The sequence below is a fragment of the Enterobacter dykesii genome (assembly GCF_008364625.2).
Classification (GTDB): Bacteria; Pseudomonadota; Gammaproteobacteria; order Enterobacterales; family Enterobacteriaceae; genus Enterobacter; species Enterobacter dykesii.
Window position 1 is genome coordinate 1,552,380 of sequence record NZ_CP126604.1, and the last position, 111,817, is coordinate 1,664,196.

115 protein-coding genes, 4 tRNA genes, 2 pseudogenes and 1 riboswitch (2 of these 122 only partly in view) are annotated in these 111,817 nt (G+C 56.9%); of the genes and pseudogenes, 61 read left to right on the forward strand and 60 right to left on the reverse strand.

The window, feature by feature from the left end; genetic code table 11:
* The 4 genes from F0320_RS07265 to F0320_RS07280 form a co-directional block, all read right to left on the reverse strand.
* On the reverse strand, positions 1-693 hold the 5' portion of the coding sequence (locus tag F0320_RS07265; RefSeq protein WP_149323881.1) for a CfaE/CblD family pilus tip adhesin. It extends 465 nt beyond the left edge of the window; only the first 693 of its 1,158 coding nucleotides appear in the window; the start codon lies at positions 691-693; its stop codon lies beyond the left edge, outside the window.
* Position 694: 1 nt separating this feature from the next.
* Positions 695-3,412, reverse strand: a complete 2,718-nt coding sequence (locus tag F0320_RS07270) for a TcfC E-set like domain-containing protein (RefSeq protein ID WP_126328171.1) — start codon at positions 3,410-3,412, stop codon at positions 695-697.
* Positions 3,413-3,484: 72 nt separating this feature from the next.
* Positions 3,485-3,991: a CS1 type fimbrial major subunit gene (locus F0320_RS07275; RefSeq protein WP_021240847.1), complete on the reverse strand. Its 507-nt coding sequence runs from the start codon at positions 3,989-3,991 to the stop codon at positions 3,485-3,487.
* Between the two features lie 75 nt (positions 3,992-4,066).
* Positions 4,067-4,786, reverse strand: coding sequence for a fimbrial protein (locus F0320_RS07280; RefSeq protein WP_233443226.1), 720 nt, complete (start codon positions 4,784-4,786; stop codon positions 4,067-4,069).
* A gap of 333 nt (positions 4,787-5,119) precedes the next feature.
* Here F0320_RS07280 and F0320_RS07285 point away from each other — a divergent pair, with 333 nt between their 5' ends.
* Together F0320_RS07285 and F0320_RS07290 are read left to right on the forward strand one after the other, a co-directional pair.
* A complete protein-coding gene (locus F0320_RS07285; RefSeq protein WP_126328173.1) occupies positions 5,120-5,875 on the forward strand; it encodes a winged helix-turn-helix domain-containing protein in 756 nt (251 codons plus the stop codon).
* Complete coding sequence (locus F0320_RS07290; protein ID WP_126328174.1) at positions 5,872-6,348, forward strand: hypothetical protein; 477 nt, start codon at positions 5,872-5,874, stop codon at positions 6,346-6,348. The genes F0320_RS07285 and F0320_RS07290 overlap by 4 nt, the downstream gene beginning before the upstream one ends.
* Before the next feature lie 54 nt (positions 6,349-6,402).
* On the opposite strand, the gene yccA is transcribed toward F0320_RS07290, so the two are convergent.
* Positions 6,403-7,062, reverse strand: a complete 660-nt coding sequence (gene yccA / locus F0320_RS07295; RefSeq protein WP_023311042.1) for an FtsH protease modulator YccA — start codon at positions 7,060-7,062, stop codon at positions 6,403-6,405.
* 269 nt (positions 7,063-7,331) lie between these two features.
* Between yccA and F0320_RS07300 the strand changes: the two genes are divergently transcribed.
* Positions 7,332-8,960 (forward strand): ABC transporter substrate-binding protein, encoded by a 1,629-nt coding sequence (locus F0320_RS07300; protein WP_126328175.1) that lies wholly within the window; start codon positions 7,332-7,334, stop codon positions 8,958-8,960.
* Positions 8,961-9,090: 130 nt separating this feature from the next.
* Positions 9,091-9,178: transfer RNA gene (locus tag F0320_RS07305), tRNA-Ser, on the forward strand.
* 66 nt (positions 9,179-9,244) lie between these two features.
* Here the strand turns inward: F0320_RS07305 and F0320_RS07310 are convergent.
* From F0320_RS07310 to F0320_RS07335, 6 genes are all read right to left on the reverse strand, one after another.
* Positions 9,245-10,081: an alpha/beta fold hydrolase gene (locus F0320_RS07310; RefSeq protein ID WP_126328176.1), complete on the reverse strand. Its 837-nt coding sequence runs from the start codon at positions 10,079-10,081 to the stop codon at positions 9,245-9,247.
* Positions 10,082-10,335: 254 nt separating this feature from the next.
* On the reverse strand, positions 10,336-10,554 hold the full coding sequence (locus tag F0320_RS07315) for an acyl carrier protein (protein WP_008499867.1): 219 nt from the start codon (positions 10,552-10,554) through the stop codon (positions 10,336-10,338).
* Between the two features lie 17 nt (positions 10,555-10,571).
* Complete coding sequence (locus F0320_RS07320; protein ID WP_126328177.1) at positions 10,572-12,005, reverse strand: AMP-binding protein; 1,434 nt, start codon at positions 12,003-12,005, stop codon at positions 10,572-10,574.
* Complete coding sequence (locus tag F0320_RS07325) at positions 12,002-13,120, reverse strand: MBOAT family O-acyltransferase (RefSeq protein ID WP_047652820.1); 1,119 nt, start codon at positions 13,118-13,120, stop codon at positions 12,002-12,004. Before F0320_RS07325 ends, F0320_RS07320 begins: the two co-directional genes overlap by 4 nt.
* A 9-nt stretch (positions 13,121-13,129) precedes the next feature.
* Positions 13,130-13,252: a hypothetical protein gene (locus F0320_RS07330; protein ID WP_023335174.1), complete on the reverse strand. Its 123-nt coding sequence runs from the start codon at positions 13,250-13,252 to the stop codon at positions 13,130-13,132.
* Entirely contained in the window at positions 13,249-14,385 is a 1,137-nt protein-coding gene (locus F0320_RS07335) for a D-alanyl-lipoteichoic acid biosynthesis protein DltD (protein ID WP_149323894.1), read from the reverse strand. Before F0320_RS07335 ends, F0320_RS07330 begins: the two co-directional genes overlap by 4 nt.
* Before the next feature lie 277 nt (positions 14,386-14,662).
* Here F0320_RS07335 and F0320_RS07340 point away from each other — a divergent pair.
* Positions 14,663-14,750: transfer RNA gene (locus F0320_RS07340), tRNA-Ser, on the forward strand.
* A gap of 78 nt (positions 14,751-14,828) precedes the next feature.
* Here F0320_RS07340 and F0320_RS07345 read toward each other — a convergent pair.
* Positions 14,829-15,686: an AraC family transcriptional regulator gene (locus F0320_RS07345; protein ID WP_126328178.1), complete on the reverse strand. Its 858-nt coding sequence runs from the start codon at positions 15,684-15,686 to the stop codon at positions 14,829-14,831.
* A 228-nt stretch (positions 15,687-15,914) separates the two neighbouring features.
* On the opposite strand from F0320_RS07345, the gene F0320_RS07350 reads away from it, so the two are divergent.
* Genes F0320_RS07350 through F0320_RS07365 form a run of 4 tightly spaced genes read left to right on the forward strand, consistent with a single transcriptional unit; the run spans position 15,915 to position 20,829 of the window.
* Positions 15,915-17,753 (forward strand): DUF2264 domain-containing protein, encoded by a 1,839-nt coding sequence (locus F0320_RS07350; protein WP_047652818.1) that lies wholly within the window; start codon positions 15,915-15,917, stop codon positions 17,751-17,753.
* Positions 17,750-19,030, forward strand: a complete 1,281-nt coding sequence (locus F0320_RS07355) for an oligosaccharide MFS transporter (RefSeq protein ID WP_126328179.1) — start codon at positions 17,750-17,752, stop codon at positions 19,028-19,030. Before F0320_RS07350 ends, F0320_RS07355 begins: the two co-directional genes overlap by 4 nt.
* A 13-nt stretch (positions 19,031-19,043) precedes the next feature.
* Entirely contained in the window at positions 19,044-20,234 is a 1,191-nt protein-coding gene (locus F0320_RS07360) for a glycoside hydrolase family 88 protein (protein WP_047652816.1), read from the forward strand.
* Between the two features lie 22 nt (positions 20,235-20,256).
* Entirely contained in the window at positions 20,257-20,829 is a 573-nt protein-coding gene (locus F0320_RS07365) for a DJ-1/PfpI family protein (RefSeq protein WP_126328180.1), read from the forward strand.
* Between the two features lie 63 nt (positions 20,830-20,892).
* Here the strand turns inward: F0320_RS07365 and F0320_RS07370 are convergent, their stop codons facing one another.
* Genes F0320_RS07370 through hpxO form a run of 3 tightly spaced genes read right to left on the reverse strand, consistent with a single transcriptional unit; the run spans position 20,893 to position 24,046 of the window.
* Positions 20,893-21,828: a PDR/VanB family oxidoreductase gene (locus F0320_RS07370; protein WP_126328181.1), complete on the reverse strand. Its 936-nt coding sequence runs from the start codon at positions 21,826-21,828 to the stop codon at positions 20,893-20,895.
* An 11-nt stretch (positions 21,829-21,839) separates the two neighbouring features.
* On the reverse strand, positions 21,840-22,874 hold the full coding sequence (hpxD, locus tag F0320_RS07375; RefSeq protein WP_126328182.1) for a molybdenum cofactor-independent xanthine hydroxylase subunit HpxD: 1,035 nt from the start codon (positions 22,872-22,874) through the stop codon (positions 21,840-21,842).
* Positions 22,875-22,891: 17 nt separating this feature from the next.
* Entirely contained in the window at positions 22,892-24,046 is a 1,155-nt protein-coding gene (hpxO, locus tag F0320_RS07380) for an FAD-dependent urate hydroxylase HpxO (protein WP_126328183.1), read from the reverse strand.
* A 239-nt stretch (positions 24,047-24,285) separates the two neighbouring features.
* On the opposite strand from hpxO, the gene uraD reads away from it, so the two are divergent.
* Positions 24,286-24,786 carry a 2-oxo-4-hydroxy-4-carboxy-5-ureidoimidazoline decarboxylase gene (gene uraD / locus F0320_RS07385; protein ID WP_126328184.1) on the forward strand — a complete coding sequence of 167 codons (501 nt, stop codon included), beginning with the start codon at positions 24,286-24,288 and terminating at the stop codon, positions 24,784-24,786.
* Entirely contained in the window at positions 24,783-25,106 is a 324-nt protein-coding gene (gene uraH, locus F0320_RS07390; protein WP_126328185.1) for a hydroxyisourate hydrolase, read from the forward strand. The genes uraD and uraH overlap by 4 nt, the downstream gene beginning before the upstream one ends.
* Here the strand turns inward: uraH and guaD are convergent.
* The gene (guaD, locus tag F0320_RS07395) at positions 25,086-26,402 is read right to left on the reverse strand and encodes a guanine deaminase (protein ID WP_126328785.1); all 1,317 of its coding nucleotides are present in this window, start codon (positions 26,400-26,402) and stop codon (positions 25,086-25,088) included. The genes uraH and guaD overlap by 21 nt on opposite strands.
* 100 nt (positions 26,403-26,502) lie before the next feature.
* Entirely contained in the window at positions 26,503-27,999 is a 1,497-nt protein-coding gene (locus F0320_RS07400; protein WP_029741848.1) for an NCS1 family nucleobase:cation symporter-1, read from the reverse strand.
* 144 nt (positions 28,000-28,143) lie between these two features.
* Here F0320_RS07400 and F0320_RS07405 point away from each other — a divergent pair, with 144 nt between their 5' ends.
* The 3 genes and pseudogenes from F0320_RS07405 (at position 28,144) to puuE (ending at position 30,548) form a co-directional block, all read left to right on the forward strand.
* The gene (locus F0320_RS07405) at positions 28,144-28,860 is read left to right on the forward strand and encodes a GntR family transcriptional regulator (protein ID WP_149323880.1); all 717 of its coding nucleotides are present in this window, start codon (positions 28,144-28,146) and stop codon (positions 28,858-28,860) included.
* Positions 28,860-29,731: pseudogene (gene hpxA / locus F0320_RS07410) on the forward strand (allantoin racemase). The gene F0320_RS07405 and the pseudogene hpxA overlap by 1 nt, the downstream one beginning before the upstream one ends.
* A complete protein-coding gene (gene puuE / locus F0320_RS07415; RefSeq protein ID WP_233443227.1) occupies positions 29,649-30,548 on the forward strand; it encodes an allantoinase PuuE in 900 nt (299 codons plus the stop codon). The pseudogene hpxA and the gene puuE overlap by 83 nt, the downstream one beginning before the upstream one ends.
* Positions 30,549-30,596: 48 nt before the next feature.
* On the opposite strand, the gene hpxZ is transcribed toward puuE, so the two are convergent.
* The 4 genes from hpxZ to hpxW are packed head-to-tail and all read right to left on the reverse strand — an operon-like array spanning position 30,597 to position 34,156.
* Positions 30,597-30,983, reverse strand: coding sequence for an oxalurate catabolism protein HpxZ (hpxZ, locus tag F0320_RS07420; protein ID WP_126328188.1), 387 nt, complete (start codon positions 30,981-30,983; stop codon positions 30,597-30,599).
* Positions 30,980-32,377, reverse strand: coding sequence for an AtzE family amidohydrolase (locus F0320_RS07425; protein ID WP_126328189.1), 1,398 nt, complete (start codon positions 32,375-32,377; stop codon positions 30,980-30,982). The genes hpxZ and F0320_RS07425 overlap by 4 nt, the downstream gene beginning before the upstream one ends.
* Entirely contained in the window at positions 32,374-32,562 is a 189-nt protein-coding gene (gene hpxX / locus F0320_RS07430; protein ID WP_126328190.1) for an oxalurate catabolism protein HpxX, read from the reverse strand. The genes F0320_RS07425 and hpxX overlap by 4 nt, the downstream gene beginning before the upstream one ends.
* A gap of 10 nt (positions 32,563-32,572) precedes the next feature.
* Complete coding sequence (gene hpxW / locus F0320_RS07435) at positions 32,573-34,156, reverse strand: oxamate amidohydrolase (protein ID WP_126328191.1); 1,584 nt, start codon at positions 34,154-34,156, stop codon at positions 32,573-32,575.
* Between the two features lie 143 nt (positions 34,157-34,299).
* On the opposite strand from hpxW, the gene hpxU reads away from it, so the two are divergent.
* The 7 genes from hpxU (at position 34,300) to hpxK (ending at position 40,671) form a co-directional block, all read left to right on the forward strand.
* Positions 34,300-35,139, forward strand: coding sequence for a MurR/RpiR family transcriptional regulator HpxU (gene hpxU, locus F0320_RS07440; protein ID WP_047650814.1), 840 nt, complete (start codon positions 34,300-34,302; stop codon positions 35,137-35,139).
* A 191-nt stretch (positions 35,140-35,330) separates the two neighbouring features.
* Positions 35,331-36,113 carry a transporter substrate-binding domain-containing protein gene (locus tag F0320_RS07445; protein WP_047650815.1) on the forward strand — a complete coding sequence of 261 codons (783 nt, stop codon included), beginning with the start codon at positions 35,331-35,333 and terminating at the stop codon, positions 36,111-36,113.
* 4 nt (positions 36,114-36,117) lie between these two features.
* Positions 36,118-36,783 (forward strand): amino acid ABC transporter permease, encoded by a 666-nt coding sequence (locus F0320_RS07450; protein ID WP_047650816.1) that lies wholly within the window; start codon positions 36,118-36,120, stop codon positions 36,781-36,783.
* A complete protein-coding gene (locus F0320_RS07455) occupies positions 36,783-37,439 on the forward strand; it encodes an amino acid ABC transporter permease (protein ID WP_049008460.1) in 657 nt (218 codons plus the stop codon). Before F0320_RS07450 ends, F0320_RS07455 begins: the two co-directional genes overlap by 1 nt.
* Positions 37,420-38,157 (forward strand): amino acid ABC transporter ATP-binding protein, encoded by a 738-nt coding sequence (locus F0320_RS07460; RefSeq protein WP_126328192.1) that lies wholly within the window; start codon positions 37,420-37,422, stop codon positions 38,155-38,157. The genes F0320_RS07455 and F0320_RS07460 overlap by 20 nt, the downstream gene beginning before the upstream one ends.
* A 13-nt stretch (positions 38,158-38,170) precedes the next feature.
* A complete protein-coding gene (locus F0320_RS07465) occupies positions 38,171-39,412 on the forward strand; it encodes a pyridoxal-phosphate-dependent aminotransferase family protein (RefSeq protein ID WP_126328193.1) in 1,242 nt (413 codons plus the stop codon).
* Entirely contained in the window at positions 39,409-40,671 is a 1,263-nt protein-coding gene (hpxK, locus tag F0320_RS07470) for an allantoate amidohydrolase (RefSeq protein WP_126328194.1), read from the forward strand. Before F0320_RS07465 ends, hpxK begins: the two co-directional genes overlap by 4 nt.
* On the opposite strand, the gene F0320_RS07475 is transcribed toward hpxK, so the two are convergent.
* Positions 40,637-41,638 carry a magnesium transporter gene (locus F0320_RS07475; protein ID WP_047650818.1) on the reverse strand — a complete coding sequence of 334 codons (1,002 nt, stop codon included), beginning with the start codon at positions 41,636-41,638 and terminating at the stop codon, positions 40,637-40,639. The genes hpxK and F0320_RS07475 overlap by 35 nt on opposite strands.
* A 60-nt stretch (positions 41,639-41,698) precedes the next feature.
* Positions 41,699-41,868: riboswitch (M-box (ykoK) riboswitch) on the reverse strand.
* Positions 41,869-42,026: 158 nt separating this feature from the next.
* Here F0320_RS07475 and F0320_RS07480 point away from each other — a divergent pair.
* Positions 42,027-42,542 (forward strand): DedA family protein, encoded by a 516-nt coding sequence (locus tag F0320_RS07480; RefSeq protein ID WP_047650819.1) that lies wholly within the window; start codon positions 42,027-42,029, stop codon positions 42,540-42,542.
* Here F0320_RS07480 and F0320_RS07485 read toward each other — a convergent pair.
* Complete coding sequence (locus F0320_RS07485; RefSeq protein WP_126328195.1) at positions 42,535-43,326, reverse strand: SDR family NAD(P)-dependent oxidoreductase; 792 nt, start codon at positions 43,324-43,326, stop codon at positions 42,535-42,537. The genes F0320_RS07480 and F0320_RS07485 overlap by 8 nt on opposite strands.
* Before the next feature lie 125 nt (positions 43,327-43,451).
* The gene (locus F0320_RS07490) at positions 43,452-43,895 is read right to left on the reverse strand and encodes a winged helix-turn-helix transcriptional regulator (RefSeq protein ID WP_126328196.1); all 444 of its coding nucleotides are present in this window, start codon (positions 43,893-43,895) and stop codon (positions 43,452-43,454) included.
* A gap of 152 nt (positions 43,896-44,047) precedes the next feature.
* Between F0320_RS07490 and agp the strand changes: the two genes are divergently transcribed.
* On the forward strand, positions 44,048-45,289 hold the full coding sequence (gene agp / locus F0320_RS07495) for a bifunctional glucose-1-phosphatase/inositol phosphatase (RefSeq protein WP_126328197.1): 1,242 nt from the start codon (positions 44,048-44,050) through the stop codon (positions 45,287-45,289).
* A gap of 33 nt (positions 45,290-45,322) precedes the next feature.
* Here the strand turns inward: agp and F0320_RS07500 are convergent, their stop codons facing one another.
* Together F0320_RS07500 and wrbA are read right to left on the reverse strand one after the other, a co-directional pair.
* Positions 45,323-45,550: a YccJ family protein gene (locus tag F0320_RS07500; RefSeq protein WP_008499832.1), complete on the reverse strand. Its 228-nt coding sequence runs from the start codon at positions 45,548-45,550 to the stop codon at positions 45,323-45,325.
* Between the two features lie 20 nt (positions 45,551-45,570).
* Positions 45,571-46,167: an NAD(P)H:quinone oxidoreductase gene (wrbA, locus tag F0320_RS07505; protein WP_023311076.1), complete on the reverse strand. Its 597-nt coding sequence runs from the start codon at positions 46,165-46,167 to the stop codon at positions 45,571-45,573.
* Positions 46,168-46,558: 391 nt separating this feature from the next.
* Between wrbA and F0320_RS07510 the strand changes: the two genes are divergently transcribed.
* Together F0320_RS07510 and F0320_RS07515 are read left to right on the forward strand one after the other, a co-directional pair.
* Positions 46,559-46,729 (forward strand): general stress protein, encoded by a 171-nt coding sequence (locus tag F0320_RS07510; RefSeq protein WP_023311077.1) that lies wholly within the window; start codon positions 46,559-46,561, stop codon positions 46,727-46,729.
* A 117-nt stretch (positions 46,730-46,846) separates the two neighbouring features.
* On the forward strand, positions 46,847-47,770 hold the full coding sequence (locus tag F0320_RS07515; protein ID WP_126328198.1) for a DMT family transporter: 924 nt from the start codon (positions 46,847-46,849) through the stop codon (positions 47,768-47,770).
* Here the strand turns inward: F0320_RS07515 and rutG are convergent.
* Genes rutG through rutA form a run of 7 tightly spaced genes read right to left on the reverse strand, consistent with a single transcriptional unit; the run spans position 47,758 to position 53,192 of the window.
* On the reverse strand, positions 47,758-49,080 hold the full coding sequence (gene rutG / locus F0320_RS07520) for a pyrimidine utilization transport protein G (RefSeq protein WP_126328199.1): 1,323 nt from the start codon (positions 49,078-49,080) through the stop codon (positions 47,758-47,760). The genes F0320_RS07515 and rutG overlap by 13 nt on opposite strands.
* 21 nt (positions 49,081-49,101) lie before the next feature.
* Positions 49,102-49,596: an NADH-dependent FMN reductase RutF gene (gene rutF / locus F0320_RS07525; protein WP_126328200.1), complete on the reverse strand. Its 495-nt coding sequence runs from the start codon at positions 49,594-49,596 to the stop codon at positions 49,102-49,104.
* A 9-nt stretch (positions 49,597-49,605) separates the two neighbouring features.
* Positions 49,606-50,196 carry a malonic semialdehyde reductase gene (locus F0320_RS07530; RefSeq protein ID WP_126328201.1) on the reverse strand — a complete coding sequence of 197 codons (591 nt, stop codon included), beginning with the start codon at positions 50,194-50,196 and terminating at the stop codon, positions 49,606-49,608.
* Positions 50,197-50,205: 9 nt separating this feature from the next.
* The gene (rutD, locus tag F0320_RS07535) at positions 50,206-51,006 is read right to left on the reverse strand and encodes a pyrimidine utilization protein D (RefSeq protein ID WP_126328202.1); all 801 of its coding nucleotides are present in this window, start codon (positions 51,004-51,006) and stop codon (positions 50,206-50,208) included.
* A gap of 7 nt (positions 51,007-51,013) precedes the next feature.
* Positions 51,014-51,400: a pyrimidine utilization protein C gene (rutC, locus tag F0320_RS07540; RefSeq protein WP_010429508.1), complete on the reverse strand. Its 387-nt coding sequence runs from the start codon at positions 51,398-51,400 to the stop codon at positions 51,014-51,016.
* 11 nt (positions 51,401-51,411) lie between these two features.
* Entirely contained in the window at positions 51,412-52,101 is a 690-nt protein-coding gene (rutB, locus tag F0320_RS07545) for a pyrimidine utilization protein B (RefSeq protein WP_149323879.1), read from the reverse strand.
* Positions 52,101-53,192 carry a pyrimidine utilization protein A gene (gene rutA, locus F0320_RS07550; RefSeq protein WP_126328204.1) on the reverse strand — a complete coding sequence of 364 codons (1,092 nt, stop codon included), beginning with the start codon at positions 53,190-53,192 and terminating at the stop codon, positions 52,101-52,103. Before rutA ends, rutB begins: the two co-directional genes overlap by 1 nt.
* A gap of 245 nt (positions 53,193-53,437) precedes the next feature.
* On the opposite strand from rutA, the gene rutR reads away from it, so the two are divergent.
* On the forward strand, positions 53,438-54,076 hold the full coding sequence (gene rutR / locus F0320_RS07555) for an HTH-type transcriptional regulator RutR (protein WP_023311087.1): 639 nt from the start codon (positions 53,438-53,440) through the stop codon (positions 54,074-54,076).
* Here rutR and F0320_RS07560 read toward each other — a convergent pair.
* Positions 54,073-54,468: a lysozyme inhibitor LprI family protein gene (locus tag F0320_RS07560; protein ID WP_045401798.1), complete on the reverse strand. Its 396-nt coding sequence runs from the start codon at positions 54,466-54,468 to the stop codon at positions 54,073-54,075. The two genes, rutR and F0320_RS07560, sit on opposite strands and share 4 nt — an antisense overlap.
* Before the next feature lie 51 nt (positions 54,469-54,519).
* Complete coding sequence (gene putA, locus F0320_RS07565) at positions 54,520-58,482, reverse strand: trifunctional transcriptional regulator/proline dehydrogenase/L-glutamate gamma-semialdehyde dehydrogenase (RefSeq protein WP_126328205.1); 3,963 nt, start codon at positions 58,480-58,482, stop codon at positions 54,520-54,522.
* Between the two features lie 422 nt (positions 58,483-58,904).
* On the opposite strand from putA, the gene putP reads away from it, so the two are divergent.
* Entirely contained in the window at positions 58,905-60,413 is a 1,509-nt protein-coding gene (gene putP / locus F0320_RS07570) for a sodium/proline symporter PutP (RefSeq protein WP_149323878.1), read from the forward strand.
* Positions 60,414-60,529: 116 nt separating this feature from the next.
* Complete coding sequence (locus F0320_RS07575) at positions 60,530-60,949, forward strand: DUF3574 domain-containing protein (RefSeq protein ID WP_047650830.1); 420 nt, start codon at positions 60,530-60,532, stop codon at positions 60,947-60,949.
* Between the two features lie 31 nt (positions 60,950-60,980).
* Here the strand turns inward: F0320_RS07575 and F0320_RS07580 are convergent, their stop codons facing one another.
* On the reverse strand, positions 60,981-62,165 hold the full coding sequence (locus tag F0320_RS07580) for a NupC/NupG family nucleoside CNT transporter (RefSeq protein WP_126328207.1): 1,185 nt from the start codon (positions 62,163-62,165) through the stop codon (positions 60,981-60,983).
* Positions 62,166-62,416: 251 nt separating this feature from the next.
* Here F0320_RS07580 and efeU point away from each other — a divergent pair, with 251 nt between their 5' ends.
* The 5 genes from efeU (at position 62,417) to F0320_RS07605 (ending at position 68,896) form a co-directional block, all read left to right on the forward strand.
* The gene (efeU, locus tag F0320_RS07585) at positions 62,417-63,250 is read left to right on the forward strand and encodes an iron uptake transporter permease EfeU (protein ID WP_126328209.1); all 834 of its coding nucleotides are present in this window, start codon (positions 62,417-62,419) and stop codon (positions 63,248-63,250) included.
* A gap of 40 nt (positions 63,251-63,290) precedes the next feature.
* Entirely contained in the window at positions 63,291-64,418 is a 1,128-nt protein-coding gene (gene efeO, locus F0320_RS07590; RefSeq protein WP_126328210.1) for an iron uptake system protein EfeO, read from the forward strand.
* 5 nt (positions 64,419-64,423) lie between these two features.
* The gene (gene efeB / locus F0320_RS07595) at positions 64,424-65,707 is read left to right on the forward strand and encodes an iron uptake transporter deferrochelatase/peroxidase subunit (protein ID WP_126328211.1); all 1,284 of its coding nucleotides are present in this window, start codon (positions 64,424-64,426) and stop codon (positions 65,705-65,707) included.
* A 499-nt stretch (positions 65,708-66,206) separates the two neighbouring features.
* Positions 66,207-66,998: a phosphate starvation-inducible protein PhoH gene (phoH, locus tag F0320_RS07600; protein ID WP_029740192.1), complete on the forward strand. Its 792-nt coding sequence runs from the start codon at positions 66,207-66,209 to the stop codon at positions 66,996-66,998.
* Positions 66,999-67,390: 392 nt separating this feature from the next.
* A complete protein-coding gene (locus F0320_RS07605; RefSeq protein WP_126328212.1) occupies positions 67,391-68,896 on the forward strand; it encodes an alanine/glycine:cation symporter family protein in 1,506 nt (501 codons plus the stop codon).
* A 243-nt stretch (positions 68,897-69,139) separates the two neighbouring features.
* Here F0320_RS07605 and F0320_RS07610 read toward each other — a convergent pair.
* From F0320_RS07610 to F0320_RS07620, 3 genes and pseudogenes are all read right to left on the reverse strand, one after another.
* Positions 69,140-69,227, reverse strand: a tRNA-Ser gene (locus F0320_RS07610).
* Between the two features lie 147 nt (positions 69,228-69,374).
* Positions 69,375-69,550, reverse strand: a pseudogene (locus F0320_RS07615) (hydrolase); the annotation flags it as partial.
* 192 nt (positions 69,551-69,742) lie between these two features.
* Positions 69,743-69,830 (reverse strand) — tRNA-Ser (locus tag F0320_RS07620).
* A gap of 232 nt (positions 69,831-70,062) precedes the next feature.
* Between F0320_RS07620 and ghrA the strand changes: the two genes are divergently transcribed.
* The 4 genes from ghrA (at position 70,063) to F0320_RS07640 (ending at position 72,978) form a co-directional block, all read left to right on the forward strand.
* Complete coding sequence (gene ghrA, locus F0320_RS07625) at positions 70,063-71,001, forward strand: glyoxylate/hydroxypyruvate reductase GhrA (protein WP_126328213.1); 939 nt, start codon at positions 70,063-70,065, stop codon at positions 70,999-71,001.
* Between the two features lie 84 nt (positions 71,002-71,085).
* Positions 71,086-71,823: a phosphatase gene (locus tag F0320_RS07630; RefSeq protein ID WP_126328214.1), complete on the forward strand. Its 738-nt coding sequence runs from the start codon at positions 71,086-71,088 to the stop codon at positions 71,821-71,823.
* Positions 71,824-71,844: 21 nt separating this feature from the next.
* Positions 71,845-72,399, forward strand: a complete 555-nt coding sequence (locus F0320_RS07635; protein WP_126328215.1) for a TorD/DmsD family molecular chaperone — start codon at positions 71,845-71,847, stop codon at positions 72,397-72,399.
* 96 nt (positions 72,400-72,495) lie between these two features.
* A complete protein-coding gene (locus F0320_RS07640) occupies positions 72,496-72,978 on the forward strand; it encodes a DUF1097 domain-containing protein (RefSeq protein WP_126328216.1) in 483 nt (160 codons plus the stop codon).
* A gap of 43 nt (positions 72,979-73,021) precedes the next feature.
* Here F0320_RS07640 and csgG read toward each other — a convergent pair whose 3' ends face one another.
* Genes csgG through csgD form a run of 4 tightly spaced genes read right to left on the reverse strand, consistent with a single transcriptional unit; the run spans position 73,022 to position 75,363 of the window.
* A complete protein-coding gene (csgG, locus tag F0320_RS07645) occupies positions 73,022-73,855 on the reverse strand; it encodes a curli production assembly/transport protein CsgG (RefSeq protein ID WP_025755858.1) in 834 nt (277 codons plus the stop codon).
* 26 nt (positions 73,856-73,881) lie between these two features.
* Complete coding sequence (csgF, locus tag F0320_RS07650) at positions 73,882-74,295, reverse strand: curli production assembly/transport protein CsgF (RefSeq protein WP_008500846.1); 414 nt, start codon at positions 74,293-74,295, stop codon at positions 73,882-73,884.
* Positions 74,296-74,318: 23 nt separating this feature from the next.
* The gene (csgE, locus tag F0320_RS07655) at positions 74,319-74,708 is read right to left on the reverse strand and encodes a curli production assembly/transport protein CsgE (RefSeq protein WP_126328217.1); all 390 of its coding nucleotides are present in this window, start codon (positions 74,706-74,708) and stop codon (positions 74,319-74,321) included.
* 4 nt (positions 74,709-74,712) lie between these two features.
* Positions 74,713-75,363 carry a biofilm master transcriptional regulator CsgD gene (gene csgD / locus F0320_RS07660; RefSeq protein ID WP_021240790.1) on the reverse strand — a complete coding sequence of 217 codons (651 nt, stop codon included), beginning with the start codon at positions 75,361-75,363 and terminating at the stop codon, positions 74,713-74,715.
* A 766-nt stretch (positions 75,364-76,129) separates the two neighbouring features.
* On the opposite strand from csgD, the gene csgB reads away from it, so the two are divergent.
* The 5 genes from csgB (at position 76,130) to ymdB (ending at position 78,607) form a co-directional block, all read left to right on the forward strand.
* Complete coding sequence (gene csgB / locus F0320_RS07665; protein WP_047650839.1) at positions 76,130-76,585, forward strand: curli minor subunit CsgB; 456 nt, start codon at positions 76,130-76,132, stop codon at positions 76,583-76,585.
* Between the two features lie 41 nt (positions 76,586-76,626).
* Positions 76,627-77,079, forward strand: a complete 453-nt coding sequence (csgA, locus tag F0320_RS07670; RefSeq protein WP_047650840.1) for a curli major subunit CsgA — start codon at positions 76,627-76,629, stop codon at positions 77,077-77,079.
* A 61-nt stretch (positions 77,080-77,140) separates the two neighbouring features.
* Complete coding sequence (gene csgC / locus F0320_RS07675) at positions 77,141-77,473, forward strand: curli assembly chaperone CsgC (protein WP_047650841.1); 333 nt, start codon at positions 77,141-77,143, stop codon at positions 77,471-77,473.
* Between the two features lie 164 nt (positions 77,474-77,637).
* Complete coding sequence (locus tag F0320_RS07680; RefSeq protein WP_126328218.1) at positions 77,638-77,958, forward strand: type 1 fimbrial protein; 321 nt, start codon at positions 77,638-77,640, stop codon at positions 77,956-77,958.
* 106 nt (positions 77,959-78,064) lie between these two features.
* Positions 78,065-78,607 (forward strand): O-acetyl-ADP-ribose deacetylase, encoded by a 543-nt coding sequence (gene ymdB / locus F0320_RS07685; protein ID WP_059445977.1) that lies wholly within the window; start codon positions 78,065-78,067, stop codon positions 78,605-78,607.
* A gap of 33 nt (positions 78,608-78,640) precedes the next feature.
* Here the strand turns inward: ymdB and mdoC are convergent, their stop codons facing one another.
* Entirely contained in the window at positions 78,641-79,780 is a 1,140-nt protein-coding gene (mdoC, locus tag F0320_RS07690) for a glucans biosynthesis protein MdoC (protein ID WP_126328219.1), read from the reverse strand.
* Between the two features lie 254 nt (positions 79,781-80,034).
* Here mdoC and mdoG point away from each other — a divergent pair, with 254 nt between their 5' ends.
* From mdoG to F0320_RS07705, 3 genes are read left to right on the forward strand one after another with little or no spacing between them, the layout of a single operon-like run.
* Positions 80,035-81,588 carry a glucans biosynthesis protein MdoG gene (gene mdoG / locus F0320_RS07695; protein WP_021240787.1) on the forward strand — a complete coding sequence of 518 codons (1,554 nt, stop codon included), beginning with the start codon at positions 80,035-80,037 and terminating at the stop codon, positions 81,586-81,588.
* Positions 81,581-84,109, forward strand: coding sequence for a glucans biosynthesis glucosyltransferase MdoH (mdoH, locus tag F0320_RS07700; RefSeq protein ID WP_047650844.1), 2,529 nt, complete (start codon positions 81,581-81,583; stop codon positions 84,107-84,109). Before mdoG ends, mdoH begins: the two co-directional genes overlap by 8 nt.
* 60 nt (positions 84,110-84,169) lie before the next feature.
* Positions 84,170-84,397, forward strand: a complete 228-nt coding sequence (locus F0320_RS07705; protein ID WP_047650845.1) for a YceK/YidQ family lipoprotein — start codon at positions 84,170-84,172, stop codon at positions 84,395-84,397.
* 6 nt (positions 84,398-84,403) lie between these two features.
* Here the strand turns inward: F0320_RS07705 and F0320_RS07710 are convergent, their stop codons facing one another.
* The 3 genes from F0320_RS07710 to F0320_RS07720 all read right to left on the reverse strand — a co-directional run bounded on the left by F0320_RS07710 (position 84,404) and on the right by F0320_RS07720 (position 87,160).
* Positions 84,404-84,778, reverse strand: coding sequence for a MysB family protein (locus tag F0320_RS07710; RefSeq protein WP_023311118.1), 375 nt, complete (start codon positions 84,776-84,778; stop codon positions 84,404-84,406).
* 97 nt (positions 84,779-84,875) lie between these two features.
* Positions 84,876-86,093, reverse strand: a complete 1,218-nt coding sequence (mdtG, locus tag F0320_RS07715) for a multidrug efflux MFS transporter MdtG (RefSeq protein WP_047650846.1) — start codon at positions 86,091-86,093, stop codon at positions 84,876-84,878.
* Between the two features lie 140 nt (positions 86,094-86,233).
* Positions 86,234-87,160 (reverse strand): Kdo(2)-lipid IV(A) acyltransferase, encoded by a 927-nt coding sequence (locus F0320_RS07720; RefSeq protein ID WP_047650847.1) that lies wholly within the window; start codon positions 87,158-87,160, stop codon positions 86,234-86,236.
* Positions 87,161-87,381: 221 nt separating this feature from the next.
* On the opposite strand from F0320_RS07720, the gene F0320_RS07725 reads away from it, so the two are divergent.
* A complete protein-coding gene (locus tag F0320_RS07725; protein WP_047650848.1) occupies positions 87,382-88,431 on the forward strand; it encodes a rhodanese-related sulfurtransferase in 1,050 nt (349 codons plus the stop codon).
* A 41-nt stretch (positions 88,432-88,472) separates the two neighbouring features.
* On the opposite strand, the gene F0320_RS07730 is transcribed toward F0320_RS07725, so the two are convergent.
* The 9 genes from F0320_RS07730 to mdtH all read right to left on the reverse strand — a co-directional run bounded on the left by F0320_RS07730 (position 88,473) and on the right by mdtH (position 95,151).
* Complete coding sequence (locus tag F0320_RS07730; RefSeq protein ID WP_126328220.1) at positions 88,473-89,051, reverse strand: YceI family protein; 579 nt, start codon at positions 89,049-89,051, stop codon at positions 88,473-88,475.
* A 1-nt stretch (position 89,052) separates the two neighbouring features.
* Positions 89,053-89,619, reverse strand: a complete 567-nt coding sequence (locus F0320_RS07735; RefSeq protein WP_126328221.1) for a cytochrome b — start codon at positions 89,617-89,619, stop codon at positions 89,053-89,055.
* 208 nt (positions 89,620-89,827) lie between these two features.
* The gene (locus F0320_RS07740; protein WP_126328222.1) at positions 89,828-89,941 is read right to left on the reverse strand and encodes a YceO family protein; all 114 of its coding nucleotides are present in this window, start codon (positions 89,939-89,941) and stop codon (positions 89,828-89,830) included.
* Between the two features lie 60 nt (positions 89,942-90,001).
* Complete coding sequence (gene solA / locus F0320_RS07745) at positions 90,002-91,120, reverse strand: N-methyl-L-tryptophan oxidase (RefSeq protein ID WP_126328223.1); 1,119 nt, start codon at positions 91,118-91,120, stop codon at positions 90,002-90,004.
* Positions 91,121-91,236: 116 nt separating this feature from the next.
* Positions 91,237-91,491, reverse strand: a complete 255-nt coding sequence (gene bssS / locus F0320_RS07750; RefSeq protein WP_008500827.1) for a biofilm formation regulator BssS — start codon at positions 91,489-91,491, stop codon at positions 91,237-91,239.
* 274 nt (positions 91,492-91,765) lie between these two features.
* On the reverse strand, positions 91,766-92,011 hold the full coding sequence (dinI, locus tag F0320_RS07755; protein WP_008500826.1) for a DNA damage-inducible protein I: 246 nt from the start codon (positions 92,009-92,011) through the stop codon (positions 91,766-91,768).
* 74 nt (positions 92,012-92,085) lie between these two features.
* A complete protein-coding gene (gene pyrC / locus F0320_RS07760; RefSeq protein ID WP_126328224.1) occupies positions 92,086-93,132 on the reverse strand; it encodes a dihydroorotase in 1,047 nt (348 codons plus the stop codon).
* Positions 93,133-93,258: 126 nt separating this feature from the next.
* A complete protein-coding gene (locus F0320_RS07765) occupies positions 93,259-93,819 on the reverse strand; it encodes a lipoprotein (RefSeq protein ID WP_045910186.1) in 561 nt (186 codons plus the stop codon).
* A 123-nt stretch (positions 93,820-93,942) separates the two neighbouring features.
* The gene (mdtH, locus tag F0320_RS07770) at positions 93,943-95,151 is read right to left on the reverse strand and encodes a multidrug efflux MFS transporter MdtH (RefSeq protein WP_047650852.1); all 1,209 of its coding nucleotides are present in this window, start codon (positions 95,149-95,151) and stop codon (positions 93,943-93,945) included.
* Between the two features lie 236 nt (positions 95,152-95,387).
* On the opposite strand from mdtH, the gene rimJ reads away from it, so the two are divergent.
* The 4 genes from rimJ to murJ all read left to right on the forward strand — a co-directional run bounded on the left by rimJ (position 95,388) and on the right by murJ (position 99,223).
* Positions 95,388-95,972, forward strand: a complete 585-nt coding sequence (gene rimJ / locus F0320_RS07775) for a ribosomal protein S5-alanine N-acetyltransferase (protein ID WP_008500822.1) — start codon at positions 95,388-95,390, stop codon at positions 95,970-95,972.
* Between the two features lie 9 nt (positions 95,973-95,981).
* Entirely contained in the window at positions 95,982-96,632 is a 651-nt protein-coding gene (locus F0320_RS07780) for a YceH family protein (protein ID WP_126328226.1), read from the forward strand.
* A 2-nt stretch (positions 96,633-96,634) separates the two neighbouring features.
* Positions 96,635-97,558 (forward strand): Gfo/Idh/MocA family protein, encoded by a 924-nt coding sequence (locus F0320_RS07785; RefSeq protein ID WP_126328227.1) that lies wholly within the window; start codon positions 96,635-96,637, stop codon positions 97,556-97,558.
* 129 nt (positions 97,559-97,687) lie between these two features.
* Positions 97,688-99,223: a murein biosynthesis integral membrane protein MurJ gene (murJ, locus tag F0320_RS07790; RefSeq protein ID WP_126328228.1), complete on the forward strand. Its 1,536-nt coding sequence runs from the start codon at positions 97,688-97,690 to the stop codon at positions 99,221-99,223.
* Between the two features lie 59 nt (positions 99,224-99,282).
* Here murJ and flgN read toward each other — a convergent pair whose 3' ends face one another.
* The 3 genes from flgN to flgA all read right to left on the reverse strand — a co-directional run bounded on the left by flgN (position 99,283) and on the right by flgA (position 100,759).
* On the reverse strand, positions 99,283-99,708 hold the full coding sequence (gene flgN / locus F0320_RS07795) for a flagella biosynthesis chaperone FlgN (protein ID WP_008500818.1): 426 nt from the start codon (positions 99,706-99,708) through the stop codon (positions 99,283-99,285).
* Between the two features lie 4 nt (positions 99,709-99,712).
* Positions 99,713-100,006 (reverse strand): flagellar biosynthesis anti-sigma factor FlgM, encoded by a 294-nt coding sequence (gene flgM / locus F0320_RS07800; RefSeq protein WP_047650855.1) that lies wholly within the window; start codon positions 100,004-100,006, stop codon positions 99,713-99,715.
* Positions 100,007-100,099: 93 nt separating this feature from the next.
* Positions 100,100-100,759 (reverse strand): flagellar basal body P-ring formation chaperone FlgA, encoded by a 660-nt coding sequence (gene flgA / locus F0320_RS07805; RefSeq protein WP_126328229.1) that lies wholly within the window; start codon positions 100,757-100,759, stop codon positions 100,100-100,102.
* 157 nt (positions 100,760-100,916) lie between these two features.
* Here flgA and flgB point away from each other — a divergent pair, with 157 nt between their 5' ends.
* From flgB to flgL, 11 genes are all read left to right on the forward strand, one after another.
* Positions 100,917-101,333 carry a flagellar basal body rod protein FlgB gene (gene flgB, locus F0320_RS07810; RefSeq protein WP_023311135.1) on the forward strand — a complete coding sequence of 139 codons (417 nt, stop codon included), beginning with the start codon at positions 100,917-100,919 and terminating at the stop codon, positions 101,331-101,333.
* A 3-nt stretch (positions 101,334-101,336) separates the two neighbouring features.
* Positions 101,337-101,741: a flagellar basal body rod protein FlgC gene (gene flgC, locus F0320_RS07815; protein WP_008500814.1), complete on the forward strand. Its 405-nt coding sequence runs from the start codon at positions 101,337-101,339 to the stop codon at positions 101,739-101,741.
* An 11-nt stretch (positions 101,742-101,752) separates the two neighbouring features.
* Positions 101,753-102,463, forward strand: coding sequence for a flagellar hook assembly protein FlgD (flgD, locus tag F0320_RS07820; RefSeq protein WP_047650857.1), 711 nt, complete (start codon positions 101,753-101,755; stop codon positions 102,461-102,463).
* A 26-nt stretch (positions 102,464-102,489) separates the two neighbouring features.
* Positions 102,490-103,740 (forward strand): flagellar hook protein FlgE, encoded by a 1,251-nt coding sequence (gene flgE / locus F0320_RS07825; RefSeq protein WP_047650858.1) that lies wholly within the window; start codon positions 102,490-102,492, stop codon positions 103,738-103,740.
* 20 nt (positions 103,741-103,760) lie between these two features.
* Positions 103,761-104,516 carry a flagellar basal body rod protein FlgF gene (locus tag F0320_RS07830; RefSeq protein WP_047650859.1) on the forward strand — a complete coding sequence of 252 codons (756 nt, stop codon included), beginning with the start codon at positions 103,761-103,763 and terminating at the stop codon, positions 104,514-104,516.
* Positions 104,517-104,527: 11 nt separating this feature from the next.
* Positions 104,528-105,310, forward strand: coding sequence for a flagellar basal-body rod protein FlgG (gene flgG, locus F0320_RS07835; RefSeq protein WP_008500810.1), 783 nt, complete (start codon positions 104,528-104,530; stop codon positions 105,308-105,310).
* Positions 105,311-105,367: 57 nt separating this feature from the next.
* Entirely contained in the window at positions 105,368-106,066 is a 699-nt protein-coding gene (gene flgH / locus F0320_RS07840; RefSeq protein WP_023311139.1) for a flagellar basal body L-ring protein FlgH, read from the forward strand.
* 12 nt (positions 106,067-106,078) lie between these two features.
* Positions 106,079-107,176 carry a flagellar basal body P-ring protein FlgI gene (locus tag F0320_RS07845; protein ID WP_047650860.1) on the forward strand — a complete coding sequence of 366 codons (1,098 nt, stop codon included), beginning with the start codon at positions 106,079-106,081 and terminating at the stop codon, positions 107,174-107,176.
* Positions 107,176-108,129, forward strand: coding sequence for a flagellar assembly peptidoglycan hydrolase FlgJ (gene flgJ, locus F0320_RS07850; RefSeq protein ID WP_149323877.1), 954 nt, complete (start codon positions 107,176-107,178; stop codon positions 108,127-108,129). Before F0320_RS07845 ends, flgJ begins: the two co-directional genes overlap by 1 nt.
* A 75-nt stretch (positions 108,130-108,204) precedes the next feature.
* Positions 108,205-109,845 carry a flagellar hook-associated protein FlgK gene (flgK, locus tag F0320_RS07855; protein ID WP_047650862.1) on the forward strand — a complete coding sequence of 547 codons (1,641 nt, stop codon included), beginning with the start codon at positions 108,205-108,207 and terminating at the stop codon, positions 109,843-109,845.
* 14 nt (positions 109,846-109,859) lie between these two features.
* Positions 109,860-110,813, forward strand: a complete 954-nt coding sequence (gene flgL, locus F0320_RS07860) for a flagellar hook-associated protein FlgL (protein WP_126328231.1) — start codon at positions 109,860-109,862, stop codon at positions 110,811-110,813.
* Between the two features lie 75 nt (positions 110,814-110,888).
* Here the strand turns inward: flgL and F0320_RS07865 are convergent, their stop codons facing one another.
* Positions 110,889-111,817: the 3' portion of an MFS transporter gene (locus tag F0320_RS07865; protein WP_126328232.1), read on the reverse strand. The gene runs 286 nt beyond the window's last position; 929 of the gene's 1,215 nt are visible here — the last part of the coding sequence; its start codon lies off the right edge, out of view; its stop codon occupies positions 110,889-110,891.

A 111,817-nucleotide genomic window follows, 5' to 3' on the forward strand; every position in this document is an offset into this window, starting at 1 on the left:
GTTAACGATGGGCGTCGAGTGCGGAAATGCCGGCAGATAAATCTGCTGATTACCCGGATCGACCACCTCAATGCGAATGTTTGCCTGCCACCTGGCGATGGTGAGGTAGCCAGGGCATCCGACGTTTACGTCATTGAAGTTTCCGCCACAGTCGGCGCTCCCCCATTGACGCAGGTTCTGCTTCAGCGTTGCGGTCCAGATCCCCGGCAGGGCGAGCTTATCCAGTTCGCTTTTCACAATATAGAAATCAAAATACGGCTCTCTGTTCCAGTCAGCGATTGTGGCCGTTCCCCCTGTCACAAAGCTGGCAAAGGTAAACACTTTATTGTTGATAAACATGTAGTGATCGCCATACACCTTGATATCCACCGTCTTGCTGGTGAGGGCATGCGTGAAACGTAAATTGATGGCATAGGGCGCGGCCGGGTTACCCGAGAACCAGACCGGAGAGTTCATGCAGGCCCCGTACGTGGCGTCAGTCCGGGACTGACAGGTCAGGGTATTACGTCCCCACTTTTGCGGGTCGGCGGCGTCAAAGCCGCCCGATTCATGAAACCAGATATCGAAACGCGCAGGCGGTGCCGTGCGATCGAAGCTGATCCCAACGCTGGTGTTTCGTCCCGCAGGGGCGCCCGCCAGCGTCTGGCCTGTCCACAGGCTTAAGAACAGTAAAATAAAGAAGCACTTAATCACATCATTTCCCTTTAGTGAGGTTGTCAGCGTTCATGGCAGTCGGACCGGTAGGTACCGATCGTCCGGCGAGCATCAGCTGCGCCTGCTGCTGGACGGCATCCGGCAGGGCGGAGAAGGTTAATTCCCGGCAAGGAATGGAACCGACATAGCGCACCACGTCGCGCATACTTTTCACGTTGAGTTCGCACTGATAGAACTGCTGCTGGCGCACCAGGTAGAGGTTATGCAGCAGGGCATCGCTCTGGGCGCTGAATCCGCCGTTGCCGAGATCGCTCCAGCCGTTAACGTTCAGCGGCACGCCGCCGATAAACGGCGAATGACGCTCGTCGGTTAACTGGCCGAGCCAGGTGTAGCTTGCGGTGGTTTGCACGTCCCGACGCAGCAGTTTGCCAGGCACCATAAACAGCGTTCTGCTGCCTGAACCTTGCGTGATCTCACTGCTGGCCCCCCGGGATACATCCAGCGATTCGTTAATCGTCAACGTTGTCTGCTGGTAGCCCGGCACTGCGAAGAGGGCGCGGCTATTGCCCGGAATGTCTGCGCTCCCGCTGTTATCCAGCGACACGGCAACGCTCGGAGCCTGGGTATCTTCCGGTGTGGCAACGTTAACCGCGACGGCGGAAGCAGGACGACCGTCGCCCCAGCGGCCCAGCCACAGGCCAGAACGCGACAGCGCAAGGGTCGAGCCGTAGTTGCCGCTGCTGCTCAGCGTATGGCGCCTGTCCTGACGATCCCAGGCGTCACTGACGGTCAGGCTGCCGTTGCCATAACGCCCGCCCTGTCGCGTATAGGCTGAAGTATTCAGCGAATCGCTGTTAATGCCCGACGCGCTCAGACCATACTCGTTTTCGCCGCGTGCATCGGCGTACCAGTTATGCGCCACGTTGTAGCTCAGCTGATTTTTTTCACGCTGCTGGTGCTGCCATGTCGCGCCCATAGAGGTATAGCTCGACGCATCACCCTGACGGCTATGCGCCATGGAAAGGCTCACGCTCAGGTAGCCGCCTTTGTCCCTGCCGTCGCGGGCGTCATCGTTACGCATGAACAGGTTAATGCTGCTGTTAATGTTCAGGCCTCGGGTGCTAAAGGCATTGCTCAGGCCTCCCTGCCATGCGCGCGAGCGCGAGCGGGTCATATAGACCGATTCCCACGGCAACCCCGCATCGTGGCGATCGTCACTGTCCGGCAGCTCCCGGCGTGAAACGTACCGTCCTTCGTTGCGGTTATCCGAATATCCGAGGCTCGCATACCAGGCACCGACCGGGACGGAAAACATCACCGAGAGGGTGCGATAACAGCCGTTCACGGCGTCAAACCCCGCGCTTCGGGTATTGCAGTTTTCCGCTGATAGCGCGTTGCGATAGAGGCTCAGTGAAAAACCGTCGTTGTAGCTGATTTGCTGAATATTGCCGCGCTGGCCTTCGCTGCCGTAAAGGTAGCTAAACCGGGTACTCAGCACGCCGTCGATCGGGCCCGCGTTGAAGCCCCGGCTCCAGTCGAGCGCATTTTCCAGGAAACGCTGGTTTTTCTTTATCGTTGCTCCGCTGGTCAGCGCCAGGGTCGGGGTGACGGGCAGGCGTACGCCCGCCTGCGCAACCGCGCGACGTTCTTCATTTTGATCGCTATTGTCGGTTTCACCCGCCTGCAGGAACCACTCGACGCGGTCAAATGGCGTAATGCCGGTTCGGGTAAACGGCACCTGCTCGGTACGCGTCAGCCGGTTATTTTCATAGACAGACAGCGTGACGGTGTAGCTCCCGTCCGGAAACGATCGCGTGTCGAGGGTTTGCGCCCCGGCATTCAGGTAAAAGCTGGCAAGCAGCTGATTGCCACGGCGGGCGTCGATACGCGCGTCATGGGAAAGCAGCACGGTGACAGGTGTTCCCTTTGTCTGCTGAACCGGGTTAATCCATGCCCGTGTTGAACCCGTGCGCAGACCACGAATTTTGCCCAGCGGCAGCTGGCTGAGGTTGATATTCCCGCCGGCATTACTGAACAGATCGCGGGTATCCATCTCGCCCAGCTGGACATAGTACTGACGCAAGATATCCTGGCGGAACCAGGCGTTGTTGACGGTGATTTCCTGTTGCTGCTGGCGCCGTGAACGCTGTCCCAGCCAGGTCCAGTCGAGGTTAACATAGCCGTCCTGGGTAAGCGCCAGCGCGCCATTGCCCTGTACGGTGGCTGACTGATAGTCCCTGTCGGCAACGAAGTTAATATTCTGCTGATGGATCAGCGCATTTTCGGTGTTCTGCGTGGGCTGATACCACTTATTTTCCGCGGTGGCTTTAGGCAGATATTTCTTGTCCAAAAACAGGCTAATACGGGCGTTATTCTCGTCATAGATAATGGCCGTGCGGTCGGTATCAATGTAATCGCAGCCCGCTGCGGAGCCGTTGCTGCTGCAGGCCAGGTTGCCGTTACGTTCAAGCGGAACGGCCAGCGCGGCAGACACGGTGCCAACGAGAGCAGGGTCGTCGTTAAACCGGCGTTTGATGGCCGCCACAACGGTTTCAGGTGCGACAAAACTGACCGTTTCAAGCGTGATATCCGTTTCAAAAAGTCCAAGCGACTCGCCGTAGAGGTTGACCTCTGTCCACAGGCGCTGCGTTTTCGCCAGATCTTCAAAACCTGCCGGGACGGCCATCCCGGCGCAGGCGAGTTGGATGGATGCGGGTAACAAAGCAACAAAGAGGAGAGTATTTCTGTGAAACGCCATGAACGAGCCTCGACATCATCCTGACGTCAGAGGGTGGGCACCCTCTGACGTTATTCCTTAGGTGCTGTGGTGTTACGCACCGCCTTCCGTGGTCGTCGCCTGCGTCAGCATTAGGCTGACAACGCCGCTGTACTGACCGGTTTTCAAAATGCCTTTGGTGGTCTGAGAAATGGTGAGCGGCAGTACCGCTGAACCGTTTTCGATGCTCCCCGGGAACAGTTCAGTACCGGTATATTCCACATCGGCGGTAGAGAGGGTTTTATCGCCCAGCTTCACCGTCATTGGGATGGTCTCAGCGCCGTCGGCATTTGCCAGCTTCGCGGCGCTCACCAGACGAACTTTCACATTGCTGGTGGCGGAGTTAGACCACACCTTGGTATTCAGGCGATAGCTTTCAAGACCGCGGCCAGGCAGGTACTGCATATCGATGCTTGCCGGCAGCGGCGTGTTATCGGCCTGGGTCATATCGAGCTGTGAATCAACGCTGGCGTTGACGGTAATATCTTTTTGGATCGCCAGCGCGCTAACGGACGTGGTCATCGCGGCAACAATCATCAGAGGTTTAAAGTACTTACGCATTGATATCTCCATATTTACAAATGAGCACCCTGGCTCTTTAAACAAACCCTTTGGGGTCTTTACGGTAACGTCGTGTTATTGCACGACGGGTAAATCAGCTTCTTCAGCGGTTTTATTCACCCAGTTGAAGTAGCGGAATTTATATTTCTGGCCTTGTGTCTTTGTGAGCGTTTTTAATTTCCGTTCGGTGTCCGGATAAATCGTCGCGTCTTCTTTAATCCATTTACACGCCGAATCTGCGTCACAAATACCGATCTCTCTCAGCGGCACGCGCAGCGTACCGTTGTTTTTTAACGTGCCCCTGCGAGGGTCTATCGAGAGTGAAACCACACTTTTTTCCGGGGCGAGGTGGATCAGGGCGCCCCAGATCACATTGACGCCCAATGTCGCCGTCGCAGCCGGGCTTTCTGCCTTGCCCGGAATAATGCTGTCAGGCTGCTTTACTCCTTCAAAATAGACGCGCCAGGTGGTCTCTTTTTCCGGTGGCGTAAGCGATACCAGACGAACGACGCGCATTGCGCCTGCCGCGAGGGCAAATTTTTCGGGCGTGACAACAACGCCGCCTTCTTTCCACGAGGCCACATCAACCTCTTTTTCCTGGGCGGTGCCGGGATTAAGAATTTTCTTTTGCCTCACCCGAATGAACTGAATATCATCCGTTTTCGACGCTACCTTAATTTGCGCCGCACCGGACCTGTCCACATTCAGTTCCATCGGGTACACGCTCATATTGGCCATTGCCATTTCTGAGAAAAATGGCAATGACAGCGCGGCGACATAAAAGGCGGTTGTCATGTTCACTCTATTTTTCTGTTTCACATTCAGTCTGCCTGCTCTGAGTTCATCGGCGGCGCGTTAACACCAGGACACCGTCTGCTTTCGTATTGCTTCAGGGCAGGGAAACTTTAACCAGAACAGCGGTTTGTGAAAATTTGTATTAATTAACTCGTTAAATACAGGTTTTTATCCTGCTTTTCTGGCTTTAAGGTTGTATAGTTAAGCGAAAATACCGCGACCAGGGATAGGAAGAAAATTCCTTCTGACGAAAAAATAAGCAGGTCAGGAGGCGGTTTTCATGTCGATGTACCAGGGATTAAAAAAGCATGCGGTAACAGCCGAGAATAAAAGATGTTTTTTATATGCAATAATTCGTTGTTATTCGATCCTGAAGCACATTCAATAAGTCTTGTTGGACAACCAGAATCTGTATTAACGCTTTCGGCCCCAGCCGTGCGGCTTTTGCAGGAATTTATAAAACACAAAGGATGCGACCTGAGTCGGGAGGAATTAATCACTCGCGTGTGGGAGGAATTTGGCTTTACGCCCTCAGGAAATAATCTCAATAAAGCGGTTAGCGAATTACGTAAAAGCTTCCAGTCTCTGGGAGAGGGGCACGAATTTATCGTGACCGTGCCCCGTTACGGATTTCGTTTTGATGCTGAGGTGATTTTTCAGCCCGGAGAGAAAACTCCATCCGTCGATCCGCAGCCTTCGTTCGCACCGCAAGAAGTAAAGCCTCAACGCGGCTCCATGAAAAAATGGGCGATTGTGGCCGTATTGATCGTCGCTGCGCTGGGGACGAGTCTCTACTTTAGCCGACAGCAGGGGATTTTCATTCAGGCGAAACTCAAGCCGGTTAAGGAAAAAATCGCGCTTTGCAGCATCTGGATTGTCAACGATCACGGACGACCGCTGGTGCTATCGAAATTAGCGGAGCGGCTGGAGGCTAATAATGTGGCGTGCGAACGTGAGGCGTACGACATTTATTATTTCAGCGCCCGTTTTACTATTTCCGCTGCAGATGAGGTGTTTATTGGTGCCTGTCCGGTCAGCCAAACCAGCCTGTGTAAAACCATACGTTATAAAAGCGGGGCACAAAAATGAAAATAAAACTTCTTTTTGGCGTGGGCGGTGTCCTGGTTGGTTGTTCGCTGGCATTTTTTTACTTTTCCGGCAGCGTGGGTAAAAAGGATGTGCTGGCCTGCAGCACTGAATTTAATTTCACGCGCAATGAGGGAAAACCCAGTGAAGTAAAGGTCAATACCGTTGCCCAGTTCTTTTTCCATCGGGACGGGACCGGGTTGACCACCTATAAAGGGGCGGCAATAGCTGGCGGGCAATGTTTGATCGTTGACAGGGATGTGGACTTTACCTGGCAGCAGCGGGACGATGATAACGTGATTGTATTGAGCTACACCAAAACCTGGCGTCGGCACAATGACAATACGCCTGATGCTCAGTGGGGTAGCTTCGCCAATCCGACCGCACGGTACTATCTGACGATCTCTGAGCTCGCGCCTTCCGTGTGGCTGATTCAGGACCGGCGTTATCCCACCTATATTTGCCGGGGTGAGTAGGGCATAAAAAAAGGAGAATGCCAGAGGCATTCTCCTTTTTCGTATCCGTTGTGCTTAATCGCGGCTGGCGAAGCCCAGGATGCTCAACAGGCTGACGAAGATGTTGTACAGCGACACGTACAGGCTCACGGTGGCGCGGATATAGTTCGTCTCACCGCCGCGAATGATGTTGCTGGTTTCAAACAGGATCGCGCCGGAAGAAATCAGAATAAACACGGCGCTGATTGCCAGATGCAGGGCAGGCAGCTGCAGGAAGATGTTTGCCACCATGCCCACCAGCACCACCACGACACCCGCCATCAGCATACCGCCGAGGAAGGACATGTCCTTACGCGTGGTCAGCACGTAGGCCGAGCAGCAGAAGAACACCAGCGCGGTACCGCCCAGCGCCAAGCCGATAAGGTCACCCATACCGGCAGACAGATACGCATTCAGCATCGGCCCCAGGATGTAGCCCAGGAAGCCGGTGAAGGCAAACGCGGACAGAATACCAACGGGCTTGTCAGCGGTTTTGTAGGTCAGGAACATCAGACCATACATACCCACCAGCGTCAGGATCAGCCCCGGAGACGGCAGCATCAGCACGGTGCTGGCGGTTGCGGTGATCGCTGAAAATGCCAGCGTCAGGCTGAGCATGAAATAGGTATTGCGCAGCACCTTGTGGGTGCTGAGTAGCGATGTGCGGTCGCGTGAAGAAGTAATTATACGATCCATGAGTCACTCTCTTATGACAGATGTAATTAGTGGAAAGAATAGGAAACGGCACGCCAGTCTCAAAGTGGTTTTACCCATCTTTACTCAGCACGTTAGCGCCGGAGGTGGTTATTTCTTCTGCAGAAATCCGTTTCGCCAGTATGAACAGCGGTTTGCGACAATTTACCAGATCAAGCTCTTATAGGTTACTGAAAAATATTGCGTTATTACCGTTCGGGCGCTAAGAGTTATTTCCGGATCGTCATAAAACAGACAATAAGGCGAAGGAAATGAAACCACAAACACGCACGAACTTTACGCTCTCTTTACTCACCGCCGGGATCCTGTGCGCCAGCACGGCAGCCTGGGCGGCTAACGTGCCGGCAGGAACCGCGCTGGCCGACAAACAGGAACTGGTCAGAAACAACGGCAGTGAACCGGCTTCGCTCGACCCGCATAAAGTCGAAAGCGATGTCGAATTCAATATTATCAGTGATTTATTCGAAGGGCTGGTGGGCGTTTCCCCGACAGGAGAAGTCCAACCCCGACTGGCGGAAAAATGGGAGAACAAAGACAACACCGTCTGGACGTTCCATTTGCGCCCGGGCATCACCTGGAGCGACGGCACGGCGATCACCGCAGAGGATGTAGTCTGGAGCTGGCAGCGCCTGATCGATCCGAAAACGGCTTCGCCGTATGCCAGCTATCCGGGCAATATGCATATCGCCAACGCGGCCGATATCGCCCAGGGGAAAAAAGCGCCCGATACGCTGGGCGTAAAAGCGATTAACGACACCACGCTGGAAGTGACGCTCACGCAGCCAAACGCGGCGTTCCTCGCGATGCTGGCGCACCCGTCGCTGGTGCCGGTGGATAAAGTGCTGATTGGCCGTTTCGGCGATAAGTGGACCAAACCGGAACATTTCGTCAGCAGCGGGGCGTATAAGCTGTCGCAGTGGGTGGTCAACGAACGCATCGTGGCGGAGCGCAACCCGCGCTACTGGGATAACGCGCATACCGTGATTAACAAGGTCACCTACCTGCCCATCACCTCCGAGGCCTCGGATGTGAACCGCTATAAGGCGGGCGAAATTGACATCGTGTACACGGTGCCGATTAACCAGTTTGCCCAGCTCAAGAAAACCCTGGGCAGCGAACTGGACGTTTCACCTCAGCTGGCGACCTATTACTACGAATTCAATACCACCCGACCGCCGTTCAACGACGCGCGCGTGCGTAAGGCGCTGAACATGGCGCTGGATAAAGACATCATTGCCGGAAAAGTATTAGGGCAGGGGCAGCGGCCGGCGTGGCTCATCAGCCAGCCGGATATTGGCGGCGTGAAGCTACAGAACCCGGATTACGCCAGCTGGCCGCTGGACAAGCGCATCGCGGAGGCGAAAAAGCTGCTGAACGAGGCCGGATATAACGCCAGCCATCCTCTGAGCTTTAACCTGCTCTACAACACCTCTGAATCGCACCAGCGCATCGCGATTGCGGCCAGCTCCATGTGGAAGAAAAACCTTGGCGTGGAGGCAAAGCTGCAAAACCAGGAGTGGAAAACCATGCTGGATACCATGCACACCCACAACTTTGACGCGGTGCGGTACGCGTGGATTGCCGATTACGACGATGCGGCGACCTTCCTGAACAACTTCCGCACGGGCGACAGCGAAAACACCAGCCAGTACAGCAATCCGGACTACGATCGGGCGCTGATCGATGCCGCGAAAGCCAAATCAGCGGAAGAGCGGGGTAAGTACTACCAGCAGGCGGAAGATCTGCTGGGACGCGATGTGCCGGCCATTCCGGTTTATCACTACGTGCGTACGCACCTGGTGAAACCGTGGGTGGGCGGATTTACGCCGGATAAGCTGGGGTACTATTTCACGAAAGACATGTACATCAAAAAACACTAGGCCTGTGCTGATAAAATCGTCGATGTGTCGTCAGTTCAACCGATTAAACACGTTTTGACTATTTTTACAGCGAACGAGTGCAGCCACTCTTTACAGCACGCGGTGAGGTGTTTATAGTTCGCCTCACTCAGGAAGTGTGGCCGAGCGGTTGAAGGCACCGGTCTTGAAAACCGGCGACCCGAAAGGGTTCCAGAGTTCGAATCTCTGCGCTTCCGCCAGATATAAACCCCAGGTTACTCGTGAACCTGGGGTTTTTCTTTTTACGTGAATCTCAAACCTGACGTTTATGAGCGGATAAAGGCCAGGATGTCCGCGTTGATGGTATCCGCGTGCGTGGTATGCATCCCGTGCGGGAAGCCCGGATAAATTTTCAGTACGCTGTTCGCCAGCAGCTTGTCCTGCAGCAGGGCAGCATTCTTATACGGCACGACCTGATCGTCGTCGCCCTGCATCACCAGAACGGGAACCGTGATGGTTTTTAAATCCTCCGTCTGATCGGTTTCAGAAAACGCCTTAATCCCCTCATAGTGGGCCTTGGCGCTGCCGATCATGCCCTGACGCCACCAGTTCTGAATCGTACCCTGTGAAACCTCTGCTCCCTCACGGTTAAAACCGTAGAAAGGACCGCTGGCGACGTCGAGGTAAAACTGGGCGCGGTTAGCCGCCAGCGCTTTGCGGAAGCCGTCGAAAACATCGATGGGCGTTCCGCCGGGATTACTGTCCGTTTTGACCATCAGCGGCGGCACGGCGCTGACGAGCACCGCTTTGGCGACGCGCCCCTGCGGTTGCCCATACTGCGCAACATAGCGGGCGACCTGGCCGCCGCCGGTGGAGTGACCGACGTGCACGGCATTGCGCAGATCCAGGCTTTCTACCACGGCTGACGCGTCGGCCGCATAATGATCCATATCGTGCCCTTCACTCACCTGGTCCGAACGCCCGTGACCACGACGATCGATAGCGATAACGCGATAGCCTTCTGCGAGGAAGAAGAGCATCTGGTTATCCCAGTCATCGGCACTTAGCGGCCAGCCGTGGTGGAAAACAATGGGTTGAGCCTCTTTTGGGCCCCAGTCTTTGTAGTAAATATTGACGCCGTCTTTCGTTGTTACGAATGCCATACCGCAGACTCCTCTGTTAAAGGCAAAACGTTCCCCGGCTGAGCGCTCAGCGAATCATTAATGCCTTAATTAAGTTGGCTTTTTTCTGTTTCCCGTACCGACAGTACTCCTAAAGTGTAGGAGAAATAGTAAAAGCAGTCGGTTTCATTCCTGTGAAAGGGTGCGGAACAGCGTTCAGGCGGCAGAGGGAGAACGAATGAAGGCTCTGGCGAGATCCTCCAGAGCCTTCAGGGCAGCATTAACAGCAGGGGCGTTTAGCGGTTTTCTTCAATATAGCGAGCCAGGTCCGCCGGGGTTTTCAGCACCGTCGCCACGTCAGTTGGCGGGATCATGCAGCCGTAAACGTCCTGCACTTCCAGCACCATATCGACCGCCAGGATGGAGTCGAGAATGTCGGATTCAATCAGTTCATCGTGAAAGCCCACCTTACGGGATAACACTTTTTCGAACAGGGCGAGAATTTCTTGTTCCATAATTTTTCCTGGAGTCATTAATTTGTGCGGGCGTAAGCGTCCAGCAGCTTGCGGTCAATTTTGCCATTAGGATTCAGCGGCAAAGCGTCTTTTACGATAATTTGTGAAGGCACCATATAGTGCGGTACCACCTTCGACAGCGATATTTTGATGGTGTCCGGCGCCATATCCGTCACGCAGAACGCGGCAATGCGCAGCACGCTGCCGCAGGATTTCATCAGCGGCAGGACCACCGCTTCGTTAATGCCTGACATCGCCAGCAGGCGGTTCTCGATCTCGTTGATTTCGATACGGTAACCGTTCAGTTTGACCTGGCTGTCGTTGCGGCCCTGGCAGTAAATCAGCCCCGCTTCATAGCCCAGATCGCCGGTCCGGTAGCCGCGAAACGCTTCATCTTCACGACGGAGTAATTTCGCCGCGTTCTCCTGCGGCAGGCCGAGATAGCCGCGCATGACGTTTTTACCCCAGATAATCAGCTCGCCGTCGGCGGAAATTTCCATTTTGCTCTCAGGCATCATGACTCCGACCGGCAGCACGGCGCTGTCGCTGTTCAGGATCTCATCCGTGATTTCAACCACGGTCGTCGCAATCGTCGCTTCCGTAGGGCCATAGGAGTTAATGATTTTGGCCTGCGGGAAGCGGCGGCGGAGCTGTTTAACCAGCGCCTTATTTAACACTTCACCAATGAAGATAAAGACGCTCAGCGCTGGCAAATACTCGCTGTTGAACTGCGGGGAAAGCAGCTGCTGGTATGCAAAAGAGGGGGTCGAAACCCAGGCGGAGACCGCGCTGCTTTTCAGTCGTTCCAGCCAGTTCTCTTTCTGAATGTCCTCTTTGGCGTTCAGCACGATGTGCCCGCCCATCGCCAGATTGGCCAGCAAAGGGATCAGGGAGAGGTCAAAGCTGAATACCGCGTGGTTCATCAGGACCGGTTTTTCCGGCAGTGAAAAGTCCTGGCTGACCCATTTCATGAAGTGCCAGACGCTTTCACGCCCAATCTGCACGCCTTTAGGTTTACCGGTACTGCCTGAAGTAAACATGATGTAGGCCAGATCCTGCTCCTCCAGCACCTTGCCCGCTTCGCCGGTGGCGATAAACTGCCGGGTCGCGACGTCGTAATAGTAAGGGGCGCTGGCCAGATGGCAGATCTCCCGCAGGCGCTCCTGCGGATAGATGCAGTCCACCGGGATGTACGGAATGTTGTGCAGCAGGCAGCTATAAATCGCCACCGCGAATTCGGCCTGCTGGTGTCCGTACAATACGACCGGCGTACCGGCAACAGGCTGGCAGCGCTGATAGCGCTGCGCCCAGTCCGTCACGGCAGCGGAAAGCTGCAGCCAGCTTAAGGCTTCGTCGCTGCCGCTGATGGCCAGCTGCTGCGGGGAGGCGGGATCGCATAATGCCGCACGTAAGAAATCCTGCAGTTCCTGAAGATCGGAGTGATTTTTCATAGAGGTGACATTCCACTAAAGATGTAAAGGGATCCCGCGGCGCTTCCCAGCGTCAGAATTCGCCCTAAAAACGCAACGGCCGGATACTGCAAGCCGCGGTGCAATGCCGGGCTGCGTTTGGCTGACCACAGCAGCATGTTGTGAGCGACGGAAATCGCGCCAAACAGCGCGCCGCTGATGACGTAATGGCGTTCCAGACCATTCCATGCCCCCATGCAGAATAAGGTGCAAAAAATACCGATATTTTGCGCCAGCGTTTTGTTCTGACGGAAAAAGTTGAACTTCATCAGGTTCATATAAACGGGCATAAAGACCACATCGCGCAGCCATTCAGACAGGCTGATGTGGAAGCGGCGCCAGAAATCCTGTGGGTTCTTTGCCAGAAGCGGCATGTTAAAGTTTGCCGGAATGTTGAGCCCAAACAGGCGGCCTGCGCCGATGGCCATATTGCTGTAGCCCGCAAAATCAAAGTACAGGTAGGCGCTGTAGGCAATCGACATCACCACGCCCACGGTCAGCGTAAACGGCTTATGGCTCCAGGGCTGCACGACAAGCGAATCAATCAGCATGGCAAACAGGAACTTCTGGACAATCCCGGTAATGATTTGCTCTAACGCGACTAAAAACTGTTCACGGTTAAGGGCAAATACGGGCTTGCTGACGTCACTCATCCATGTCCGCCAGCGGTACATTGGGCCGGCCAGGATAATAAAGGGCATAAACAGATAACAGAAATAGTGCAGGAAATTCTGACCTTCTTTTTTACTGCGATAGAGCAGTACGTCCAGCGCGCGGAACGTCATAAAAGAGAGGCCGATCATGCCCCAGTGGTTATTTAAATGTAATTTCACCAGCAGCAGCGGCAATAATGTCAGAACGACCGCCTGCCACGTTTTTAACCATCCCTTCTCTTTTAGCGTGGCAAAAACATAAAAGCTGAAAAAAACGGCGGCGGGGACAATATAATCGCCCTGAAATATATATCCCCATCCCAGCGCCGTCAGCACCGATAGCGCAGATAACCAGGTCAGACGATGGCGTAATATGCGATTAACCAGCGCAAACGCCAGCGCGGATGAAAACAAATAAACAAAAAACATCCCTGAGCTGTACATCATTCGGCCTCAGAACTTTTGATATTCAAAATGCAGCTGCATACTCATGCTGTCATCGACAGAGGTCCACGCGACGATGGTGATCGCCAGCAGGAGATAAAGAAAAAAAAGACGGATCGCGATTTTCATCATTTAAAACTCTGTGCAATAAAGCGAATCATAGGAACCCAGGCCAGTTCGGAAGGGTGCAAACGATCCCAGTTCCAGCCATTCTGATAAGGCATGGCGTACATATCTAAATAAGGGATCTGGTTCTTTTCCAGAATGGTTTTAATTTGCTTATCCACCGGGCGGAAGGTATCGGTATTGTAAAGCGCCCAGGGATTAACCGGGTCGACGATAGCAATCACCTGCACGTGACGTTCTTTTAGCAGCTGGACGGTTTTACTGAACGCGGCGATTTGCGCAGGCACGACCGGCGTGTCATCCCACTGTTGCCGCGAACCGTCCTCTTCGTAAATCGTTTTGTCCATCCACAGCGTAGCCGGGCTCTGCTGGCGTTTTTTATTTAACTCGCGCGCATTCGCCAGCTCTTTATCCCAGTCGGGGGCAACGTGGGTGGTTGGCTGCTGCGGCCAGGGATGTACCGTCTGGGGCGTGACGTTGAGCAGCGCCAGCCAGTCGTTTTTTATCAGGGTGCAGACGTTGGCAAACTGGAAGCTCAGCTCGTCCCACATCAGATCGGGGTGCCAGCCAAAGACCCGCATTTGGCCAAAGGTTAAATGGCTTATTTCTTTACTATCAATATGCTTTAAATAATTAACCAGCAGCGGGCGCGCCTGCGGATCCTTCATCAAAGGATTAAAAATAGAGCCCGGGAAATTATCGGCATAGATAGCCGGTGGCAGTCCTTTTGAGTAAAAACTGTCAGGAGCCAAAAGTAAAACAACTTTACTGTTTGCGTTAAGGCTATTTTTAAAACGTGAGAACAGTAAAAATTGCGTTTCATCATCGACGAACGCATCGCCATACGCCACGACGGGTTTGTGCAATTGCTTATTAAAGTAATTATATACGGCGTAATGTTCATCCTCTGAGGTGGCAACCTCAGACGCGCCAATGAAGAAAATAGCATTCCCTTCTAAGGCATGGGAAATAGTCGCAATTTTTTCCGCCTGTTCTTTAGGCGTGCCCGCCATTGATTTAATCAGCGGCTGGAAGGTGAGGGGCGGATTGAAGCTCGTCACCAGCGGGTGAACACAAAGGAACAAAATGGCCAGGGTCGCCATCAGGATATGTAAGCAAAGCGTATTTTTGATTTTCATCATCAACCCGTAACACTGCATGGCAGTAATGTCTAAAATCTGCGGGAATTCAGATTTATAACAATTACACAACAAATGACCTTCTATTTTTGAGGCATTCTATACCAGAGCGATTTAAAAGGATGAGCGTTGCTATGTTACGGTATGTACAAGGTCGAGCTGAGTGACGTGAGAGCAGCGTATGGGTGATTTTTGCGCAGTCAAACGCCGGCAGGTCAAAATAGAAAAATTCCTGCTTTACAAGGGGCTAATAGATGTTTATAGTGCGCCTCACTTTGGAAGCGTGGCCGAGCGGTTGAAGGCACCGGTCTTGAAAACCGGCGACCCGAAAGGGTTCTAGAGTTCGAATCTCTACGCTTCCGCCAAATTCGAAACCCAGGTCGTTATGCGACCTGGGTTTTTTTATGCACAGAATCCCCTCCTTTTGATTGGTTAAAAATTTCTTAACGGGGAATCCTGGTGCAGCGGATACTGCGCCGATACTGCAGTGGCGTCTGACGCATCATCTTTTTAAAGCAGGTAATGAAATAGGTCACCTCGCTAAACCCGACTGCCAGAGCAATGGCGTCAACAGGCTCATCGCCGTACCGTAACAGCTCGCAGCTGCTTTTTATTCGCCGGGTCAGCAAATATTCATGGAGGGTACCGCCGGTCTGCTGGCGGAAAATTCGTGAGGTATAGCTGCGCGAAAGCCCCAGGTCGTGGGCTAGCTGGTCGAGCGAAAACTTGCTGGCATAGTGGGCTTCGACCCAGCTCATAATCCGCGAGGCGACTGTCTGCTGGCGCGGCGGGTAGGGCTGCGGCTGCTCGGGCAGAAACGTCATGAGCTGCATCACCAGAAATGCCACCTCGCAGGCCTCGGTCTGCTCGTAGCCCTCCAGGCGCTGAAACTCTTCAAGGATCCTCTCGATAAACGCCGCGTGCTCGCTGAGATCGTAAACCTGCGCCGCCAGATTGCTGGCGGCCAGCGCGGCGAACCGGGCCTGATGGCGCGGAAAGGCGCCGAGCGCGCTGTCGACGACCGATTGTTCAATGTGCATGGTCGTGCGGTGATAAGGGTTCTTATCGCTATGATCGACCTGCACTTTGTGCAAACGGAAGGGCGGGAAGATAAACAATCGCCCCGGACGGGCGGTGTAGTGCTGATTATCCACCACCACGATGCCGTAGCCGCTGGAAATATAGAGCAATTCAACGCATTGATGCCAGTGGTAGTACATCGCGCTGGTGGCGTTCAAGCGGTTAAATGAAATGGCCTGCCGATCGAGCGTAATGCGTTCCAGCAGTTGCGTTTCACCCATATTACCTCCAGAACAACAGATTTAAATTCTTAGGCCATCATTTGTAATTTATCCCCCTCGCGGCCGACAAAATCCAGTGAAAATGAAATGGCGGTTTAATTTTGTGAGTCTGCTCACTCAGCGCCGGGAATAAAAGCAGTTACTCTTCGTTCAGACGTCGCACTCGTGGCTTTAAAAAGCCTAATAACAATAGCTTATCTCTACCCTCGTGTAATGCGGGAGGACCCTATGCAACCTGAAAATATTCATCTGGATAATCCACTGACAAGCCGGGAAGAGGTGCTACGGCTGGTCAACGACATGCTGAACGCGGTGACGCCTTATTTTAAAAAAGACGCCAGCCGCATTGATTTAGCGAACTTTACCGCTCACTACGGTCAGCAGGTGGCGAGCATGGAAACGTTTTCCCGCCTGCTGTGGGGCGTGACGCCGCTGTTGGCTGGCGGCAGCGAGCCGCAGCACTTCTCATTCTATTTACAGGCGATAAAAAACGGCACCGATCCGCAGCATGCCGATTACTGGGGCGACGTCGGGTCTTACGATCAGCGAATCGTCGAGATGGCGGCCTACGGGCTGCTGCTGGCGCTGGCGGGTGAAACCGTACTGGCACACTTCACTGAGACGGAGAAAGAGCATTTATGGCGCTGGCTAAAGCAGTGCGAGACCCAGGAAATCCCCGATAACAACTGGCACTTCTTCCCGATTCTGGTGCAGGTCGGCTTCCATTATTGCGGCATGCCGACCAACCCGCAGGCGCTGGAAGATCATTTTGCTGCCATGGAGCACTACTATCTCGGCGATGGCTGGTACGCCGATGGTCCGGGACGGCCGCGCGACTATTACATCTCGATGGGGTTCCATTTCTATGGCCTGATTTACGCGAAGCTCATGGCCGGGGTCGATCCACAGCGCTGTGCTACGCTGAGTGACCGGGCCGCGCGTTTCTCCTCTGACTTCATCCATTTCTTTGCCGAAAACGGCGCGGCGATCCCGTTTGGCCGTAGCCTGACCTACCGCTTTGCCGAGGCGGCGTTCTGGAGTGCGGCGGCCTTCGCCGGGCTGGAAGTCTTTTCGCCCGGCGTGATGAAGGGCATCGTCCTGCGCCATCTGCGCTGGTGGCTGAAGCAGCCGATATTCGACCGCGACGGCATACTGAGCGTCGGTTACAGCTATCCGAACCTGGCGATGGCGGAAGACTACAACGCGCCGGGGTCGCCGTACTGGGGCCTGAAGACCCTGCTGGTGCTGGCATTAGATGAGGGCGATGCCTTCTGGCAGGCGGCTGAGCTGCCGCTGCCGCCGTTGCCCGCGCAGCACACGATAGCCCACGCGGATCAGGTGGTGGTACATCAGGCCGACCACCTGTGGATGCTGACGTCCGGCCAGCTGGAGCTGAACAACTTCGTGAACACCGAAGCGAAATACTGCAAATTTGCCTATTCCACCCGCTTTGGCTTTTCCATCGAACGCGGCCGCTACGGCCTGAACCATGCCGCGCCCGATTCGATGCTGCTGCTGGCCGAAAAGGATAACTACTGGCGTGGCCGCCGCGAGTGCCAGCACGTGGTCACCGCTGACGGCACTATTTACAGCCGCTGGCTGCCGTGGCGCGACGTGGTGATTGATAGCTGGCTGCTGGCGCTGGGCGACTGGCAGCTGCGCGTTCATCGTATCAATACCCGGCGCGCGCTGGACTGCGCGGAAGGCGGCTTTAGCCTGGCAAACCGCCCGCAGCCGCAGGTCCACGAGAGCGACAGCGCCTGCTGGTTACGCAATGCCCGGGATGTCTCAGCCATTTTCTGTTTACATCCGCACGCTCGCCGCGGCGAGACGGTGGTGACGCCGCCAAACAGTAATCTGCTGTTCGCCGAGCGCGCAGCGGTGCCAGTGCTGCGCGGCGAGCTCGACCCCGGTAAGCATGTGTTAATCAGCGCGGTATGGGCAGGAAATGCCGCCGACTTCGATCCGCAACGCTGCCCGCAGGCCTTCATTAGCGATGACGCGGTACGCTTCGTGACGGCACGACAGGAAACGACGCTCGTTCAGGCTCCGGAGGCATCGCTATGAGCACATCATCGTCCGTACGCGTCGCGCAGTACAAAATGAGTACCTTTATTTTCCTTTACTTCTTCACGTGGTCATCCAGCTTTGGCCTGTACGCCCTGTGGCTGAGCCAGAAAGTGGGCCTCGATAGCGTCACCATCGGCAGCGTGTTCGCTATTAATGGCGTCTTCGCGGTGGTCCTGAAGCCGGTGTACGGCTACATCATGGACAAAATCGGCATGAGCAAGTGGCTGCTCTATTTTGTCTGCGCCATTTCTGCGCTGATGGCGCCGTTTTTTGCGCTGGTGTACCAGCCGCTGCTGCAAAGCCATGCGATGGCGGGGATTATCATCGGCGCGCTGTATCTGAGCCTGGGCTGGTACGCCGGCGTGGCGGCGTCTGAATCTTACGCCGACCGCTTTAGCCGCCTGTACGGACTGGAGTTTGGCCGCATCAGAATGTGGGGTTCACTGGGCTGGGCGATGGCGGCGTCGGTCTCCGGGCTGTTGTTTAACGTCACCCCACTGGCAAACTTTCTCCTCAGCAGCGGTACCTCGATACTGATGCTGCTGGTGCTGATTAGCCTCAAAATCGGGGATGAACAGCTGAGCAATAACAGCGTCATTTCCGCTAATAAGATCGTCTTCGCCGATGTGCTGATGCTCCTGAAAAACCGCAAATTCTGGATGTTCAGCCTCTATGTCGCCGGGGTGGCGTGGATGATGTTTATCGCCGAACAGCAGTTCCCCCGCTACTTCGTCTCGTTCTTCGCCACCAAAGAGCAGGGGAATGCCTGGTACGGCTACCTGAGTACCGTCCAGTCGGGGATGGAGTTCGTGATGATGATGTTTATCCCGTGGCTGGTGAACCACTACGGCGCTAAGCGCGGCCTGCTGTTCTGCGGCTGCGTGGTCGGGGCACGGTTGATAGCCTCCGGGCTGACCAGTGACCCGATTGTTATCTCCATCATCAAACCGTTTTATGGCGTCGAGATCGCGCTGCTGCTCATCTCGGTCTTCAAATACATCGCCGAACATTTCCATCGTCGGGTTAACGCCACGATGTACCTGCTGGGCTACCAGGCGATGATTTACGTGGGTTCGATTGTGGTCGCCCCACCTGCCGGCTATCTGTACGACAGGATAGGCTTTGAGCATACCTATCTGCTGATGGGCAGCAGCGCCCTGGTATTTACGCTGATTTCCGCCTTTACGCTGTCGCGCTGCCAGTCGAAGCGCGATGACTCACGATCCTTTGCTCCGGCTTTAGATACCGCCCCGGTTGAACCGGCCAAACATTAATTCAGGAGTTGTTATGACCAAATCTGTTATCACCGAAGCGCTGCGGCCGATCGAACTGCATCAGGTCGATCGCCTGGCGCTGAGCCAGAAGCTGGAAGCGGCGTTAACCCGCATCACGCGCAAGCTCGACAAAAATATTGTCGCCTTCGGCGATAAGTTCCCCGGTGAGGCCTGTGAGAAGGGCGTCTGGCCGCGCACCGATAACGTGGAATGGACCACCAGCTTTTGGCCAGGCCAGCTGTGGCTGGCGTGGGAGATGACCGGCAAAGCGCATTATCGTGAAGCCGCCGAACGCTATTTACCGTCGTTCGCCCGGCGTATTGAGCAGCGCATCGACACCGCAACGCACGATCTCGGGTTCCTCTATTCGCTCTCCTGCATCAGCGCCTGGCGCCTCACCGGCAACGAAGCCGCTCGCCAGTCGGCGCTGCTGGCAGCCGAGCGCCTGATGGAGCGTTTTAACCCGACGGCCAACATTATTCAGGCGTGGGGTGATTTAAACGACCCGGAGCAGCAGGGGCGAATGATCATCGACTGCAATATGAACCTGCCGCTGCTGTACTGGGCCAGCGAACAGACCGGGGATCCGCGCTATGCGCAGGCGGCGACGGCTCATGCCGGACAGGCCGCGCACTATATCGTGCGTGAAGATGCCTCGACTTATCACACTTACTATATGGATGTGCAGACGGGTGAGCCGCGCTTTGGCAACACCCATCAGGGCTACAGCGATACCTCGTGCTGGTCACGCGGCCAGGCATGGGGCATTTACGGCTTCCTGCTCAGCTATCAGCACACCGGCGATAAGCAGATGGTGGAGCTGTCACGCAGCCTGGCGCACTACTTCCTCAACCGTCTGCCGGAAGATGATGTTTGCCACTGGGATCTGGCCCTGCTCGGTACCGACGCTGTGCGCGACAGTTCAGCGGCGGCGATTGCCGCCTGTGGCCTGCTGGAGCTGGTCAAGGCGCTGCCGACGCTCGACGCAAACCGTGCGTATTATGAAGAGATGGCGCTGCGTATTGCGCTGTCGCTGACCGATAACTACCTTGCTCACGACGACGATCCGACCGAAGGGCTGCTGCAGCACTCGGTTTATCATATGGGCAGCGGTAAGGGCGTCGATCAGTGCTGTAGCTGGGGAGACTATTTCTATCTTGAACTGCTGGCGCGGCTGCGACAGATTTGGCACCCGTACTGGTAACCCTTAAGCAATGGAGAGCAAAATGAAAAGCGTAGCCGTGCTATTAGCCCCTGGTTTTGAAGAAGGGGAAGCGATTGTCACTATCGATATCCTGCGCCGCCTGAATATTACGGTGCAGACGATTGCCTGCGGCGAGAGTCGCGAAGTGGTGAGCTATCACGCCATCCCTATGGTGGCGGACAGTACTCTGCAGGCCAGTCTCGATCGGACTTTTGACGCCGTGGTGTTACCGGGTGGCCCGCAAGGCAGCGTTAACCTTGCTAATAGCGCGGAGGTCATTGCCTTCGTCCGCCGCCACGATGAAGCGGGCAAGTATATCTGCCCGATTTGCTCCGCAGCCGCCCGCGTGCTGGGCGGCAATGGACTGCTGAAGGGACGTCGCTATGTCTGCTCCGGCGATCTGTGGAAAACAGTCAGCGATGGCATCTACGTCGATGCCGACGTGGTGGAAGACGGCAATCTGCTGAGCGGCCGTGGGCTGGGTAAAGTATTTGATTTCGCCTTTACCCTGGCGGCGCGATTGCAGGGCGATGACGCGTTGGCGCGCGAGCAGGCCAGCCATATTGATTATGCGTGGCAGCCGGGAGGCGTCTGATAACAAAGCCTTACTGGCATATCTGAAAAACCTCCGGCTGTGCCGGAGGATATTTATGGCGTTTTACAGCCCGATCACCAGCTCCCCGGAATGGCTCCGCGAACAGCAGAGCGCCACCTGCTGGTCTGCCGCGCTTTTTTCCGCCTCCGACTGCACGCTATCCCGATGATCCGCCACGCCGTCAATCACCGGCGTCAGGCACGCCCCGCAGATCCCCATCTCGCAGGAAAGCGGCACGTCCACGCCGTTTTCCTGTAATACCTGAGCGATGGTCTTATCCGCAGGCACCGGCCAGCGCTCCCCGGTGGAGGCGAGTTTGACCGTAAAGATCTCGCCCGCGTCACCGCCTGCGGCAGGCGCTGCGGGCTGGAACGCCTCGCTGTGAAGATGGGCGTCATCCCATCCCTTCGCCGTGGCGACCTCACGCACTTTTTCCATAAACCCTGCCGGGCCGCAGCTCCAGGCTTGAAGGCCTGCCTCAGCCGCCGGGAGATGCTCTGCCAGCGCCGAGCGCGGGCTGATGGTATGAATGTGGCACTCACCGAACCGGGAGAGTTCGCGCGCAAACGCCGCGCTTTCGCGGTTTCTGACGTAATAGTGCAGCGTAAACGGCGTTCCGGCCGCCTTCAGCTGCAGGGCCATCGCATACAGCGGCGTAATGCCAATGCCTGCCGCCAGCAGCAACACCCGCTCAGCCTGATGCAGCGGAAACAGATTGCGCGGGGTGGAGATCGCTAATTTCTGCCCGGGTCGCAGCGTCTCGTGAACGTAGCGCGATCCTCCGCGCGAGGCGGTTTCCCGCCCCACGCAGATAAGATAGCTCTCGTCTCCACACGCACCGGTCAGGGAATACTGGCGCACCGCGCCGCAGGGCAAGTGCACATCAACGTGCGCGCCGGGCTGCCACGCCGGCAGCGCGTTACCGTCTTCAGCCACCAGCCTGACGGCGAGGCTTTTATCACCCTCGCGCCACAGTCCGTCAACAATTACGCTCTGCATATCGGCCTCCGTCACACGAGGAAAAATTCGCCAAAGCCCATCTTCTTCAGTCCCCGACGGTAGGCAATTGAGCTTTTATCGGCGGGAATATGGGCTTCCAGCGTCAGATCCAGCGGCAGACTTTCCGGGCGCTGGGTTTCGACCATCAGGCGATCCTCTTCAAAAATGCGCAGATTGAAGGCATGTACATCCTCCACCGGAATATGCAGGTCAAAGTTACGCGCGATCGGCGCGAACATGCGGGTAACCCGTGACGAGACGGGCGATGCGGCGTTCATAATGACCAGTCTCGATTCTCCCGGAAAATGAATCGTCAGGGTGGCGGTAAACGGCAGGTGCATTTCAAAATGGCGCAGCCACTGGAATCCTTCCGGCGCCTGTATATCCGAACTGGCGGGATAGTTGCTCACGGAGCTCCAGTAATCTGCGACGAAGCCAAACGGCGTCTCCTGCGGCTGATAGGCGGGCACAAGCTGATTATTGGGATCGGCAAAGGTATCGGTGTGGATCCACGCAAAGTGCGCCACGTCCAGAAACCCCTCCACCTGACGCCCGGCAAAGCCGTTCACCTCAAACGCCGGGCAGTTGATCTGCTGAAATCCGTCGTCATCCCAGTGCGGCATGGTGGGCAGCGGCACAGGATTGTCCGGGTCAAACGCCAGGCAGGTCCAGATCAGGCCGAAGCGCTCCTCCACGGCGTAGTTAATCAGGTTCAGCTTCGCCGGAACGGGCTGGTCGGGGCTGGACGGAATACGGTTGCAGCGCCCGTCTTCTCCAAAGCGTAAGCCGTGGTAAGGACAGATTATCCCGTGCTCGTCGTGAAAGCCGAGCGTCAGCGGCACGCCGCGGTGCGGGCAGACGTCACGGGCGACCACGACCTGGTCGTGGATCCGGTAAATGACCAGCTGTTCGTCCAGCAGGGTCGCCTTGACCGGCGCCGGGCCGACGTCACAGGCGCGCGCGACGGGATGCCAGCATTTCGCCAGACGCAGCCAGTCCTCTGGCTCAAACGTGCAGTGGGCGGGTGGAGTCGGTTCTCTTTTCATGGTTATCCCTCCTACGTTCAGCCCAACGGGCCGCCCTGAATGGTCTCGCACAGGCCGTTTATGATGCGCTCTCCGGTCTCCTCTTTGAGCTCCTGATACCAGGCCTGCGTCAACGCCATGTCTTTCCCGTGGGTGACGTCGCAGCGCTTACGCGCCTTCAGCACCAGGTCGCGTACCCGGTCGCAGCGCAGCGCCTCGTACTGCCGCAGCGCCAGCGTAATGCTGTGGTTTTCGCGCAGGCATTCACCCAGCACCACGGCGTCTTCCATCGCCGCACAGCCGCCCTGGCCGATATCCGGCGTGGTGCTGTGCGCGGCATCGCCGAGCAGCGCGACGTTGCCGCGCACCAGGCTGTCGAACGGCTCGATATCGTGGATTTCAATGCGGTTGGTCGTTTCCGGATCCAGCGCCGCGATAAGTTTCTGCACCGGCGGCGCCCAGCCGCGGAAGTAGCCCGTGAGATCGGCGCGCAGGGTGGTGCGATCTTCCGCCAGGCCTGCGGGCAGCGGCACGTCAAAAAAGAAGTAGAAGCGTCCGCCGGAGACGGGCATCAGCGACACGCGTTTGCCTTCGCCAACGAAGGTGGTCCACTGGTGCGCCGGGGCGATCTCTTCGTCAATCTTCACCAGCCCGTTCCAGTTCACGTACCCGGCGTAGCGGCGCTCCGGGGTATACCCCAGCACGTAAGGGCGAACCGCCGAGTGGCTGCCGTCGGCGGCAATCAGAAAATCACCGGCTGCCGTGGTGCCGTCGGTGAAGATCACGCTTACGCCCGCGTCGTCTTCGCTTACGCGTTCGACGCGTTTGCCGAACTGCACCCTGTCGCGCCCCCAGAAGTCCAGCATTTCGCGCTGAAGCTCAGCGCGCGAGACGGGGCAGGGACGCCCGCCGGTACGCTCAACCAGCGGGGCAAGGCTAAAGCGGGTCAGGGTATCGCCGCGCCGGTAATCCTTGTAGGCCATAAAACGCATCGGACCGCCGTAGGTCTCGATGATGTCGCCCATGCCGAGGTGCTGCATGCATTTCACGCCGTTCGGCCAGATGGAGATGGCCGCCCCGACGGGCCTGATCTCTTTGACGGCTTCAAACACGGTACAGTCGATGCCCGCTTTCTTCAGCGCGACGGCGGCGCTCAGGCCGCCAATACCCGCACCAATGACGATTGCTCTCATGCTTCTCTCCTTTTGCAGGGTGTAATGACATTCAGCAATTTGCGTACCAGGCTGCAGAGTGGCGAAAACGGCGTTGTGAGAGAGACGGTTGCACTGCTAAGGTGCGTAAACGCGGTGAGCATGCCTTTTTTTGAATCAAAAATTTCCTGTTGAGCTACAGGGAATCGACTGTTTCACGCCCGCGCTCAGAGTGGCGTGGTTTGTGCAACAGCCCGGAGGAAGACAATAAAGGAGACACTATGATCGCACTGCACGACTTCAATCATCTTCCCCACGAAAAGGCGTTAGCGCTGATTCACCCCTGCGTGGCGCTCCCCGGCTGGGCCGATGCGCTGGCGCTGGGGCGGCCATACGACAGCCGGGACAAATTGTTCAGTACGGCAAACGCGCTGACGCAAAACTGGGACGAAGCGGCGCTGGCGCAGGCCCTGAGCGCCCATCCGCGTATCGGGGAAAAACCTGCAGGTTCACAGGCGGAGGCGGCGCTGTCGCGCCAGGAGCAGGGTGCGGTGAACGATCGCGATGCTGCCCTTGCCCGGGCGCTGCGCGAAGGCAATGCCCGCTACGAGGCCCGCTTCGGACGCGTGTTTCTGATCCGCGCGAAGGGCCGCAGCGGCGAGGAGATTTTACAGGCGCTGCACGCGCGGCTGGAGAACAGCGACGCGCAGGAAATCCGTGCCGCGCTGGAACAGCTACGGGAAATTACGCTGCTACGGCTGGAAGGAGTTATTAGCGAATGAGCACACTTAGCACCCATATTCTCGATATTTCGACGGGCAAACCCGCAGAGGGCGTGACGGTTCATCTGCAACAGGACGGGAACACGCTGGCCACAGGCGTGACCAACGCCCAGGGGCGCATCGCCGCGTTCATTCCCTCTCTGCCCGCAGGCAGTTACCGGCTGGTGGCGGAGATCGGCGAATGGTTTAGCGAAACCGGTCGCGACACGCTATACCCCTGCGCGCAAATTGATTTTGTGACGGGAGAAACGGCAGACGAGCATTTCCACCTGCCGTTTGTGATTGCGCCCGGCGGGTGGTCAACCTACCGGGGAAGTTGACCACACCCGCTCGCCGTTGACCCAGGTCTCGCTGATGTTGCGCTCGTCGCCGAGGGTCATCAGCACAAAAAGCTGCTCGTAGATATCCTGGCAGCGGCGATTGCGCAGGCGCTGCAGCGGCGTCACGTCAGGGTCGATCACCACGAAATCCGCCTCTTTGCCGGGCGCGAAGTTGCCAATCTTATCGTCCAGCCGAAGGGCGTGCGCGCCGCCCAGCGTGGCGTGGTAAAAGGCCTCGCTGGCGCGCAGGCGGTAGCTCTGAAGCTGGCCGACCTTGTAGGCTTCCCCCAGGGTGCGCAGCATGCTGAAGGTGGTACCCGCGCCGACGTCGGTGCCGATGCCCATTCGCACCCTGTGCTGCCAGCAGGCGGGCAGGCGAAACAGCCCGCTGCCGAGAAACAGGTTAGAGGTAGGGCAAAACGCCACCGCCGAACCGGTGTCATGCAGGCACTGCCACTCGCTGTGGTGAAGATGAATCGCGTGGGCAAATACGCTGCGCTCTCCGGTCAGGCCGTAGTGGTGATACACGTCCAGATAGCGCTCGTGCTCCGGCCAGAGGTCGCTCACCCAGGCCACTTCGTTGGGGTTTTCGCTCAGGTGGGTCTGCATCCAGGTATCCGGAAACTCCTCTCTGAGCAGGCTGACCGCCGCAAGCAGCTCGGGGGATGACGTCGGGGCAAAGCGCGGGGTAATGGCGTAGCCAAGGCGTCCCCGATGGTGCCAGCGCTGGATCAGCTCCCGCGTCTGCCGGTAGCTCTGCTTCGCGTCTTCGCTCAGGTAGTCCGGCGTGTGTCTGTCCATCATCACCTTTCCGGCGATCAGGCGCATGTTCAGGCGCAGGGCTTCGGTAAACAGCGCCTCGACCGATTCCGGATGCAGCGTACAAAACACCAGCGCGGTGGTGGTGCCGTTGCTCACCAGCTGGCTAATGAAAAATTCGGCGATCTCTTTCGCGTAGGTTTCATCGGAAAACTGGCTCTCCACCGGGAAGGTGTAGGTGGTCAGCCACTCCAGCAGCTGCTCGCCAAAAGCCCCGATCATCTCCGTTTGCGGATAATGGACGTGGGTATCGACAAAACCGGGCAGCAGCAGCCTGCCGCGCAGGTCGGTGTAGCCCTTGTGGGGGTCGAGATACTGCTCGCCCTCCTGCCACGGCATCTGCGCCAGAATTTTTCCGTTCTGTATAAACAGCACCCCGTCCTCAAGATAGCGCGCGTGTTGGGCAATCGCGTCTGCGCTGTCGCAGACCCGGGCAATATCAAAAAATGCGCCGCGGATTGCTGTCTGATAATCCATCATGGTTCCTGCCTTAGTGTTTGCGTAGCGGGGTGATAAGGCGCAGCAAGAACGGTGCCAGAATGAACGGGCCGCAGATAGGCTGCGGCCCGAGGAGGGGTTACTCTTTTTGCGTTGCCACGCGGGAGCTGAACGACGTCGCGCCCGCCGTCTCGCGATCTTCCCGCGCCAGCCAGCGGTAGGTCACGCCGCCAAGGAAGACGCCGATGAACCAGCTGAAGTTCGCCACCTCATGCAGGGCCGGGATGAAGCTAATCACCAGGCCCACGGCAACGGACGGGATCAGCGCGCCAATGGCTTTCGGGTTGAAGCCGTTGCGGTACCAGTATTTGCCCTTTGGCGTGTCGTCGAACAGATCGTCAACCGACACCTTGCCGCGCTTAATCAGGTAGAAGTCGGCAATCAGAATGCCGAACAGCGGGCCGATAAACGCCCCGAGCACGTCGAGAGTGTAGTGGATAAGCTCCGGCGAGTTGAACAGGTTCCACGGGGTTAACAGAATAGAGCCGACGGCGGCAATCATTCCCCCGGTGCGGAAGCTGATTTTCTGCGGCGAGCAGTTAGAGAAATCAAACGCCGGGGAGACGAAGTTCGCGACGATGTTGATCCCGATGGTAGCGGTGATCATCGTCAGCAGGCCAATCGCCACGGCCAGATCGTTGCCCACGCGGCTGACGGTTTCGATCGGGTCGGTGATCATGCGGCCAAACAGCGACTGGGTGCCGGAGACAATCACCACGGTGACGATGGAGAACAGCAGGAAGTTAAACGGCAGCCCCCAGCGGTTGCCGCGGCGGATCTCGCCCATGCTTTTGCCGTAGCGGGAGAAATCGCCAAAGTTGAGCAGCGGGCCGGAGAAGTAAGATACCACCAGCGCGGTCGCGGTAATCATCTGCCAGGTCTGCTCGCCCGCGCTCAGGGATTTGCTGGCGAGGGTGAAGGAGATCCCGTCAAAGCCGGTCTTGTATACAATCCAGCCTGCAAGGGCCAGCATCACCACGTAGACCGCCGGACCGGCGATATCAATAAAGCGCTTGATGGCGCTCATGCCGTGCCAGAAAACCATCGCCTGCAGTACCCACATAATGGCAAAGCAGATCCAGCCGAGATGCGACAGGCCCAGGAATGCGCCGGTAGTGAGCGAAGAGAGCGACGGCCAGAACTTCAGCGCCACCAGCATCAGGGCGTTGGCGGCCAGATAGGTCTGAATGCCGTACCACGCGAAGGCAATCAGCCCGCGGATCACCGCCGGAATATTGGCTCCAAACACGCCAAACGCCTGACGGCTGATCACCGCGTAGGGCACGCCCGCCATCTGGCTCGGTTTGGCCACCAGGTTGGCGCACAGCTGCACGATGCAAATCCCCACCAGCAGGCAGAGCAGCACCTGCCAGCTTGCCAGCCCGAGCGTAAAGAAGCTCGCGGCGACAACATAACCCCCCATGCTGTGTACGTCCGACATCCAGAAAGAAAAGATGTTGTACCAGCTCCAGTTCTGGTCACGCGTCGGTGCCAGATCCTCATTGCAAAGACGTGGGCTGTAAACCGCACCGGAATCAGCGGCCGTACCCTGCTGCGCGTTTTGACTGTTTGGCATGAAACCTGCTCCTGTGAATGAAAACCCGTTGAGTGGGAGTGCAAACGGTGTTGCAGGATCCAGGCCAAAATAATAAATCTTGTATGCAATATTTTATTTTTATGTATACGATTCGATAACGAAGAGTAAAAGACGGAGTGGTGAATGAACAACATAAACGCCCTGCAGACCGCGCCAGACCTGCATGACAAAGACGAATCGATCTTTCTGGCGCTGATGACCGCGATTGTCGAACATCAGCTGCTGCCGGGGAGCAAACTGCCGGAGGAGGCGCTGGCCGAGGTGTTTGGGGTAAGCCGCACGGGCATCCGCAAGGTGCTTCAACGACTCGCCGCTGTGCAAATGGTCACCTTAACGCCCAAGCGTGGTGCACACGTTGCCAGCCCGACGGTGGAAGAGGCGCAGCACATCTTCCGCACCCGCGCCCTGCTGGAGGTCGCCAACCTGCCGGACGTGCTGGCCCGCTGCCAGCCGCCGCACCTTGCCGCGCTGGACGCCATCATTCGCCAGGAGCAGCAGGCGCACGAGGCCTACGACGGCCCGGCGGCGATTCGCCACTCCGCCAATTTCCACATTCAGCTGCAGGCCATCTCCGGCAACCAGGTGCTGACGGAGATGGTGACCGGCCTGAGCCAGCGCTCCTCGCTGGTGATTGCCACCTGGGGCGCGCCGTGGCGTCAGGGGTGCCGCTGCAACGATCACGAACAGCTGGTGGATCTGCTGCGCCAGAAGGCGCTCCAGCCGCTAAGTGATGCCTTAATGCACCATTTTGAACATATCGTCGCCAGCCTCTGCTTCGAGCGTGCGGGCGAGTGCCTGCCTGATTTTGCCCGGCTGTTTGCCGGCCACAAGGAGTCGTAATGTCTGTCTGTATACAAGTGATCAACCCCAACACCAGCCTCGCCATGACGGAAACCATCGGCGCGGCGGCCCGCGCGGTGGCGGCGCCGGGGACGGAGATCCTCGCGGTCTGCCCGAGCGCGGGCGTGCCGTCTATAGAGGGCCACTTTGATGAAGCCATCGCCGCCGTCGGCGTCCTCGAACAAATCAAAAAAGGCAGAGAGCAGGGCGTGGACGGTCACGTGATTGCCTGCTTTGGCGATCCGGGCCTGCTGGCGGCGCGCGAGCTGGCGCAGGGGCCGGTGGTCGGCATCGCCGAAGCCGCCATGCATATGGCGACGCTGGTGGCGACGCGCTTTTCGGTGGTGACCACGCTGCCGCGCACGCTGATTATTGCCCGCCATCTGCTGCACCAGTATGGCTTTCACGATCGCTGCGCGGCGCTGCACGCTATCGATCTCCCGGTGCTGGCGCTGGAGGACGGCAGCGGTCTGGCGCAGGAGAAGGTGCGCGCGCGCTGTATACAGGCGCTGAAAGAGGACGGCTGCGGCGCCATCGTGCTGGGCTGCGGCGGCATGGCGACCCTAGCGCAGGAGCTGACCCTCGAGCTGCGCGTGCCGGTCATCGACGGCGTCAGCGCGGCGGTGAAGATGGTGGAATCGCTGGTGGCGCTGGGGCTGTCGACCAGCAAGCACGGGGATCTGGCTTTCCCGGAGAAAAAAGCGTTAAGCGGACATTTTCAGGCACTGAATCCATTTTAATTTTTGGGGGTGGCAATGGGGCTTTTTGAACAGAATTACCCGCGGGATCTGCGCGGCTACGCGGGCAACCCGCCGCACGCGCGGTGGCCGAATCAGGCGCGCGTCGCCGTACAGTTTGTGCTCAATTATGAGGAAGGGGCGGAAAACCACGTTCTGCACGGCGATGCTGGATCCGAGCAGTTCCTCTCGGACATTATCGGCGCGGCCAGTTACCCGGATAAGCACATGTCGATGGACTCCCTCTACGAATACGGCAGCCGCGCCGGGTTCTGGCGGATCCACAATGAATTTCAAAAGCGCGGCCTGCCGCTGACGGTGTTTGGCGTGGCGATGGCGCTGGCGCGTCACCCTGAGATCGTCGAGGCAATCAAGGGAGCGGATTACGACGTAGTCAGCCACGGCTGGCGCTGGATCCACTACCAGAGCATGAATATCAGCCAGGAGCGCGAACACCTGCACAAGGCGGTGCACGTGTTGACCGACATGTTCGGCAAGCCGCCAACGGGCTGGTACACCGGGCGCGACAGCCCCAACACGCGCCAGCTGGTGGTAGAGCACGGCGGCTTCGACTACGACAGCGACTACTACGGCGACGATCTGCCCTTCTGGACGGAAGTGGCCTGCAGCGACGGCTCCCGCAAGCCGCACCTGATCGTGCCGTATACGCTGGATGCGAACGACATGCGCTTCGCCACCGCGCAGGGGTTTAACACCGCCGAGCAGTTTTACACCTATCTGAAGGACAGTTTTGACGTGCTGTACGAAGAGGGGGACAGCGCGCCGAAGATGATGTCCATCGGCATGCACTGCCGCCTGCTGGGGCGGCCGGGGCGTTTTCGCGCGCTGCAGCGTTTCCTGGATTATGTGCAGCAGCACGAGCGGGTGTGGGTCTGTACCCGCCAGCAGATTTCCGACCACTGGCGGGAGGTGCATCCGTTTCAGAAATAACTGAGCCGTGTTTTGCCGGGTGGCGGCTGCGCCTTACCCGGCCTACGACTACGACATCAAACTCACCTGCGCCGCCACGATCCGCCACCCGTAGGCAAACCGCACCCACGTCTGCTGCTGGCGGCCAATGCGTTCCGTGCTCTCGCGGGTAAACTCGGTGCTGCACACCGCGTAATCCTCACCGAAGGTGGTAATCACGGTATGGCGCAGCGTCCGCTGCAGCCCGGAGGCGGGGCGCGCGGCGCGGAAGGCGCGGATTTCATCAATCCCATACAGGTTTTCACCCGCCCCCAGACGCACCGTATTTTTGTCGTGCCAGAACAGCTCGTCCAGCACCGCAACGTTGTTGCTCACCAGCGCGTCTTCATAGCGGTAAAACGCGGCGGTCACCTCGGCAACCACCCACGGGAGGTTAATGTCATCATGATTCATCATGCGGCCACCTCCGCCGGGCGGGCATCGGTGATGCCGCTCTCTTCCAGCACGCGCGCAACGCGCAGGCAGGCCTGCTCGTTAAACGGCGCGGCAATCAGCTGCAGGCCAATCGGCGCACCCTGCGCGGTGCGCAGCGGAACGGTGGTCACGGGCAGGCCCAGAAATGATATCGGCTGGGTCAGCATCCCCATGCTGGCGCGGATGGGGAGCGGCTGACCGTTAATCTCCATGGTCTGCTCACCCGCGAGCGTCGCGCTACGCGGCGTTGCCGGGGCGATCAGCACGTCGGCCTGCGCGAACAGGGTTTTAAACGCCTGCCGGGCATGCGCGCGAAACCGCTGGGCCTGAATGTACCAGGCGGAAGGGATCATCGCGCCCGCCAGGAGGCGTTCCCGGGAGTGCGGCTCAAAACGCTCGGGCTCGCGGCGAAGCGCGGGCAGGTACTGATTTCCCCCTTCGGAGGCACTGATGATAAACGCTGCGGAGCGCGCCAGCTCTGCGTCCGGGAACTTCAGCTCATCCTGCACGTCGAGCGCCTTCGCCACCCGCGCCACGGCGTCTCTGGCATCCGCGTCGCACCAGGTGGTGAAGTAGCCGCCGAGCACCGCGCAGCGCAGGTCGTCAAGCCCGCGGTCGAGCAGGGGACGCGTCTGCTCGCGCGAGCTCTCTGCCTGGAAAGCGTCGCTGCTGTCCCGGCCCTGCAGCGCGTCGTACACGGACGCCAGATCGCACACGCGGCGGGCAAAGGGGCCGATATGATCCAGGCTCGCGACAAACGGATGGCTGCCGGATCGCGACAGGCGGCCAAAGGTGGGCTTCAGGCCGTAGATGCCGCACAGGGAGGCCGGAACGCGAATCGAGCCGTTGGTGTCGGTGCCGAGCGAAAAGTGCACCAGCCCGGCGGCCACGGCGGCCGCTGAACCGCCGGACGACCCGCCCGCAATGCGCGCCAGATCGTGCGGGTTACGCGTCGTGCCGTAGTGGCTGTTTTCGGTGGTAAAACCGTAGGCGTAGGCGTCCATGTTCACCATCCCGGTCAGCAGCCCGCCCGCGCTGCGCAGCTGGCGCACCGCGAAGCTGTCAGCGGCCGCGGCAGGGCGCTGGCTGAACAGCTCTGCCCCGGCGAGGGTGGTGTGGCCGGCAACGTCGAACAGATTTTTTACCGCGTAGGGCACGCCCGCCAGCGGCGGCAGGGGGCGCTTTTCGCGGCGCAGGGTATCGATGCTCTCGGCTTCGGCGAGCATGCGTGCTTCCGTCACGGCGGTCCAGGCATTGATCTGCGGGTTAACGCGCGCAATTGCCTCCAGCGTCTGGCGGGCTATCTCCTGGGCGCTCAGCTCGCCCGCGCCCAGCGCATGCTGGATTGCGCTGATACTCATCTCGTGTGGCCTCATGCTTTATACACTCCTGCGATCTCCAGACGGTCGTCGAGCGGCAGCGCCATCAGCGGGGCGGCCATATTTGCTATACGGCTGAACTGCAGCTGCAGCTCGGCGCGGCGGGCATCGTCCAGCGTCACGCCGAGCACGGACTCCATTTGCGCCAGATACGCCTGCCAGTCGGGTTGTTGTGTTGTCATGGTTTTCTCCTCAGAATCCGGCGGCCGCGCCGTTGCTGCGCGGATCAAATGCCCCTTCGAACAGTCCGTTGGGGTGGCGGACAATCGCGCCCGCGTGGCCCATCGCTTCACTGAAATCAGGGAACATTTCCACCTCGTGTCCGAGTGCCTGAAGCCGTGAGACCGTCTCAGCGGTAAAGCGTCCCTCCAGCTTTAAGGTGTCCGAGGTTTGTCCCCATGTGCGCCCCAGCAGCCAGCGCGGGCGGGATATGCTTTCCTGTAAAGGCACGCCCTGAATCGCGTAGCGGGTAAAGAGCGCGGCCTGGGTTTGCGGCTGCCCGTCGCCGCCCATGGAGCCGTAGACCATCACGCGTCCGTCGTTCAGACGCGCAGCGGCCGGGTTCAGGGTATGGAATGGCTGTTTGCCCGGCGCGAGGGCCAGAAGATGGGCGGGATCGAGGCTGAACGATGCGCCGCGGTTCTGCCAGACGATGCCGGTGTCGGGCAGCACTACGCCGCTGCCGAACTCGTGATAGATACTCTGGATAAACGACACGGCAAGCCCGCTGCTGTCCATCACCCCCATCCACACCGTATCGCCGGGGCCTTTTCCGGTGCCCCACGGCGCGGCGCGGCCGTCGTCAACCCTGTCGGCAAGCGCCTGCAGGGCGGCGGGATCCAGCAGACCCTGAATATCGGTTTTCAGCTCGCGCGGGTCGGTGATGTGGGCATCGCGCAGGCCAAAGGCCAGCTTGGTGGCTTCAACGATGCGGTGAATGGTGTCGGCGTCGTCGGCCTCGGCCATGTTCAGGCGGTCGGTGATGCCGAGTATCGCCAGCGAGACCAGCCCCTGCGTCGGTGGGGCGTGGTTAAAGATCTCCCCCTGCTGATGCTGCAGCTTCAGCGGCGCGGTGCGCCGGGCAGCGTGCGCGTTGAGATCGGCCAGCGTCACGGGCAGGCCCAGCGTCTCCATGCCGTGCGCCAGCACGTCCGCCAGCGGGCCGCGGTAAAAGCTGTCCAGACCGTCTTCCACCAGGCGCGTCAACGTCGTGGCCATGGCGGGCTGGTAAAAACGGCTCCCGACCTGCGGCGGCTTACCGTCGACCAGCCAGGTTTCCGCGAAGCCGGGCACGTCCTTCAGCTCGTCGAATTTGCTGGCCGTAGCATTGGCCTGTGAGGCCGTGACCGGCGTGCCGTTTTGCGCATAGTCAATGGCGTCGGCCAGCAGGCGGGCCAGCGGCAGCGCCTTGCCGGTCAACTCGCGCGAGACCTTCAGCGCCTCGTCCCAGCCGCTCACCGTACCGGCGACGGTCAGCGCCGCGCGGGGCCCGCGATGAGGGATATGCGCCAGACCGTCGTAGGCGGCGAGCGTCGCGCGCGATCCCGCCGCGCCGCTGGCATCAATGGCGACAGGTTCGCCTTCCGGCGGCACGATAAGCCAGAAGCCATCGCCGCCCAGCCCGTTCATGTGCGGATAAACCACGGCAATGGTGGCCGCGGCCGCGACCATCGCTTCTATCGCGCTGCCGCCTTCGCGCAGCACCGCCAGCGCGCTCTGGCTGGCAAGATGGTGGGGCGCAACGGCCATGCCGTGCGTGGAGACATTACTTTGCATGAAGAGTCCTCGTAACCCTGAAAGTCACAAGGTGCTGCAAAAGCTGTTCCAGTTCTGAAAGAAAAGTTTCAGTAAACTGGCACGTATAATGAATACCTAGAATAAAAGGTACAATGTGATGAAACAAAAGTTACAGAGGCGCTATGGAACAACTGGATGAACGTCTGAAAGCACAGTATCCGTCGCTGTCGCCGCAGGAGCAGCGGGTGGCGGACTTTATTTTCGATCATTTTGACGATCTCATTAGCTACAACAGCGCCGAGCTGGCGCAGCTGAGCGGAGTGTCGAAAGCCACGGTCAGCCGCCTGTTTAAGCGGCTGGGCTATGAGAAATATAAGGACATGCGCGACGAGCTGCGCACCCTGCGCCAGAGCGGGATGCCGCTCACCGATAACCGCGACGCGGTGCAGGGCAACACGCTGCTGGCGCGCCACTACAAGCAGGAGATGGCGAACCTGACCCAGTGGGTCAATGCCCTCGACGCGCAGCAATTTGCCGACGCCATGGCCTGCATGGTGAAGGCGCGGCGGATCGTGATTATCGGCATGCGTAACGCCTATCCGGCGGCGCTGCACCTGCGCCAGCAGCTGCTGCAGGCGCGCGGTCAGGTGCTGGTCCTGCCGCAGCCGGGGCAGAGCCTGAGCGAAGAGCTGGTGGATTTAACGCCGGACGATCTGGTGGTCATGATGGCCTTTCGCCGCCGTCCGCGCATCATCCGCCCGCTGATGGAGCAGCTTCAGAGCAGCGGTATTCCAGTGCTGCTGATGTGCGAGCCGCAGGCGCACAGCCTGTTCCCGCTGGCAAGCTGGCAGCTCTGCGCCCCGCTGGACAGCGTCTCGGCCTATGACAGCTATTCCTCGGTTAACAGTCTGATCAACCTGCTGGCGAATGCCTTTCTGCATGAGATCCTCGATAAAGGCCGTCCGCGCATTCACGAGATTGCCTCCCTCTACCAGCAGCTGGACGAACTCGAACAACGATAATGGGGCATCAGGCTGGTGCTTTGCATTAAAATGGTGCATTTGGTGGGTCGGGAAAACGCTCGTTTTTTCGACCCGCCCCCCTTTTATCAGGCTTCACAAGAATATTTCCCGCTTCGCCTTATCTGGCACATTAGTTGCAAAATCACATTCAAAGAATCTTTTGTTTCATGTTAACGTTACGGGGAAGCACCATGAAAAAATTGTTGATTGCACTGGCCGGGGCCGCATGTCTCTTCACACAGCTGCCGGCAAAGGCTGACCAGCTTCAGGATATCGAGAAGCGCGGCACCATTCGCATTGCCGTTCCGCAGGACTTCCCGCCGTTTGGCTCGGTGGGGACCGACCTGCAGCCGCAGGGCTATGACATCGACATGGCGCGCTATCTGGCCAAACAGATGAAGCTCAAGCTGCAGCTGGTGCCGGTGACCAGCGCCAACCGCGTGCCGTACCTGCAAACCGATAAGGTGGATCTGGTCATTTCCAGCCTCGGTAAAAACCCTGAGCGCGAGAAGGTGATCGACTTCAGCCGAGCCTACGCGCCGTTCTTCCTCGGCGTGTTTGGCCCGAAAGGCGCTGAGCTGAAGGACGCCGCCGCGCTGAGCGGAAAAACCATCGGCGTGACGCGAGGGGCGGTGGAGGACATGGTGCTGACCAGCCTGGCGCCGAAAGACGCGGACGTGAAGCGCTACGAAGATAACAACACCACGCTCTCCGCCTATCTCTCCGGACAGGTGCAGTACGTGGCAACCGGCAACCTCGTGGTGGCGGCCATTTCGCGCCAGAACGCGGATAAAGCCCCGGTGCCGAGCTTTATGCTGAAAGATTCGCCGTGCTTTATTGGCCTGAAGAAAAACGAACCGGCCCTGAAGGCAAAAGTGGACGCGCTGATTGAGCAGGGCATCAAGGACGGCACGCTGAACGGCCTGTCTGAACAGTGGCTGAAGGCCCCGCTGCCGGCCAACCTTGGCGCCTGAGCCGATGACTGAGCAACTTGATTTCTCCGCGCTCTGGCCGTACTGGCCGGAGCTGCTGGCGGGGCTGTGGATCACCGTTCAGCTGACGGTGATGGCCACCGTCGGCGGGCTGGCGATAGGGATCTTCGGGGCGGCGATCCGCAGCGGACGCACCACCTGGTTCAGTCGGATCTGGGGCGGCTACGTGGAAATTATCCGCAACACGCCGTTTGTGGTGCAGCTGTTTTTCATCGTCTTCGGCCTGCCGAATCTTGGGCTGAAGATGACGGCGGGGGAAGCGGCGCTGCTGGCCATGGTGGTAAACCTGGGCGCATACAGCACCGAGATTATCCGCGCGGGCATTCAGGTCACGCCGAAAGGGCAGTGGGAGGCCGGACGCGTGCTGGGGCTGACCCGCCTGCAGACCTTTATTCGCGTGGTGCTGCCGCCCGCGCTGCAGCGCATTTACCCGGCGCTGGTGAGCCAGTGCATCATCGTGATGCTCGGCTCGTCGGTGGTGTCGCAGGTCTCGTATGAAGAGCTGACCTTCGCCGCCAACCTGATCCAGTCCAGAACGTTTTTGAGCTTTGAGGTGTATCTGGTGACAACCGGCATTTACTTAGCGCTGTCGATAACCCTGCGCCAGCTGATGATGGCGGCGGGACGCAAATGGCTGGGGGTGCAGGCATGATGACCACCTTTACCGACTGGGACATTATTCGCAACCTGCTGCTGGCCGGACGCTGGACGGTGCTGCTGTCGCTGGTGGCGTTTGTCGGCGGAGCGGTGGTGACGCTGCCGCTCCTGCTGCTGCGCCTGACGGGCGGGCGCACGGTGAAGCGCATCATCCGCGGCTACATTGAGCTGTTTCAGGGTACGCCGCTGCTGATGCAGCTGTTCCTGGCCTTTTTCGGCGTGGCGCTGTTCGGCATCGACGTTTCGCCGTGGACCGCCGCCTCGCTGGCCCTGACGTTTTACACCAGCGCGTTTCTGCTCGATATCTGGTTTGGCAGCATTCGCGCCCTGCCGAAGGGGCAGTGGGAAGCGTCGCGCTGTCTGGGGCTGACCTTCGGCCAGACCCTTTTTCGCGTGGTCGCCCCGCAGGCGCTGCGCATCGGCATCGCCCCGACGGTCGGCTTTGCGGTGCAGGTTATCAAAGGCACCGCGCTGGCGTCGATTATCGGCTTTATCGAGCTGACCAAGGCCGGGACCATGTTGACCAACGTGACGTATCAGCCGTTTAAGGTCTTTGCGCTGGTGGCGCTCGGCTACTTTATTCTGTGTTATCCGCTGTCGCGCTACAGCCGCTATCTGGAGACGAAATTCAATGCCTCTCATCACCATTAATCAGGTGCAGAAGTACTACGGCGATAACCACGTGCTCAAGGGCGTCGATCTGGATATCGACATGGGCCAGGTAATCTCCATTATCGGGCGCAGCGGATCGGGCAAAAGCACGCTGCTGCGCTGCATTAACGGCCTGGAAGGCTATCAGGACGGCAGCATCAAGCTGGGTGGCATGACCATTACCGACCGGGATTCCCAGGCGCGTGAAATCAGCCGCTCGGTCGGGATGGTGTTCCAGAGCTTCAACCTGTTCCCGCACATGACGGCGCTGGAGAACGTGATGCTCGCCCCGCGTCGGGTGCTGAAGAAAAGCGCCGCCGAATGCCGCGAGCTGGCGGAGCGTATGCTGGAGAAAGTGGGGCTCGGCGATCGTCTGGATTACTACCCGTCGAGCCTCTCCGGCGGCCAGCAGCAGCGCGTGGCGATCGCCCGCGCGCTGGCGATGTCGCCTAAGGTTTTACTCTGTGACGAGATCACTTCCGCGCTGGACCCGGAGCTGGTGGGCGAAGTGCTCAAGGTGCTGGAGCAGCTGGCGGCCGAGGGGATGACCCTGATTCTCGTGACGCATGAAATGAATTTTGCCCGCGAAGTGGGCGACCGCGTGGTGTTTATGCACCAGGGGAAAGTCTGGGAGCAGGGCGACAGCAAAACGCTGTTCGCCAACCCGCAGACCACGGAACTGAAGCAGTTCATCTCCTCCGTGCGCGGCCTCAACTGATAAGGACTTAACAATGGATATCGCAGACTTTCCGCAAATCAACCCGCCCCAGCGCCTGCTGATGGGGCCGGGCCCGATCAACGCCGACCCGCGCGTGCTGCGCGCCATGTCGAGCCAGCTGATCGGCCAGTACGACCCGGCGATGACCCACTACATGAACGAGGTGATGGCGCTCTATCGCGGGGTGTTCCGCACCGAAAACCGCTGGACGATGCTGGTGGACGGCACCTCCCGCGCGGGGATTGAAGCGATACTGGTCTCCGCCATCCGCCCGGGAGATAAGGTGCTGGTACCGGTGTTTGGCCGCTTTGGTCATCTGCTGTGCGAAATTGCCCGCCGCTGCCGCGCCGAGGTGCATACCATCGAGGTACCTTGGGGCGAGGTGTTTACCCCGGACCAGGTCGAGGATGCGATTAAACGTATTCGTCCGCGCCTGCTGCTGACCGTACAGGGCGACACCTCCACCACCATGCTGCAGCCGCTCGCGGAGCTGGGTGCTATCTGCCGTCGCTACGACGTGCTGTTTTACACCGACGCCACCGCGTCGCTCGGCGGCAACGCGCTGGAGACCGACGCCTGGGGGCTGGATGCCGTCTCGGCCGGGATGCAGAAGTGCCTCGGCGGCCCGTCGGGCACCTCGCCGATCACCCTGAGCGCGCGCATGGAGGAGGCGATCCGCCGCCGCAAGTGCGTGGAGGAGGGCATTCGCACCGACGCCCACCGCGACGGCGACGAGGAGATGATCTACTCCAACTACTTCGATCTCGGCATGGTGATGGACTACTGGGGGCCGGAACGCCTGAACCACCATACCGAAGCCACGACCGCGCTGTTTGGCGCCCGCGAGTGCGCGCGGCTGATCCTGCAGGAAGGGCTGGATAACGGCATCGCGCGTCATAAGCTGCACGGCGAGGCGCTGCTGAAGGGCATTCAGGCGATGGGGCTGGAGACCTTTGGCGACCTGAAGCACAAGATGAACAACGTGCTGGGCGTGGCGATCCCGCAGGGCGTCAACGGCGACCAGGTGCGTAAGCTGATGCTGGAGGATTTCGGGATTGAAATCGGCACCTCGTTTGGCCCGCTGCACGGCAAAGTGTGGCGTATCGGCACGATGGGCTACAACGCGCGCAAGGACTGCGTGATGACCACCCTGAGCGCGCTGGAGTCGGTGCTGAACTACCTGCAATTCACCACCACGCAGGGGGCCGCCATGCAGGCCGCGTGGGACCACTATCGCCGCGAGACGCCGCAATGAGCCCGGCGGCAGAACGGGTGATGGCCCGCGCCGACGCGCTGGCCGCCATCAGCGAAAGCCCGGATGCGCTGACGAGGGTTTATCTCTCAACCCAGCATCTGCAGGCCAACCAGCTGGTGGGGCAGTGGATGAGCCAGGCGGGAATGACCGTCTGGCAGGACAGCGTGGGCAACATCTGTGGACGCTATGAGGGCGCGCAGGAAGGGGCGCAGGCGGTGCTGCTCGGCTCGCATCTCGATACCGTGCGCAATGCCGGGCGCTACGACGGCATGCTTGGGGTGCTCACCGCCATTGAGGTGGTGGACAGCCTGCACCAGCAGGGTGTGCATCTGGCGCAGGCCATCGAGATTGTCGGCTTTTGTGACGAAGAGGGGACCCGCTTCGGCATTACGCTGTTAGGCAGCCGGGGTATCACCGGCACCTGGCCGCAGGGCTGGCTGGAGAAAGCTGACGCCAGCGGAACCAGCGTGGCGCAGGCGATGACCCTGGTGGGGCTCGATCCTGCCCGCGTGCTCCATGCCGCGCGCCGTCAGGAGGATTTCAGCGCCTATCTGGAACTGCATATTGAGCAGGGGCCATGCCTTGAGCAGGAGGCGCTCGCCCTTGGCGTGGTGGAGGCCATTAACGGCGCGCGCCGGCTGAACTGCCGCTTTACCGGCGAGGCCGGGCACGCGGGAACCGTGCCGATGCACCACCGCAGGGACGCGCTGGCCGCCGCCGCCGAGTGGATGGTTATCATTGAAAATGCAACCCGACAGCAGGGCGGTAACCTGGTGGCGACGGTTGGCGAGCTGCGCTGCCTGCCGGGGGCGGTGAACGTGATCCCCGGCGAGGTTCAGCTCTCGCTGGATATTCGCGGGCCGCAGGATGCGCCGCTGGATCGGTTGCTTAACGACCTGCTGGAACATGCGCAGGCGATCGCCTCGCGCCGCGGTCTGGACTTCAGCGCCGAGGAGTTTTACCGCATTGCCGCCACGCCGTGCGATTTCCACCTGCAAAACGTGCTGGGGGAGGCGGTCACATCGGTACAGGGGCGTTCGCTTTCGCTGCCCAGCGGTGCGGGCCACGACGCGATTGCCATCGCGGAACGCTGGCCGGTCGGCATGCTGTTTGTGCGCTGCAAAGGAGGCGTCAGCCACCATCCGGCGGAATCGGTGATGGCTGAGGATGTCGCCCTGGCGATTGAGGCGTTTTCGCGTGCGGTGATTCAGCTGGCGGAGAGCGTTACTCCAGCCCCAGCGTATATTGCGCGATCTTGAAGTAAATAATCAGCCCGGTGCCGTCGATAAGCGTCGCGATAAACGGCGCGGAGACGACCGCCGGGTCAATCCCGCAGCGCTTGAGCACCATCGGAATGACCGACGACACGATCGCGCTCCAGAGCGTAATGCACACCAGCGTCAGGCTGACGATAAGCGTGATTTCCAGCCCAATCCCCATCATCCAGGCGCGAATGCACCCAGCAAGACCCAGCGTGGCGGCAATCATCAGCGAGGTGGTCATCTCTTTACGCAGCACGCGGCCAACGTCGCGCAGACGGACTTCCCCCAGCGCCATGGCGCGCACCAGCGTGGAGGTGATCTGCGTCCCGCTGTTGCCGCCCGTGCCAATCAGCAGCGGAATAAAGAACGCCAGCGCGATGGCGGACTCCAGCGCCTCCTCGAAATGCTGGATCACCGAGCTGGTGTAGGCTTCCGCGACAAAAAGCAGCAGCAGCCAGACGGAGCGTTTCTTCCACAGGCTATACGGGCTGGTGTCAAGATAGGGCTTCTCCAGCGGCAGCGTCGCCCCCTGAAGCTGGGCGTCTTCGGTGACGTCATCTTCCAGCAGATGGGCGATTTCGCGCTCGGTCAGGCAGCCGACGAGCTTGCCGTGGGTGACCACGGGCACCACATCCGCGCCGCCGTGCGCCAGCAGTCCGGCAACGTCGGCACGTTCATCCTCCGGTTTGACCTGCAAAAACTGCGAAATCATCAGCGATTTCACCGGCTGGACCGTGTCGGCGGTCTGCAGCAATTTGCGCACGGCAATCATGCCCGCCAGGCGGCCATTGTCTTCAATAAAAATATGCGACGGAATATCGTCGTCTTTTAATTTTTCGAAGAACTGCTCGCGCGCCAGCGCCACGCATAATGCAATATCGAGGACAATAAAGTCGGTATTCATATATTGCGCGATGGCGCTGTCATTGAATGCCGGGTTTTGGTTGTGAATAGCGTAAGACATAGTGAATTCCCTTTGAATAATAACATCTCTCAGGGGCGAGCAAGACAGGGCATGTCGAAGAGGAGATCCCCACGTCCTGGGTTCAGCACTGTACACCGTATCCCGCGAGGGAAGTTATACTGACAAAGCCTTGATTCGACAGTGCCTGTTTTACCCTGTGTCGGTTCTCTCGAACCCACCAGAGCGATAACGTGTATTTGTACAGGAGCCTCGCCATAACGAGATCGTTGTAAAATCAGAGGAATAATACGCTTATTTAAATTTACCGCGCAGGAAATTAAATAATGTTTAAGAACGGTTTAGAAGATTTTTATTAATAAAATGTTGAGGGTTTATTTAAGTTAATTCATTTCTAATGGAGGATTAATAATTAACGGAGGAGAGGATAATGGCGTGGTTTGATAATCTGCTGAATCATTTTGCGCTGTATCCGGCACATCTTTTCGCGCTGTTATTTGTGATGGCGCTGAGTAAATCGACGGTGCTTATCTCCTCCGTGCTGCCGCCCGCCTCGGTGATGCTGCTGGCGGGCATTACCGTCAGCCAGACGAGCATGCATCCTGCGCTGGCCTGGCTGGCCGTGGTGTTGGGCGCTGCTGCGGGTTCGGTGCTGAACTACCATATCGGCCAGCTGATGGGGCACGCGCGATGGATGACCCGCTTCACGGCTAAACACGCCGGTAAAATGTTGCGGGTGCAGCATCAGCTCCAGAAAAACGGGGTGCTGGTGCTGTTTACCGCGCGTTTCCTGGCGGTGCTACGCTACATCGTGCCGCTGGCGGCGGGGATGCTCAGGCTGAATGCAGTCAAGGTCTACGCCGTCAGCCTGCTTTCCGCCTGCGTCTGGGCGGCGCTGTATGTCGGTGTAGTCACCGGCATCAGCGCATTTAATCTTATCATTTAGCGTAGCGCGGTGCCGGTATGCCGGTGCGCGCGCTGTTGAACAGCTCAAGACGCGCCGCTTCGTAGCGATCCCACAGGCCGACGTCATGCATCGGCGGGATGGTGATCGGTTCACCCTGATCCAGACCCGCCAGCGATGCATCCACCATATCGTCGGTGGTCATCACCGAGCCTTCCGGCAGATCGTTCACCGTGACGCCCGAATGGCTCCAGATTTCTGTCGCCGTGGCGGCGGGCAGCACGGCCTGAATGCGCACGCTGCTGTCGGCAAATTCTTCCTGTAACCCGCGGGTAAAGCTCAACACCCACGCCTTGGTGGCGCTGTAGAGCGCGCTGCCCGCCCGGACGTGCAGGGCCAGCACGGACGCGATATTGATCAGCGTGCCGCGATTGTTCTGCGCCAGGCGCGGCAGGATGGCGTAGGTCAGACGCATCAGCGCCGTGGTGTTCAGGGTGTTAATGGCCTGATGCTGCGCCACATCGCCCGCGAGGAACGGCGCCATCTGCGCGGTGCCCGCGTTGTTAACGAGCGTATCAATGGCGGTATTGCTGCGCAGCTCCTCTTCCACGGCGCGGATCCCGGCTTCATCGGTAAGATCGGCCACCAGAATATCGACGGCCACGCCGTAGCGCGCGCGAAGGTCGGCGGCAAGGGTTTTCAGGCGATCCTCGCGACGGGCGACCAGCACCAGGTTAGCGCCGCGCGCGGCAAGACGGTCGGCATAAACGGCACCAATCCCCGAAGAGGCACCCGTAATCAGGGCGGTGGTGATTTGCGTAGTCATCGTGTGTTACCTCAAGGCAAAGTGGGTTGTTTGGTTTCAAGATGAAACTGAATTAACTCTCTGCTATTTGGTTTTATAATGCAACCATTTTGCTGAGCATTTTGTGCTTTTGCCGTCGGAAACGATCAGGAGGGGAGTTTAGCCACGATCTCTTCAGGCGTCAGTTCGCGCCCATCGTCGGCGATAAGCGCCAGTTTGCGCAGGGGTTTGCGCTGTTCGGCATCGACCAGCACGGTGCCGCATTCGTTTTCAGCAAACAAAAATTCATTGCCCCACTGGGAGAGGGCAACCAGCACTGTTTGCAGGGCGCGCCCTTTATCGGTCAGGACATACTCCTGCCAGGCGCTGCCGTCGGACGCGGGCTGAAGCCGGAGGATGCCTTCGTCGACCAGCAGTTTCAGCCGCGTGGTCAGCATGTTTTTCGCGATGCCGAGGCTTTTCTGGAACTCGCCGAAGCGTTTTATCCCGCGCAGCGCGTCGCGCACGATCAGCAGCGACCACCAGTCGCCGATGATATCCAGCGAACGGGCGACGGGGCAGGTGCTCTCTTCGAGGCGGGTACGTTTCACGGTCAATTCTCCGGTAGGGTGTAGTTTTATTATAAAACTTATTTGCCCACACCGTAAGCACGTTAATCATCAGTTTGAGAAATGCTTCCCGGAAAATTGTCACGAATATGTCACACTGAATGCGACATTTTAAAACGAGTGAGGAATTAGGGATGAGAAAAGCACTACTCGCGCTGGCAGTCGCCGGTTCCATTTCAGCAACGTTTGGCGTGCAGGCGCAAGAGACGCCGGAAGGCTATCAGCTGGAGCAAGTTTTAATCATGAGTCGCCATAACCTGCGCGCGCCGCTCGCCAATAACGGCAGCGTGCTGGAGCAGTCCACGCCGAAGCAGTGGCCGGAGTGGGAGGTGCCGGGCGGTCAGCTCACCACCAAGGGTGGCGTGCTGGAAGTCTATATGGGCCATTATATGCGCGAGTGGCTGGCGCAGCAGGGGATGGTGAAGACGGGAGAATGTCCGGCGGCGGATAGCGTTTATGCTTACGCCAACAGCCTGCAGCGTACCGTCGCCACCGCGCAGTTCTTTATCACCGGCGCGTTCCCGGGTTGCGATGTTCCCGTGCACCATCAGGACAAAATGGGCACTATGGATCCGACCTTCAATCCGGTGATTACCGATAACTCGCCGGAATTCAGTGAAAAAGCGCTGAAGGCGATGGAGACCGAGCGGCAGAAAATGCAGCTTGGCGAAAGCTATAAGCTGCTCGAGCAGATGACGAACTACGCGGATTCCCCGTCCTGCAAGGAGAAAAAGGTCTGCTCGCTGGCGGACGCGAAAGATACCTTCAGCGCCGACTATGAAAAAGAGCCTGGCGTATCCGGGCCGCTGAAGGTGGGTAACTCGCTGGTGGACGCGTTCACGCTGCAGTATTACGAAGGCTTCCCGGCCGACCAGGTGGCCTGGGGAGAAATCAAAACCGACCAGCAGTGGCGCGTGCTGTCGAAGCTCAAGAACGGCTATCAGGACTCGCTGTTTACCTCCACCGAAGTGGCGCAAAACGTGGCGAAGCCGCTGGTGAAGTACATTGATAAAACGCTGGTCACCGAACAGGCAAAAGCGCCGAAAATCACCCTGCTGGTGGGGCACGACTCGAACATTGCTTCTCTGCTGACGGCCCTGGATTTCAAACCGTATCAGCTGCACGACCAGCAGGAACGCACCCCGATTGGCGGCAAGATTGTCTTCCAGCGCTGGCATGACAAAAATGCCAACCAGGAGCTGATGAAAATTGAGTATGTCTACCAGAGCTCAGAGCAGCTGCGTAACGCCAGCGTGCTGTCGCTGCAGTCTCCCGCGCAGCGCGTGACGCTGGAGCTGAAGGGCTGCCCGGTGGATGCGAACGGCTTCTGTCCTGTCGATAAATTCAATGCGGTGATGAATAACGCGGCGAAGTAAAGGAGAACCCCCCGCTGCGGCGGGGGGAAACGCTTAGACGTTTTTACGTTCGATGGTTTGCTCGCCCCAGAAGAGCGAGTCTTTATCCGTTTTTTCGAAGGCGCGCACCAGCACCTCATCGTTACCTTCCTCCCAAATCTGCTCGGCCAGCTTTTCATCGTACTTCGCGACTTCAAAGATAGCTTCGGCAATCTCCGGAGAGGTGTTGCGTAAACTTGCCCATTCGCCCACGTGGTGAGCTTTGGATTCTTGAGTTGGCATGCTTGTCCTCCTGTTGGGTGTTAGCCGTTCAGTTTTTTGGCCAGACCCGCGACGTATTCACCCTGATAGCGGGCGATAGACAGTTCTTCATTGCTTGGCTGACGTGAGCCATCCCCACCGGCAATGGTGGTAGCGCCGTACGGCGTACCGCCGCGCACCTGGGAAATGTCAAACAGCTCCTGGGCGCCGTAGCCAATCGGCACAATCACCATCCCGTGATGAGCAAGGGTAGTCCAGGTTGAGGTAATCGTCTGCTCCTGACCGCCGCCGGTGCCGGTAGAGCTGAATACGCTGGCGAGTTTGCCGTAGAGCGCCCCGGATGCCCAAAGTCCGCCGGTTTGATCGAGGAAGGTGCGCATCTGGCCTGACATATTGCCGAAGCGGGTCGGGGTGCCGAAGATAATGGCGTCATAATCCGCCAGCTCCTGCGGGGTAGCGACCGGGGCGTTTTGCGTTTTCCCCCCGGCTTTCAGGAAGGCTTCCGCCTGCATGGTTTCCGGTACGCGTTTCACCACAACCTCAACGCCATCAACTCTGTTCGCACCTTCTGCGACCGCGTGAGCCATGGTTTCAATGTGTCCATACATGGAATAATAGAGCACCAGAACTTTTGCCATTTTGCATCACTCCTCGTTTGTATTTTCTGACAGCGGATCGCTGCGCTCATTTAAAGATATGCCATCACGGCCAGACTGCAAAAATGAACGGCATTTCTTTGATTTATAACAATATGGTTACAAAAAGGCTTTGTAGCAAAATGAAACAACTTTTTGGCGGTAGTTTTTTGAAATGATAAGAAAGGCTTATGAATTGCCGTCGCGTCATCTCACCCGAAAGGCTGAGTTCTTGTTGCAGAATATTACCTGCGGCTTGCCGGATAGCGGCATTCCACTAAGCTTAGTTTCACGCGGCACAGATAAAGGCACTGTCCTTGTGTTGCGAGGTGAAAGATTCCTCTTTTACTGAATGCAATATGATGTCTAATGTTTCACATTCTGGAGGTTAGAGATGGCAAACCATCGTGGTGGTTCAGGTAATTTCGCAGAAGACCGTGAAAGAGCATCAGAAGCAGGCCGTAAAGGTGGCCAGCATAGCGGGGGCAACTTCAAGAATGACCCGCAACGCGCATCTGAAGCTGGCAAGAAAGGGGGTAAAAACAGCCACGGCAGCAGTAAGTAACACGCCGGGTTGAACCCCTGCCGCCGGGATCTCCCGGCGGTTTTTTTATTTCTGCAACATTGAACTGTAACCAAAGGCAACGCACACTACAGAATTGTTTTCTCTTTCTGGTGCCGCATGTCTGTCTCACGCTTCAAATTTTCCGTTAAACCGCAGGAAGCCATCCTCATTCTCATCACCATGTTCTGGGGTGGGACGTTTCTGGCCGTTCAGTACGCGGTGACCCTCAGCGATCCGTTCTTTTTTGTTGGCCTGCGCTTTGCGACGGCGGCGCTTGCCGTGGGGCTGATTTCGCTTAAAACGCTGAGGGGGCTGACGCTGAAAGAGCTTAAGGCCGGCGTGGCGATTGGGGTGGCGATAGCGATGGGCTACAGCCTGCAGACGTGGGGATTGCAGACCATCTCCAGCAGCAAATCCGCGTTTATCACCGCCATGTATGTGCCCCTGGTGCCGCTACTGCAGTGGTTGTGCCTGGGTCGGCTGCCGGGGCTGATGTCCTGTATTGGCATCGGGCTGGCGTTTATCGGCCTGATCTTACTGGCCGGGCCGGAAAACAACCTGCTGGCGCTGGGGCCGGGCGAAATCATCACCCTGATTGGGGCGATTGCCATTGCGGCGGAAATTATTCTGATTAGCGCCTGGGCGGGCAAGGTCGACGTCAAACGGGTGACGGTGGTGCAGCTTGCCACGGCGTCGCTGGTGGCGTTTGCGACGATGGTGCCGGCAGGGGAATCCGTGCCGCCGATGTCCACCGGCCTGGTGGTGGTCGCACTGGGGCTGGGGATTTTCAGCGCCATTATTCAGGTCACCATGAACTGGGCGCAGCGCAGCGTATCGCCAACCCGCGCGACGGTGATTTATACCGGCGAACCGGTTTGGGCGGGGATTTTCGGACGCATTGCAGGTGAGCGTTTGCCGCTTCTGGCGCTGGTGGGCGCGGCATTTATTGTCGCCGGGGTACTGGTGAGCGAGTTAAAGCTCAAACGGAAGAAAAACGCGCTGCCAGAAAATGACAGCGCGACGTTAAATCACGAATCCTGATGCACCACGGCGCCCTGCGGCGCGGCGTCCATCCGGCGGCTCAGCAGGGCGTTAAGCAGGATCGCGCCGAAGGTCGCCGTGCCAATCCCGCCAATCGTAAACCCGCCCAGCGTCAGGGCAAAATCGCCTGCGCCCAGCACCAGCGTAACGGCAACCATAATCAGGTTGCCATTCTGGCTGAGATCGACGCGATGCTGTACCCAGATGCGCGCGCCGGCTACGGCGATCAGCCCAAACACCACAATCGATGCCCCGCCGATGACCGGGGACGGAATGGTGTGGATCAGCGCGCCGAACTTCGGTGAGAAGCCGAGCAGCATCGCCATTACTGCCGCCGCCACGAAGACCAGCGTCGAGTAGACCTTGGTCACCGCCATCACGCCGATGTTCTCGGCATAGGTGGTGACGCCGCTGCCGCCCACGGAACCGGAGAGCATGGTCGCCAGACCGTCGCCGACGAACGCCCGGCCCATGTACGGGTCCATACTGCGCCCGGTCATTCCCGCCACGGCCTTCAGGTGGCCCAGGTTCTCTGCCACCAGAATCACCGCCACCGGTGCGATAAGCATCATCGCCTGGGTGTTAAAGGTGGGTGAGGTCACCTTCGGCAGGCCGAACCAGGCGGCCTGATGGAGCAGCGTAAAGTCAACCGGCTTGCCCAGACCGAAAACGTTGGCCAGCAGGGCGTAGACCAGACAGGCGACAATCAGCCCAACCAGGATCAGAAGACGCTGGATCATGCCGCGCGTGAACACCGCCACCAGGCCGATGCACAGCACCGTGATCACCGCCATCCAGCTTTCAAACGGCGAGGCGGAGACGCTCCTGACCGCAATTGGCGCGAGGTTGAGGCCAATCGCCATCACCACGGCCCCCGTCACGACGGGAGGCATCATTCGCTCGATCCAGCGCGTGCCGATTTTCATCACCACCAGACCAATCAGGGTGTACACCAGACCGCAGGCGATGATGCCGCCAAGGGCCACGCTCAGGTTGGGGTTGATCCCCTGGCCGTTAAACCCGGTGGTGGCGATGACCACCCCGACAAAGGCGGCGCTGGAGCCGAGATAGCTGGGCACGCGCCCGCCGGTGACGAAAAAGAACAGCAGCGTGCCGATACCCGACATCAGAATAGACAGGTTGGGATCGAGTCCCATCAGCATCGGCATCAGCACCGTGGCGCCAAACATCGCGACCGCGTGCTGAACGCCCATCACCATCGTCTGCCCGAGCGGGAGACGTTCATCCGGCGCGACCACGCCTGTTTCTGTGGAGGTCGATTTCAACTGCCAGTGGGGAAATCCGAACATGGTCTGTCTCCTTAGGGCGGGTTAACAGGCGGGTCGCATAAGCGCGTGGTAGCCGCGGTCAAACCACACCAGACCTTGCGGCGCGGGGTGGCGAATGATCGAAATAATGTCGCAAAACAGAATGTCGTGGGTGCCGACGCTCACCACCTGGCTGATGCGGCAGTCAAACGAGGCCAGCGCATCTTCCAGGCGCGGGCAGCCCGTGTCGCCCGTCTGCCAGCGTGCGGCGGCAAAGCGTTCCTCCATCGGCGTTTTCCCGCCAAACAGGTTAGATAAAGGCTCCTGTCCGGCGCTCAGGGTATTCACGCAAAGGGTGCGGTTTTCGCTAAAGGTTTGCCAGACGGACGCGCCGCGGTTCAGGCACACCAGCAGGGTAGGCGGTGAATCCGTGACGCTGCACACCGCGCTGGCTGTGAAGCCTGCCAGCCCCGCCGGGCCGTCGGTGGTGATGATATTGACCGCCGCGCCAACGCAGGCCATGGCGTCGCGAAAGGTTTGTTTATCCGGTGTCGTCATGATGGCTCCTTACGCCAGCCCGCAGGCATCGTCGAAGGTCAGGCGCGGCAGACGCCCGTACAGTTTGTTCGTGTCGCCGTAGCCAATGTTGATCAGCAGATTGCTTTTAAGCGTCGTGCCGGTGAAAAAGGCCTCGTCGACCTTTTGGCGGTCAAAGCCCGACATCGGGCCGGTGTCCAGCCCCAGCGCGCGACAGGCGAAGATCAGGTATGCAGCCTGCAGCGAGCTGTTGCGAAAGGCGGTCTCTTCCGCCAGCGCGGGGCTGGAGGTAAACCAGCTCTTCGCATCGCCGTGCGGGAAGAGCTCGGGCAGACGCTCGTAGAATTCTCCGTCCCAGGCCACAATCGCCGTGACCGGGGCGGCGAGCGTTTTCTCAAGGTTGCCGCTGGACAGCGCCGGGCGCAGCTTCTCTTTTCCCTCCGCGCTTCGCACAAACACAATCCGCGCCGGGGAGCAGTTGGCGGACGTTGGCCCCCATTTCATCAGGTCGTAGATTTCGCGCAGCGTTTCGTCGCTGACGGATATATCCTGCCAGCCGTTATGGGTGCGGGCGCCGGTGAACAGCGTTTCCAGCGCGGCGGGGGTAATGGCTTCGCTCATTAAAGCTCCTTATAAAGCGGGTTCCGGGCTGTGCAGCAGGCTGGCAAGCCCGTTCAGCAGCAGGGTGTTAAAGGTATCCGGCTCGGTGACGTTGCAGGCGTGCCCGCCCTGGCGCATCACCACGCTGTGGCTGTGCGGAATTGCCGCCTGCAGTTCAGACGAACAAACAGCGGGCACCAGCATGTCGTCGGCGGAACAGATGATCTGGACCGGGCAGCGAATGCGCGCCGCATGGCGGCTGAAGTCGGCCTTTTTCAGGGCGCTGAGCCTGTGTAGCAGGTTGGCTTTTCCCTGGAAATGGGCCAGCGCCAGCGCTTCTTCGGCCTCCAGACGGGGCGCGCGGGCGGCCATCCAGTCCGCAGGGTAGAGAAACAGCGGCTGCGCCTCGACCCACGCCTGTGCGCCACCGTAATGCAGCAGGCGCTCGCGGATCTGAAAGCAGCGGCGGGTGTGGGCGTTGAGGGTCAACCAGCCGTTGACGCACACCAGCGCGGTGAGGGCGTCGGGCCTGTCGAGGGCCAGCTGCAGGCCGACCAGCGCCCCCAGCGCGTGACCCACGACGCTGTAGCGGACAATCCCGGCTTCAGCCAGCGCCTGAGCCAGTTCGTTCGCCATCTCTGCAAGGCTATACCCTTCCGGCAGGGTAGCGGGGTTATTGCCCGTTCCCCGCTGGTCATAGCACACCACCTGATACTCCGGCTCCAGCGCGGCCAACTGGGGCAGCCAGTAGCTGCCGCTGCCGCCGAGACCGGAAATAAAGACCACCACGGGCGCGCCTTCATACGGGGGCGGCGAGACGGAAAGTTTCATACCTGCCTCACTTCGCGATGTGCGCAACGGTGGCGATCTCAACCAGCGCCTCTGGCTTCACCAGCCCGCACTGAATGCAGAACCGCGCCGGCTTATCGCCGGGGAAGAACTCGGCGTAGATCTCGTTAATCGCGGCGTAGTTTTTCCAGTCGGTGATAAAGATGCTGTTGAAGGTCACATCCTCCATCGTGCCACCCGCCGTTTCGATCACGGTTTTGATCGTCTCCAGCACGTGACGGGTTTGCGCCTTTGGGTCGTTGATAAACACCACGTTGTTGTCTTTATCAAACGGCAGCGTGCCGGAGACATACACCACGCCGTCGGCGAGGGTGCCGGGAACGAACGGGGCAATCGGCGTGCTGGTACCGGGCGGGATGATTACGGATTTCGGCATCAGGTGTCTCCTCAGGCGATACGGGCAAGCGGGGGATTCAGGGCGTCGCAGAAATCATTGACGTTACTGACCCAGCCAAAAAAGGTTTCAATATTGAACAGGGCCGCCTTCTGGGCGAATTCCGGCCCGGCCTGATGGGTCGCATCTTCCAGCACCACGCCAAAATACTCGAGGAAAAAGCCGTCGCGCAGGGTCGACTCCACGCAGACGTTGGTGGCGATGCCGGTGAACACCAGATGGCGAATGCCCCGGCTGCGCAGCAGGCTGTCGAGCGGCGTGTTGAAAAAGCCGCTGTAGCGCGGTTTGGGCAGGACAATATCGCCCGCCTGCGGGACCAGCTCATCCACCAGCTGATAGTCCCAGCCGCCTTTCGCCAGCAGCTTACCCTGCAGTTCGGGCCGTTTACGCATGGTTTTCAGGGCGTTCGACTTGTGGAAGTTGGGCGAGCCGGGGCCGCCTGCCTCAACATACTGGTCATCCCAGCCGTTCTGGAACCAGATGATGAGCATGCCCGCGGCGCGCGCGGCGGCGACGGCGGTTTTAATGTTCTCGATCACCGGCCGGGTGGCGGAGACGTCGAACCCCGCCAGATCCAGATAACCGCCCTGGCTGGCGTAGGCGTTTTGCATGTCCACCACGATCAGCGCGCTCTGCTCCGGCGCAAAGGTGATGGCTTCCGGGCGTGCGTTAAGGGTCGTCATTACGCCACCTCCTTCGTGACGGCAGGGATGTGGGCGCGGCACTGCATCAGCGGCTGGATGCGCTCGCCGAAGGTCTCCACGCCGGTGAGGAAATCGTCGAAGGTCAGCAGGACGCCTTCCGCACCGGGCACGGCCGCCACTTCGTCCAGCATTCTGGCGACGCTGGCGTACGAGCCGACCAGCGTGCCCATGTTGATATTGACGGCGGAGGTCGGGTCTGCCATCTGACGAACGTTGGTATCCGCCCCGGAGCGGGTATCCTTCTGGCTCTGTTCGGTGAGCCAGCTCAGGGCCTCCTCGTCGGCGCCGTCCTTATAGCGCTCCCATTTGGCGCGCGCGGCGTCGTCGGTTTCGTCGGCAATGACCATAAACAGCACGTAGGAGCCCACGTCGCGCCCGGTTTTGTCGGCGGCCTCTTTCATGCGCGCGGCGGTCGGGGCGAAGGCGGCAGGCGTGTTAACGCCTTTACCGAAGCAGAAGTTGAAGTCGGCGTATTTCGCCGAGAACTCCATTCCCGCGTCGCTCTGCCCGGCGCAAATCACCTTCATTGGCTCCGAGGGCTGCGGGCTGACGCGGCAGTCGTTCATGGTGAAGAAATCACCCTTGAAATCGCTTTTGCCGGTCCCCCACAGGTCGCGCAGAACCTGTACGTATTCGGTCAGGTAGTCGTAGCGACGCGAGAAGTAATCGTCACCCGGCCAGAGCCCCATCTGCTCGTACTCGGGTTTTTGCCAGCCGGTGACCAGGTTGACGCCAAAGCGCCCGCCGGAGATGGAGTCGATGGTGGAGGCCATGCGCGCCACGATCGCCGGGGGCAGGGTGAGCGTGGCGGCGGTGGCGTAGATCTGGATCCGCGAGGTGACCGCGGCCAGCCCGGCCATCAGGGTAAAGGACTCCAGGTTGTGGTCCCAGAATTCGGTTTTGCCGCCAAAGCCGCGCAGCTTGATCATCGAAAGCGCAAAGTCGAAATGGTAGTGCTCCGCTTTCTGCACGATGGCTTTATTGAGCTCAAAGGTCGGCATGTATTGCGGTGCAGTGGTCGAGATAAGCCAGCCGTTGTTGCCGATGGGTACAAATACGCCAATTTTCATCACGAACCTCTCTTCATAACGTCGCAGGTGTAACGGTGTTTTTGCAAAGGCAGTGCCAGTTTTGAAAATAGCTGTGTTATTAATGTGTTAATCAGAAGTTGGTGGATTGACGCGGCTAAATGTGGACTAACTGGTCAAAAACATTGCACAGAAAACAGGCATTCATGCGCGATGGGAGTGCAGAATGTCGTGGCGAGTCGGGGGTTTTGCTATGCTGAGGGCAACGCAGAATAAGGAGAGCGGGAATGACACAAGGCGCAGTGAAAACACCAGGTAAACGTTCGCAGGCGGTGAGCGCCAAGAAGCAGGCGATCCTCAGCGCGGCGCTGGAGACCTTTTCGCAGTTTGGTATTCACGGCACGCGCCTGGAGCAGGTGGCGGAGCAGTCCGGAGTATCCAAAACCAATCTGCTTTACTACTACCCGTCGAAAGAGGCGCTCTATGTGGCGGTGATGCAGCAGATCCTCGATATCTGGCTGGCGCCCCTCAAAGCGTTCCGCGCAGAGCTGGCCCCGCTGGTGGCGATCAAAGAGTACATTCGCCTGAAGCTGGAGGTGTCGCGCGATTACCCGCAGGCATCAAGGCTGTTTTGTCTTGAGATGCTGCAGGGCGCGCCGCTGCTGCAGGCGGAATTAACCGGCGATCTTAAACAGCTGGTGGACGATAAGTCGGCAATTATTGCCGGATGGGTCGCCAGCGGAAAGCTGGCCCCGGTCGACCCGCATCATCTGATCTTTATGATTTGGGCCTCCACCCAGCATTACGCTGACTTTGCGGCCCAGGTTGAGGCGGTGACCGGTAAAACGCTCCAGGACGAGGCGTTTTTCCACAGCACTCTGGAAAACGTGCAGCGGATGATTATCGAAGGGATCCGCCTGCGCTAGTTTCCCGGCGGGAGAGGGCAGCTTAAGTCGCCCTCTTCACACTGCATCAGCGAGGCCAGAAACGCTTCGCGCTCCACGGTTTTTTCCGCCAGGCACTGGTTAACAATCATTGGCTGGACGCTCCCGCCTTCTGTCCCCGAACCGATAAACGCGCAGTCCGCATCGCGCAGAGTAATCCACGCCTGCTGCGCTTTTTTCAGCAGGTCGCGCTGGGGTGCCGCTGCGCGCTTAACGGCGGCCTGATACGTCTGATTAAGCTTTTTATCGGCAGCCTGGTACTGCTGCGCGCTACAGGTATTCAGTTCAAGCTGGGTGGTCGCGTTGTCGCACTCGTCGGCCAGCGCGCTGGCGCTCAGCAGCAGTGCCGCACTGGCGATAAGATATCGTTTCATATACTCCCCAATAAAATAAGGCTCCGTCTCCGGAGCCTTATTAGCACAGCGTTAGCCTATTGTCATCAGGCTGGCGTTACCGCCTGCCGCCGCGGTGTTGACGCTGAGCGAGCGCTCCACGTACAGACGCTCAAGCAGCAGGTTAGTTTCCCCGCGGGCAAAGCCCTGCACCGAAACAATCGCCCCGCTGCGGGCCGCAACCTGCTCGCTCAGTTCGCGCAGCTGATCGGAATCACCGTGGTAGATCACTGCATCAAACGGCTGGGTCAGCAGGTTATCGGCTTTCGCGAAGCGAATGCGGGCTGAGACTGCTTTAGGCAGCTGTTTGGCGAGATCGCGATGCAGGGCATCTTCCGGCCACAGCACTTCACAACCGGTTGCCATCGCGGCAGCCAGCTGCACCAGCGCGTCCTGCTCGTTATCGGCCACGCACAGCACGCGCTCGCGCGGCATCAGCGTCCAGGTGTTGCGCTCGCCGGTTGGCCCCGGCAGCAGACGCTGGGTACCGGCCTGCGCCAGCTCGCCGTACTGCTTCGCGACGGCACGCAGTTCAGGACGTTTTTCTGCCCATGTAATGAGCGCCTCCAGCGGCTGGGTCAGTACGGTTTTCAGCTGCGCATCCACCGGATAGTCCGCATCCTGGCGTGCCAGGGTGACGCCCAGCGCGTTCTCAGGACGGTTCGCCAGCAGACGGTACAGGTAGAGCGGACCGCCCGCTTTCGGACCGGTGCCGGAAAGGCCTTCACCGCCGAACGGCTGCACGCCCACGACCGCGCCAACCATGTTGCGGTTAACGTACAGGTTGCCCACTTTGGCGCTGCCGGTGACCTGCGCGATAGTCTCGTCGATGCGGGTATGCACGCCGAGCGTCAGGCCATAGCCGGAGGCGTTGATCTGCTCAACCAGCTCGTTGAGGTTGTTACGGTTGTAGCGCACCACGTGCAGCACCGGGCCGAAGACCTCTTTTTTCAGCTCGTCGAAGCTTGCCAGCTCAATCAGCGTTGGCGGCACAAAGGTGCCGGTCCGCCATTCGCGGGCATCTTCGCTGTTCTCGCGCACCGCCTGGAACACCGGACGGCCTTTCGCGCGCATGGTCTGAATGTGGTTTTCGATGTTGGCTTTGGCTTCCGCGTCAATCACCGGCCCGATGTCGGTGGTGAGACGGCCCGGGTTGCCCATGCGGCATTCGGCCATCGCGCCGCGCAGCATCTTCAGCGTGTGGTCCGCCACGTCGTCCTGCAGGCACAGCACGCGCAGGGCGGAGCAGCGCTGACCGGCGCTGTCGAACGCAGAGGCCAGCACGTCGACTACCACCTGCTCGGTGAGCGCGGAGGAGTCGACGATCATGGCGTTCATCCCGCCGGTTTCCGCGATGAGCGGCGTAGGACGGCCCTGCGCATCCAGACGGGTGGCAATATTGCGCTGCAGCAGAGACGCCACTTCGGTCGAACCGGTGAACATCACGCCGCGCACGCGGTTATCGGAGGTCAGTTTGGCGCCCACGGTTTCACCGCGGCCCGGCAGCAGCTGAACCACGCCCGCCGGCACGCCGGCTTCCAGAAGAATGTTGATGCCCTGCGCGGCAATCAGCGGGGTCTGCTCTGCCGGTTTTGCCAGCACGCTGTTGCCAGAGGCCAGCGCGGCGGCAATCTGGCCGGTGAAGATCGCCAGCGGGAAGTTCCACGGGCTGATACAGACGACCGGGCCGAGCGGACGGTGGGTTTCGTTATCGAAATCATCGCGCACCTGACCGGCATAGTAGTGCAGGAAGTCGACGGCCTCGCGCACTTCGGCGATGGCGTTGCTGAAGGTTTTACCCGCCTCGCGCACCAGAATGCCGATGAGCGACTGCATCTGATCTTCCATCAGCACCGCGGCGCGTTCCAGAATGGCGGCACGCTCCTGCGGCGGCGTGGCGAACCATATAGGGGCGTTGTTCACCGCGCTCTCCATCGCCTGATCCACTTCCGCTTCGGTCGCTTCACGCGCGTAGCCGACGATATCCTTCGGCTCGGCCGGGTTGATCACCGGCTGCATTTCGCCGTCAGCAACCGGCTGCTCCAGCATCGGTTTCGCCTGCCACTTCTGCAGCGCGCTGTTGAGCAGGGCAGAGGAGAGAGAGGCCAGACGGTGTTCGTTGGCGAGATCCAGACCCGCCGAGTTGACGCGGCCTTTGCCGTACAGCTCGCGCGGCAGGGCAATCTTCGGATGAGGCAGGCCAATCTGGCCTTCCTGCGCCGCCATCTTCTCAACGGCCTGCACCGGATCGGCCACCAGCTCGTCCAGCGGCAGCGTGGTATCGGCGATGCGGTTAACGAAGGAGGTGTTCGCACCGTTTTCCAGCAGACGACGCACCAGGTACGCCAGCAGGGTTTCGTGCGTTCCCACCGGAGCATAGATTCGGCACGGGCGGTTCAGCTTGCCGTCCGCTACTTTACCGGTCACCTGCTCGTACAGCGGTTCGCCCATGCCGTGCAGGCACTGGAACTCGTACTGGCCCGGATAGTAGTTTTGCCCGGCCAGGCTGTAGATTGCCGCCAGGGTGTGGGCGTTGTGGGTAGCGAACTGCGGATAGATCAGATTCGGCACGCCGAGCAGCTTTTTCGCACAGGCGAGGTAAGAGACGTCGGTGTAAACCTTGCGGGTATAGACCGGATAGCCTTCCAGCCCTTCCATCTGGGCGCGTTTGATTTCGCTGTCCCAGTAGGCACCTTTCACCAGACGGATCATCAGGCGACGGCGGCTGCGGCTTGCCAGGTCAATCAGGTAATCAATGACGAACGGGCAGCGCTTCTGGTAGGCCTGGATCACGAAGCCAATGCCGTTCCAGCCAGCCAGCTCCGGCTCGAAGCACAGTTTTTCCAGCAGATCGAGGGAGATCTCCAGACGGTCGGCCTCTTCGGCGTCGATGTTGATGCCGATGTCATACTGGCGCGCCAGCAGGGTTAGCGACTTCAGGCGCGGATAAAGTTCTTCCATCACGCGGTCGTACTGCGCGCGGCTGTAGCGCGGGTGCAGGGCGGAGAGCTTGATAGAGATGCCCGGGCCTTCATAAATACCGCGACCGTTGGACGCTTTACCGATGGCGTGGATCGCCTGCTGGTAAGAGACCATGTAGGCCTGCGCGTCGGCGGCGGTCAGGGCCGCTTCGCCCAGCATGTCGTACGAATAGCGGAAACCTTTATCCTCCAGCTTGCGGGCGTTCGCCAGCGCTTCGGCAATGGTTTCTCCGGTCACAAACTGTTCGCCCATCAGGCGCATCGCCATGTCCACGCCTTTGCGGATCAGCGGCTCGCCGCTCTTGCCGATGATGCGGTTCAGGGAGCGGGAGAGGTTGGCTTCGTTATGGGTCGAGACCAGCTTGCCTGTAAACAGCAGGCCCCAGGTTGCCGCGTTGACGAACAGCGACGGGCTGCGGCCAATGTGGGAATGCCAGTTGCCGTTGCTGATCTTGTCGCGGATCAGCGCGTCGCGGGTGGCTTTATCCGGAATACGCAGCAGCGCTTCCGCGAGGCACATCAGCGCCACGCCTTCCTGTGAAGAGAGGGAAAACTCCTGCAGCAGGCCCTGAACCATCCCGGCGCGGCCGGTGGCGGTTTTCTGGTTGCGCAGCTTGTCGGCTAACTGATACGCCAGACTGTGCGCCTGCGCGGCAATGGCTTCCGGCAGGCGGGCCTGCTCCAGCAGCATCGGCACGGCGTCGGTTTCGGCACGGCGCCAGGCGCCGGTAATGGCGGCACGGCTGACGGACTGCGGCAGGATCTGCTCGGCGAATTCAAGGAACGGCTGATGGTTCTCGTCGCCAGTGGCCGGGGCTTCTTCACTTTCGTTCGCCGCGCCGGCCAGCAGGGCAGGCAGCTCCGGCAGGCCCTCATCGCTCTCGAGTCTTTCGAGATAGTTAAAAATCGCCTGCTTGATTAACCAGTGCGGCGTGCGGTCAATGCGGGTTGCTGCGGTCTTAATCCGTTCGCGGGTTGCGTCATCCAGCTTAACCCCCATGGTGGTCATACCCATGCCAAAGCTCCTGTTGTTCTGTAATAGCGTTCTGTTGATAGCGTGAAATATCCCCCATGTTGCAACTTTGTGCAACCGTGTTAAATGTGACCTGGTTTGCAACCCGGAAAATGAATGGATTGTTAACGAATGGTTAGCTGGAAAAACGCGCTGGCTTTTGCGCGGGAAGCCTGGTTTTATGCGGTAGTTAACACTTTTCAAAGGTGCAACCCGTAAAAGCGTGAGCGAGTGCAACCTATAGGAAACTCGTATCAAACCGGGGATGAAATTGATGTAAATGCAGTGTTAAATCGTTTGTCAGCGGAAGGCGCATACGGCAGGATAGCGCGCCCAACCGAAACACAAGATACATTCACCTCGTTCCGGTGATCATATAACAAGGCAGCCCGGATGGTTGTCGCTCGACATTTTGGAGAATTTGAATGGCTATTAGCACACCGATGCTGGTGACATTTCTCGTTTATATTTTTGGCATGATCCTGATAGGGTTTTTGGCGTGGCGTTCTACAAAGAACTTTGACGACTACATTCTGGGCGGACGCAGTTTAGGCCCGATGGTGACCGCACTCTCTGCGGGCGCATCCGACATGAGCGGCTGGCTGCTGATGGGGCTGCCCGGCGCGATTTTCATCTCCGGTATTTCTGAAAGCTGGATCGCCATCGGTCTGACCGTGGGTGCGTGGATCAACTGGAAACTGGTGGCAGGCCGTCTGCGCGTGCATACCGAGGCCAACAACAACGCCCTGACGCTGCCGGATTACTTCACCGGACGCTTTGAAGATAACAGCCGCGTTCTGCGCATTATCTCTGCGGTGGTTATCCTGCTGTTCTTCACCATCTACTGCGCCTCCGGCATCGTGGCCGGCGCGCGTCTGTTCGAAAGCACCTTCGGCATGAGCTACGAAACCGCCCTGTGGGCCGGTGCGGCGGCGACCATCCTCTATACCTTCGTGGGCGGATTCCTGGCCGTGAGCTGGACCGACACCGTGCAGGCGAGCCTGATGATTTTCGCCCTGATCCTGACCCCGGTGATTGTGATTTTCACCGTTGGCGGCTTTGGCGAATCGCTGGAAGTGATCAAGCAGAAGAGCATCGAAAACGTCGACATGCTGAAAGGGCTGAACTTCGTGGCCATCGTCTCCCTGATGGGCTGGGGTCTGGGCTACTTCGGTCAGCCGCATATCCTGGCGCGCTTTATGGCGGCGGATTCCCACCACACCATCGTTCATGCCCGTCGCATCAGCATGACGTGGATGATCCTGTGTCTGGCGGGGGCGTGTGCGGTCGGCTTCTTCGGCATCGCGTACTTCAACAACAACCCGGCGCAGGCGGGCGCGGTCAACCAGAACGCCGAGCGCGTGTTCATCGAGCTGGCGCAAATTCTGTTTAACCCGTGGATTGCCGGTATTCTGCTCTCCGCAATCCTGGCGGCGGTGATGTCTACCCTGAGCTGCCAGCTGCTGGTCTGCTCCAGCGCAATCACCGAAGACCTCTACAAAGCCTTCCTGCGTAAAAACGCGAGCCAGAAAGAGCTGGTGTGGGTAGGGCGCTTTATGGTGCTGGTGGTGGCGCTGGTAGCCATTGCGCTGGCGGCCAACCCGGAGAACCGCGTGCTGGGCCTGGTGAGCTACGCGTGGGCGGGCTTTGGTGCGGCATTTGGTCCGGTAGTGCTGTTCTCCGTCATGTGGTCACGTATGACCCGTAACGGCGCGCTGGCGGGGATGATTATCGGTGCGGTGACCGTTATCGTCTGGAAACAGTTCGCGTGGCTGGGCCTGTACGAAATCATTCCGGGCTTCATCTTCGGCAGCATCGGCATCGTGGTGTTCAGCCTGCTGGGTAAAGCCCCTTCTGCCTCCATGCAGAAACGCTTTGCTGAGGCCGACGCGCATTACCATACTGCGCCGCCGTCTAAGCTCCAGGCAGAATAATTATTCTCGCTGCACAACGCAGGCCGGGTGAGCGCAAGCGCACCCGGCTTTTTTCTTGCCAAAATCCGTAATTTCCTGTGATATCCATGTGCTTATAACAATGAGGATAGCGAAGCATGACAATCAAAACAGGGGTAATGGCAGCGGCATTCTTGATGCTCGCTGGCTGCACGGCGCCGTCACAGCACGCGGCGGTGGAGACCTGCAAAGCGGATAACCAGATGCAGCAAACCACGCTCTATTTCGGCTTAAATCGTCCTGCCGGGGCGCAGATCACCAGCAACGAGTGGCAGCAGTTTGTCGATCAGGACGTGACGCCGCGTTTCCGCGATGGCTTAACGGTGTTTGACGCGCGCGGGCAGTGGCTGGGGAACGACGGGAAAGTGGCGCGAGAACCCAGCAAAGCGCTGATGCTGATCCACGGTAAAGATGCGCAGAGCGAGAAGAACATCGAAGCGTTACGCGGGATTTACAAGTCACGCTTCGCGCAGGAGTCGGTGATGCGGGTCGATCAGCCGGTGTGCGTGCAGTTCTGATAAAAACGGCGGGATAACCCGCCGTTCTCACTTACAGCACCAAACCCGCAAAGCTCGCCGACAGCAGGCTCACCAGCGTCGCGCCGTACACCAGACGCAAACCGAAACGCGATACCACGTTCCCCTGCTGTTCGTTCAGGCCCTTAATCGCCCCGGCCACGATGCCGATGGACGCGAAGTTCGCGAAGGATACCAGGAAAACGGATAAAATCCCCAGCCCGCGCGGGGACATCTGATGCGCGATTTTTTGCAGCTCAATCATCGCCACAAATTCATTCGCCACCAGCTTGGTTGCCATTATACTGCCCGCGTTCAGGGCATCGCTCAGCGGAATCCCCACCAGCCACGCCAGGGGATAAAATACGTAACCCAGGATCTGCTGGAAGCTCATGCCAAATACGCTGGAGAAGAGGGCGTTAACGGCGCTAATAAGCGCGATAAAGCCAATCAGCATCGCCAGAATAATCATCGCCACCTTAAAACCGGCCAGAATATACTCGCCGAGCATCTCAAAGAAGCTCTGCGATTCGTGCAGTTTTTCCAGCTTGATATCCGGCTCCGCTTCCGGGCGCGCCGGGTTGATGACGGAGAGAATAATAAAGGTGCTGAACATGTTCAGAATCAGCGCGGCGACGACAAATTTGGCGTCAAGCATGGTCATATAGGCGCCGACAATCGACAGGGAGACCGTCGACATGGCCGTGGCCGCCATGGTGAAGAGACGACGAGAGGAGAGATCGCCCAGCACGCCTTTGTAGGCAATGAAGTTTTCCGACTGGCCGAGGATCAGCGAACTCACCGCGTTAAAGGATTCCAGCTTGCCCATACCGTTCAGTTTCGACAGCAGCGTACCGATGACCCGAATAAAAATCGGCAGGATCCGCCAGTGCTGAAGAATACCAATCAGTGCGGAAATAAAAATAATCGGGCAAAGCACGCCGAGGAAAATGAACGCCAGCCCTTTCTCCCCCATTCCGCCAAAGACGAAATTGGTACCTTCGCCGGCAAATTTGAGCAGTGACTCAAAGAATCCGGAGACGTATTTAATCAGGAATAACCCACTTTCGGCGTGCAGGAAAAAGAACGCCAGCGCAATTTCAATAATAATCAGCTGTAAAACATAACGAATGCGAATTTTTCGGCGGTCGAAACTTACCAGCCAGGCAAGCGCGAGAATAATGACCAGCGCCAGCAGGAAATGGACAATTTTAAACATAATTAATTTTCACCAGGTTTTTGAGGCGGATATTTAGCCACAGCCCCGTACCAGCGTAAATGGGCATTTTCGTTATAACTTATAAATCTGAACGTAACGTATGTAACTATTACCAGGCTCGGCGTTTACAACTCGTCATCAAAACACCGCACATTTCGCTTGTGTTTATTTTCGCCGTAATGATAATCACTATCACAAGAATTTACCTTTCTTTGCATCAGTTGACCGCGATAAACATTTAAGGTGTCGGCATGTTTGTTCCATTTCTCATTATGTTACGTGAAGGGCTTGAAGCTGCCCTTATCGTGAGCCTCATCGCCAGTTATCTGAAGCGAACCCAGCGCGGACGCTGGATTGGCGTCATGTGGGTCGGGGTATTCCTTGCTGCAGCACTCTGTCTGGGCCTCGGTATCCTCATCAACGAAACCACCGGGGAGTTCCCGCAGAAAGAGCAGGAGCTGTTTGAGGGGATAGTCGCCGTAATTGCGGTGGTGATCCTCACCTGGATGGTGTTCTGGATGCGTAAAGTCTCCCGTAACGTGAAGGTGCAGCTGGAGCAGGCGGTGGATAACGCCCTGCAAAAGGGGAACAACCACGGCTGGGCGCTTATTATGATGGTCTTTTTCGCCGTCGCGCGTGAAGGCCTTGAGTCTGTTTTCTTCCTGCTGGCGGCGTTTCAGCAGGATGTGGGGATCTGGCCGCCGCTGGGAGCCGTGCTGGGTCTTGCCACCGCCGTTGTGCTCGGTTTCCTGATCTACTGGGGCGGTATCCGCCTTAACCTGGGCGCGTTCTTCAAGTGGACCAGCCTGTTTATTCTGCTGGTGGCTGCGGGGCTGGCGGCGGGGGCGATACGCGCCTTCCACGAGGCGGGCCTGTGGAACCATTTCCAGGACGTGGCGTTTGACCTCAGCAACGTGCTCTCCACCCATTCTCTGACCGGCACCCTGCTCGAAGGTATCTTCGGCTATCAGGAAACGCCGAGCGTCAGCGAAGTGGCGATGTACTTTATTTATCTGGTTCCGGCGCTGGTGCTGTTCGCTATGCCGCCGCGTACCGGCAAGCAGGCGTCGCGCGTGACGCCGTAATCTTTGATTTAGTTACAACATACTTATAAAGGGAAGAGTCATGGCAATTCAGTTCCGTCGTAGTGCGTTATGCGCAGGCATTGCCGCGCTGTTCGCTTCTGCATTCTCCGCCTGGGGCGCGGATGTTCCTCAGGTTAAAGTCACCGTCAATGATAAGCAGTGCGAGCCGATGACCCTCACGGTCAACAGCGGCAAAACCCAGTTCATCATTCAGAACCATAGCCAGAAGTCGCTGGAGTGGGAGATCCTCAAAGGCGTTCTGGTGGTGGAGGAGCGCGAAAACATCGCCCCTGGCTTCAGCCAGAAGATGACCGCCAACCTGCAGCCGGGGGAGTATGAGATGACCTGCGGCCTGCTGACTAATCCGAAAGGCAAGCTGATCGTCAAGGGCAACGCCACGAAGGATGCCGCGAAGGGCGAAGCGCTGCTGAGCCTGGGCGAGGCCATCACCGCCTATAAAGCCTACGTCACTAAAGAGACTGCAGATCTGGTCGCGGGCACCAAAGCCTTTACCGATGCGGTGAAAGCGGGCGATATCGAAAAGGCGAAATCCCTGTATGCGCCAACCCGTCAGCACTACGAGCGTATTGAGCCAATTGCGGAGCTGTTCTCCGATCTTGATGGCAGCATTGATGCCCGTGAAGACGATTACGAGCAGAAAGCGGCCGATCCAAAATTCACCGGCTTCCACCGTCTTGAGAAAGCCCTGTTTGGCGACAACTCTACCAAAGGGATGGAGAAATACGCCGAGCAGCTGAACGGCGACGTGCTGGAGCTGCAAAAGCGCATCAGCGAGCTGGCCTTCCCGCCGTCAAAAGTGGTGGGCGGCGCGGCCGGCCTGATTGAAGAAGTGGCCGCGAGCAAAATCAGCGGCGAAGAAGATCGCTACAGCCATACCGATCTGTGGGACTTCCAGGCCAACGTAGACGGCGCGCAGAAAATTGTTAACCTGCTGCGTCCTCAGCTGCAGAAAGAGAACAGCGAGCTGCTGGCGAAAGTGGATGCCAACTTTAAGAAAGTCGATACCATCCTGGCGAAGTATCGCACTAAAGACGGGTTTGAAACTTACGACAAGCTGACCGATGCCGACCGTAACGCGCTGAAAGGCCCGATTACCGCCCTGGCGGAAGATCTCTCTCTGCTGCGCGGCGTACTGGGTCTGGACTAAGCACGATGAACAAGCATGACGAATACGACGTGGCGGAACCTTCACGTCGTCGATTGTTAAAAGGGGTGGGGGCGCTGGGGGGCGCTCTTGCTCTGGCCGGTGGCTGTCCGGTAGCGCATGCGGCGAAACCGCAAAGCGCGCCCGGTACGCTGTCACCCAATGCCCGCATGGAAACGCAGCCGTTTTATGGCGAGCATCAGTCGGGCATCCTGACGCCGCAGCAGGCGTCCATGATGCTGGTGGCCTTTGATTCACTGGCGAGCGATAAAGCCGATCTTGAGCGCCTGTTCCGCCTGCTGACGACGCGCATCGCGTTTCTCACCGCCGGTGGACCGGCGCCCGATACGCCGAACCCGCGTCTGCCGCCAATGGACTCCGGTATTCTGGGGCCGTTTATCGCCCCGGATAACCTGACCATTACCGTTTCGCTCGGTGAAACGCTGTTTGATGCGCGCTACGGGCTGGCAAAACAGAAGCCGAAATCGCTGCAGAAAATGACGCGTTTCCCGAATGACTCCCTGGACGCGGCGCTGTGTCATGGCGACCTGCTCCTGCAGATTTGTGCCAATACCCAGGACACGGTGATCCACGCCCTGCGCGATATTATCAAGCACACGCCGGATCTGCTGAGCGTGCGCTGGAAGCGGGAAGGGTTTATCTCTGACCACGCCGCCCGCAGCAAAGGCAAAGAGACGCCGGTTAACCTGCTGGGCTTTAAGGACGGCACGGCCAACCCGGACAGCAGCGATGCGGCGTTGATGAAAGACGTGGTATGGGTGACGGCAGATCAGGGCGAACCGGCGTGGGCGGTGGGCGGCAGCTATCAGGCGGTGCGCATTATCCAGTTCCACGTGGAGTTCTGGGACCGCACGCCGCTCAAGGAGCAGCAGACGATCTTTGGTCGCGATAAGCAAAGCGGCGCGCCGCTTGGCATGAAGAACGAGCATGATGTGCCTGACTACGCGAGCGATCCGAATGGCGACGTCATCGCGCTCGACAGCCATATCCGCCTTGCTAACCCGCGCACTAAAGAGACGCAATCCAGCCTGATGATGCGTCGTGGCTACAGCTATTCGCTCGGCGTGACCAACGCCGGCCAGCTCGATATGGGGCTGCTGTTCGTTTGCTATCAGCACGATCTGGAAAAAGGCTTCCTGACCGTGCAGAAGCGGCTCAACGGCGAAGCGCTGGAAGAGTACATTAAGCCCATCGGCGGCGGCTATTTCTTTGCCCTGCCGGGCGTGCGCGACAGCAACGCGTATCTCGCTCAGGGTCTTATTGAAGCCTGATAATTGTCCCCGCAACCGTTCGCGGGGACATTATTTTTTCATATGACTATCTTGTTGTTATATTTCTGTAATATTCATATATGAGACTGATTCCGCTGCAGGAGCAGTCTTAAAAGTTGCGCTCAGGTAAAATAAATGTTGCATTTATGATAACTCCTGATGTACTTAAGATAAGACAGCGGTAGTTCCCGGCAGTGATGCTGAATCACTATGGAGATCGCGAATGGTTGCGTCCTGTACTGGACAAGGTAAACATAAAAACCGCAGCACCCGGCGCGGAGGCTCAGACTCCGGCAGCGATTTCCTCACCACTAAATTTTCCCCCCTTCCTCAAGAATCTGATTCGACCGACGTGCAGAACGGTGCGCGTAGCTGTTCCGTATCGTTATCCGATAAAGCAAGCAATGGCTTACAAGGAAGCCAACCCTCTGATGTTCGTGCGCATAATCGTGCCGAAGCTGGCGCGTGTGATGAATACCAACAACTCAAGGTGCTATCCATGGGAAGACAAAAAGCAGTGATCAAAGCTCGTCGCGAAGCAAAACGTGTGCTGAGACGGGATTCACGTAGCCATAAACAGCGTGAAGAAGAATCGGTCACCTCGCTTGTGCAGATGAGTGGCGTAGAAGCAATTGGCATGGCCCGAGACAGCCGTGATAATTCTCCAATTGTTGCGCGCAATGAGGCTCAGGCGCACTACCTGAATGCTATCGAGAGTAAACAGCTCATCTTTGCAACCGGTGAAGCCGGATGCGGGAAAACCTGGATCAGTGCAGCCAAAGCGGCGGAAGCGCTGATCCATAAGGACGTGGAGAGAATTATTGTTACCCGTCCTGTACTGCAGGCTGATGAAGATCTCGGCTTCCTGCCCGGGGATATTTCGGAGAAGTTTGCTCCGTACTTCAGGCCCGTCTATGACGTGCTGGTGAAGCGACTGGGTGCATCCTTTATGCAGTACTGCCTGCGACCAGAGATTGGCAAGGTGGAAATCGCGCCGTTCGCCTATATGCGCGGACGTACATTTGAAAATGCGGTCGTCATTCTTGACGAGGCTCAGAACGTGACCGCTGCGCAAATGAAGATGTTTTTAACGCGCCTCGGGGAGAACGTGACGGTTATCGTTAACGGCGATATTACCCAGTGTGACCTGCCATCCGGCGTGAAATCCGGGCTGAGCGACGCCATGTCACGTTTTGAGGAAGATGAGATGATTGGGGTGGTACGCTTCACTAAAGAGGACTGTGTGCGTTCAGCGCTCTGTCAGCGCACGCTGCAAGTCTATTCCGACTAAAGATAAAGCATTATCGTTTTGCCTCTTTCCTGTAATGTCTTCCCGGCGTAATGCCGGGAAGCGTCGTTTATACTCCGCAGAAATTCCCCTTATTTAAGCACTGTGTTGCTGGAACAATAATGTCGATTATTAAGTGGGTGGGCGTTTTTATTCTTTTTTGCAGAAGTGTGATATGAAGTGATAATACCCACAAAATACCTGTAAATATAATGAGTGCGCTAATTGTTAGTTAAAAATTAAACGTGAATGTTGTCACAGAACATGATTACGAAGTAAAAATTAAGTTGGTGTCTTCAGGTGAGTTATCTATGTTTCGTACTTGTTCGAACAAAATTCTAAGAAGAAACACAACAGGGGCACCTTTCCCCGAAACATCACGCTGAGGGTCATACATGAACGAACTGGTCGGTGCTATTAATGGTGTAATCTGGAGCCCTGCGTTAATATTCTTATGTCTGGGTGTCGGCCTCTATTTCTCGCTGCGTAGTCGCTTCCTGCAATTACGCCATATCAAACATATGATTACCCTGATGTTCCAGGGGCGTCCTACCGATGCAGGCGTATCGTCATTTCAGGCGCTGACGATGACGCTGGCAGGCCGCGTGGGGACAGGGAATATCGCCGGTGTGGCCACGGCAATTACCTTTGGCGGTCCGGGCGCGCTTTTCTGGATGTGGATAGTCGCTTTTTTAGGTGCCAGCTCTGCATTTGTCGAATCCACCCTGGGACAAGTTTATAAAGAAAAAATTAACGGCGAATATCGCGGTGGTCCTGCCTTTTATATTGAAAAAGGTTTAGGCGTGAAGTGGTACGCATGGTTATTTGCTATTGTGACTATTTTCTCCTGCGGATTATTACTTCCGGGCGTGCAGGCAAACTCGATTGGGGCGAGCCTGGATATTGCGTTTGGCCTGAGTCCGAACGTTACGGCGGCATTACTTGCGGTACTGTTAAGTTTTATTATTTTCGGCGGTGTGAAAAGGATCGCCAGCTTTAGCAGTATGGTCGTTCCATTTATGGCGCTGGGGTATATTATTGTCGCCTGCGTGATTATCGCCATTAATATTAACCAGCTTCCTTCGGTTATTCTGCTGATCTGGAAAAGTGCGTTCGGCCTTGAAGCAGGTTTCGGTGCCATCCTGGGTCAGGCCATCATGTGGGGCGTTAAGCGCGGCGTCTATTCCAACGAGGCCGCGCAGGGGACCGGGCCGCATGCATCCTCTGCGGCGGCAGTAAGCCATCCGGTGAAGCAGGGGCTGGTTCAGGCATTCTCGGTCTACATTGACACGCTGTTTGTCTGCTCCGCGACCGGGTTTATGCTGCTGATCACCGGGCTGTATAACGTCCAGGGCGTCGACGGCGCAGCGCTTTATACCGGGATTACAGGCGTTGCCGCGGGTCCTGGCTATGTGCAGACGGCGATGGAAAGTATGATGCCAGGCTTTGGTAATTACTTTGTTGCCATTGCGTTGTTCTTCTTTGCCTTCACAACGATTATTGCCTACTACTATATTGCCGAAACCAATATCGCCTTCATTAACCGCAAAATTCACCGTCCATGGCTGACATTTCTGCTCAAGTTATGCCTGATGGCCTCCACGGTATATGGCACGGTTCGCACCGCGGATCTGGCATGGGGACTGGGGGATATTGGGGTAGGGCTGATGGCGTGGCTCAACATTATTGCCATTGTTCTGTTGCATAAAAAAGCGTTTGCCAGCCTTAAGGATTATGAAATCCAGAATGCGCAGGGGCTGGATCCTCAGTTTGACCCGATTCGGCTGGGGATTAAAAATGCGGATTACTGGCTTGATGGGCGTAAGGATGAGGATGGTGTTCAGCCTGAGCCGGTTTCATCGCTTGAAAGTAAGCAGCCGGCAGGGAAGTTGAATAGCTGAGGAATCGAATAAAAAAGCCCGGGCATTAGTTCGGGCTTTTTATATAGCTGAGGCGGCTCAGTCCGCACCGGGGGGGATTGACTCGCTTCGCTCGCCCTACGGGCAGCCTGTTCGCTGCGCTCTCAGTCTGTCCAACTGGCTGCCGCCAGTTGTCGAACCCCGGTCGGGGGTTCTCATCCCCCCCTTTACGGAGAATATAAAAGAAAAAAGCCCGTACTTTCGTACGAGCTCTCATCTTAAATATGGCGGTGAGGGGGGGATTCGAACCCCCGATACGTTGCCGTATACACACTTTCCAGGCGTGCTCCTTCAGCCACTCGGACACCTCACCATATTGTTTTGCTGCCTGACCGCTTGGGGGGCAACGGGGCGCTACTATAGGGAGTTGCGCTAACACGGTCAAGCAGATTTTCAGCTTTAGTGCCTGTTCGGTTAAGCATTAATCAGCTCCACGGTTTTTACGTCGTGGCACAGGGGACTAACGCTGTGAATCGAGCACTTCGCTGTTTATAACCACTTCCTGGGCTTTGCCGTAGCTTTCGATCAGCAGCCGGTAAGCCGGGAAGATGTGGGTGTACACCTCAGCCCACTGAGCCGCGTCCTCACGGTTCCAGTTCTCTGGATCTCGGAGGCCACCGCCGCCGTATCCATGGGCTGGGGCCAACGCAGGCTTTGTTCAAAAACGCTCCCGGCGTTTTTGTGCGGGCAGCCTGTTCGCTGCGCTCTCAGTCTGTCCAACTGGCTGTCGCCAGTTGTCGAACCCCGGTCGGGGGTTTTCATCCCCCCCTTTACGGAGAATATAAAAGAAAAAAGCCCGTACTTTCGTACGAGCTCTCATCTCGAATATGGCGGTGAGGGGGGGATTCGAACCCCCGATACGTTGCCGTATACACACTTTCCAGGCGTGCTCCTTCAGCCACTCGGACACCTCACCATATTGTCATCCCATTGTTGCCGGGACGGGCGCTAATGTAAGGAAAAGCCGAACTGCCGTCAACTCACTTTTTCAGTAATTTAGCGCGTTTAGACAAACTTCAGGCAACATGATTCTTAAATGTGCTGAAAGCGTCTTTTTTATCAGCAACACAGTTGCGCTATAAATTTGTTATGCTGACCGTCCAGTGAAAAAGCAAACTAAATCAGCGCAATAAAAGGCAGGAATGACTATGGATATACTTTTCTATCACCCCACTTTTGATACGGCATACTGGATCAAGGCGCTTTCGACTGCGTTACCCGGCGCACGCGTTCGCGAGTGGAAGCGTGGCGATAATGAACATGCTGACTATGCGCTGGTCTGGCATCCCCCGGTAGAAATGCTCCAGGGCCGCAAGCTGAAGGCCGTTTTTGCCCTGGGAGCCGGCGTGGATTCCATTCTGAGCAAACTGAAGGCACACCCTGAAATGCTGCCGGAAGACGTCCCACTCTTCCGCCTGGAAGATACCGGAATGGGGCAGCAGATGCAGGAGTATGCCGTGAGCCAGGTACTGCACTGGTTCCGCCGCTTCGATGACTATCAGGCCTTTAAACAGCGAGCCCACTGGGAGCCGCTGCCGGAGTACCATCGCGAAGACTTTACCATCGGCATCCTCGGTGCGGGCGTGCTGGGCTCAAAAGTGGCCGAAGCGCTTGCCCCGTGGGGATTCCCGCTGCGCTGCTGGAGCCGCAGCCGCAAGAATTATCCGGGCGTAGAGAGCTTTGCCGGAACGGATGAGCTTCTGGCCTTTCTGAAAGGCACGCGTGTGCTCATAAACCTGCTGCCAAACACGGCGGAAACGGTGGGGATCATCAATGCAGCCCTGCTCAATCAGCTTGCCGACCAGAGCTACCTGATGAACCTCGCGCGCGGGGTTCATGTCGTGGAAGGCGATCTGCTGAAGGTGCTGGACAGCGGAAAGCTAAAAGGCGCCATGCTGGATGTCTATAGCAGTGAGCCACTGCCCGCGGAAAGCCCGCTGTGGTCGCATCCACGCGTCGCCATGACCCCGCACGTGGCTGCCGTGACGCGTCCGGCAGAAGCGGTGGCGTATATATCCCATACCATCAGCGAAATGGAAAAGGGTAACGCGGTCACCGGACAGGTCGACAGACAGCGCGGCTACTGAGAGAAACCCGGCGTTCGCCGGGTTTTTGCTAATATTCGCCGCTGATAACTGCTATCCTTTGGAAAAACCGCAGAGGAGAGAGAGATGTATCCCGTTGACCTGCATATGCACACCGTCGCCAGCACCCACGCGTATAGCAACCTCCATGATTATATCGCCCAGGCGAAGCTTAAAGGCATCAAGCTGTTCGCGATCACCGATCATGGCCCGGACATGGCGGATGCGCCGCACTACTGGCATTTTGTGAATATGCGGATCTGGCCACGCCTGGTGGACGGTATTGGGATACTGCGCGGCATTGAGGCGAACATCAAAAATACCGACGGTGAGATCGACTGCACCGGCCCGATGCTGACGTCTCTTGACCTTATCCTCGCCGGTTTCCATGAGCCGGTTTTCCCTCCTCAGGATAAAGACACCAACACCGCGGCGATGATTGCCACCATTGCCAGCGGCAATGTGCATATCATTAGCCATCCCGGTAACCCAAAGTATCCAATTGATATTCAGGCTGTCGCGCAGGCGGCAGCGAAGCACCGCGTGGCGCTGGAGATTAATAATTCCTCCTTTGTGCACTCGCGTAAGGGCAGTGAAGCCAACTGTCGCGAAGTGGCTGCCGCCGTGCGTGACGCAGGTGGCATGGTGGCGCTGGGCTCAGATTCTCATACCGCGTTTACGCTGGGCGATTTCAGCGAGTGCCTGAAAGTGCTGAATGATGTTAACTTCCCGGAAGCGCAAATCCTGAACGTGACCCCACGCCGCATGCTCGATTTCCTCGAGTCACGCGGCATGGAGCCGATTGCCGAATTTGACGATCTTTAATTGTGTAATGGAATCATAAAAATGAACGAGTTTTCCATCCTCTGCCGCGTGCTGGGTACGCTCTATTATCGCCAGCCGCAAGACCCGCTGTTGGTTCCGCTCTTTACGTTAATTCGTGAAGGCAAACTGGCGCAGAACTGGCCGCTGGAACAGGATGATTTACTGGAACGTCTGCAAAAAAGCTGCGACATGCAGCAGATTGCGACGGACTACAATGCGCTGTTCGTCGGCGATGAGTGCCGCGTTTCGCCATACCGTTCAGCCTGGCAGGAAGGGGCAACGGAAGCGGAAGTCTGCGCGTTCCTCTCCACGCGCGGTATGCCGCTGAGCGATACGCCGGCCGATCATATCGGTACGCTGCTGCTGGCGGCATCCTGGATCGAAGATAACGCTGGTGATGATGAGAACGAAGCCATCGAAACCCTCTTCGAAACGTACCTGCTGCCGTGGGTTGGGACATTCCTGGGTAAAGTCGAAGCGCATGCCACCTCGCCGTTCTGGAGAACGCTGGCGCCGCTGACCCGCGACGCTATCGCGGCAATGTGGGACGAGCTGGAAGAAGAGAACGAAGAGTGATTTAGATCACATAAATTCTGCAACTCAACATTCTAACTTGCACGTAATGTGCTTCTGATCTCATTTCTATGGTGCGCATCTGCTAAGATGCGCACCATGAACATATTACTTTGTATCGCACTAACGACAGGTATTCTCTCCGGGCTCTGGGGATGGGTGGCCGCGTCTCTTGGTCTGCTCAGTTGGGCCGGGTTCCTCGGCTGCACCGCCTATTTCGCCTGTCCGCAGGGGGGCGTCAAAGGGCTCTTTATCTCTGGCTGCACGCTGATGAGCGGTGTTATCTGGGCGCTGGTGATCGTTAAAGGCAGCGCGCTGGCGCCGCATCTGGAGCTGCTGGGGTACGTCATGACGGGTGTCGTTGCCTTTTTAATGTGCATCCAGGCTAAGCATCTGCTGCTTTCATTTGTGCCGGGAACCTTTATGGGGGCGTGCGCGACCTTTGCAGGGCAGGGTGACTGGAAGCTGGTGGTTCCCTCCCTGGCGCTGGGGTTGCTGTTTGGCTATGCCATGAAAAACAGCGGTCTGTGGCTGGCGTCGCGGCGGGAAAAATCGCAAAACATCACGGCGGTGAGCGAATAAAAAAAGGCGAGATATTCATCTCGCCTTTTTTATGCGCTTCCTGTCAGGATTCCGGAGGGACTGACATATCGCGGTATTTCACCAGGATCGGGTTCTGCACGTCTGCTTTGTTTTGCAGATCCCACAGCCCGCGGTCGATACCGTCGTTGATTAAGAAGATCACGCCGGTTTCAATGGCTGACATCAGGCACATCATGACCGGCTCGTTAGAGGTGTAGCCAATTTCACCCTCCAGCAAACGCTGGTAATCGATGAAGCGGAATACCCCAGCCTGAACTTCATAAGACAGAATGGTTTTGCTGGTGTTCACCGAAGAGAGCACTTCGCCTGTACTGACGTTAACCACACGCAGGTTAACGGCGATTTGGTCAAGCTGATACTGGGTATCGGCACCGATACCGAAGTAACGTGCTCCCGCACCACCCGATTTAACGTTACTTTCGTAGCCAATAATCGATCCTTCAATCATCACGTTCGCTGCCGCCAGAGATTGCAGAGGCATGCGGTTATTGTCCGCGACGGTGCCATTTTCCTGGGCGGCACGAATGATTTTGCGTTCATTCAACAGGTTCTGGAGCCCCTGGCGTTCCAGAGGAATAAACCAGTGCGAATCCTTGAGCGCGGTAACCAGCATGGCGGTGGCACTTTGCGGCACGGCCGTGGAGAAGTTACTTGCCGGGTAAGGTTTAAATTGCCCGGTTTCATCCTGAATGTTGTATACGGAGACAAATATTTTCCCCGTAGGTGAAGGTAAATGCGTTAAATCACGATAACTCTGGGCCCGAGGCATTAATGTAGGTTTTGCAGCTTCTTTAGGTGGAGCAGTTAAACAACCGCTCAATAAGCACACTGCAACAAATATCAGGAAGCGCTGCATGATCGTTGTCCTTATTTAGCTATTGTTTAAAAGTCAGTTGAATTACTTTGTAGACCAGAAACCTGAATGGTGGAGATTCTTCCGGTTTTACGATCGGTCACGTTCAACTGAAGCTGTCCGTCGGTATTGGCGATATCAACGATAAAGTCGTTGGTCACCATCCGGCCGGGTTTACCGGTATTAATGTTGGTCAGTAACCCACCTAAAATCTGCGACTGAATAGCCTGAGTGAAGTTGTCCAGTGCGGACGGGGTATCAACGCTAAAATCCTTTAAGCTGGGATCCTTATAGGAGTTTTGCGCCTGAGCTTCATTCAGCAGGAACGCGCCATTGTTAGGGTTACCGCCAAAGTTAGGGTTACGGAACTGAAACGTCATGTTTCCGGCCCAGCTTATGGGTGTTATCAGCATTATCGAAACAACTGCATATGCAATACGCATGACAGCCTCCGCATATCGGTTCGCTAGAACTCGTCTTTTGCTAAATCGCTGGTGCTTAATAGGGCTTTATCTATTTGCAGGCGATTAATAGCGTCTTCTGATTGTGCCAGTGCTAAGGCTACGTTTTTATCGAAGTCTATTTTTGTGGGGAATAAAAACGTTTGATAAATAACGTACTGATTAGCCGTTATTGTTATCCAACTTCCCCATCGTGCACTGGGCCGCTCGTTGATTGTTATATTTCCGGTATAAGCACTGTCCCATTTATCACTAAAGGCTCGGTAAAAACTGTGCCCGACCGATGAGACAGTGTGGTCTGTTAACAATCCGGGAACTTCGACCTCGACGGCCTTCAGATTCCCGGCAGCGAGCAGGAAACTCGCTGCGGCGATCCAACTCAACGTGCGCTTCATGTGATTAACGCCTGAGGTTATCGTTTGCCCACGAAACAGCCTGAGTTCGGTTTTTCACAGCTATCTTCTTGAAAAGATTATAAAGGTGCGTCTTTACCGTATTTTCGCTGATAAATAACGAACGGGCGATTTCAATATTTGAAGCACCAATGCGTAACTTGTTCAGGATCTCTTTCTCACGGTGCGTGAGCAGTGCGGACTCTGAACTGTTATAGCGATAATTTCCGGAGTGCGTGATGAGATAGCTGGCAAGCTTTTGCGAAAAATAACACTCTCCGCGCAATATACCTTGCAGGCCCTCTACTACCCGGTCTTCTTCTTCCGTGACGTAGAATACGCCATTGATATGCGGCCAGCTTTCAATATCTCTGAAAGGATATTCATCAGGCGTATTCAACAATAGCACGCGGATATTATTGTTTTTCCTGCTTAAAATATCTTGCCAGTAATGGATAAGCTTTTTATCAGCTTCCATCATATCGAAAAGAATGATGCTGCCAGGTGCAATATCATCAAAAGAACGTTGAATATTATGCAATTTCCCGTTCAGTGATAAAGATTGCTTTAAATGTTGTAATAAAGCTGTCGCTTGCAAAGATGGTTTTGTGATCAACAGTAATGTATGACCATGTAAACTATGGACTTCATTATACATGATGAAACCCCACTTTTTTTAGGCACCTGGCAGCTGTCCTCCTGTTTATAAGAGGACACCAGAAGTACTGACAGATGTTGCACTGCTGTGTGTAGAATCAGACCATAACCCCCCCACAGGGAGGAAAATATAAAACCAATTTCGTACATCTAATTTCAATCTAGCTTTTACGAAGTTTAAAGCAAGTGTTAAACATGTAACAGAATGTAAAAATCAATATTAATTTGTGAAAAACGCTTATTGTTAATGGTAATAATTGATGAAAAAGTTGTACATATAAATAGACGTGCACAGATTTTAAAAATCATACAAATATTTTTATATAATTGATTTTTAATCTTATTTGTTATTTTTACGTCGCACTAATTAAGTATGAGTTTCAGATTATTTCTAAGCCCGTGAATGGGCAGCTGCCTGGCTTAAGAAAACAGGCGTCGTGTCACGCACTGAGAAAAATCATCTCCAGCCGTTACGTTTAAACAACGCGGGATGACGCCTGGACAGCCTTCATCCCGTTGTACAACCCGATCGCAAGACCTGCTTAATAAAAAATATAAGCTGACCTAATTAAAGTGATTTTTGATGTAAATTACGACTTTGTGATGAGCCGATAAATAAAAATAAGTCGCGCGGGTGAGATATTTAAAATGTTTCAGCGGACATACTCTTCACCGTAACGACGCGTTAACACAATACGAGTCGTTTTAACAAGTAGCATTGGTAAAGGTTTATGGCGTGATTAAATAGCCAGGTCCAGGGTGACAACATGAAAAACACATCGTTAATTATGATGTTTACATTACTTGGTGCGCCTGGATTTGTGACCGCAGCGAATTCAGATTTGGCAAATGCTGAATATAACTTTGCGGTTAACGAATTAAGTCTTTCATCACTCAATCAGGCAGCCATTATTGGTCAGCGGGGCGTTTTCAATAACGCTGAGGTTAGCCAGGACGGTTCAAGACTCTTAGCCATTGTATCTCAGGATGGGGCGGGTAACAGAGCGAGAGTTGATCAATCAGGGAGTTACAATTTAGCCTGGGTCGATCAAAGCGGTAACGGGAATGATGCAGGTATTACGCAAGATGGATACGGTAATAGCGCGAAAATTATCCAGAAAGGGTCGGGTAATAGAGCAAATATTACGCAGTACGGTACGCAGAAAACCGCAGTTGTAGTGCAGAAACAGTCGCAAATGGCGATTAACGTTATTCAACATTAGCGCTTTCGCGACGACTTTAATCAATCCGATGGGGGTTTACCATGAAATTTATCAAAGTGGCAGCACTTGCAGCAATCGTAGTTTCTGGTAGTGCTATGGCGGGTTCTATCAATCAGGGTGGATGGGGTCATGGCCATGGTCACGGTGGATACAGTGGCCCAAATTCAACGCTGAATATTTATCAGAACGGTGGCGGTAACTCCGCGGTTGCACTGCAGACTGACGCCAGAAATTCCGTTCTGAATATTAGCCAGACCGGTGGCTTTAACGGTGCTGACGTAGGTCAGGGTTCCGATGACAGTAAAATCAACCTGACCCAGAAAGGTTTTGGCAACAGTGCAACACTTGATCAGTGGAACAGTAAAAAATCTGTTATGAACGTTAGTCAGTCCGGCGGCTTTAACGGTGCCCTCGTAGACCAGACTGCTTCTAACTCTACTGTCAACGTTACCCAAATCGGCTTTGGTAACCACGCGACAGCTCATCAGTACTGATACTGAAATCTGTGCTACAAAAAAACAGGGCTGATGCCCTGTTTTTTTTCGGGAGTTCATCATGAATACCTTAATTCTACTCGCCGCGCTTTCCAGCCAGATAACCTTCAAAACGTCGCAGCAGGAAAATATGACCACCATTATCCCGCAGGTCACTCTGGCGCAGCCGTGTGATTGTCAGGTTCAGATTGTTTCTCTGCGAGAAGGGCAAGGGGGACAAAGTTCGTCCAGGCAGCAAAACACACTTTTTATACCCGCTAATCAGACGATTGATTTGATGCGCCTGAGTTTAAATATAAGCGCGGGAGACACGGTAAAAATCGTTGTCACCGTTTCAGATGGAAAATCGCTTCATTTATCAAAACAGTGGTCGCCAGCGGGAAGTTCGATCTAAATATTCATGAAATCAATGTATTGCGAATATGGCGGGTCTTCGCCGTTGAGCTATGCTGATATCACGGACCAGGTCGTTATGTTCCGTAACGTGAAACTTCGTTTGTCATAATAAATGAAGCGCGTTTACCCCTCATGGACGATTTTCATTGAGGAGTACCTATAATGAACAACTATTTTGCTCGACTCGTGGCAGGTCTGGGTCTGGTCGTTTCGGCTTTAAGTATCCCGGCTTATTCGGCCACGGTTGTTGACGGTGGCGTCATTCATTTTCGCGGTGCCATTGTTGCCGACCCCTGTGAAGTCGCCCCCCAGAAGCAACAGATTGCAATGTCATGTCCAGATAATAACCGTATGCAAACGCGTATGATCAGCTATAAAGAGGCGCTTAACGGGAAAGTGAGCGACTCAAACCTGGCAACGCTCAATATGAAATACCTTAATCCTGAAAAAACGCTCGCGGTTGTCGAAATCCAGTATCGCTAGTGCGCGTTCTCGCGCCCTGCGGTGAAAGAGGATTTTTTCTGATAGTTTTTTCTCCCGGTCTCCTCTGCGATACACTTAAGAAAATGGCGGGTTGCAGAGGGGCTTTATGAAACCGCAAATTGAAATTATTCATGGCGATATTACGACAGTGCACGTCGACGTCATCGTCAATGCGGCCAATCCATCCCTGATGGGGGGAGGCGGCGTGGATGGGGCTATCCATCGGGCTGCCGGACCGCAGCTGCTGGAAGCCTGTAAAACCGTGCGCCAACAGCAGGGCGAATGTCCTCCCGGTCACGCGGTGATTACGCTGGCGGGCAATCTGCCTGCGAGAGCGGTAATTCACGCCGTAGGGCCTGTCTGGCATGGCGGGGATCGGCACGAAGCGAGTATTCTGGAAGAGGCTTACCGGAACTGTCTGCGACTGGCCGCCGACAACGGTTATAAAACGATGGCGTTTCCGGCCATCAGCACCGGCGTGTATGGTTACCCTAAGGCCGCTGCCGCAACGATCGCCGTAGAAACGGTTTACCGCTATTTGTCGCTAAAACCGCTGCCAGAGAAGGTGATTTTTGTCTGTTTCGACGACGATACCACGCATCTTTATCAGCGGCTTCTTACCCAGCGCAGACAAGAGCTGGAGAGCTGAAGCAAACGCGGCGCATCGGGTGCGCCGCGTGATTTATGAGGCTTTTGCCTGCGGTTTTCCTGAAAAGAGGAAACGCAGGAGCGGGATCCGCAGATGGATTTCGTAGAGTACGATTGCCACCCCTACAACAAACACCAGTCCGGTAAAGAAGCCCAGCGTGTTGGAGGCGATGTGCGGTGTGATGTAAGCCCCGAAGAAAAGCGTCAACGGATGATGCACCAGGTAGATAAACAGTGACGCATTAACGAAGTAGGTCACGCGGCTCGACTTAAAGTTCAGCAAGCGGTGGCCCAGCGCGAATACCACGTTCACCATCCACAGGCCCAGCAGCATAGTGATCACGCTTTCCGTTTCATACATCCAGGCGTCGCCGCTGCCGTAGCGCTGATTCAGCAGATAGGCCGCGAACGCGAGGCTTGCCCCCAGAGCGCACCACGGTGACGGGGTGACAAACAGCGATTTAAGCTTCGGATGAATAAAAGCCAGCGCGCCGATTAAAAAGAACGGAATGTAGAACAGGGACTGCATCACTACAAAATTAAATAACCCGTCGCTCAAAATCGGCGGATAGACGATGAGCAGCGTCCGTCGCACGGCGGCATAGGCAATCCCCAACAGCAAGAAGAGCACTGACAGTTTGCCCATCGTAACGTTGGCGAAGAAGGTGTCGGCTTTTGTACTCAGATGATGGTGCAGTCGGCTGAAAATCAACAGGCTCACCGTTGTGAGCACCACCAGGACCAGCAGGAACCACAGGTGAGACACCAGCTCCCAGACCAGCGTATTGTACTTTTCATACAGCGACAGATTCGGCCAGTTCTCCGCCTTGCCCTTCACGTACTGCAACATAATGAACTGAGGCAGCGTCAGCAGGGGAATGGCGGTCAGCATGGGGATCCCCACGCGCTCTACGCGCACTTTCCACCAGCGTTTGAGCGGGTATCGCAGAAATAACATGTAGGAAAAATAGCCGGATATGACGAAGAACACCTGCATACGGAAGGCGTGAATAAAGTCATTAAACAGCGTCAGCCACCAGGAGGGCATCTGGCTATTCACATGCCAGGTGTGGCTGGAGTAAATCAATGAAATGTGAAAGGGGATCCCCAATAGCATCAGCCAGGCCCTGATCGAGTCGAGGAAATATTCACGTTCTGTTAGTGTTGTGCTCATATAACGTTGTGCATTCTCAGACTTTTCGTCTTATCCCTAAGACTCATAATGGTTACATTCGAAGCCAACCCTACACCAAGACCGACACCCTGTCTCCAGGATAAGCACGCAAAGTGAATAGCGGGTTCTTTCATTTGCTTATTCCATGAGCCAGCAGCTGAACAAAGCAGTGATAATGTTGTCGGATTGCCTGAGTTTCCATTAAAATGGATCGGATCGATATAAGCACACAAAGGGGGAAGTGCTTACTTATTATGAAACATAAACCACAGATGATGAAAATGCGTTGGTTGGGTGCTGCAGTGGTGTTATCACTGTATACCTCATCGGCACTGGCCTTTAACATCGACGATGTCGCAAAACAGGCAAAATCGATGGCAGGCAAGAGCTACGAAGCGCCGAAAAGTAACTTGCCCTCCGTTTTCCGCGACATGAAGTATGCGGACTATCAGCAGATCCAGTTCAATCACGACAAAGCGTACTGGAGCAATATTAAAACCCCGTTCAAGCTTGAATTTTATCATCAGGGTATGTACTTCGACACGCCTGTTGCCATCAATGAAGTGACGGCAACCGCGGTACGTAAGATCAAGTACAGCCCGGATTACTTCAATTTTGGCAATGTGCAACACGACAAAGATACGGTGAAAGACCTGGGTTTCGCAGGCTTTAAGGTGCTTTACCCGATCAACAGCAAAGATAAAAACGACGAAATCGTCAGCATGCTTGGAGCCAGCTATTTCCGCGTTATCGGCGCGGGGCAGGTGTACGGGCTTTCTGCGCGTGGTCTGGCAATTGATACCGCGCTGCCATCAGGTGAAGAGTTCCCACGTTTCCGTGAGTTCTGGATTGAACGTCCAAAACCAACGGATAAGCGTCTGACCATTTATGCGCTGCTGGATTCCCCGCGTGCAACCGGTGCCTATCGCTTTGTGATTATGCCGGGTCGTGACACGGTGGTTGACGTACAGTCTAAGGTTTACCTGCGTGATAAAGTGGGCAAGCTGGGCGTTGCGCCGTTGACCAGTATGTTCCTGTTTGGGCCGAACCAGCCGTCACCGGCAACCAATTTCCGTCCGGAACTGCACGACTCCAACGGTCTGTCTATTCATGCCGGCAACGGTGAGTGGATCTGGCGTCCGCTGAATAACCCGAAACATCTGGCAGTAAGCAGCTTTGCAATGGAAAACCCGCAAGGCTTTGGCCTGCTGCAGCGTGGTCGTCAGTTCTCCCGCTTTGAAGATTTGGACGATCGCTATGACCAGCGTCCAAGCGCCTGGGTCACGCCAAACGGTGACTGGGGTAAAGGCAAGGTCGAGCTGGTAGAAATTCCAACCAACGACGAAACCAACGATAACATCGTCGCTTACTGGACGCCGGACCAGCTTCCGGAAGCCGGTAAAGAGATGAACTTCAAGTACACCATTACCTTCAGCCGCGACGAAGATAAGCTGCATGCGCCGGATAACGCGTATGTGATGCAGACTCGCCGCTCAACGGGTGATGTGAAGCAGTCTAATCTTATCCGTCAGCCTGACGGTACCGTGGCGTTTGTCGTGGACTTCACAGGCCAGGATATGAAGAAACTGTCGCCGGACACCGCCGTTGCCGCTCAGGCCAGCATCGGTGATAACGGTGAAATCGTTGAGAATACCGTGCGTTACAACCCGGTAACCAAAGGCTGGCGTCTGACCCTGCGCGTGAAAGTGAAAGATCCGAAACAGACCACTGAAATGCGTGCTGCGCTGGTCAGTAACGATCAGCCGCTGAGTGAAACCTGGAGCTATCAGCTACCTGCCAATGAATAATACATCTGAATATATTGATGCCATGCCGCTAACGGATATCGAAAAAGCGGCACTGCCAAAGAGCGACATCCGCGCGGTTCACACCGCGCTGGATGGTGAACATCATACGTTTTCCCGTGATGATGATACGCCGCTCGGGTCAGTCAAGGCACGTCTGGAGCAGGCCTGGCCGGACTCGCTGGCGGAAGGGCAGTTGATTAAAGACGATGAAGGACGCGCTCAGCTTCAGGCGATGCCGAAGGCTACGCGTTCCTCTATGTTCCCCGATCCGTGGCGCACCAACCCGGTGGGTCGCTTCTGGGATCGCCTGCGCGGGCGTGATGTGACGCCGCGCTATCTGTCACGCCTGACAAAAGAAGAGCAGGCGTCCGAACAGAAATGGCGTACCGTGGGGACAATCCGTCGCTATATCCTGCTGCTTCTGACGCTGGCGCAGACCGTCGTCGCGACCTGGTACATGAAAACTATCCTGCCTTACCAGGGCTGGGCGTTTATCAATCCGACGGACATGATGGGCCAGGATCTCTGGGTCTCCTTCATGCAGCTGCTGCCGTATATCCTGCAGAGCGGCATTCTCCTGCTGTTCGCGGTCCTCTTCTGCTGGGTCTCGGCCGGTTTCTGGACCGCGCTGATGGGCTTCCTGCAATTGCTCATGGGGCGTGACAAATACAGCATTTCAGCGTCAACGGTCGGGGATGAACCCCTCAATCCTGAGCACCGTACCGCGCTGATTATGCCTATCTGTAACGAAGACGTTGACCGCGTATTTGCGGGCCTGCGTGCGACCTGGGAGTCCGTTAAGGCGACCGGCAACGCGGAGCATTTCGACGTTTACATCCTGAGCGACAGCTACAACCCGGATATCTGCGTGGCGGAACAAAAAGCGTGGATGGAGCTGATTGCAGAAGTGCAGGGCGAAGGCCAGATCTTCTACCGCCGCCGCCGCCGTCGCGTGAAGCGTAAAAGCGGTAACATCGATGACTTCTGCCGTCGCTGGGGTAATCAGTACAGCTACATGGTGGTGCTGGACGCTGACTCCGTCATGAGCGGTGACTGCCTGAGCGGTCTGGTGCGTCTGATGGAGGCCAACCCGAACGCGGGTATCATTCAGTCTTCGCCGAAAGCGTCCGGTATGGACACGCTGTATGCGCGCTGCCAGCAGTTCGCCACCCGGGTTTACGGGCCGCTGTTTACGGCGGGTCTGCACTTCTGGCAGCTGGGTGAGTCGCACTACTGGGGCCACAACGCCATTATTCGCGTGAAGCCGTTCATCGAACACTGTGCGCTGGCACCGCTGCCGGGTGAGGGGTCGTTTGCCGGTTCTATCCTGTCGCATGACTTCGTAGAAGCGGCGCTGATGCGTCGTGCTGGCTGGGGCGTCTGGATTGCCTACGACCTGCCGGGATCGTACGAAGAGCTGCCGCCGAACCTGCTGGACGAGCTCAAGCGTGACCGCCGCTGGTGTCACGGTAACCTGATGAACTTCCGCCTGTTCCTTGTTAAAGGGATGCACCCGGTTCACCGCGCGGTGTTCCTTACGGGCGTGATGTCTTATCTTTCCGCGCCGCTGTGGTTTATGTTCCTCGCACTTTCCACTGCGCTGCAGGTCGTCCATGCCCTGACGGAGCCGCAATACTTCCTGCAACCGCGCCAGCTGTTCCCGGTGTGGCCGCAGTGGCGTCCGGAGCTGGCGATTGCGCTGTTTGCCTCCACCATGGTGCTGCTGTTCCTGCCTAAGCTGCTCAGCATCATCCTGATCTGGTGCAAAGGCTCGAAAGAGTACGGCGGTTTCTTCCGCGTGACCCTTTCACTGCTGCTGGAAGTGCTGTTCTCCGTCCTGCTGGCGCCGGTACGTATGCTGTTCCACACCGTGTTTGTGGTCAGTGCGTTCCTGGGCTGGGAAGTGGTCTGGAACTCACCGCAGCGTGATGACGACTCCACACCGTGGGGTGAAGCCTTTATGCGCCACGGTTCTCAGCTGCTGCTGGGTCTGGTATGGGCGGCCGGGATGGCGTGGCTGGATCTGCGCTTCCTGTTCTGGCTGGCGCCGATTGTCTTCTCGCTGATCCTGTCGCCGTTTGTGTCCGTGATTTCCAGCCGTTCAACGGTGGGTCTGCGAACCAAACGCTGGAAACTGTTCCTGATCCCGGAAGAGTATTCCCCGCCGCAGGTGCTGGTGGATACCGATCGTTACCTGGAACAGAACCGCAGTCGCTCGCTGGATGACGGCTTCATGCACGCCGTGTTTAACCCGTCATTCAACGCCCTGGCGACGGCAATGGCGACCGCGCGTCACCGCGCCAGCCAGGTGCTGGAGATTGCCCGCGATCGTCACGTTGAGCAGGCGCTTAACGAGACCCCGGAAAAACTCAACCGCGACCGTCGTCTGGTGCTGTTGAGCGACCCGGTGACAATGGCGCGTCTTCACTACCGCGTGTGGTCTGCTCCGGAGAAATACTCTTCGTGGGTGAACTACTATAAGGACGTGAAGCTGAATCCGCTTGCGCTGAAGTCGAAGTAAGCCTTCTCCGTAATAAACAAAATACCGGCTGTGAGGCCGGTATTTTTTTAGAGGTTAGAGATGAGAATCATCATCATCATCATGATGGCATGCCTGCTCAGCGGCTGCGGCAGTATCATCAGTCGCACCATTCCAGGGCAAGGCCACGGAAATCAGTATTACCCGGGCGTGAAATGGGATCTCCGTGATTCCGCGTGGCGCTACCTGACCGTGCTCGATCTGCCGTTTTCGCTGATTTTCGACACGCTGTTGCTGCCGATCGATGCCAGCCACGGCCCTTACGAATAGCGTAAATTAACGCTCGTCCCACTCATCGGCTGCGGTTTGACCTTCTTCCGTATCCAGCGGCGGCTCGAGCTGAAACTCACCCTCATCCCACTCGTGCAGGGTGTTCTCTTCCAGCCATTCCTGCCGAAGTTCTATTTCGTCATAGTCGCCATCAAAGACGGCCTGCGCACCTTCACCACTTAATATCGGCAAACATTCCCCTTCTTCACCTTCATCGGCAAAGAATTCGGCCTGCCACATAATATCCCCATCCTGCAGAACGTATTTTTGGATATTAAGCTGTTGCACGTCAGCATCTTCTTCTTCAACGCCGGGGTTGTCGGCGAGGAACTCTTCACGAGCGGCATCAATAGCTTCTTCCAGCGTGGCGTACATGGTCATTGGTGTCTCCCTGTTTTCCAGAAGGTTTCAGGGAAAGAATAGCTGAATATAAGATTCTGCAAGTATGAATGCGAAAATAAGCTGTCAGGCGTTCGTCTTATTCCGTCACGGGCCGCAGCGCGCGGGATAAACTGAACCATGAATAAATGGCATTGAACAACACGACGCCCGCCGTCACGATAAAGACGGCGCGAAAACCGAAGCTGGCGGAGATCCCGGCCCCGAGCAGCGGTCCGGTGACGTTACCGATATCGCGGAATGACTGGTTATAGCTGAAAATACGCCCGGCAATCTGGTTCGTGGAGTTGTAAACCAGCAGGGTCTGTACGGCGGGCAGCAACGCGCCGTCGGCGGCACCCAGCAAAAAGCGAAGTAAGCCCAGCTGCCACGGAGACTGCACCATCGACATCGGGATAAGCAGCAGGACGGAGATCGCCAGCGCGCAGATCAGGATTTTCTCGGGACCCACCCGGTCCCCCAGTTTACCAAGCCTCGGGGCGCTCAGCAGCGCCGCCACGCCGGGTACGGAGGCAATCAGCCCGCTGATGAACGCAATACTGCTGACGTTACCTGCCAGGTCGCGAACGTACAGCGTCAGAATAGGGGCAATCGACCCGGTAGCCACCTGGATAATCATTGTCGTCACGAACAGGCTCAGCACCAGTCTGGGATTTTTGAGCGAGGTCAGCACCTCCCTGGCGTGGAGCATCTCTTTTTTGGCGACAGGCGTGAAGTTTTCCCGGATACAGACCAGGGTGACGATAAAGCACAGGAACAACACGCTGGCGGTGATAAAGAACACCGGGCGTAGGCCGTAGTTATCCGCCAGTAATCCCCCGGCCAGCGGTCCCAGCAGAGCACCGCTCACGCCGCCGGTAGAGAGCGTCCCGAGCGCCCAGCCGCTCTTATGGCGGGGAATTTGCGTGGCAATCAGCGCATTCGCGTTGGGAATGAATCCCCCCAGCAGGCCCAGCAGCGCGCGCAGGATCAGAAACTGCCAGACGTTCTGCGCCACGCCCATCAGCGCCATGATAATGGCCATCCCCAGCGCCGAACGCAGCAGCATGATTTTACGTCCCTTGCGGTCGGCAAGGCCGCCCCAGAAGGGCGAGGCCATCGCGGAAAAGAGAAACGTGATGCTGAATACCAGACCGGACCACATATTGAGCGCGCTGTGGCCCGTCACGCCAAGCTGTTCGACGTAGAGCGGCAGGAAGGGCATGACCAGGCTAAACGCAGCGCCAGTGAGAAAACAGCCAAGCCACGCAACCGTGAGGTTACGCTTCCAGTTTATGGGGGCATCTGAGGGTGACATAACTATCCGCATAATGAGGTGCAGAGCACCTGAAGCATAAAGTAATAAGCCTGCTAATTATGCGCCTGGGTTATGATTGCCGCAATGACGAGGAGCTTTTAAAGCTAAAACGGCATGCGGCCCTGAGGACCGCATGAGGATTAATAGCGGGACGGCGTGCCTTGTGGCCGCGTTTTAAAACGGCGGTGCAGCCACATATACTGCTCGGGCGCCAGCATGATGCACTTCTCCACAACGCTGTTCATCCAGCGCGCGGTGGTTTCCGCATCGTCAAGCGGTGGCGCAAGCTCCGGTTCCAGCATCATTAGCTCGTAGCCTGAACCATCCTGCTTACGGCGAGGGACGAAAGGCACGATGGCGGCTTTAGACATCCGCGCCAGCATCCAGGTACCGGTCGTTGTGGCGGCCTCTTCAACGGCGAAGAAGGGAACAAATACGCTGGCCTGCGGGCCATAGTCGTGGTCGGGGGCGTACCAGACCACTTCACCGGATTTCAGCGCGCGGATCATCCCCTTCAGATCCTTACGGTCGATCATGCTTTTGTTGGAACGCATGCGGCCGTTGGTCTGGATTAAATCAATGACCGGGTTATCGTTAGGACGATAAACGCCAATGCCCGGCGCCTGCATGCCGAACATGCGTGCCCCGATTTCCAGCGTCAGGAAATGGACGCCAATCAGCAAAACGCCCGTCTGGTTGGCCTGAAGCGTATGCACAGGCTCCATGCCGGTTCCCGTTACCTCGCTCCAGCGGGCCATGCGTTTGTCCGGCCAGAACCACGCCATGCCGGTCTCCATGAGCCCCATCCCGACGGATTCGAAATTCTTCGCGACCATATCGTGACGCTCTGACTCGCTCATCTGCGGAAAACAGAGCTCAAGATTGCGGTACGCGATTCTGGCGCGACGCTTCATAAACAGCTGTGCGAAACGGCCCAGAAATTTACCCAACCGAAAAATAACAGGGTAGGGAAGCTGTACCAGAAGCCATAAAAAGCCGATGCCAAGCCAGGTCAACCAATAGCGGGGATGCAAAAGGGCGGCAGTAAATTTTGGTAACTGGGTCATGTCTTTCCTGTGTTCAAACGTCCTGTTTTGCTAGTGTCTCATTTTTTGAGACATAGCCAAAATATCTGCTTTCGAAGCGTACACGAATACAGCAATTGTTAAGCCTGATTAATCAGGGTGTGTGAAATGTAGCGTAAATTGTGGGGATGTAAATTGGTTTTGTTTGCTATATGATGCCGACCGATTTTTCATTCTCTCTAACGATCCCAGGACTGTACACCATGCCAGTGTTACACAACCGCGTGTCGAATGAGATGTTGAAAGCGCGTATGTTGGCTGAAACCGAACCGCGCACAACCATCTCTTTCTATAAATACTTCACGATCGACGATCCGCAGGCGACCCGCGATGCGCTTTATCAGGCGTTCACGGCGCTGAACGTCTTCGGACGCGTCTACCTTGCCCGTGAAGGCATCAACGCGCAGATTAGCGTACCGGAAAGTAAAGTCAGCGCCTTCCGTGACGTACTTTATCAATTTGACCCTGCCCTTAACGGCTTGCGCCTGAACATTGCCCTGGATGATGACGGGAAATCCTTCTGGGTGCTGCGCATGAAGGTGCGTGAACGCATCGTGGCGGACGGTATCGACGATCCCGAGTTTAACGCGGCGGATGTCGGTGAATATCTCAAGGCTGCGGAAGTGAATGCGATGCTGGACGATCCGGATGCCGTGTTCATTGATATGCGTAACCACTATGAGTACGAAGTGGGGCATTTTGAGAACGCGATGGAAATCCCGGCCGATACCTTCCGCGAGCAGCTGCCCAAAGCGGTTGAGATGATGCAGGAACATAAAGATAAAAAGATCGTTATGTACTGCACCGGCGGTATCCGCTGTGAGAAAGCCAGCGCGTGGATGAAGCACAACGGCTTTAATAAGGTCTGGCATATTGAAGGCGGCATTATCGAGTACGCCCGCCGCGCCCGTGAGCAGGGTTTACCGGTACGCTTTATCGGGAAAAACTTTGTCTTTGACGAGCGGATGGGTGAGCGTATCTCGGAAGACGTTATTGCCCAGTGCCACCAGTGCGGCGCACCGTGTGATACCCACACCAACTGCAAAAACGACGGGTGTCATCTGCTATTTATTCAGTGCCCGGCCTGTGCCGAGAAGTTTAACGGCTGCTGTAGCGAACTGTGCAGCGAAGAGAGCATCCTGCCGGAAGAAGAGCAGCGTCGCCGTCGCGCAGGACGTGAAAACGGCAACAAGATTTTTAATAAATCACGCGGCCGTCTGAACACCAAACTGGGTATCCCTGATCCGGAATGATAATAACGCCCGGCACGGCGAAAGCCTGCCGGGCGAATCTATTATGATTTCTGCTGTATACCTTCAACGGATATAATCAGCTCAACGTCCTGAGACGCCGGGCCTAAATCCGTTGTGATATTAAAATCTTTCAGGTGAATTTTACCCACCGCTTCAAAACCTGCGCGTTTACCGCCCCACGGATCGTCACCCTGACCCAGTAATTTAGCATCAAGCGTGACCGGTTTGGTTACGCCATTAAGCGTCAGATTGCCGGTAATATTTAGCTTATCACCGTCTTTCTTCACCTCAGTTGAAGTGAAGGTCGCCTGCGGGAATTTCGCGACGTTGAGGAACTCCCCACTGCGCAGGTGTTTATCGCGCTCTGCGTGGTTCGTGTCGACGCTGTTCGTATTAATCGTCACATTGACTTTATCGGCCGCGGGATTTTTTTCGTCAAAGGTGAACGAGCCGTCAAAATCCTTAAAGGTGCCGTACAGCCAGCTATATCCCAGGTGCTGAATACGGAAATTGACGAAAGCGTGCTGACCTTCTTTATCAATTTTATAATCAGCCGCCACGGCGGAACCGGTGGTGAATAACAGAGAACCCAGGGCGATACCCAGCAGGTGTTTTTTCATTTTATGCTCCAGAGTCAACTGACGAGCGGCCAAGCATGCGCTTTAGCGTATCGTCTTTATCAATAAAATGGTGTTTGAGGGCGGCAAGCCCGTGCAGCACGGACAGGATCACCACGCTCCAGGCAAGCCAGAGGTGAATGACGCCCGCCGTGTCGGCCTGCGCCCCGGCATCGCTAAATGTTGCCGGAACCTCGAACAGGCCAAAGACGTTAATCGGCTTACCGTCAGCCGTCGAAATGAGATAGCCGCTAATCAGGATGCCAAACAGCAGTGCATAGAGGGCAATATGCGCGGCGACTGCACTGACGCGGGTAAATTTGCTGTGGGTCTTTGGCGCGGCGGGCGGCGGGGAAATATGTCGCCAGATCACGCGGAAGACCAGCCCCAACATCAGGAGAACGCCAATGCTTTTATGTAACTCCGGTGCCTGGTGATACCAGCCGTCATAATAGCTGAGCGTGACCATCCAGAGGCCAAGGCCAAACATACCGTAGACGGCAAGAGCAAATATCCAGTGCAAACCTATGGATATTATTCCGTAGCGCCGGGAGGAGTTACGCAGTTGCATCAGAATGTCCATTTTCAAATTAACCGAAGGGTAAAAATGAACGGGAAGATGTGATATTGCAACTGAAATAATTGTCTATTGATTTTTATTTTATTTATTTCAGCGCTTTTGAACAGGATTGATAAAGGTAATTCAATGTCTTCGTGCAAGATGGAGTTGAGAGTTTCAGTAAAGCTAAATAAATGTCAATTATTGTCAATCGGGGCTTTCAATAAAATACAATGTAAATAAAATCAATAATGGCCAGCAGCGCCCACAGTAAGATATAGAGCATAAAATGCTCGCGAATATTATTCATCAGAAAGCTAACGATCCTGCGCATAATGACCCGTAATGCAGTGTGAGTGAAATGGGCTCCGGTACCTCCGGAGCCCGTGGCGGATTATCCGTTAAAACGCGAGAGGGAGAAGGGCGTCAGATCAAACTGCGGCGTGATGCCCTGGGCAAACTGCGCGGCGATTTCACCTAGCACGGAAGCAAATTTAAAGCCGTGGCCGCTTAGCCCGGTGATCAGCAGAACGTTGTCATGCCCCGGCAGCGTATCAATGATAAAGTCTTCATCCGGCGTGTTGTCGTAGGTACAGGCCGCGCCATACAGCAAGCCGCCAACGCCTGGAAGAATATTGCGCAGAAACGAGAAGGCTTCTGAACCATCCTGTGGCCAGGCACCGAAGGGTTTACGCTCTTCAGGGGAGGAGATAACCTGGCCCCCGTTGTGTTTACCGATTTTCAGCGCGTCTTTCTCGGAAGGGAAACCGTAGAACTGATCGCCATTCGGCAATTCGCCGGTGAAGGCCGGGAATTTATTCTGCGCGCTGTAGCGCCCATCCGACTGGAACCAGGAGAAGACCTTACGTACCGGCTGGATTGGCAGTTTCGGCAGCAGGCGAGTAACCCAGGTTCCTGCGCTGACGAGCAGGCGGGACGCTGAATAGTCACCGTCAAGGGTCGTTACCGTGACGCCATTCACGTCATGGGTGATAGCCTCTACCGGACAGTTAAACAGCTGCGCACAGCCAGCTTTCGCGGCAAGATCGATCCAGGTTTTGATCGCCGTTTCACAATGCAGCACGCCAGAGTGGGCTTCAAAGAGGCCGATGTAATCATCCGGGACGGTAATTTCAGGCCAGCGCGCGGTAATGCCCGTCGCGTCCAGCTTCTCGACATCAAGATTATAGGCTTTTGCGCTGCGCTCGACGCTGGCGAGAAAATCAGAATGGGCAGGGCCAAGGTTGATGACGCCGGTACGCTCAAAAATACGCTCTTCGGTCTGCTTCGCCAGCTCGTCCCACAGCGTCTGGGCGCGAAGCACCAGCGGTACATAGCGCTCGCCTTCTCCATACGCATGGCGCATGAGGCGGGTATCGCCATGATGGCTACCCTCCGCATGGGGAGGAAGGTGGGCATCGATCATCAGGACCTTCAGACCTGCCTGCGTTGCGTAATAACCGGCAGCGGAACCCACGGAGCCGCTACCAATAATGATTAAGTCGTATCTCATATGCATCTCGTAAACTGATGTTTTGTTAGCAGAGTAATTAACAACGCGGGGTTAGACAAGGGAGAAATAAATAAGGCACCGCGAGGGTGCCTGTAGAGAGAAAAGTGGGCATAAGCTTAGTGCCGTTTATACTCATTTTCCTGATAGTCGCCAGATTCTATTTTTGCAATACCTGCCTCTAAAATAGAAATAAACTGACGGGCGACGTCTGTTGTTAGCCACAGCGTCTGTCCAACTTCCGCTTCTTCACGGTTGAGTTGATTCGGGGTCTGGTAGTGCAAACGCAGCATCAGCGCATCGTAGCTATCTACGGTACTGATATCCCAGCCAACCAGTGGATGGGTCTGGATCACTTCACTATTCTTTTCCATTATAACCCCCTTAATGCGTGTTAGAAGACAACGGCTTTGAGGTTCAATGCATGTTTTTCTGAAAGCAACTTCAGTATACCAAGTAATAAGGGTTCCAACGGGAAAAATAAACAGGTGGCAACACATTTTTCTGCTTTTTAGGATTGTTCGAACAATAAAACACCATCTCGTTCACGATTTTTAAAGAAGATGCCGAATTAATTTGAACTTGCAGGATTTTTAGACAAAAAAAAGCCGGGGCGACCCGGCAAAAAAACACAATGAGGGAGCAGTGTTAATCTGTGATAAACCAGTCGTCTGCGCTTTCCCACGTTTCCTGCAGGATTTCGCTGATGCGATCTTTATCTTCTTTCGCAGCACCAATGACGGAGAGGTTGTTCGCCGCGGCGTAACGCACCGTTACGGCACCCGCGTTGTCGGGAAAGGTGTTGTTAATACGGCGGGATAATTCGCCTGCCAGTGCATCAAGCGCGCCGGCAGGCAGAACAGTTGTTTTGGCTATGGTGACTTCAATACGCATAAATGCCCCCTGTGTAATATACTGTTTATTTATACAGGTATATTATCGGTTTGACAACAAGGGGCATTGATTTTTTAACGTTTTACCGTCCAGTTAACGGTTTCACCCGCCAGGAACGGGATCAGCGTGTCATCCGTCAGCGCAATGGACTCCTCAACGTGGCTCGCTTTACGCTCCAGTTCGATGAAAGTGTCGTTGACCGGCAGGCCGTAGAAGCGCGGGCCGTTAAGGGAGCAGAAGGCTTCAAAATGTTCGAGCGCGTTCATCTCTTCAAAGACGGTCGCGTAGCTGGCCAGTGCCGTTGGAGCGTTGAAGCAGCCTGCACAGCCGCAGCTTGCCTCTTTGCGGTGGCGGGCGTGAGGTGCGGAATCGGTGCCAAGGAACGCGCGGGTGAATCCGCTGGCGACCAGCTCGCGCAGCGCCTGCTGGTGGATGTTGCGCTTGAGAATCGGCAGACAGTACAGGTGAGGACGCACCCCACCCACCAGCATGTGGTTACGGTTAAACATCAGGTGCTGCGGCGTAATGGTAGCGGCGATGAGATCGTTGCCGTCGCGCACGTACTCTGCCGCGTCTTTGGTGGTGATATGCTCAAAGACCACTTTAAGCGCGGGCAGGCGCTGGCGCAGAGGCTCCATTACGGTCTCGATAAAGCGGGCTTCACGGTCGAAGATGTCAATCTCGGCATGCGTGACTTCACCATGGACCAGCAGCGGCATGCCCAGTTTTTGCATGCGTTCCAGAACCGGCATGATGGCATCAATGCTGGTAACGCCGTGGCTGGAGTTGGTGGTGGCATTCGCCGGGTAGAGTTTCGCCGCCGTAAATACGCCTTCGTTAAACCCGCGCTCCACTTCGTTCGGGTCCAGCGAGTCGGTAAGATAGCAGGTCATCAACGGGGTAAAATCGTGTCCCGCAGGAACGGCATCCAGGATGCGCTGGCGATAGGCCTTAGCGGCATCGACGGTGGTGACTGGTGGAACCAGGTTAGGCATGACAATCGCGCGGCCATAAATTTCGCTGGTATAAGGCACGACGGTTTTCAGCATATCGCCATCACGCAGATGGATATGCCAGTCGTCAGGGCGGCGGATTTTAAGAACCTGGGGTTGTGCAGTCATGGAAGCTCCGGCTTGTCAGGAATCAGTCATAAGGATGGCTGTTTTTGCCGGACACAAATCATAAGCGGAAACGTTTTCGTTTGCACACTTTTCCGTAAAAAAAAGGGCGCCGTAGCGCCCTTCAGGTTAATCGGTGAAAGGAATGATAATTTCTCCTGGTTTCACCTCTATACCTTTTGCATATTTTTTCGCCAGAGCTTCACCCTTGCTTTTGTCTTCGCTTAAGACGTACGCGGGCTGCTGGTTAAAGTAATTACGCAGCGACTGGTTGAGATAGGGCATTAGGGTTTGCAGAACCGGCGCCATCTTGTCCGGCGACACCTGCGCATCGACGACTTCCATCTCCTGCAGGAAAATTGCCCCTTTCTCTTTGTTGAAAACAGGGAGCGCCTTCAGCTTGAGCTTGATGTTGGCCTTCTGATTGCCAAAAAGGGATGACATATCGAGATCCGCATCACCGGCCAGGGTGACTTTGTTTGGCTCTTCACGTCCAATCTGGCTGGTCAGGTTTGTGAGCACGATATGGGCGTCCGCCAGCCCCGGTACGCCAATGTCTTTCGAGAAATTGTTATGTTTTTCCAGCGCCTGATTAATTTCCTGTTCACTGACGGTATATTGCGTGAGCTGGTTACAGCCAACCAGCAGACCGCTGACAACTAATGCCGCGGCTAAGACAATTTTCTTCATAGTGTTCCTCAACGAAAAATCGGCGCTTCTGTCCTGTTGCGCCAGTATGTCAGCGTGAATGGGCAGAAACCAGCAGAAAAAACTGAGAAGTGGGGCGGGAGGAGCTCCCGCCCGAGGGAAAGGCTACGCGCCTGGCTCGAGCATGCCGCTCGCGCTGCGTTTCGGGCTGAACTGCCACCACAGGGCAAGGAGCGTCATAAAGCCCACCGCGCCGAGCATCATCCACGGGAGTTCGGGCTGGTTAAACGCTTTGCCGGCATCAAACAACCAGCCGCCACCGGCGTAACCTAATGCGCCGCCAAGCGCCAGCCCCAGCCGGCTGAACCCCATATAGCTGCCGCGCGCACGCGCATCCGCAAGTGAGGCGCTCAGCGTTTCACGGGCAGGCTCGGCGATGATCGAGCCAATATAGAACGTGCAAATCAGCGTAAACAACTGCTGGAGAGAGTTCACCAGGCCGATCGGCATCATGCTCAGCGTCATCAGGAACAGCCCGGCCATCAGGCGATGCTCCAGACGAAAACGCCGCTCGCTCCAGCGGGCAATCGGATAGAGCAGCGTTAACGACAGGCAGGCTTCGATGGCGTACATCCATTTAACGGCTGCAGGGGTCCCCGCGATGTCGTTAACCATGATCGGCAGCATCAGCATGACCTGTACAGCCAGCATGTAATATCCCGTCAGGGTCAACACATAGGTGACAAAACGTTTATCGCGCAGGACGCGGCCAAGCCCTTCCCGGACCGGCGCTTTGACCGTCGACAGTTTCCAGGCGGGCAGGAACAGGCCATTAAACAGCGCGCACAGAATAAAGAGCACCGCACCGGCGGCGCAGACCAGACGGAAGTCATACTGCAGCAGCCAGCTTCCCAGCAGGGCGCCGACAACTGCCCCGGCACTGTCCTGCATCATCAGAATCGAGAAGAAACGGCCGCGGTGCTGAGGGCGAATAAGCTTCACCACCAGCGCGGTGCGTGGAGGATCGAACAGCGTGCCCCCGATACCGGAGAGGAAACAGGAGAACCAGAGCAGCCAGGGCTCCTGGGCGACCGCCATCGTGGCAAAGCCTGCCGCGCGCAGCAGCATGCCGGTAACGATCATCGGTTTAGCGCCAAAGCGGTCGGCAATGGCCCCGCCAAAGACGCCCAGCCCCTGCTGGACAAACTGGCGTAACCCCAGCGCAATACCGACCACTAATGCCGCCCAGCCCATTTGATCGACGAAGCGAATCGAGATGAGAGGGAACACGACAAAAAAGCCCAGCACGACCAGCATGTTATCGACGAGCAGGAAATATTTACCCAGGCTCCTGGCCTGTGATACGCGGGACATTTTCCCTCCAGGGAAAATAAGAAGGTGAGCACGCTAACATTCTGCGGTGTCGCCGCGTTTTTTCCCACCCCCAGAGGTGACAATATTTTTTTATCAAAAGGGTGCTTTGATAGAGAGTTCTCATCGAAAAATGTGAAAAGAGGTGAAAATGGTATGTCACTGTTTTCACAGACGGCAAAGGCACAGGTATAGTAAAGCTAATGGGTAAGCAGAAGTGACGGGAAGGAGTGGTATCGATGTTTGGCTATCGCAGTAATGTGCCAAAAGTGCGTCTGACAACGGACCGGCTGGTCGTTCGTCTGGTGCATGAGCGTGATGCCTGGCGTCTGGCGGATTATTACGCCGAGAATCGCCAGTTTTTAAAACCCTGGGAACCCGTTCGGGATGAGAGCCATTGTTACCCTTCCGGCTGGCAGGCGCGCCTCAGCATGATTACGGAATTTCACAAGCAGGGCAGCGCGTTTTATTTCGCGCTGCTGGATCCTGAAGAGAAAGAGATTATCGGGATCGCCAATTTTTCAAACGTGGTGCGTGGGTCTTTTCACGCCTGCTACCTTGGCTACTCCATCGGCCAGAAATGGCAGGGGCAGGGGCTGATGTACGAGGCGTTAACGGTGGCGATCCGCTATATGCAACGCACGCAGCATATCCATCGCATCATGGCGAACTATATGCCGCACAATCAGCGCAGCGGCAATTTGCTGGCGCGCTTAGGGTTCGAGAAAGAGGGTTACGCCAAAGACTATCTGCTGATAGACGGAGAGTGGCGCGACCACGTTCTGACGGCGTTAACCACCCGGGACTGGACCGCAGGTCGTTAAGGAGAAAAGATGAAGTATCAGCTAAACGGTACCGAAGCGCGCGTAATTGGGTGCTTACTCGAAAAACAGGTCACCACGCCGGAGCAGTATCCGCTCTCCGTTAACGCCGTAACCATGGCCTGCAACCAGAAGACCAACCGCGAGCCGGTGATGAACCTCAGCGAGCATGAGGTTCAGGACGTGCTGGATGCGCTGGTAAAACGCCACTATCTGCGCACCGTCAGCGGCTTTGGCAACCGCGTGACCAAATACGAACAGCGCTTTTGTAACTCCGAATTTGGCGACCTGAAGCTGAGCAGTGCGGAAGTGGCGGTCATCACTACGCTGTTGCTGCGCGGAGCGCAGACGCCGGGAGAACTGCGCACGCGCGCTTCCCGTATGCATGAGTTCAACGATATGCAGGAAGTTGAGCAGACCCTGGAAGGGCTGGCCTCACGCGAAGACGGCCCATACGTGGCGCGTCTGGCGCGCGAGCCGGGCAAACGTGAAAGCCGCTATATGCACCTGTTCAGCGGCGACGTCGATGTCGCAACCGTGGAGAGCGACGCGGGATCCTCAGCAAGCAATGACACTCTTGCCGCGCGCGTAGAGGCGCTGGAAGAAGAGGTCGCCGGGCTGAAACAGCGTCTGGACGCATTGCTGGCACATCTGGGAGACTGACGGTGAAAAAATTACGCGTAGGCGTGGTGGGGCTCGGCGGCATCGCGCAAAAAGCCTGGCTGCCTGTATTAGGTGCGGCGACGGACTGGACCCTGCAAGGGGCATGGTCACCCACCCGAGAAAAGGCAGAACGTATCTGCGAAACCTGGCGCATTCCGTATGCCGCCTCACTGCAGGATCTGGCCCGCGAGTGTGATGCGGTTTTTGTGCATACCTCAACGGCAACCCACTATCAGGTGGTGAGCGAACTGCTCAATGCGGGGGTTCACGTCTGCGTGGATAAGCCGCTGGCGGAAAATGTTCAGGATGCCGAACGGCTGATTGAGCTGGCGGCGCGCAAAAAACTGACGCTGATGGTGGGCTTCAACCGCCGCTTCGCACCGCTTTACCAGCAGCTGAAGGCACAGTCGGGCACGCTTGCCTCGCTGCGGATGGATAAGCACCGCACCGACAGCATTGGGCCAAACGATCTGCGCTTCACCCTTCTGGATGATTATCTGCACGTTGTGGATACGGCGCTGTGGCTGAGCAACGGCGAAGCGCTGCTGAAAAGCGGTACCCTGTTAACGAATGACCAGGGGGAGATGGTCTACGCGGAGCACCACTTTGCCGTTGAGCATCTTCAGATTACCACCAGCATGCACCGTCGGGCGGGAAGCCAGCGTGAATCCGTGCAGGCGGTGACCGACGGCGCGCTGTACGACATTACGGACATGCGCGAGTGGCGGGAAGAGAAGGGCAACGGCGTGGTGACGCTGCCGGCGCCAGGCTGGCAGAGCACCCTCGAGCAGCGCGGTTTCGCAGGATGCGCCCGTCACTTTATCACCTGCGTGCAAAATCAGACGGTTCCTGAAACGTCCGGCGAGCAGGCCATTATGGCGCAGCGCATTGTGGAAAGGCTCTGGCGCGAGGCCATGAGCGAATAACTCGCTGTAACATCTGCGGATAGTAATTCGTTGAAATCCGGGTAGACTAAGCGCCGCTTGTAGGCTTTGCCGGGTGGCGCTTACGCTTGCCCGTCCTGGAAATCCGTATGGTTCTGGAAATTCACGTTAATGAACTTATTAAAATCGCTGGCGGCCGTCAGCTCGATGACCATGTTTTCCCGCGTGCTGGGTTTCGCGCGCGACGCCATTGTGGCAAGGGTATTTGGTGCAGGGATGGCCACGGACGCCTTTTTCGTCGCGTTCAAACTGCCGAACCTGCTGCGTCGTATTTTTGCTGAAGGGGCGTTTTCCCAGGCATTCGTGCCCATTCTGGCGGAATATAAAAGCAAGCAGGGTGAAGACGCGACGCGCGTCTTTGTTTCTTATGTCTCCGGGCTGCTGACGCTGGCTTTGGCGGTGGTGACCGTCCTCGGGATGCTGGCCGCGCCGTGGGTGATTATGGTGACCGCGCCCGGATTTGCCGATACGGCCGACAAGTTTGCCCTGACCTCGCAGCTGCTGCGCATTACTTTCCCCTATATTCTGCTGATCTCGCTGGCCTCGCTGGTGGGGGCGATCCTCAACACCTGGAACCGCTTCTCTGTTCCGGCGTTTGCGCCGACGTTTCTCAACGTCAGCATGATCGGCTTTGCCCTATTCGCCGCGCCGAACTTCAATCCGCCGGTGCTGGCGCTGGCCTGGGCGGTCACCGTCGGCGGCGTGCTGCAGCTGGCGTATCAGCTGCCGCATCTGAAAAAAATCGGCATGCTGGTGCTGCCGCGCATCAACCTCAAAGATGCCGGGGCGATGCGCGTGATCAGGCAGATGGGGCCCGCCATTCTCGGCGTCTCCGTCAGCCAGATCTCGCTTATCATTAACACCATCTTTGCCTCTTTCCTCGTGTCCGGCTCGGTTTCCTGGATGTACTATGCCGACCGCCTGATGGAGTTCCCGTCCGGGGTGCTGGGCGTAGCGCTGGGGACCATCCTGCTGCCGTCGCTGTCGAAAAGCTTTGCCAGCGGCAATCACGATGAGTATTGCCGCCTGATGGACTGGGGGTTACGTCTCTGCTTCCTGCTGGCCCTGCCGAGCGCGGTGGCGCTGGGTATTCTGGCCAAACCGCTGACGGTGTCGCTCTTCCAGTACGGGAAATTCACCGCCTTTGATGCCGCCATGACCCAGCGCGCGCTGATTGCCTACTCGGTCGGATTGATGGGGCTGATCGTCGTCAAGGTGCTGGCGCCAGGGTTCTACTCGCGTCAGGACATTAAAACGCCGGTGAAAATTGCCATTGTGACGCTGATTATGACGCAGCTGATGAACCTGGCATTTATTGGTCCGCTGAAGCATGCCGGCCTGTCGCTGTCTATTGGTCTGGCGGCCTGTCTGAATGCCGGGCTGTTGTACTGGCAGCTGCGCAAGCAGGATATCTTTACGCCGCAGCCGGGGTGGGGAAGTTTCCTGGTACGTCTGATCGTTGCGGTACTGGTGATGTCAGCCGCGCTGCTCGGCATGATGTACGTGATGCCGGAGTGGTCCCTCGGCACCATGCCTTATCGTCTGATGCGGCTTATGGCCGTGGTAGGCGTCGGGGTGGTGGCTTATTTTGCCACGCTGGCGGTGCTGGGGTTCAAAGTGAAAGAGTTTGCCCGCCGTACGGCATAAACGCCAAAAGGGGAGTTCACCTTATGGTGCTCCCCGCTGCATGATTTGTCGCCCAGGCGTCAAATCGAAATCTTTTTAACTCCCGCAATACGCGCAGTCGCTGTTTGACCATCCGCACCGTACAGTCCGGTTTCTTTATGCGGTTTCAATACCTCAAGCGCCTGCTGATTACGCTCAATCTGACCTTCCAGTAGCCAGCCGTTGTGCTGGTTTAGGTCGCGCAGGTGCTGGGTTTTTTCGGTAATGGTTTGCCAGCGCTCAATAATATCGTCATTGGCGCTACGCTTAGGATCCTGCTCAGCGCGGCGCTGCTGCTCCAGATAATCCAGCGTCGCCAGTAGCGAACTCTTATCTTCAGTAATACGCTGCAGCGCGCTGCCGTTGATGTGACCGGAAGAGAGATGCTGCTGTTCAGCGTCCATTACCGTTTTCAGGTCGTTAAGAACAACCGTCATTTGATCCAGTATTTCTGACAGTCGACTCATACGGTTAGTTACTCTGTAAGAAACTCTGTGCTTCCTGAATCAGGGCGTCAGCGATTTTGCTGGTGTCCATTTTCAGCTCACCGTTACGAATAGCCGTTTTCAGCGCTTCAACACGTTCCATATTGATATCGTTGCTGCCTGGCTGCATCAGTTTTGCCTGCGCGTCGCTCAGGGTCACGCTGGTGCTGTTGGACGTTGACGGTTTTTCCAGACGCGTTTTCTGCGCAGGAGCGTCATTCGTTTCGCGAGGTTGTACAGTGCTTACCGGCTTCAGGGCTGATGTACGATCAATGCTCATAGTGTTGTCCTCATCGAGGGTTCGCGGCGTTTGCGCCTGACATCATCATTAGTGAAATATTTATCGGCACGCGCCGCGAAATCTTTAAAAAGATTACAGGTTAATCAGAATATTCCCATCAGCATCGACGGTTCCGCTCACCACCTGGCCTGAGGACATTCTGACGCGGGCGTTTTGCGCCACCGCGGCATTGTTTAACGCTTTCCCTTCACTGTTGATGCTAAAGCCATCTCCGTTGGCCACCACTATCACCTGTTGGCCCGCTTTTACCCGCCACGACTGACGCAGCATTGAGAGCTGCATCGGCTGGCCGGGGGCGACATCACGCAGGCTGACGGCGTCCTGTGCCTGGTTTAATTCCAGCATGGTGCGTGGAGGCAGCTGATCCAGACGGCCGCGTTTTAACGTCACGCTGTTCGTCTGCAGCACGCTGCCGCGCGCAATGGGCACGGCGGCGACAACATAATTGCCCATCGCCTGAACTGCAACCTGTAAATAGCGTTTTTCGTTGGCGCAGCGGGCCAGCACGTTCACGTTCCCCCACAGCCGTGTGGTTCCCGTCACGCTGAATGACGGTTGGTCACAGGTCGGGTACAGATTCGGTGGGGTACGTAGGGTAACGGTAACGTCATCGCTAAAGCCCGCCAGCTTTTCAGCAAAAAAAGCCGTCAGCCGCTCCTGTAAGCCTTCAGCCTGCACCAGAGGGCTAAACAGCAAGAAAGTTGCCATCAGGGCACGTTTTAACGTTTGCATCGCAAGTTCCACCGTTTCCAGAGTTGAATGAATTCTACCTGCAGTGGTTTTGCATCAACGCAATAAATAGCGACGCATTTTGCGCTTATTCCGTCGATAGGGGAGACCGGGTGAGATTTAAGCTGTGAACTGAAATTTTGCCATCAGCGGAGGAGACATGCTCGATAAACTCGACGCCGCGTTACGTTTTCAGCAGGAAGCGCTCAATTTACGCGCCCAGCGGCAGGAGATTTTAGCCGCCAACATCGCTAACGCCGATACCCCAGGGTTTCAGGCGCGCGATATTGATTTTTCCAGTGAGCTCAAAAAGGTGATGGAGCGTGGACGTGCCGAAGGAACGGGTGTTGCACTTGCCATGACATCCTCTCGCCATATTCCTGCTCAGGCGATGACCGCGCCAGCGACCGATTTACTTTACCGTATTCCCGATCAGCCCTCACTCGACGGTAACACCGTGGATATGGACCGGGAGCGTACCCAGTTTGCCGATAACAGCCTGAAATACCAGACGGGCCTGACCGTACTCGGCGGACAAATCAAAGGCATGATGAACGTCCTGCAGGGGGGGAACTGATAGATGGCCTTGTTGAATATTTTTGATATTGCCGGTTCGGCGTTAACCGCGCAGTCCAAACGCCTGAACGTGGCTGCCAGTAACCTGGCGAACGCCGACAGCGTAACCGGACCCGACGGCCAGCCTTATCGTGCCAAACAGGTTGTCTTTCAGGTCGATGCTGCGCCGGGCGCGGCAACGGGCGGCGTGAAGGTCTCTGATGTGGTAGAGAGCCAGGCGCCGGACAGGCTGGTGTATGAGCCGGGTAACCCGCTCGCGGATGCCAGCGGATACGTGAAGATGCCAAACGTGGATGTGGTGGGTGAGATGGTGAACTCCATGTCGGCATCCCGTAGTTACCAGGCCAACGTCGAAGTGCTTAATACCGTGAAGAGCATGATGCTCAAAACGCTCACTCTCGGCCAGTAAAGGAGACATGCATGTCCATCGCCGTAAATGTGAATGATCCTACGAACTCGGGTGTTAATAACACGAAGAGTACAACGGGTTCTAACTCCCTCACCGGGAGCAATGCCGCCGATCTTCAGGGCAGCTTTCTGACGCTGCTGGTGGCGCAGCTTAAGAACCAGGATCCCACCAACCCAATGCAGAACAACGAACTGACCACGCAGCTTGCGCAGATCAGCACCGTGAGCGGCATTGAGAAACTTAACACCACCCTCGGCTCCGTCTCCGGGCAGATTAACAGCGCCCAGTCTCTGCAGGCGGCAAGCCTGATTGGCCACGGGGTGATGATCCCGGGAACCACGATTCTGGCAGGCTCCAGCACCACCGAAGGCAACACCACAACGACCACCACGCCGTTTGGCGTTGAACTCCAGCAGGCAGCGGAAAAAGTTACTGCCACGATCACGGATTCCACCGGCGCGGTAGTGCGCACCATTGATATCGGCGAGCTGAAGGCGGGCGTTCACACCTTTACGTGGGATGGCAGTCTGACCGACGGCACGAAAGCACCAAACGGTTCCTACAAAGTGGCGATCAGCGCCAGCAACGGGACGACCCAGCTGGTGGCGCAGCCGCTGCAGTTCGCGCTGGTCCAGGGCGTGATTAAAGGAAGCGACGGCAACAAACTGGATTTGGGAACCTCTGGTTCCACCACACTCGACGAAGTTCGGCAGATTATCTAAGCCTTAACACTTATCAGGAGTAAGTCATGGCCTTTTCTCAAGCGGTCAGCGGCCTGAATGCTGCGGCCACCAACCTGGACGTCATTGGCAACAACATCGCCAACTCCGCGACCTATGGTTTTAAATCCGGTTCTGCTTCATTTGCGGACATGTTTGCCGGTTCCAAAGTCGGCCTGGGCGTGAAAGTTGCGGGCATCACGCAGGACTTTAGCGACGGCACCACCACCAACACCGGTCGTGGTCTGGACGTTGCCATCAGCCAGAACGGTTTCTTCCGTATGGTCGACTCCAACGGCTCTGTGTTCTACAGCCGTAACGGCCAGTTCAAACTGGATGAAAACCGTACGCTGGTTAACATGCAGGGCATGCAGCTGACGGGCTACCCGGCAGCAGGAACGCCTCCAACCGTTCAGACCGGCGCGAACCCTCAGGCGATTACTATTCCGAATACACTGATGGCGGCGAAATCAACCACCACCGCGACGCAGCAGATCAACCTGAACTCAACCGATCCTGTTCAAACTGCCCCGTTCGATGCCACCAACCCGGATACCTATAACAAAAAAGGGACCGTGACCGTATTCGACAGTCAGGGGAACGCCCATAACATGTACGTCTACTACGTGAAGACGGCCAACAATAAATGGGATCTCTACACTCAGGACGGCAGCGCTGCGGGTTCTGTCGCCACGAAAGCGGCGCAGATGAACTTTGATGCGAACGGTAACCTGGCGGGTGTTTATAACTACGACGCTGCGGGTGTACTGAGCGGAACGGCAAACCCTACGCCGGCCATTAACATCACCACGGGGTCCGTCAGCGGTGCGACGGCGGCGACCTTCTCCCTGAGCTTCCTGAACTCCATGCAGCAGAACACAGGCGCGAACAGCGTTGTGGCAACCACTCAGAACGGCTACAAGCCTGGCGATCTGGTGAGCTACCAGATCAACGACGATGGCACCGTGGTGGGAAGCTACTCTAACGAACAGTCTCAGGTTTTGGGCCAGATTGTGCTGGCAAACTTCGCGAACAACGAAGGTCTGAAATCTGAAGGCGACAACGTCTGGTCTGCCACTCAGTCCTCCGGCGTGGCGCTGCTGGGTACCGCAGGCACCGGTAACTTCGGCAAGCTGACCAACGGCGCGCTGGAAGCCTCCAACGTGGATATGAGTAAAGAACTGGTGAACATGATCGTCGCGCAGCGTAACTATCAGTCGAACGCGCAGACCATCAAAACCCAGGACCAGATCCTCAATACGCTGGTTAACCTGCGTTAAGCGGCTAACAGGAAGGCGCAATGGATCACGCAATATATACCGCGATGGGCGCGGCAAGTCAGACGCTCAATCAGCAGGCCGTTACCGCCAGCAACCTGGCAAACGCCTCAACGCCGGGCTTTCGCGCGCAGCTTAATGCGCTGCGCGCGGTGCCGGTAGAAGGGCTTTCCCTGCCGACCCGTACGCTGGTGACGGCATCAACCCCTGGCGCCGATATGACGCCAGGGCAGATGGACTATACCTCACGCCCGCTGGACGTTGCCCTGCAGCAGGACGGCTGGCTGGCGGTGCAAACTGCCGACGGTAGCGAAGGCTATACCCGTAACGGGAACATCCAGGTGAGCGCGACGGGCCAGCTGACGATTCAGGGGCATCCGGTGATGGGGGAAGCGGGTCCGCTGACCGTACCGGAAGGCTCTGAGCTGACTATCGCTGCGGACGGCACCATTTCGGCGCTCAACCCGGGCGACCCGGCCAACACCGTTGCGCCCGTCGGACGTCTGAAGCTGGTGAAAGCGGAAGCCAAAGAGGTGCAGCGCGGCGACGACGGTATGTTCCGTCTGACCCAGGCGGCGCAGGCGACGCGTGGTGCCACGTTACAGGCCGATCCGAGCATCCGCGTGATGTCCGGCGTTCTGGAAGGCAGTAACGTCAAGCCGGTCGAAGCCATGACCGACATGATCGCCAGCGCCCGTCGTTTTGAAATGCAGATGAAGATCATCAGCAGCGTGGACGAAAACGCGGGCAAGGCTAACCAACTTCTGGCTATGAGTTAACAGGACTCCTTATGATCAGTTCTTTATGGATCGCGAAAACTGGCCTGGACGCCCAGCAAACCAATATGGACGTGATTGCCAACAACCTGGCAAACGTGAGCACCAATGGTTTCAAGCGTCAGCGTGCCGTTTTCGAAGATTTGCTTTATCAAACCATCCGCCAGCCGGGCGCGCAGTCTTCTGAACAGACAACGCTGCCGTCGGGCCTGCAGATCGGTACCGGTGTTCGTCCGGTGGCCACCGAGCGTCTGCACAGCCAGGGCAACCTGTCTCAGACCAACAACAGCAAAGACGTGGCGATCAAAGGCCAGGGCTTCTTCCAGGTGCAGCTGCCTGACGGGACCTCGGCCTATACCCGTGACGGTTCGTTCCAGGTCGATCAGAACGGCCAGCTGGTGACGGCGGGCGGTTTCCAGGTTCAGCCTGCGATTACTATCCCGGCGAACGCCCTGAGCATCACCATCGGACGTGACGGTGTGGTCAGCGTGACCCAGCAGGGACAGGCCGCGCCGGTTCAGGTCGGGCAGCTCAACCTGACCACCTTCATGAACGATACCGGTCTGGAAAGCATTGGTGAGAACCTCTACACCGAAACGCAATCCTCCGGTACGCCGAATGAGAGCACTCCGGGCCTGAACGGTGCGGGTCTGCTGTACCAGGGTTATGTTGAAACGTCCAACGTGAACGTGGCGGAAGAGCTGGTGAATATGATCCAGGTCCAGCGCGCGTATGAAATTAACAGTAAAGCAGTGTCGACGACCGACCAGATGCTGCAGAAGCTGACGCAACTCTAAGGTGTAGCCCGGTGCGGTAAACGCCGCACCGGCTCCCTGTTTTCGAAGATGAAGGCAATGCAAAAAAACGCGGCGTTTCGTTATCCGATACTGACTGTTCTGGCTGTCACCCTCAGCGGGTGTGCTTTGATCCCGTCTAAACCATTGGTCCAGGGTGCGACGACTGCCCAACCCGTTCCTGGCCCCGCGCCAGTGGTAAACGGCTCCATTTTCCAGACCGCGCAGCCGATTAATTACGGCTATCAGCCGCTGTTTGAAGATCGCCGCCCGCGTAACGTCGGCGATACGTTGACCATTGTGCTGCAGGAAAACGTCAGCGCGAGCAAGAGCTCGTCGGCGAACGCCAGCCGCGATGGCAAAACCAATTTTGGCTTCGATACCGTTCCGCGCTATCTACAGGGACTGTTCGGCAATGCCCGTGCGGATGTTGAGGCGTCCGGCGGCAATACCTTTAACGGTAAAGGTGGCGCGAACGCCAGCAACACCTTCAGCGGTACGCTGACGGTCACGGTTGACCAGGTACTGGTTAACGGCAACTTGCACGTTGTGGGTGAAAAACAGATCGCCATCAACCAGGGCACTGAATTCATTCGCTTCTCGGGCGTGGTTAACCCTCGCACCATCAGCGGCACCAACACCGTTCCGTCCACCCAGGTGGCGGATGCGCGCATTGAGTACGTCGGGAACGGCTATATCAATGAAGCGCAAAATATGGGTTGGCTGCAGCGCTTCTTCCTTAATTTATCGCCGATGTAAGCGAGGTGACCCATGTTTAAATCGATCTTCGCCGTGGCGCTCGCGCTGGTGGCAACGTTTGCCCAGGCTGACCGTATTCGCGACCTCACCAGCGTTCAGGGTGTGCGTGAAAACTCACTGATTGGCTACGGCCTGGTGGTTGGTCTGGATGGTACCGGTGACCAGACGACCCAGACGCCGTTCACCACCCAAAGCCTGAACAACATGCTTTCCCAGCTCGGCATTACCGTGCCGGCGGGAACCAACATGCAGCTGAAAAACGTGGCCGCGGTAATGGTCACCGCGTCCTACCCGGCGTTTGCGCGTCAGGGGCAGACCATTGATGTGGTGGTCTCCTCAATGGGTAACGCCAAAAGCCTGCGCGGCGGTACGCTGCTGATGACTCCGCTGAAAGGCGTTGACAGCCAGGTCTATGCGCTGGCGCAGGGGAACATTCTGGTTGGCGGTGCGGGCGCATCCGCAGGCGGAAGCAGCGTGCAGGTGAACCAGCTGAACGGTGGACGTATCACCAACGGGGCGATCATTGAGCGTGAACTGCCGACCCAGTTTGGTGCGGGCAACACTATCAACCTGCAGCTCAATAATGAAGATTTCACCATGGCGCAGCAAATTGCCGATACCATCAATCGCAGCCGTGGTTACGGTAACGCAACGGCACTCGACGCGCGCACCGTGCAGATCCGCACCTCCACCGGCAGCAGCAACCAGGTGCGCATGCTGGCGGATATCCAGAATATGGAAGTGAACGTTCCGATCCAGGATGCGAAAGTGATCATCAACTCCCGCACCGGCTCGGTGGTGATGAACCGGGAAGTGTCGCTCGACAGCTGTGCCGTGGCGCAGGGGAATCTCTCCGTGACGGTAAACCGCTCCGCGAACGTGAGCCAGCCGAATACGCCATTTGGTGGCGGTCAGACGGTGGTGACGCCGCAAACGCAGATTGATATGCGTCAGAGCGGCGGGTCGCTGCAGAGCGTTCGCTCCAGCGCCAACCTGAACAGCGTGGTGCGTGCCCTGAACGCCCTGGGCGCAACGCCGATGGATCTGATGTCCATCCTGCAATCGATGCAAAGCGCGGGCTGCCTGCGCGCCAAACTGGAAATCATCTAATGCTGACCGATAGCAAACTGTTGACCAGTGCAGCCTGGGACGCCCAGTCGCTCAACGAACTGAAAACCAAAGCAGGCAAAGACCCGGCGGCGAACATCCGCCCGGTCGCCCGCCAGGTGGAAGGGATGTTTGTACAGATGATGCTGAAAAGCATGCGCGAAACCCTGCCGAAAGACGGGATGTTCAGCAGTGATTCAACGCGTCTCTACACCAGCATGTATGACCAGCAGATTGCGCAGCAGATGACCGCCGGTAAAGGCCTCGGTCTGGCTGACATGATTGTGAAACAGACCGAAGCCGCGCAGGGCATTCAGCCTCAGGATCAGACGCAGCAGGTGCCGATGAAGTTCGACCTGGAAACGGTGACCAGTTATCAGAATCAGGCTCTGACGCAAATGGTGCGTAAAGCGATGCCAAAAGCCACGGGCAGCGGCGATGAGCCGCTCTCCGGTGACAGTAAAGACTTCCTGGCGCAGCTTTCTCTGCCCGCGCGCCTTGCCAGCGAACAGAGCGGCGTGCCGCATCACCTGATTCTGGCGCAGGCCGCGCTGGAGTCGGGCTGGGGTCAGCGTCAGATCCGCAAGGAAAACGGCGAGCCGAGCTTCAACATCTTCGGCGTGAAGGCCTCCTCCAGCTGGAAGGGGCCGACGACGGAGATCACGACCACCGAATACGAGAACGGTGCGGCGGTGAAGGTCAAAGCCAAATTCCGCGTCTACAGCTCGTATCTGGAAGCCTTGTCCGACTACGTTGGCCTGCTGAGCCGAAATCCGCGCTATACCGCCGTAACGCAGGCGGCGACGGCGGAGCAGGGCGCTCAGGCCTTGCAAAACGCGGGCTACGCTACTGACCCGAACTATGCGCGCAAGCTCACCAGCATGATCCAGCAGCTGAAATCCATGGGCGAGAAGGTCAGCAAAGCCTATAGCACAGATATTGAAAATCTGTTCTGAAAGTTCTCAAGTCCCGGTGGAGGTTGCCGATAACCTTCATCAGGACTCGTGTCTGAACGTATAAAAGGAACCCCCATGTCCAGTTTGATTAACAGCGCCATGAGTGGCCTCAGTGCCGCGCAGTCGGCACTCAATACCGTCAGTAATAATATTTCAAGCTATAACGTGGCAGGCTATACCCGCCAGACCACGGTGCTGGGCGCATCTAACAGCACGCTGACCGGCGGCGGCTGGGTGGGTAACGGGGTGTATGTCTCCGGTGTCCAGCGTGAGTATGATGCCTTCATCACCAACCAGCTGCGCGCCGCGCAGACGCAGAGCAGCGGTCTGACGACGCGCTATCAGCAGATGTCAAAAATTGACGATGTGCTCTCCGATACCACCAACTCGCTCTCCACCACCCTGCAGGACTTCTTTAAAAGCCTGCAAACCCTGGTGAGCAATGCGGAAGACCCGGCAGCACGTCAGACGGTGCTGGGTAAAGCCGGTGGCCTGGTGAATCAGTTTAAAACCAACGATCAGTATCTCCGCGATCAGGATACTCAGGTCAATACCGCAATTTCGACCAGCGTTGCGCAGATCAACAACTATGCCAAACAGATTGCCAATCTGAACGATCAGATTTCTCGTCTGACCGGCGTCGGTGCGGGTGCTTCGCCTAACGAACTGCTTGACCAGCGCGATCAGCTTGTCAGCGAGCTGAACAAAATCGTGGGTGTGGAAGTGTCTGTTCAGGATAGCGGTACGTTTAACATCTCTTTCGGCAACGGTTACAGCCTGGTCCAGGGTAGCAAAGCCAACCAGCTGGCTGCCGTTAAGTCCAGCGCCGATCCTACTCGTACTACCGTGGCCTATGTCGACGACGTGGCAGGTAATGTTGAGATCCCGGAAAAGATGATCACCACCGGTTCTTTGGGCGGTTTGCTGACCTTCCGCGCTGAAGATTTGGATAAAGCCCGTAACAGCCTGAATCAGATGGCGCTGGCCTTTGCCGATGCGATGAACACGCAGCATGAAGCCGGTTTTGACGCTAACGGTGACGCTGGCGGTAAGCTGTTTAACTTTGGTTCTCCGGCTGTCTTGTCCAACAGCAAGAACGGTGGTTCTGCCGTTGTCACGGCGTCTGTGGCGGACAGTAAACAGGTCCAGGCGACAGACTATAAGCTGCAGTTTAATGGTACCGACTGGACAATCACCCGTACGTCAGACAAAACCAGCTTCACGATGAGCCCGGACGCCAGCGGTAATCTGTCGTTTGATGGTCTTAACGTCAACGTGAGCGGCACGGCAAATACCAAAGACAGCTTTACCGTGAAGCCGGTTTCCAACGTCATCATGAACATGGATCTGGCGATCAGCGACGAGTCCAAACTGGCGATGGCGTCGGTGCAGACCGGCGGTGAGAGCGACAACCGCAATGGCCAGAAAATGCTCGAACTGCAAAACAGCAAAGTGGTAGGCGGGAACAAAAGCTTCAACGATGCGTATGCCTCGCTGGTAAGTACCGTGGGTAGCTCAACGGCTTCACTGAAGGTGAGCAGCCAGACGAAAGCCAACGTGGAAACCCAGTTAATCAAGCAGCAGCAGACCATCTCTGGGGTAAACCTCGACGAAGAGTATGGCAATTTGCAGCGTTATCAGCAGTATTACCTGGCGAACGCCCAGGTTCTCCAGACTGCCAGTACGCTCTTCGATGCAATTATCAACATTCGTTAAGGTTGAGGTGAACAATGCGTATTAGCACCCAGATGATGTACGAGCAGAACATGCGTGGGATCACCGACTCCCAGAGCAGATGGCTGAACTACGGTGAGCAGATGTCCACCGGCAAGCGCGTCAATCGTCCTTCGGACGATCCTATCGCCGCATCGCAGGCCATCGTTCTGTCACAGTCACAGTCGCAAAACAGCCAGTTTGCGCTCGCGCGTACCTTTGCAACGCAGAAGGTCTCGCTGGAAGATAACGTGTTAACCCAGGTGAACACCGCCATCTCAAGCGTGCGGGAGAAACTGGTCTACGCGTCAAACGGCACATTAAACGATGACGATCGTCTTGCTCTGGCGACCGATATTCAGGGGATCCGCGATCAGCTTATGAACCTGGCCAACACGACGGATGGTAATGGTCGCTTTATCTTTGCCGGGTACAAAACCGAGAGCGCACCGTTTGATTCCGTAACCGGCGACTACAGGGGTGGCGCTGAAGCCATCACCCAGCAGGTAGATACGGCGCGAAATATGGCGATTAGTCATACCGGCCAGCAGATTTTCGAGAGCATTACCAGTAATGCGGAGCAATTGCCGGGTGGTGGCTATGGCGAGACAAACATGTTCAAAATCCTTGATTCTGCCGTCGCTGCGCTGAAGACGCCGATTGAGAACGATTCGGCTGCAGCTGCAGTCCAAAACCAGGTGATTGCCAATGCGCAGATCGGTATTCAGAACACTGAGAACAATATTCTGACGGTCGTCGCGGATGTGGGAACCAAGATGAACGAGCTGGAAAAACTCGATACGCTGGGCGATGACCGCGCGCTGGGTCAGACCAAGCAGATGAGTGACCTGGTTGATGTTGACTGGAACGAAGCGATTTCCTCTTACACCATGCAGCAGGCGGCCTTGCAGGCGTCTTATAAAGCGTTTAGCGATATGCAGGGCATGTCTCTGTTCCAGCTGAACAAATAACACCTTGACCTCTTGGAACATGTCTTGAAACTGGGCATGTTTTACTGCCCAATCCGTCTGGATTGGGCATTTTTTTTATGCAATTTCCGCCGGCGCGGAGGCGACTCGTGCGCTTTCTATCAGACGGATTGCCAGCGCAATGACGCCACAGACCGTCGCCAGCGCGACCACGCCCGTCCAGCCGGCCAGCGAGTAGATATTGCTGCCTAACGCGGAACCCAGCGCCATCCCGATAAAGACCACCGTAAAGAGCAGGGCGTTAAGACGACCCCGCGCCTGTGGTTCAAGGCTATATACCAGATTCTGATGAGCGACCAGGCTGGACTGCAGCCCCAGGTCGAACCCGACGGCAGAGATGGCGATCAGAATCAGCTGTCCATGAACGCCCAGCGCGGGCATCAGGAACATCAGGGCAAATGAGACGGTCACAAGAACGGCACCAAGCTGCGTGACTTTTCCTGCGCCCATTTTATCCGCCAGACCCCCTGCCAGCGGGGCAGCTAACGCACCGGCGGCACCTGCAATACCAAAACCACCCGCTACGGCACTCCCCAGGTGATAGCGTTCGAGCAGCATGACCGCAAGCGTAGACCAGAAGGCGCTAAAGGCAACCGACAGGAAACCCTGAGCCAGCGCCGCACGGCGCAGCGCCGGGTAACGACGCCACAGATGTTCCATTGAGCGCATCAGCGCGGGGTAGCTCAGCGTGGAGTGAATGGCAAAACGCGGAAGCACAAACCACATCATCACCCCGACAAACGCAATGCTCGCCGCCGCCAGCTGGTACATGACGCGCCAGCCAAACGCTTCACCCACCACGCCGCTCACGGTTCTGGATAATAAGATACCCATCAGCAGCCCGGTCATTACCGTGCCCACGGTTTTCCCCTGTTTACCTTCCGGCGCAAGGATGGCCGCGGCAGGGACGATATCCTGTGCCATGGTGGCGGCCATACCGATGAGCAGGCTTGCCAGCAGCAGAGAATGGATCTGCCCGGTCAGGC

Coding starts and splice junctions, on each gene's coding strand:
- F0320_RS07330 (WP_023335174.1), bottom strand. CDS start 13,252: ATGATGAAAATCGCGATCCGTCTTTTTTTTCTTTATCTCCTGCTGGCG.
- putP (WP_149323878.1), top strand. CDS start 58,905: ATGGCTATTAGCACACCGATGCTGGTGACATTTCTCGTTTATATTTTT.
- flgB (WP_023311135.1), top strand. CDS start 100,917: ATGCTCGATAAACTCGACGCCGCGTTACGTTTTCAGCAGGAAGCGCTC.
- putA (WP_126328205.1), bottom strand. CDS start 58,482: ATGGGTATGACCACCATGGGGGTTAAGCTGGATGACGCAACCCGCGAA.
- F0320_RS07680 (WP_126328218.1), top strand. CDS start 77,638: ATGAACAACTATTTTGCTCGACTCGTGGCAGGTCTGGGTCTGGTCGTT.
- csgG (WP_025755858.1), bottom strand. CDS start 73,855: ATGCAGCGCTTCCTGATATTTGTTGCAGTGTGCTTATTGAGCGGTTGT.
- rutC (WP_010429508.1), bottom strand. CDS start 51,400: ATGCCGAAATCCGTAATCATCCCGCCCGGTACCAGCACGCCGATTGCC.
- F0320_RS07635 (WP_126328215.1), top strand. CDS start 71,845: ATGAACGAGTTTTCCATCCTCTGCCGCGTGCTGGGTACGCTCTATTAT.
- wrbA (WP_023311076.1), bottom strand. CDS start 46,167: ATGGCAAAAGTTCTGGTGCTCTATTATTCCATGTATGGACACATTGAA.
- F0320_RS07285 (WP_126328173.1), top strand. CDS start 5,120: ATGTTTTTTATATGCAATAATTCGTTGTTATTCGATCCTGAAGCACAT.
- mdoC (WP_126328219.1), bottom strand. CDS start 79,780: ATGAGCACAACACTAACAGAACGTGAATATTTCCTCGACTCGATCAGG.
- F0320_RS07475 (WP_047650818.1), bottom strand. CDS start 41,638: ATGTCTTACGCTATTCACAACCAAAACCCGGCATTCAATGACAGCGCC.
- flgJ (WP_149323877.1), top strand. CDS start 107,176: ATGCTGACCGATAGCAAACTGTTGACCAGTGCAGCCTGGGACGCCCAG.
- flgK (WP_047650862.1), top strand. CDS start 108,205: ATGTCCAGTTTGATTAACAGCGCCATGAGTGGCCTCAGTGCCGCGCAG.
- F0320_RS07465 (WP_126328193.1), top strand. CDS start 38,171: ATGGATATCGCAGACTTTCCGCAAATCAACCCGCCCCAGCGCCTGCTG.
- F0320_RS07290 (WP_126328174.1), top strand. CDS start 5,872: ATGAAAATAAAACTTCTTTTTGGCGTGGGCGGTGTCCTGGTTGGTTGT.
- F0320_RS07315 (WP_008499867.1), bottom strand. CDS start 10,554: ATGGAACAAGAAATTCTCGCCCTGTTCGAAAAAGTGTTATCCCGTAAG.
- F0320_RS07485 (WP_126328195.1), bottom strand. CDS start 43,326: ATGACTACGCAAATCACCACCGCCCTGATTACGGGTGCCTCTTCGGGG.
- flgL (WP_126328231.1), top strand. CDS start 109,860: ATGCGTATTAGCACCCAGATGATGTACGAGCAGAACATGCGTGGGATC.
- hpxO (WP_126328183.1), bottom strand. CDS start 24,046: ATGAGAGCAATCGTCATTGGTGCGGGTATTGGCGGCCTGAGCGCCGCC.
- flgM (WP_047650855.1), bottom strand. CDS start 100,006: ATGAGCATTGATCGTACATCAGCCCTGAAGCCGGTAAGCACTGTACAA.
- F0320_RS07325 (WP_047652820.1), bottom strand. CDS start 13,120: ATGTACAGCTCAGGGATGTTTTTTGTTTATTTGTTTTCATCCGCGCTG.
- rutD (WP_126328202.1), bottom strand. CDS start 51,006: ATGAAACTTTCCGTCTCGCCGCCCCCGTATGAAGGCGCGCCCGTGGTG.
- yccA (WP_023311042.1), bottom strand. CDS start 7,062: ATGGATCGTATAATTACTTCTTCACGCGACCGCACATCGCTACTCAGC.
- F0320_RS07830 (WP_047650859.1), top strand. CDS start 103,761: ATGGATCACGCAATATATACCGCGATGGGCGCGGCAAGTCAGACGCTC.
- F0320_RS07350 (WP_047652818.1), top strand. CDS start 15,915: ATGCAACCTGAAAATATTCATCTGGATAATCCACTGACAAGCCGGGAA.
- flgA (WP_126328229.1), bottom strand. CDS start 100,759: ATGCAAACGTTAAAACGTGCCCTGATGGCAACTTTCTTGCTGTTTAGC.
- F0320_RS07345 (WP_126328178.1), bottom strand. CDS start 15,686: ATGGGTGAAACGCAACTGCTGGAACGCATTACGCTCGATCGGCAGGCC.
- F0320_RS07275 (WP_021240847.1), bottom strand. CDS start 3,991: ATGCGTAAGTACTTTAAACCTCTGATGATTGTTGCCGCGATGACCACG.
- F0320_RS07580 (WP_126328207.1), bottom strand. CDS start 62,165: ATGTTTAAAATTGTCCATTTCCTGCTGGCGCTGGTCATTATTCTCGCG.
- csgA (WP_047650840.1), top strand. CDS start 76,627: ATGAAATTTATCAAAGTGGCAGCACTTGCAGCAATCGTAGTTTCTGGT.
- F0320_RS07720 (WP_047650847.1), bottom strand. CDS start 87,160: ATGACCCAGTTACCAAAATTTACTGCCGCCCTTTTGCATCCCCGCTAT.
- F0320_RS07845 (WP_047650860.1), top strand. CDS start 106,079: ATGTTTAAATCGATCTTCGCCGTGGCGCTCGCGCTGGTGGCAACGTTT.
- hpxD (WP_126328182.1), bottom strand. CDS start 22,874: ATGAAAAGAGAACCGACTCCACCCGCCCACTGCACGTTTGAGCCAGAG.
- F0320_RS07515 (WP_126328198.1), top strand. CDS start 46,847: ATGTCTGTCTCACGCTTCAAATTTTCCGTTAAACCGCAGGAAGCCATC.
- rimJ (WP_008500822.1), top strand. CDS start 95,388: ATGTTTGGCTATCGCAGTAATGTGCCAAAAGTGCGTCTGACAACGGAC.
- csgB (WP_047650839.1), top strand. CDS start 76,130: ATGAAAAACACATCGTTAATTATGATGTTTACATTACTTGGTGCGCCT.
- rutA (WP_126328204.1), bottom strand. CDS start 53,192: ATGAAAATTGGCGTATTTGTACCCATCGGCAACAACGGCTGGCTTATC.
- hpxW (WP_126328191.1), bottom strand. CDS start 34,156: ATGCAAAGTAATGTCTCCACGCACGGCATGGCCGTTGCGCCCCACCAT.
- F0320_RS07780 (WP_126328226.1), top strand. CDS start 95,982: ATGAAGTATCAGCTAAACGGTACCGAAGCGCGCGTAATTGGGTGCTTA.
- hpxU (WP_047650814.1), top strand. CDS start 34,300: ATGGAACAACTGGATGAACGTCTGAAAGCACAGTATCCGTCGCTGTCG.
- F0320_RS07320 (WP_126328177.1), bottom strand. CDS start 12,005: ATGAAAAATCACTCCGATCTTCAGGAACTGCAGGATTTCTTACGTGCG.
- F0320_RS07300 (WP_126328175.1), top strand. CDS start 7,332: ATGAAACCACAAACACGCACGAACTTTACGCTCTCTTTACTCACCGCC.
- efeB (WP_126328211.1), top strand. CDS start 64,424: ATGAACAAGCATGACGAATACGACGTGGCGGAACCTTCACGTCGTCGA.
- hpxK (WP_126328194.1), top strand. CDS start 39,409: ATGAGCCCGGCGGCAGAACGGGTGATGGCCCGCGCCGACGCGCTGGCC.
- F0320_RS07480 (WP_047650819.1), top strand. CDS start 42,027: ATGGCGTGGTTTGATAATCTGCTGAATCATTTTGCGCTGTATCCGGCA.
- efeU (WP_126328209.1), top strand. CDS start 62,417: ATGTTTGTTCCATTTCTCATTATGTTACGTGAAGGGCTTGAAGCTGCC.
- F0320_RS07280 (WP_233443226.1), bottom strand. CDS start 4,786: ATGACAACCGCCTTTTATGTCGCCGCGCTGTCATTGCCATTTTTCTCA.
- flgN (WP_008500818.1), bottom strand. CDS start 99,708: ATGAGTCGACTGTCAGAAATACTGGATCAAATGACGGTTGTTCTTAAC.
- mdtH (WP_047650852.1), bottom strand. CDS start 95,151: ATGTCCCGCGTATCACAGGCCAGGAGCCTGGGTAAATATTTCCTGCTC.
- mdoG (WP_021240787.1), top strand. CDS start 80,035: ATGAAACATAAACCACAGATGATGAAAATGCGTTGGTTGGGTGCTGCA.
- F0320_RS07575 (WP_047650830.1), top strand. CDS start 60,530: ATGACAATCAAAACAGGGGTAATGGCAGCGGCATTCTTGATGCTCGCT.
- F0320_RS07560 (WP_045401798.1), bottom strand. CDS start 54,468: ATGAAACGATATCTTATCGCCAGTGCGGCACTGCTGCTGAGCGCCAGC.
- F0320_RS07360 (WP_047652816.1), top strand. CDS start 19,044: ATGACCAAATCTGTTATCACCGAAGCGCTGCGGCCGATCGAACTGCAT.
- F0320_RS07740 (WP_126328222.1), bottom strand. CDS start 89,941: ATGCGCAGGATCGTTAGCTTTCTGATGAATAATATTCGCGAGCATTTT.
- csgC (WP_047650841.1), top strand. CDS start 77,141: ATGAATACCTTAATTCTACTCGCCGCGCTTTCCAGCCAGATAACCTTC.
- F0320_RS07710 (WP_023311118.1), bottom strand. CDS start 84,778: ATGACCATGTACGCCACGCTGGAAGAAGCTATTGATGCCGCTCGTGAA.
- bssS (WP_008500827.1), bottom strand. CDS start 91,491: ATGGAAAAGAATAGTGAAGTGATCCAGACCCATCCACTGGTTGGCTGG.
- F0320_RS07455 (WP_049008460.1), top strand. CDS start 36,783: ATGACCACCTTTACCGACTGGGACATTATTCGCAACCTGCTGCTGGCC.
- F0320_RS07450 (WP_047650816.1), top strand. CDS start 36,118: ATGACTGAGCAACTTGATTTCTCCGCGCTCTGGCCGTACTGGCCGGAG.
- csgF (WP_008500846.1), bottom strand. CDS start 74,295: ATGCGTATTGCATATGCAGTTGTTTCGATAATGCTGATAACACCCATA.
- F0320_RS07370 (WP_126328181.1), bottom strand. CDS start 21,828: ATGCAGAGCGTAATTGTTGACGGACTGTGGCGCGAGGGTGATAAAAGC.
- F0320_RS07405 (WP_149323880.1), top strand. CDS start 28,144: ATGAACAACATAAACGCCCTGCAGACCGCGCCAGACCTGCATGACAAA.
- F0320_RS07365 (WP_126328180.1), top strand. CDS start 20,257: ATGAAAAGCGTAGCCGTGCTATTAGCCCCTGGTTTTGAAGAAGGGGAA.
- F0320_RS07460 (WP_126328192.1), top strand. CDS start 37,420: ATGCCTCTCATCACCATTAATCAGGTGCAGAAGTACTACGGCGATAAC.
- F0320_RS07605 (WP_126328212.1), top strand. CDS start 67,391: ATGAACGAACTGGTCGGTGCTATTAATGGTGTAATCTGGAGCCCTGCG.
- F0320_RS07270 (WP_126328171.1), bottom strand. CDS start 3,412: ATGGCGTTTCACAGAAATACTCTCCTCTTTGTTGCTTTGTTACCCGCA.
- flgH (WP_023311139.1), top strand. CDS start 105,368: ATGCAAAAAAACGCGGCGTTTCGTTATCCGATACTGACTGTTCTGGCT.
- hpxX (WP_126328190.1), bottom strand. CDS start 32,562: ATGACAACACAACAACCCGACTGGCAGGCGTATCTGGCGCAAATGGAG.
- efeO (WP_126328210.1), top strand. CDS start 63,291: ATGGCAATTCAGTTCCGTCGTAGTGCGTTATGCGCAGGCATTGCCGCG.
- phoH (WP_029740192.1), top strand. CDS start 66,207: ATGGGAAGACAAAAAGCAGTGATCAAAGCTCGTCGCGAAGCAAAACGT.
- agp (WP_126328197.1), top strand. CDS start 44,048: ATGAGAAAAGCACTACTCGCGCTGGCAGTCGCCGGTTCCATTTCAGCA.
- F0320_RS07400 (WP_029741848.1), bottom strand. CDS start 27,999: ATGCCAAACAGTCAAAACGCGCAGCAGGGTACGGCCGCTGATTCCGGT.
- dinI (WP_008500826.1), bottom strand. CDS start 92,011: ATGCGTATTGAAGTCACCATAGCCAAAACAACTGTTCTGCCTGCCGGC.
- F0320_RS07640 (WP_126328216.1), top strand. CDS start 72,496: ATGAACATATTACTTTGTATCGCACTAACGACAGGTATTCTCTCCGGG.
- rutF (WP_126328200.1), bottom strand. CDS start 49,596: ATGACGACACCGGATAAACAAACCTTTCGCGACGCCATGGCCTGCGTT.
- ymdB (WP_059445977.1), top strand. CDS start 78,065: ATGAAACCGCAAATTGAAATTATTCATGGCGATATTACGACAGTGCAC.
- uraD (WP_126328184.1), top strand. CDS start 24,286: ATGATCGCACTGCACGACTTCAATCATCTTCCCCACGAAAAGGCGTTA.
- guaD (WP_126328785.1), bottom strand. CDS start 26,402: ATGGATTATCAGACAGCAATCCGCGGCGCATTTTTTGATATTGCCCGG.
- csgE (WP_126328217.1), bottom strand. CDS start 74,708: ATGAAGCGCACGTTGAGTTGGATCGCCGCAGCGAGTTTCCTGCTCGCT.
- F0320_RS07530 (WP_126328201.1), bottom strand. CDS start 50,196: ATGAGCGAAGCCATTACCCCCGCCGCGCTGGAAACGCTGTTCACCGGC.
- uraH (WP_126328185.1), top strand. CDS start 24,783: ATGAGCACACTTAGCACCCATATTCTCGATATTTCGACGGGCAAACCC.
- pyrC (WP_126328224.1), bottom strand. CDS start 93,132: ATGACTGCACAACCCCAGGTTCTTAAAATCCGCCGCCCTGACGACTGG.
- F0320_RS07335 (WP_149323894.1), bottom strand. CDS start 14,385: ATGAAAATCAAAAATACGCTTTGCTTACATATCCTGATGGCGACCCTG.
- F0320_RS07510 (WP_023311077.1), top strand. CDS start 46,559: ATGGCAAACCATCGTGGTGGTTCAGGTAATTTCGCAGAAGACCGTGAA.
- flgD (WP_047650857.1), top strand. CDS start 101,753: ATGTCCATCGCCGTAAATGTGAATGATCCTACGAACTCGGGTGTTAAT.
- solA (WP_126328223.1), bottom strand. CDS start 91,120: ATGAGATACGACTTAATCATTATTGGTAGCGGCTCCGTGGGTTCCGCT.
- F0320_RS07730 (WP_126328220.1), bottom strand. CDS start 89,051: ATGAAAAAACACCTGCTGGGTATCGCCCTGGGTTCTCTGTTATTCACC.
- F0320_RS07310 (WP_126328176.1), bottom strand. CDS start 10,081: ATGGCATTCGTAACAACGAAAGACGGCGTCAATATTTACTACAAAGAC.
- rutB (WP_149323879.1), bottom strand. CDS start 52,101: ATGACGACCCTTAACGCACGCCCGGAAGCCATCACCTTTGCGCCGGAG.
- ghrA (WP_126328213.1), top strand. CDS start 70,063: ATGGATATACTTTTCTATCACCCCACTTTTGATACGGCATACTGGATC.
- rutG (WP_126328199.1), bottom strand. CDS start 49,080: ATGTTCGGATTTCCCCACTGGCAGTTGAAATCGACCTCCACAGAAACA.
- F0320_RS07705 (WP_047650845.1), top strand. CDS start 84,170: ATGAGAATCATCATCATCATCATGATGGCATGCCTGCTCAGCGGCTGC.
- murJ (WP_126328228.1), top strand. CDS start 97,688: ATGAACTTATTAAAATCGCTGGCGGCCGTCAGCTCGATGACCATGTTT.
- mdtG (WP_047650846.1), bottom strand. CDS start 86,093: ATGTCACCCTCAGATGCCCCCATAAACTGGAAGCGTAACCTCACGGTT.
- F0320_RS07425 (WP_126328189.1), bottom strand. CDS start 32,377: ATGAGGCCACACGAGATGAGTATCAGCGCAATCCAGCATGCGCTGGGC.
- F0320_RS07355 (WP_126328179.1), top strand. CDS start 17,750: ATGAGCACATCATCGTCCGTACGCGTCGCGCAGTACAAAATGAGTACC.
- flgC (WP_008500814.1), top strand. CDS start 101,337: ATGGCCTTGTTGAATATTTTTGATATTGCCGGTTCGGCGTTAACCGCG.
- F0320_RS07765 (WP_045910186.1), bottom strand. CDS start 93,819: ATGAAGAAAATTGTCTTAGCCGCGGCATTAGTTGTCAGCGGTCTGCTG.
- F0320_RS07735 (WP_126328221.1), bottom strand. CDS start 89,619: ATGCAACTGCGTAACTCCTCCCGGCGCTACGGAATAATATCCATAGGT.
- rutR (WP_023311087.1), top strand. CDS start 53,438: ATGACACAAGGCGCAGTGAAAACACCAGGTAAACGTTCGCAGGCGGTG.
- flgE (WP_047650858.1), top strand. CDS start 102,490: ATGGCCTTTTCTCAAGCGGTCAGCGGCCTGAATGCTGCGGCCACCAAC.
- F0320_RS07445 (WP_047650815.1), top strand. CDS start 35,331: ATGAAAAAATTGTTGATTGCACTGGCCGGGGCCGCATGTCTCTTCACA.
- F0320_RS07630 (WP_126328214.1), top strand. CDS start 71,086: ATGTATCCCGTTGACCTGCATATGCACACCGTCGCCAGCACCCACGCG.
- hpxZ (WP_126328188.1), bottom strand. CDS start 30,983: ATGATGAATCATGATGACATTAACCTCCCGTGGGTGGTTGCCGAGGTG.
- F0320_RS07725 (WP_047650848.1), top strand. CDS start 87,382: ATGCCAGTGTTACACAACCGCGTGTCGAATGAGATGTTGAAAGCGCGT.
- csgD (WP_021240790.1), bottom strand. CDS start 75,363: ATGTATAATGAAGTCCATAGTTTACATGGTCATACATTACTGTTGATC.
- flgG (WP_008500810.1), top strand. CDS start 104,528: ATGATCAGTTCTTTATGGATCGCGAAAACTGGCCTGGACGCCCAGCAA.
- F0320_RS07500 (WP_008499832.1), bottom strand. CDS start 45,550: ATGCCAACTCAAGAATCCAAAGCTCACCACGTGGGCGAATGGGCAAGT.
- mdoH (WP_047650844.1), top strand. CDS start 81,581: ATGAATAATACATCTGAATATATTGATGCCATGCCGCTAACGGATATC.